Source organism: Streptomyces sp. NPDC016851, from assembly GCF_055562795.1.
On record NZ_JBVHEP010000013.1, the window covers coordinates 1 to 111,233 of the forward strand.

The window sequence follows — 111,233 nt, forward strand, 5'->3', positions numbered from 1 at the left end:
GGGGGGCCGCCCTGGTTCCGGGCCGGGCGCAATGTACGCATCCCCCCGCTGGGCTGGGGGGGGTGTGCCTGCGGGGGGGGGGGGGGCACCGCGATCGGCGCCCCCCCCCCACGACACAGTGACGAGCGGTCAGTCGGTGGCCGGGGCGAGGATCATGTCAGCGGAACGCTTTGCGATCTTCCAGCGCCCGCGCTCAGCCCGGTAGTGGTCGGTCAGTTCCACGATGTGTCCGGCGGTCGCGGCCGGATAGCGGGCGGGGCCTTCACCGGCGGGGGTCGGTCCGCTGTAGGCGATCAGGGTGATGGCCCCCTGTGCGGTGGTGTCGGTGATGGTGTGAAAGTGCTGGCCGGCCACCAGGTGGCGGATGGTCTGCTCGGGGCCGGAGCGGGCGTTGAGGACGTCCAGGATCTCGGCGTGACCGCGCAGCGTGCGGCCGTGCACCTCGTACCGGGCGTCGGGGGCGAACAGATCGAGTACCGCGTCGTACTCGCGGCGATCGTAGTGGTGGAAGAAGGCAGTGTTGAGCCGGGCCAGCGCCCAGGCCGCGGCGTCCTCGGGAGTCATGCCGGCCTCTTCTTCACGGTGGTGGTCTCGGGGCTGGTGCGGGTCTTGAGGATGAAGTCGAACTCCGCGGTCCGGTAGGGGCCGTCGAAGCCGTGCGCGGCTATGTCGGCGGGGTCGTCGTGCAGGACGGAGTCGGCCTGCAGGACGGGCTGGGCGATGTTCGGTCCGACGAAGTCGACGGGGATCACGGGGTCCCCGGTGAAGTAGACCTCGCCCCGCCAGGGTCGGATCAGGTCCGGGTGGTGGACCTCGTAGTGGATGTGCGCCGGACGGTAGCTGCTGCGCCCGATGGCCGCGGCAGCCTCGGCAACTCCCTCGACCGCAGCGGTGACGGGGTCGACGTAGGCGACGGGGGTGATGGTGGTGAAGGCGTAGCGGCCGTCAGCGTCGGTGAACAGGTGGCCGCGCAGGTTGCCCTTGGGGACGCCATCGTCGTGCAGGCCGGAGTAGTTGCCGTTGTCGGCCGCGTGGTAGATCTCCAGCTTGGCGCCGGCGAGCGGTTCGCCGTGGCCGTCCAGGATGCGGCCGGAGGCGATCAGCGGGGTGCCGGGTTCGTCCTCGCGCATCGGCAGGATGCCGGGGTTGTCCATGCGCTGGGAGCCGGGGAAGTAGGTGGGGCTTTCGACGTCGTCGCTGGGGGTGTAACCGTCCTGTCCGCCTTGGAAGAGCTCGCTGTACAGCGGCATGGCGACCAGCGCGAGGGATGCGCCGGTGGCCGTCTGAATGCGCTGGAGCAGGTCGGCAGCGGCCTTGAGGTCGTCGAAGGTCAGCCCTTCCTCGTCGCGTAGGCGCATGAGGGCTTGTTTGAACGCCTCCACGAGACGTACCGCGCGCGGGTTGATCATCGTCGGGTCGACGTAGGACGGGTCGGCATGGGTGGTCATGGCGTTGTGCTCCTTGAGCAGTCGGGGGTGTTGGATGGCATCGGCCGGACAGAGGTGCGGGCGCGGCGGCGGGGCACGGATCAAAGCGCCGGGCTGGTCATGCGGCTGGGGGCGCGGCGAGAGCGAGTTCTGTGCGGATACGGGGACAACCTCGGTGGCCAGCAGTTCGGTGGACCGGCCCACCATGACGGCGGGCATTCCGCCGAAGTCGACCTGTCCGATGAAGCGATCGATGCCGAGCAGCTCGCGTTCGGCGAGGATCTTGTCGATGACCTTCCGGTAGTGCTCGGCGAGGGGGCCGGCGCGGCGGATGTCGCCGCCGATGATGCCGAGGGCCATGGGCAGGCCGAGGCCGCGGCACGTTTGATGCTGGTGGGTGCCGCCCACGCCGAGCCACAGCGGCAGCTTCTGGTGACGTGTTCGCTGTTGTCGCGGATGGCGAGCAGGAGATCGAGGTTCTCGGCGAAGACGTCGTCGTAGTGGACGGGGTCGATGCCGAAGAGGGTGAAGGCTTCGAGGAAGGCGCTGCGTCCGCCGATGATCTCGGCGCGTCCGTTGCTGAGGTGGTCCAGGGAGGCGAAGTCCTGGTGCAGGCGGACTGGGTCGAGGGTGGACAAAACGGATACGGCGCTGGTGGGGCGGATGCGGGAGGTGGCCTGCGCGACGGCTGCGAGCGGGATGGCGGGGTTGGCCGCGGAGAAGTGGGGCTGTGGTGTTCGCCGAGGCCGAAGACATCCGGCCCGCCTGGTCGGCGGCGATGGCGTAGGAGACGATCCCGCGGGTGCGCCGGGCGGGGTCGTGGGGGTGGTCGGTGGCGCGGTCGGTGCGCAGGTCGGACAGGTTCGCCGGCTACATCCACGCCGTGTGCGCCATGCAGGCAGCCGACCGTGGTTTCGCCGACGTGCTGACCATGACCTTCCCCGCCGCCAAGGCCCTGGAAGCCCGCCGCACCGAGGCGTACAACGGCTTCCTCGACCTCATCGACCGTGCGAAGGCCACTGGTCACCTGCGCGAGGACTTCACCAGCCAGGACCTCGTCGTCCTGCTCATGGCCAACGCGGGCGTGATCAACGCCGCCGGTGACGCCGCCCCCGACACCTGGCAGCGCCTCGTCGGCCACATGCTCCGCTCCTACGCCGCCCCCGACGCCCCGCTCCCCCCACTGCCCGACGCACCTGCGCCCACCGCCCTGTACAGGGCGATGGTCCGGCTCAGCCGACCCCGCACGTCCTGACCTGCGGACGCACGAAGAGATGCGCGCACGCCGGACAGCGCTTCCTCACCACCCGCAAGCGCCGCGTCCAGCAACTGTCCCAAGAACACCGAGCCCTGCGGGAACGACTCGAAGGCGCCCGATCCAACGTCCGCTTCGCCGACAAGCACATCGCCGGCCTCGACGCCCGACTCCTCCAGCAGGACCAGTCATGACGCCGACGGCGTGTCCCACCCCCTGTCGCAGTGTGAGCGGGAGACAGGCCCGGTCTAACGTTGCAGCAGCGGTCACGCCATGTGGCAGGGGCGGCTGAACTCCACAGTGCTGCGTCAAGTCTTCATCGTCGCAGGAGGTCGAACGGGACTCCCCGCCACAGCGCCCGCACGTGGGAAGAGTCGTCATCGGCCAAGTGATCTCCCGGAACGGCCCAGACCTTCACCGTGGTGGCGTCGGCGGTGACCGGAGGCCAGCCCGGGTCACCGCAGGCGGCGAAGTCGGCCCATGCGCGAAGCATGCGGCGGGACAGGGCTCGGTCCTGTTCGTCGGGGGCGCCGCCGATGAGGAAGGCGGCGCCATCCACGTCCAGGTTGCCGAAGGCGAACGGAATGTCGGCGGTATGCCAGGGCCGAGCCTCGCCGTTTGGAGTTATGCGTCTGCGGGCGAAGCGAGACAGATATGCCCGGCCGCCGGCCCTCATGTGGTGTTCGGCAAGCCGGCTGCTGTACTCGCCGAACTGTGCGTCGCCAAAGAGTGCAAGGTATCGGTCAAGTACCGGGGCGTCGGCCATCAGCGCACGGTAGCCGGCGACCACGTGGGCGGGGATACGGAGGGCCTTGGCGAAATCGATGAGTTCCGGCTCCGAGGTGACCTCTCGCACTCCTCCGATCTCGTGCAGGAACCAGTACTCCTCCAGGGTGTGGCACACCAGGAGGTCTACGTCGCCGGAGATGCCGGAAGCCAGCGCGGAGAGCGGATCCATGGGCAGCACGTCGCCGTCGACGACAGGCTGGAAGACCACCGGGTCGAATGCCTGTATCGCTACTACGGGGTCGTCCTCGCACTGTCCGGCCACCTTGTCGGAGGCTGCCACCAGTTGCTGCGGCGAGGCGGAGAGCAGTCCCTCGCCCGTCGGGGCGACCCCGGCCTCTGCCGCGATCCTCAATGTGATCGCGGCGGCGACTTCGACGGTGAAGAAGGCATTGGGCACGCTGTGGGCGATGGCCCTTTGGAACAACCCGCGTGCCTGCTCCATGGCCATCAGGCAGGCGATCGATCCTGCTCCGGCGGAGTGCCCGGCAACCGTGACTCTTCCGGGGTCGCCACCGAACACTGCGATATTCTCTCGAACCCAACGCAGAGCGGCCGCCTGGTCGAGCAGCCCTCGGTTGTCGGGGAAGCCCGGCACATGGCCGAAGCCCTCGAAGCCGACCCGGTAGTTGCAACTGACCACGACCACTCCGGCACGGGCGAGCGCGCTGCCGTCAAAGTCGGGCTGGGCGGAGGAGCCGAAGGTGTAGGCGCCACCGTGGATCCAGAACAGCACCGGCAGCGGGCCGCCTTCTGGTGGCGGCTGTACCCATACGTTGACGGTGAGAATGTCCTCGTCCTCGGGGCGCCACACCGGTGAGCCAGGCAGTTCCGCCGACTGCGGCGCGATGGGTCCGAATCCCCTGCAGTCTCGCGATGCGCTCGAGTCGACGACAGGCTGCGGCTCGCGAAAGCGGTTGGGGCCGAAGGGCGCAGCAGCGTACGGGATACCGAGGACAGCTACCACGCCGTCGGGCGATCGCCTGCCGCGCACCCGGCCGCTCGTCGTCCGGAAATCCGTCCCCACCCATGAAGTGTCACCCATGCGCCACCAGCCTCCCACAGCCCTTGCTACGTCACGAACTACTTTTCACAGCCAACTCGGCACGGAAGCCCTCCTGTTGCGGACGCCTACGTGACGCATTAGTCCAGGTCAGCATCGATCCGGACACTCCGAGGCTCGGTAAGGTCGAGTTCGACCACATGCGGACCCCGGGATGGATCAAGCCCACGGAGTGGCGGGCAGTGCGGTACGGCACCTCACGGGTGGTCCGGAGCCAGTCGGGCACGCCCGTTACCGAGAATGCTCAAAGGCGCAGGCTGATGGGATGAAGTGGTCCGTCGTGGGCCTATGAATTCAAGGTCGACGGCCACCGAACCGTGCGGTGGCGGACCGAGGACGGTGTCCGGCTGCAGTCGCGGACCGGCCGCGACGTCACCGCCCGCTGGTGATGCCGGTGATCCCGAGTACGACATGGGAGTCGACGGCATGGCGCCGCCCAGCACGGCGCCCGACGCGGCGGGGCGCCGGATCGTACTAGGCGGGTTCCTCGATGGGGTGACCATCGCGACCTTGGTGCCGGAGATCCAGCAGGACGGCAAGGTACTGGCCAGCTGGGACGAAGAGGCGAACATTCTCCTGCCCAGCGCGCTGGGTTGCCCTGCGGCGTATCACCGGTGAAGCGGCGGCCGCGAACGCCAAGCTCTCGTGATACGGAGACGGTGGCGCGTGGCGGCCGTGCGAGAGCAGGACAACAGAGATGGTTGGCCGCTGCGGTCTCGACCTTGCCTCGACGGGGCGGGCGCGCCGCAGCCGCTCGACGCCCTGGTGATCCGGGCGCCGAGCGGTGCGACAGAGCGTTGGGGGACCGCTCAGGGGCGTTGCATCACTCGGTCCACCACGGCGTCAGCGACCACATATGACCACTGCTCGTACGTCTCTGCTCCTGCGTTGCGCTGGTCACGCATGCCGAGGTACTGGTACGTCTTCGCGTCGAAGACCAGAACCGGTCCGCCATCTGCCCAGGGCGTGCCGGGCTTCCCCACGTACTGGATGCCGATGCCCGCGCGGCCGTCTGCGTCCGTCCGGCCCGGCAGCACCTTGACGCCAGGGACGGTTGCGAGTGCCTCGAACGTCGCGGGGCGCAAGCCCTTCGGCAGGACGGGGGTGCGCAGCAGGCCGGACAGGAAGAGCTGGACCATCGGCCACTCGTCGGCCTTCACCGGCCGGTCGTAGTCCGGCGTCCTGCCGATGTCGCGCAGTGCGATCGGGAGCTTGCCCGGGTCGGTGGGCAGCTGCTTCAGCTGCGACCACCTGCGCGGCGGCCAGCTGCGCTGACCCGGCTTGTCCGGCGGGACCCACTGGGTGTGACCCAGCTCGCTGACGTAGGACTTCTTGGAGCCGTCGACCGAGCTCCAGCTCTCGTCGACGTACGTCTTGCTCCGGCCGCCTCCGACCGGGGTTTCCTTGATGATCTCCTTGGTGTAGATGAACTGGTCGTCGCGCGGCGCGATCGGCTTTTCGAGTCTGCGTTCCTCGGCGGCCGCCCCTCGCAGCACGGTGACCGCGCCCACCGCCTGGGTGGGAGGCGAGGTCTCCGTGTTCTCGGCGACCACCACAGTCGTCGTGACCGCCGCCGCGGCGACGGCGGCCACCGCGATCCGCAACAGCGGACGGCGGTGAACGGCCGTGGGGGCGGCGGGAGCCCGCATCGCCTGATACAGGCGGAAGCGGCCACGGGCGCGGACGGTGTCCGTGAGAGGAGGCGCGTCCGCGTCCCACTCCCTCAGGAGCTTGAGTTCATTCATCGTCAGATTCCTCTCGGAGAGTAGTCGGATCGGATCCGCCCAATGCCTCACGAACTTTTCTGCGAGCCCTGTGCAACCGGGACCGGACCGTCCCCACCGGCACCCCAAGGGCGCGTGCGACCTCCTCGTAGCCGAGGTCGGCCCAGGCGACCAGCAGCAGCACGTCCCGGTGGCGGGCGGGCAACCGGGCCAGGGCGCCGGCGAGTTCGCGGCCTACAGCCTGCGCACTGACCCGCGCCGCCACCCGGTCCGCGACCATCTCTTCAGCTTGGTCGCCGGGGGCGGGCGAAGGCAGCCGTGCGAGCGCCTTCAGACGCCGGGCCTCGGCGCGTTTGTGGCGGCCTATGAGGTTGGTCGTGATTCCGAACAGCCACGGGCGGGCGCTGCCCAGCGCCGTGTCGTACCGGAAACGCAACTGGAATGCGGTGGTGAAGGCCTCTGCCATCACGTCCTCGGCCGCCTCCGCACCCAGCCGGCGCGCCGCGTATCTGTGCACCGAGTCGGCATGGCGGTCGAAAAGCACGGCGAAGGCCTCGGGCTCGTCCCACGACCGTTCGATCACCGAGGCGTCACTGTCCTGCCCGACCCTGACGTCTGGTTCGACGGTCATCGGGGCTCCTTTCATCGATTCGCCGCTCTGAAATCTCTGGCTCTCACCGGTACTTCGCCGCTCGCAGAAATCCGGTTCCCCACGTCGTGATCGCGCGCGCCAGAGCAGTAGAAGGCTTCGCACGACGGCGCCTGCGCCAGCGGGCGGAGGCACGAGTGAAAGGAGGGAGGGGGGACCAAGTAGCTGTGCGCGGCAGCGCGGCATCGGGGCCCGGCCTCCTGAGCCGGAGTAGCTGATCGAATCAGGGCTCAACGGGCACGCCCCACCCAACGGCTCGGCTGGTCCGACCGGCGACGCCGCCCACCAGGCACGATCCAAGGCCAGCCGTTACCGCTGGCAGAAGGTCGTGTGTAAGCGGAATCCTGTGCCGGCATCCGCAGGCCGCGTCGGTGGCGGGGAATTGCGCCAGACAGCTCCTTCGAGCCGGTCAATGCCGTGGGCCTGCGGCAGAACTGATGCGCCCCGACGGAGAGGTGCTCAGGCGTCAACGGACCGACGATCAATGGACCTTGAGGTGTACGTGCTACGGGCCTGGAGCGTGAGAATAACGGCATCACGGTCGCCGCGACCTCCGCAGGACGGAACAGCGCGGGCAAGGAGATCTGGCGGTTCACCGATGCGGAGAGCCGGGCACGCACCTACGTCGGCAGCGGGAAGACCGTCAGTCGCGACCAGCACAGGATCGAGGTGCGCTACGACCCACGCCACCCCGGCAAGCTGTACGCCCCTCAACCGGTGCTCGTGTACGTGGTGGTCGGCGCCGTTGTGACCCCCATGCTGGCGGGTCTCCTCGCCGTGGGGCTGTGGCTCACCCTCTGGCAGGTCGTCGACGTGCTCATGGGCTAACCCAGTCTGGGCCGCGCCGCGAGGGGGCCGAACCGTCGGCGGTGCGCCCGCTGCTGCCATGCTGACCGCCCGGCCGGAGCAGCGGCACTGCTTCAAGTTCAAGCTCTGCCTACTGATCACCCTCAGCGCCCTCGGCCTCTTCTTCCCTGCCGTCATCACCATCACTCAAGGCCGCGGCCGAGCCGCGCCCGGAGCCACATCTGCCCTCCTCGGCGGCGGCCAGTTCCTCCTCGGCGCAGCCGCCTCCCGCTTGGTCGGACTGATTGGGTGCTAGGCAGCCGTCCAGTGGCACGCGGGCGGCGTGCCTTCGAGGAGGCGGAGAGTGCCATATCGATGGTGCTGTCCAGCCGACAGGTGGAACAGTTGAGGGCCCAAGTTCGAGGCGGCGCAGGCCCAGTTCCGCCTGAAGCTGCGTGCCCGTCTCCAGATGTCGCTTCTGTCGATATGCGGGTGCATGGCGGCGGTTTGGAGTGCAAGCTGCCGGGGTGAATATGGAAGAGGTACGCGCTCGGTTGGTAGGTCGATATGGTCTCGGGACCGAGGGTTGGCTCGCTGAGGTTCCGGACCTCGCTGCGCGGCTGGCTGCGCGGTGGGGTTTCGTGCTCGGTGAGCTGTTCGATAGTGGAGCCTCCTCTGTCGTCTTGCGCTGTCAATGGCCTGACGGAACTCCAGCGGTGCTCAAACTCAGTCCGGATCGGGCGCTGTTGACCAAACAGGTGGAGATGCTGCGGGTGTTCGCGCCGTCGGGTCGGGTGCCGGCCGTATTGTCTGCCGACGCGGAGGCCGGGGCGATGGTGTTGGAGGAGGTTCTGCCCGGCACCGAGGCCGAGGACATGCCGCAGACGTCATTGCCGCAGCAGTGGGGAGAGTTACTTGCCGCACTGCACGCCGTTGCCCCACCACCCGAGCACTGGCCACTGGATCTGGGCGGTCGGTTCGACGAGGCCTTCGTCCGGATCGGCCGACGGCTGTCCGAACCGGCCATCGGCGCAAGGATTGACCAGGCCGCGTGGCAGCGGGCGATACGACGCTGTGAGACGTTGCTGGACAGTCAGACCAAGGTCGTGTTGCTGCACGGCGATCTGCACCTCGGCAACGTCTTGGACGGCGGCCCGTCGCGCGGTCTGATCGCGATCGACCCCAAGGCATGCATAGGCGACCCATGCTTCGACGCCGTCGACTACGTGGTGGCCGGCGCCGGACAAGAGGGTGTCGAGGCGCGTTGCCATCGCGTGGCAACCGCGTGCGGGCTCGATGGGGACCGGTTGTACGCCTGGAGCCGAGTGATCGCACCAATGGCAGCCATCGCACAGCTCACCTATGACGGACCAGAGCCCGTGATCGACGAACTACTCGCCCTGTCTCGTTGATCCCAGTTGCGGCAGCCATGCCGTAGCGGGGCGAGACCACACTGGCTCTGTGAGGTCCCCAGGACCCACGTAGGGCGGCTGGATCACACCGCCTCCGGCCCCGGCTTGGCCTTCGAGTGGCTCGAAGCTCGACGATGGCGGGGTGCCGGGCACCAGCCGGGTTCCGTCACGGATCTTCGCCTGGCCTGCCGCCCCCCTGCGGGGTCCGTCCGGTGTGCCGGTAGCGTCCTTTCGTGATCGCCTTCGATGCGTTTGTTCGCCTCTGTCCGCCGCCCGCAGATCCGCCACCCCCGGTGGACTGGGCGCAAGCCGAGCGCGCCCTCGGTACGGCGCTGCCCGCCGACTACAAGCAGCTCGTCGAGACGTACGGCGACGGCATCTTCGACGAGACGATCTGGCTGCTCGTCCCCGACTCCGCCTACGACGACTGCGACCTGCACGCACAGACGAGGGAACGGGACGAGATCCTGGCCGATCTGTGGGAGTTCGAGGACAAGCCCGCTGACCTGCAGGAGGCAGGGGCGAGGGTCCTGCCGTGGGCATTCGAGGAGGGCACGGGAGCGTTCCTGTACTGGCTGGTGCGGCCCGGACAGTCCCCCGACGAATGGACCGTGCTCTACAACGAGGGGCGCGGCCCCCTGTGGGAGCACCACGACATGGGGTGTCTCGCCTTCCTCCTGGCGGTGCTCACCGGAACCGCGGAGACGGCGTACTTCGGCTACCTCTACGACGTGCTGAAGCCGGCGGAGCACCGCTTCGCGACCGCTGACCAGACTCTTGGAACGACCGAGCAGTGAACAGGCCGCCCGGTCCGTGCTTGCCGACCGTGCCTACGTGGGCTACACCCTCACCTTCGCCTGCGGCGCGCTGCTCTGCTACATCGCCGGCTCGGCGTTCCTGCTCCAAAACGTCCTCGGCTTCACCGTGAGCCAGGCATCCGTCGCCTTCTCGCTCGGCGCCCTGACCACAACCCTCTCCAGCACCGTCAACACCAAGCTCGTCGGCCGCTACCACCCGCGACTGCTGCTGCGTATCGGGGCTGGTCACGATGCTGGCCGCCACCACGGCGGCGCTGCTGGTCACCCTCGCCGGTCAGCTCGACCGTGTCCTCGCCCTCGGGCTCATCGGGATCGCTTTCCTCGGCATCGGGCAAGTCTTCGGCACCACCACGGCACTCGCCATCGAGCGGGTGCCCCACGCGGCCGGCACCGGCTCGGCCCTACTCGGCACCCTGCAGAGCGTCCTGGGCGGCGTTGCCTCACCACTCGTCGGCCTGGGCGGCGAGGACACCGCCGTGCCGCTCTTCGTCGGTATGGCCGGCTGCTCCCTGATCGCCGTGCTCGCACTGCTGCTCACCCGGGGTGGCACGCCCCAGCCCGGCAGCCTCCGCGACGACATGGAATTTTCAGCGAGCGCCACGACCTGACATCCCTTGCCCACCCGGCGAACTCTCCCGCTCGCAGCCCCACCAGGCGGCCTCAAAAGGGGCCGAGTTGGGCGCAGGCCCAGCCGGTCTCCATCTCCCAGCTGCGCCGGACGCCGCCCCGCGCTCCGGTGCGGCTGGCGTTCCCGATCAGGTCCTGGATCTAGGACCAAAGCGGCATCCCTTGCGACCAGAGCCGGTGCCACCCGGGCGGGTCTCAGCCGAAGCCGCGGAGCGAAGTGGCGACGTACCCCAGCAGGATGAGGCAGAAGCTGCCGACGACGACGAGCATCTGCGGAAGGCTCAGCTGGCTCCCCAGCATCAGGGGACTCCAGCCCCAGAACACCAGCACGGTCAGCGCCGTGCGCACGGTCTGGAACGGCGCCGACCAGGCCACCTCCTGAAGGTCGCCGGCGCCGGGCACGAGGGCGAACACCGGGGCCAGGATCGCGCCGATGAGCGCGACGACGATGAAGGCGATCAACGAGCCCGTGCCCAACTCGTCGTCCTGGAAGGCCTTCCAGCGGTTCTCGGCGAGCGTGGGCAGGTCCTTGCTCTCATTGACGTAACCGCCGAGGCCGGGGTCGGACCGGGCCCACAGGACGTCGACCTCGGTTCCTTTGCCGGGCTTGTCGCGCGTGAAAGCACCGCGCACGGTGAGCCGTTCGGCACCGCCGGGCACGGAGACCACGAGCCGGGACACGTATCCCTTCACGACGTCCTCGCTCAACTCCTGTCGTGTCGACTGCCGTTCCACGACCGCCGCGGTGCTCACCTCAGCGCCCGCGTCCCGCAGGGCGTCGAGCTTGTCGCCCGCGTTGGACGAGGTGAGGAGGGCGGCGGCTGACACGGCGGAGGAGAACGCGACGAGGACCCAGAGGGCACCGGTGCGAAGCCTGACCCAGAACTCGTCCGTGAACCCGTCGTCCTTGGGCTCGCCGCGCAGCACCCACAGCGCCGCAACCCGCACCACCGCACACCCGACGGCGACGGCACCCCACACGAAGGGTTCGTTCCAAGGCCGGGCCATGGCGGTGGCCCCCAGCAGCCACATGCAGGCCACGCCGGCCGCGACCCACGCCGCCAGCGAGCACAACCGTACGAGCCATATCAGCGCCGAACGCACAGACCCTCCCGATGAACATGTGAAACGGCCTCAGCGGCGCGCTCACCGACGTGCCGACGTACGCGGCCTGGACGAGCAGAAAACCACCCCCGGCGATCGCCGTTCCCCATGGTGCTGCGATGTGGAAAGCCCCGAACCCGCCCTCGCCGCCCCGGATCTGCACGTGGTGATGTGCTGTGCGATGTGCACTGTTACCTGTACGCGGTGCTGAGCTGCACTGTTATAAGGGGAGTCGAACCCCCGCGTTGCTCTTCACGCGCCAGGAGTGGGCTGGAAAACCGCCAGCCCTCGGTGTGTGCACGCCTCCGAAGCCACTACCTGCTCCACATCGTCCCAACTTGCCGGACTACTCAGTCCAGCAGGTCAACCTCCCAGTTCGTACGCTGGATCCGCACATCGACCTCGCGGATCTCCCGGGCGAGCGCGTCCGCCTGACCGCGTAGTTCGGCGACCGGAAGCGCGGAAAGCATCATCAGCTCGGACCGAAGCTGCCGGCCGTATCCCCGCTCGCCCTTACCCGCCGCGGCGTCCGCCGCCGCGGTGATCACGGAGTGACGCAACCGCAGGACATCCCGGCGTGCGAGGGCATCGGTGAGCGTGCCGTCCTGACCCATCTCCACGGTGGCATTGGTGCGATTGATCCGCTGGATCAACGTTTCCAGAGCGTCCAGCGCCTCACCGGCCTCAGCCAGCAGCTGAGCGGCATCCTCGGCGGGTGTCTCCCCCTCCTGGTACCGCGCACTACTGACGACACGCGCCCGCAGTTGTTCCACACGACGCGTCGCCTCCGCACGTTCTGCCAGTGCCTCAGCAAGCTTCACTGTCTCCGCCTCCCCTCCATGAGGTCGCACGAGTATACGAGTGCGAATCGGCTCACACGCACCTGGATTTTGATCCGCCGGAGCCCTGACCAGCCACTGGGTGGGAACGGAACCGTCGGCTCGCGGCGCCCGGTCTGGAGGCGCTGACCGGCTGTGGCGTCTTCCATGCCCCAGCCGGGGACTGCCGATCCATGGATAGGTCTTCCTCTCCCGCCCCTGCGCGGGCGCCCCTACGGTCGAGGCTGCGGGCGCTCAACGGCCCCGCCGCATCGAAGGAGCGAGACCCCCATGAAGATGACCGGCAACACGATCCTGATCACCGGCGGAACCTCGGGCATCGGCCTCGGCCTGGCCCTGCGCCTGCACGAATCCGGCAACAAGGTGATCGTCGCCGGCCGGCGCAAGGAACTCCTCGACGAGATCACGGCCGAGCACCCGGGCATCGACGCGCTCGTCCTCGATATCGCGGACCCCGGCTCGATCGCCCGGGCCCGTGAGACCGTGGCAGCGAGCCACCCGGGACTGAACGTCCTGGTCAACAACGCCGGCATCATGCTGCGCGAGAACCTCCTCGACCCGGCCGGACTCCCGGTCGCCGAGGATCACGTCACGGTCAACCTGCTCGGCACGATCCGGATGACGTACGCCTTCCTGCCGCTGCTGATGGGCAAGGACGACGCGGTCGTCATGAACGTCACCTCGTCGCTGGCGTTCGTGCCGTACCCGAGCACCCCGACCTACAGCGCGACCAAGGCCGCGCTGCACTCCTTCTCCGAGAGCCTGCGCATCCAGCTCGCCGGTGCCGGCGCCGGTGTCCAGGTGATCGAGGCGGTCCCGCCGGGTGTGCGCACGACCCTGCTGGGCCAGCAGGACGACGACCGAGCCATGCCGTTGGACGACTTCCTCACCGAGACCCTCGACCTGCTGCGTGAGAAGCCCGATGCGAAGGAGCTTGTCGTCGAGCGCGCCAGGTTCATCCGCGACGCCGTGGCCAGCGGCTCCTACGACGACGTCCTCGCCATGATCAGTGGCAGCTGACCCTGACCGCCCTGTCATGACTGAGGCGGAACCAACAGCACGCGGGCGGGTCTTATCGGGCCACAGAGGCCGACGGCCTGCGGCGCATCTCCGGCAGTCGGCGAATTTCCCAGCAGGCCATGCAGGTCATGCAGGTCATGCAGGTCATGCAGGTCATGCAGGTCAGGTGACCATCGGGGCGTCTCACTGCGGGCGCCCTCGACGTATGCCGGATGAGCGGCTTCGCGCGGGCGGAAGAGGGCTGCTCAGCCATGGATCGGCGGTCTCTGGATAGCCGGGCGGGATGCGGCGAGGATGGGGGCATGGACAAGAGGGAACTGGCGGAATTCCTGCGCCACCGGCGTGAGACGCTGCGCCCCCGCGACGTCGGGCTGGTCGAGGGGGCGCGCAGGCGTACGCAGGGGCTGCGCCGCGAGGAGGTCGCGCAGCTCGCCGGCATGTCCACCGACTACTACGCCCGGCTGGAACAGCAGCGTGCTCCGCAGCCCTCCGTCCAGATCACCACCGCTCTCGCCCGGGCACTGCGGCTGACCTTGGACGAACGCGACCACCTCTTCGTCCTCATCGGCCACAACGCCCCGGCCCGCTTCCACCGCTCCGAACACGTCAGCCCGACGCTGATGCGGGTTCTGGACCGCCTGGACGACTCCCCGGCCCTGGTGCAGACCGACCTGGTCGACACCCTCGCGATGAATCCGTTGGCCGTCGCACTGCTCGGCGACCAGACCCGCCACACCGGTCTGGCCAGCAGCGGCTATTACCGCTGGTTCATGGACCCGGCCGAACGTCTGATGGTTCCCGAGGAGGCCCGTGAACGCCACGGCCGCGCCCAGGCAGCACGCCTGCGGGCCGCGCTGACAGCCGGCAGCGATACCCCTCGAGCCGCCCGGATCCTCGCCGAACTCCAGGAACACAGCCCCGAGTTCGTCCGCATGTGGGAACGTCAGGAGGTCGCCCGGCGCTACGAGGACTGCAAGACCATCCTCCATCCCGAACTCGGCCGCATCGATGTCGACGCCCAGCTCCTGTTCACCGAGAACCGCGCCCAGACCCTGGTGGTGCTGACCACTCGCCCCGGTACAGAGAGCCACAACAAGCTCGAACTGCTCTCCGTCACAGGACACCGGCAGCTCACCCCCTGACGTCCTGGACCGGGGGACGGGTCAAGGCTCGGCGCGGGAGGGACCGGACCGTCGAATCCGCCCCACCATCCCGAAGCCGAGGCACGGGCGCCTTCCTCCCTCTCGGATACCACGTTGCAGGACCGATTGCAGTGGCGTGGTGCCGGTGCGGCCCGGGCGGCTGCCGCGTGGCCGGTCCACTTCGTGGTCTTCGATCTGCTCCGGTTGTCCGGGACGGACACGACGCTCTGGCCGTACCGGCTGCGCCGGACCGCGCTGGAGTCGCTGTTCGCCGCGCGGCGGCAGTCCGAGCCGTGGGCGCTGTGCCCTTCGACCACCGCCCCGGACACCGTGCGCGAGTGGCTGACGTGGGCGGCGGTCGGCATGGAGGGCGTGTTGCGGCCACGGTTTGTCGCTGACCAATTGACCGTCGTGTCACGTGGTGAGGCGGCGGACGGCCTCAAGGAGAGTGTCGACGTCGTGCTCGGTGGTGGAGAAGGAGGTGACGAAGCGGCACACGCCCGGCTCCCAGCGGTCGTGGTAGAAGGTGAATCCTTCCGCCAGGAGCCGGTCGATGACCGGCTGGGGAAGGCGGCAGAAGAGGATGTTGGCCTCGACGGCGTGCAGCAGATCGGCGTCGGGGAGCGCCTTGAGCCCGTTGCCCAGGCGGGTGGCCATCGTGTTGGCGTGGGCGGCGTTGTGCAGCCACAGGCCGTCGGTGAGGTAGGCGTCGAGCTGGGCGGACTGGAAGCGCGTCTTCGAGGTGAGCTGGCCGGCGCGCTTGGCGCGGAAGGACAGTTCCGGGGTGAGGGTGCGGTCGAAGACGACGATGGCGTCGGCGGTCATGGCACCGTTCTTGGTTGCCCCGAAGGACAGGACGTCAACGCCGGCCTGCCAGGTCAGCTCGGCGGGCGTGCGGCCCAGCGCGGCGACGGCGTTGGCGAAGCGGGCCCCGTCCATGTGGACGCGCAGGCCCGCGTCCTTGGCGACAAGGCCCAGGCTGCGGATCTCGTCGAGGTTGTAGAGGGCGCCGGTCTCGGTCGCCTGGGTGATGCTGACGGCCGAGGGCTGCACGCTGTGCACATCGCCCACCTTGCGGTTGGCGGCGGCGTGCAGCTGCTCCACGTCGATCTTGGCGTCATCGCCGGGCAGAGAGACGAGCTTGGCCCCGCTGGTGAAGAACTCCGGGGCGCCGCACTCGTCGGTGTTGATGTGGCTGTCGCGGTGGCACAGCACGCTGCCCCAGGGCGGGGTGAGGGCAGCCAGACTCAGGGCGTTGGCCGCGGACCCGGTGGAGACGGGCAGGACGTCGACGGCGCATTCGAAGATCTCGGCGAAGCGGGCGCGCACACTGCTCGTGTGGCGGTCGGCGCCGTAGGGCAGGTCCTGGCCGGCGGCCGCGGCGGTGACGGCCCGGACGATCTCGGGCGAGGCGCCGGCGGTGTTGTCACTGGTGAATATCCGCTGGGTGCCCGGAGCGGTGGGGGCGGTGACGTTCATGGTCAGGGGTGTCTTTCAGCTGATGATGGGGGAGGCGATGACGACGGTGACGTCGGCCGCCTCGGGGCCGGTGCGGTAGATGTGCGGGGCGTCTCCGGCGAACGCGAGCAGGTCACCGGAGTGCAGGTCGGTGGGCGCGTCGGCGGGCCCGGCGGTGAGGTGGCCGGAGGAGACGAGCAGGTGCTCGATGGTGCCGGTGGCGTGCGGCACGCCGTCCAGATGCGTGCCTGGGGGCATGCGCAGCCGCCAGATCTCCAGGCTGTTGCCGCTGCTGATACGGCGCAGCAGTTCTCGTCCCACTTCTCCGTCGGCCAGGTCGGTGCCGGGCACGAACACCGGTCCCGGGTCGATGTCGCGGGCGAGCAGGTCGGTCAGCGGGATACGCAGGGCGATCGCGAGCGCGTCGAGGGTCTCGATCGTCGGGTTGCCCCGCCCGGCCTCCAGCTGCGAGAGCGTCGCCTTGCTCAAGCCGGCCCGGCGGGCCAGCTCGGCACTGCTCATGCCGCGCTGTTCCCGGCGCTGGCGGATCTGGACCCCGACCGCGATCGCGGTGCTGCTGGCGGGCCGGCGCTCCCCCGGCGGCGTCATGACCGCTCCCGGTGGGCGGCGCTGTAGGAGACGCGGATCCGGCCCTTCTTTACCTTCAGTGTCGGCAGCACGACGTCGGCGAGATCACCGAGACTGCGCACGTGGGTCCCTCCGCACGGAGCCGAGTGCAGATGGGCCACGTGCACGATGCGGCGCCCCTCGTCATCGTTCTCCCAGGTCACAGGCCAATCCTGCGCGATGGCCTTCGCGACCTCGGCACGGAGCGCCTCGGTCGCCTCCTCCCGGCCCTGGGGGGTGTCCAGGCGGGCGTCGGGCTGCGGCGCGGTGAACTCGATCCGGGCCTGGCCGGGGAAGTGGTTGTTCGCGGCCAGGACCCAGCCCTGGGCCCGTCCGGCCGCCTCGATCAGGTGGCCGGCCGTGTGCAGCGCGGCATGCGCGGTGCGCAGCGGCAGGTCGATGCGGACCTCGACCGGCTGTCCGACCGAGAAGTCCGGCAGCGCGTCGTCGCCGCAGGCCACCGCCACGACCAGCCCCGAGTCGTGATCGCGCACAGGAGTGATCTCGTGGCCGTCAACCCACCCGCGGTCTGCGGGCTGGCCGCCGCCCTGTGGATGGAAGAGACAGTGCTCGACCGCCACCCAGGGCGCGCCGTCGCGCTCGCCCGTGGCAGCCACCTGGGTGTGGGTCTGCTCCTCGTACGTATCCGTGTAGTAGGCGGGGACCTGCATGCGTCCTCACTAAGAAATAGAAAAACGAACTATGCGTTCACTATAACGAACGATTACATGTGTTGCGTCTGTGGACCGTGTCGCCTGACGTATGTCGCCGACTCCGCGGTGAGTCGGTAAGGCAGGCCTGAGCCTGCGGGCGGTTGGCCTCGGCAGATCAGTCCAATTTTTTGAGAGTGGCCCTGTCCGGGCATCGGGGCATCCGCTGGGGTGGACACGTTCCCACCGCCTCGTTGCGGCGCCAGGAACTGCTGCCGCAGCTATGAAAGGCCCCAGATGACCCTGCCGCGCTCACGTCCGTTTGCACAGGTCGACGTGTTCTCCTCGACCCCCTACCTCGGGAACCCAGTAGCGGTTGTACTCGATGCGGCGGGGTTGGACGACCAGGCGATGCAGCGCGTGGCCCGCTGGACGAACCTGTCGGAGACGACCTTCGTGCTGCCGCCCTCGGCCCCGGAGGCGGACTATCGGCTGCGGATCTTCACCCCCGGTGGCGAGCTTCCATTCGCCGGCCACCCCACCCTCGGCTCCGCCCATGCCTGGCTCGAGCACGGCGGAACACCCCGACTCGGAGACCGGATCGTGCAGGAGTGCGAGGCCGGACTCGTCAAAGTGCGCCGCGGCGACGGCATCTTGTCGTTCGCGGCCCCGCCGACCCGGCGCACCGGCGACCTGGAGCAGGGATACCTGGATCAGGTCGTGGCGGCATTCGGCATCGGCCGCGACCAGGTGCTCGGCCACCAGTGGGTCGACAACGGCCCCGGCTGGGCGGTTGTCCGGCTCGCCAGCGCTCAGGAAGTGCTCGACCTGGAGCCCGACCTGTCGCGGATCCCTACGGCCATGGTGGGGGCGATCGGCGCATACCCGCCAGGCTCGGCGCACGCGTTCGAGCTGCGCACCTTCGCCCCCGGCGTCGGCGTGGCCGAGGATCCGGTCTGCGGCAGCATGAACGCCTCGGTCGGCCAGTGGCTGACCACCACAGGCGCGGCGCCCGCGAGTTACAAAGTCTCCCAGGGCGCGCGGCTCGGCCGGGCGGGAGACATCACCATCACGGCCGACCCCGACGGGACAGTCTGGGTCGGCGGAGCGACGACCACCTGCTTCCGCGGTACCGCCGCGCTGTGACGAGCACGAAGACCGGTAACCCGCCCAACACCCAAGCCGGGCCGCAAGTCCCGAACCTCCGGATGTGTCCTTGAGTTGTGGTCGCCTCGCCGCGGTGAGGTCAGAAAGGGCCGGTTCGACGCCGATTCACCAGGCCGTCGAGTCGCGCTCCCTCGCAGGCGCACGAGTACGGCCGCCGAGCGACTCAGCGCCCGTGGTCGGCTCGCGACGGTCAGTCCGGCCCGCCGCCGTCGTCGTCCTCGTCGGGGTGGAGCAGGGTCCCGGTCCGGGACTCAGGACTTGGTGAAGCCTCGCACCAGGGTGGCCAGACCCTCGCGCCACAGTCGCTCGCCGGTGTCGACGGGGATCGTGCCGCCGAGTTCCAGTCCGGCGAGGCCGTCGCACAACGCGCGGAAGTGCAGCGTGGCTGCGTCGACTCCGGTGACGCCCAGCAGCCCCACGGGTACGAGCCGCGCCACCTTCGCCTTGAGGACATCGAGGGCCGGGGCCGATGAAGAGCGGACGGTGGACTGGCTCCGCATGAAGGGGTCGGCTGTGTTCCGGAAGACGATCCGGAACAGAGAAGGGTGCTCGATGGCGAGCCGACGGATCACGAGCCCGGCCTCGATGAGGTCGTCGTCGGGCGCCGACGTTTCAGGCAGCTGCTCCATGCCGGTGCGCAGCAGGTCGAAGGCGTGTGCTGCCAGCGCGACGACCAGGCCCTGCTTGGACCCGAACAGGCTGTAGACGGCGCGGGTGGTCGTCCCGACGTCCGACGCCACCCCGCGGATGGAGATGCCCTCCGGGCCGGACTCCTGGATGGCACGTTCGGCCGCTTTGAGCAGGGCCGCGGCGGTGTGTTCGTCGTGCTCTCGTGGTCGTCCCATGTTTGACAGCATAACGCAACGCCGTTACGTTACAGCGTATCGAAACAGCCTCGCAGGGCTGCGACGCCTTCGCGGATTCAGAGCTGGGGGCGCGCCCCCTCGCGTACGAGAACGGAACCGGAAGTGACACTCTCCACGGTTGACGCCAAGCCCGCCCTGGTCGTGGTCGATCTGCAGAAGGGCGTCCTCGGAATGCCGGGCGGAGACACCGACGGCATCAAAGAGGTCATTCAGCACGCCGCCGGACTGGCCGCCGCCTTCCGCTCCCGCGGTCTGCCCGTGGCGTTGGTCAGCATCCTGGGCGACGCTCCCGGACGCACCGACGTCAGCGGGCCCGCGGACTTCACGCCGCAGCCGGACTGGGCCGACCCGGTCGACGAACTCGCCCCGCAGCGGGGGGACATCCGCGTCCTGAGGCAGCGGTGGAGCGCGTTCGGCGGCACCACCCTGCATGACGACCTGCAGAAGGCCGGCGTCACCCAGGTCGTGCTGGCGGGCGTCGCCACCAGCATCGGGGTGGAATCCTCCGCCCGGGCCGCGCACGAGCACGGCTACAACGTGGTGCTCGCCACCGACGCGATGACCGACATGAACCCGGACGCACACCGCAACAGCATCCAGAACGTCTTCCCCCGCCTCGGCGAGACGGCGACCGCCGCCGAGATCCTGGACAAGCTCCAGCAGACCCGCTGACCACCGCTACCGCCGAGTCGTCGACAGCGGCTGCTCAGCTCAGAGCGGGGGCGTGGGGGATGCCGCACTCCCGACTACACCCACCTTGGAACCCCGTGACGCCGCTTTCTCAGCATCGGCTGAACCATCTCCACCCGTACGAACGGGGCGTCACCTTCATCGACACCGCCCGTCCGGGTGGCGGCTCCTACGGCCCGTTCACCGCCGAGCAACTCATCCGGGAGGCGCTGCACCCAGACTCCGACGACGACCTCAGCGCCACCAAGGGCGGGCCCGCCTGGCAAGACCCACCCGGCGCTGGGGCGCCCCGGAGAGCCGGACGGCCAGTCTCCGCGCGCCACGACCGGCCAAGAACCACCAGCCACACCCGGCCCTTTACGGGCCGCGCTGACACCCTACGGAGAGCTGTAATGACCAACCAGACCAACCGCCGCAGTGTGCGGGCCGCCACATCGCACACCGAGCCGTCCGGCTCGGAGAGGAATCCCCTGGGAAGCATGCGACGGAGCTCCATACCGCGAGTCCTGGCCCCCGTTCTGACCACGCTGGTGATCGCCGGTCTGTCCGCCGCTCCGGCATCGGCCGGGCAAGTCCCCGCAGCGGACGCTGCCAGGCCGGTCCCCGCCGTGGACCCGGCCCATCCGTTCCCCCAGGTGATGCGACTGCCGAACGGGTTCTCCCCCGAGAACATCGCCATCGACCAGGCCAAGGGGATGGCCTACACCGGGTCGCTGGTCGACGGCTCCATCGAGCGCATCGACTTGAAGACCGGCGTGGCCAAGCAGTTCGCCCCGTCACCCGGCCCCCACCGGATGGCCTCCGGCATGGACATCGACCGATTCGGCCGACTGTGGGTGACCGGCGGTGGCGGCGGCCTGGTCCCCGGCGTCATCACCAGCTTCCGGGTCTACGACACGAAGACCGGCGCGCTGCTGGCCGACGTCACGGTCCCCGACGCCGCGTACCTCAACGACGTGACCGCGACCCGCGACGCGGCCTGGCTCACCGACAGCCTCCGCCCGGCCCTCATCCGGGTGCCGATCGGGCCGGGCGGCAAGATCGGTACGGGGCGGAAGGTCACGCTGGGCGGCGACTGGGCCCCCACCAGCACCGGCTTCAACGCCAACGGCATCGACGCCACCCCCGACGGCAAGCACCTGATCGTGGGCCAGTCCCAGGGCACAGACGGGCATTCGGCCTTCTACCTCGTGCCGACCGACACCTCCGGCAGCTCAGCCGACGCCCGGCGGATCACCCTCGACGGCACCACGGACGCGGCCGACGGTCTGCAACTGATCGGGCGGAGTCTGTATGTCGCCGACCCCAAGGGCGTGGCCGAGATCAAGCTCTCGCGGTCACTGACCCACGCACGAGTCCTCGGCACGACCAAGGTGCCGGGCGCCGCATGGCCGAGCGCGGCCAAGACGTTCGGCTGCCGCCTGTACGTGGTCGACGCCAACTTCGGCGAGAACAACTCCAACGTCGGCAACCCGGCCGCCCAATTCAAGGTGGTGGCCATCCCTCTTCCGTAGGGCCCTCACCCTTCCGTAGGCCCCTCACCCGGCTCCGCCGCTGCCGTGTCTTCATGGCGCTGTCCATGCCCTCCAGCCTCGCCAGCCGCCACCGCCACCGCCACCGAGGTCCAGGCGCCCCTGGGCACCCCCCTCCCCCGCTGCCGGGAGGCTCGGTCAGGAGCTGTATTCCGCGCCCCGTACGCTCATCCGTCAACAGGCCGACGTAGACCGAAAGGGAGCGCATGGCAACGGACAGGGACGTCCGCGGGCCCGCGGCAGGAGCCGACCGAGCGGCCCAGCCGGCCGGGAACACTCCTCCCCGACGCCCGCGCCGTACGGGCCCGATGCACTGGTTTCTGTTCAACAGCGGGTGTGTGGCGGCCTCGGTGGCCCTGATGTGGTTCGCTCCGGTGGTGCCCCTGCCGGGCTTCCTGCGCGGCCCGGCCTTCATCACCTCCGCCTTGGCGATACCCCTGGCGCTCGTCCTGGTGCCGGCCCTCCTGCTCCGCCACGTCACCCACAAGAAGCCGCCGAAACTGGCCATCGGGGCGCTCACCGTTGCCCTCACCGCGGCAGTCGTGCTGGCAGTCATCACCCGAGAGGCCGGGGAAGAGCGTGGCCTGGAGAAGAGGGGCCGCTGGACCGAGGCCGTCGTGGTCGACGTCGACAACGGCAAGACCGACAAGTGCACGCTCCGCACCCGCGACGGCCGGGAGATCTCACCTCAGATGACGGACGGCTGCGACCCGAAACTGGTTGAGCCGGGCGACAGACTGCGCGTGCTGTACGACCCCAAGGGAGCAGCTGGTCCGTTCGAGGACACGGAAGTGGACCTGGACCCCGGCGCGTACAAAGGGATCATCGGCGGCCTGGCAGCGCTGATCGTCGCGGCAGGCACCTGGGGCTGCATACGGGTGAGCCGGGCGAAGAAGTAGGCGGAGGCACTCCCTGACACGACGGTGGACAGCAAGGCGGATCGTGCGCGGTTGCATCCGGGGTTGTCTCCGGCAGGGACCTCAGACGGCACGATCGCCGACGCTCCGTCAGTCGCCCCGTTGGCCGCGTTCTTCGGATGGAGAACCGGTTGTGACTGAGCGCGAGAATTGGCGGATACCCGCCACAGCACGCTTCTCGGCGTACTCGCTCTGACAGCAGACGAGGCCACGGCCCCTGAGTAGCCTTGTGCACCATGGTGCTGCTCGTGCGGTGGCCCGGTGGCCCGCCGCGAGCGTGGGCCGCGCGCTGGTGTCAAGCCGGACCGATGACCTTCTTGCGCATGTGCCCGTACACCACCGACGTCCGTACGTCGGCGAGTTCCGGGCGCTTCGCCAGCTTCTCCAGGACCACCGCGTGCAGATGGTCGGTGTCCCGGACGGCGACGTGCACGAGGAAGTCGTCGTTCCCGGTGAGGACGAAGATCGAGATGACCTCGGGCATCCCCTCCAAGAAGGTCTGGAAGGCCTCGATCACCGCACGTGTCGGCGGGCGGACCCGTACGGCGATCACCGCCTGCAACCCGCGGCCGATCGCCGCGAGGTCTGCCTCCGCATGAAATCCCGTCAGGATGCCGCTTCTTCGCAGCGATCGGATTCGCTCCAGACACGTGGACGGGGCGATACCGAGTTCCTGGGCCATGTCCCGGTTGGTGCGCCGACCGTCCTCCTGGAGCATCCGCACCAACGCCGAATCTAGTTCGTCCACGCTTGCCTCACTCCGCCGGATTCCGAAGGTAATTCGGACTCTTCGCATCACCTTCGATGATCTTGTTAACCTCCAGCCTAGTTGACCGATGTTTGTTCGGTCGCAGCGCGGTAGGCGGCAATGGGTAGCGGAGAGGGGCGACTTGCCATGCGCAAACGAGGACCCACGGTGTGGGCGGTGTGTGCGGTCATGGCGGCCGCGCTGTTCTGGAGCAGTTCGTACGCGGTGACCAAGCAGGTGCTGGAGGATGTCGGCCCGCTCAGTATCGGCGCCATCAGGTTCACCCTCGCGGCGTTACTCCTGGGCGTGATGGTACGGCTGAGCAGGCACCGCCCGGCCCGCCCGGGCCCCCGGCAGCGGCGGCAGCTCTACCTGAGCGGGTTCCTCGGCATCACCGTGTACTTCATCCTTGAGAACGTCGGCGTCGACCTGTCCACGGCATCCGACGCGTCGCTGATCGTGGCCACGTACCCGCTGATGACGATGCTGGTGGAACTGGTCGTCTTCCGCACCCGGATGCCGCTGCCACGTGTGACGGGCGTGCTGCTGGCCACCGTCGGCGCCTTCCTCGTCGTGCGCAACGGGGCCGAGGTAGGCGGCAGTTCGCGCTGGCTGGGGGACATCCTGCTGCTGATCGGCGGGCTGGCCTGGGCCGGCTACAACGTGCTCGGCAAGCGCGCGAGCGCCGGCCAGGACGCCGCGAGCGTCACCTACTACCAGACCCTTGCGGGCGCGGCCGGCTTCCTGCTCGCCTCCCTGCTGGAGGCCGACGACTGGCGGATGCCGGACGCGACCGCTTCATCGCTGCTGGTCTACCTGGCCGTTGCCTGCTCGGTCGGCGGCTTCCTGCTCTACAACTACGGCCTGCGCAGGATGGCGTCGAGCGTCGCGGTCAACATCCTCAACCTGGTACCGGTCTTCGGCGTCATCGGCGCCGTTGTGATCAACGGGGAGTCGATCCGGCTCGCCCAGGTGACGGGCGGCGTGATCATCATCGTCGGGGTGGCGCTGGGCATGATCGAGCGGGGACAGGAGGCCACGGCGAAACCGGGCACGAGGGGAAGCGAACCTTCCGGAACCGCGACCGCTCGGACCACGGCAGAGGCGGTGGCCGTGCCGGACGAGCCCGAAGCGGCTGTATCGACCGCACGTGGAGTGATCGACGGGGCTCGGTAGCCGCTAACGCGTGTCGCTGCGACAGACTCCGGTGGGGTGGGCGGCGCCGTAGGCGATGGCGGACGCGACTGCTGCGGTCCGCACCCTGGAGCGGCAACCCTCAAAGAGCTCAACGCTTGTTTTCACCGGGCTGAATAGGGGTGAACCCACGGTTTCCCGCGGTTGAACGTTCACGCGTGAGGCGAAGTGGGGCGACAACAGTGGAACCCCGTATGGCGGCCGGACAGGTCTTCGTGGCTGAAGCACGCCAGACGCCCCGAGGAGTCACTCCGTGATGCCGACCATCACCTCCGCCGAGAAACGTACCGTCCCGGCGAGCGGCAGATCCGCACCGCTCCGAGGCCACGCCCTGCGGCTCGACATCCAAGGGCTGCGTGCGGTGGCCGTCGGGCTGGTGGTGCTCTCCCACGCCGGCGTGTCCCAGTTCAGCGGCGGTTACATCGGTGTCGACGTCTTCTTCGTGATGTCCGGCTTCCTCATCACGTCGCTGCTGCTGCGCGAACTCGCCGCCACCGGCCGGGTGTCGGTCCGTTCCTTCTACGCCCGCCGGGCACTGCGGTTGCTTCCCGCGTCGTCCCTCGTCATCGCCGTCACACTGGGCGCCGCCTGGCTGTTCCTGTCGAAAGCGCGGCTCGCCGAGTACGCGGGCGACGCCCTCGCCGGCGCGCTGTACCTGGTCAACTTCCGGCTGGCGGCGGCCGGTACGGAATATCTCGCCCAGAACAGCCCGCCGTCACCGTTCCAGCACTTCTGGTCGCTCGCCGTGGAGGAGCAGTTCTACCTGGTGTGGCCCCTGCTCCTGCTGCTCACCTGGCGGGTCGCCCGCGGCCGGCGCCGACTGGTCGCGGTGCTGCTCGGGGTGCTGTGCCTGGGGTCGTTCGCGGCGGGCGTTGTCGTGACGAACTCCTCGGCGCCCTGGGCGTACTTCGGCTCCCTCACCCGGGCATGGGAACTGGGCGCCGGTGCGCTCCTGGCTCTGGCCACCGGCCGGCTGGAACGGCTGCCCGCCGCCCTCGCGGCCCCGCTGACCTGGCTCGGCTTGGCCTGCGTCACGCTGGCGGCGCTCTGGTTCGACGACGAGACGCCCTTCCCCGGCCACCACGCCCTCCTGCCGGTCGCCGGCACCGCGCTCGTGCTGGCCGGCGGCTGCGCTCCCACCTCGCACGGCGCCGGGTGGCTGCTGGGGCGGCGACCGCTCGTGTGGCTCGGCGGACTCTCGTACGGCTGGTACCTGTGGCACTGGCCGCTGCTGGTCATCGCCCCGGCGGCGCTGGGCCGCGCCGACGGCACGGCCGACGTGCCGCTCGCGCTCGGGCTGTCAGCGGCGGCGCTGGGCCTGGCGTGGCTGACCCTGCGCCTCGTGGAGAACCCGGTCCGCTTCCACCGGGCCCTCCGCAGGCGTCCCCGCCGAGCCCTGGTGTTCGGGGCCGCGCTGTCCGCGGGCGTCTCGGCGCTGTCCCTGACGGCGACGGCGGTCCCGCCGACGATCGAGGTGGGCGGCCCCGCGCCCGCGCTGGCACGGGCTCTTTCCGACGCACCGGCCCCGCGGGCCCGTCTCGCCGCACTCCTGACGACGTCTCCCACCGCCCTGCCCAGCAACCTCGCCCCGCCCCTGCCGAAGGTGAAGTCCTCCAGCTCCGCGGTCTACCGGGACGGCTGCCACCTCGACCACGCCGCCACCCGCGCCCGCCCCTGCGTCTACGGCGACCGGTCGTCCTCCCGCACGATCGTCCTCTTCGGCGACTCCCACGCGGCCCAGTGGTTCCCGCCCCTGCAACGGCTCGCGACCACACGCGGCTGGAAGGTGGTCTCTTTGACGAAGGCCTCCTGCAAGGTCGCCGACGTGACCATCATCAGCGACCACAAGCCCTACACCGCCTGCGACACCTGGCGCTCCAACACCATCGCAAGGATCAAGACACTGCGCCCCGACCTGGTCGTCGTCTCCTCCTCGGACGCCGGCGACCCGGCGCGGCCCACCGCCGACCCCCTCCACCAGTGGACCACCGGCTTCGAGAACACCTTCCGTGACCTGGGCACCTCCGGCGCCCGGGTCGCCGCCGTGCTCGACACCCCATGGCCCAAGGGCGACCCGATCGACTGCGCCGCCAGGAACTCCCTGCAACTGCGCGCCTGCGCGCGCCGCTTGCCGGACGCGGCCCCCGACGCGACCCGCGGTGCGGCTGTCCGCACCGCCGCATCCACAACGGCCACCACAGTCATCGACCCCACCCCCTGGCTCTGCGCCCCCCGCACCGGCAACTGCCCCGTAGTCGTCGCCGACACCGCCGTCTACCGCGACGACAGCCACCTCTCAGAAGCCTTCGCCGCGGCGCTCACCCCGGTTCTGGCACCGTCGCTGGACCGCCTCATGGGCGTGCGCTGAACACACCGGGTCATCACAACTCCGCTCGTAGCGACTGGAACGGGTCCTGCCATGCGGTGATGAGGTTCAGGAACAGATTCGAGGGCGGTTCTGGCGCGGCGGCCCGGTGCGCAGTTCCTCGGACCAGGCCCGGCCTACTGACGTGCGTCTCGTTGGTCGGGTCCAGGTACGGCACTACGCCTGGGCTGCCGGGTGCTGGTGTGTTCAGGGGCTGTCGCCGCCCCAGGCCCAGCGGGCCGGGTCGCCGGGACCAACACGGCTCCGTGCGGTGCGCATCCTGTCCGCGCCCCTGCTCGGTGGCCGTACTGAAAGGCTCATGGGGAAGTTGGCGAACCAGTAGCCGTCAGGCGGTACCTCGCCTCGGCCCGGGTCTCGAATTCGAGCACTCCTGGCTGCGGGTGCCGTACCCGGACGGGGCGCCCGTGCGCGGTCACCTTCAACCGGGTCGCGGACCGCACGAGCACCCGGTTGCCCGAGCGGGAACGCAACTCGCCACCCGCCAAGGCGCCCTCGCGCCACTCCAGGTCCACCTCGAAGCCGCCGCGCGCGAGCAGACCGCGCACCCGTCCGTTCGCCAACGCCGGGGGCAGCGCGGGCAGCAGATGCAGCTCACCGGCGTGGGACTGCAGCAGCCACTCCGCAACGCCCGCGGTCGCGCCGAAGTTGCCGTCGATCTGGAACGGCGGATGCAGATCGAAGAGGTTCGGCGCGGTGCGCTCGGGCGTGAGGAGATCGGCCAGCAGCTTGTAGGAGCGTGTGCCGTCCTCCAGCCGCGCCCAGAAGTTGATCTTCCAGGCGAGCGACCATCCGGTACCGGCGTCTCCGCGCTGCTCCAGCGACTTGAGGGCCGCTGCGAACAGGTCGGGGGTGTCCCGTTTGGTGATCTGGTTGCTGGGGTGCAGACCGTACAGGTGGGAGACGTGCCGATGCTCCTGCTCGGGCGCGGTGGCGTCCCAGTCCTCCGACCACTCCTGCAACTGCCCCTGGGCACCGACTTTCATGGGCGGCAGCTTCCCGCGTGCGGTCCGGACCGCGTTCCGCATGGCACGGTCCTCGTCGAGCAACTGCGATGCCTTGACGAATCCGTCGAAGAGGTCGCGCAGGATCTGGTTGTCCATGGTCGGCCCGGCGCACACGGACACGTCCGGGTGGTGGGCGTTCTCCGGGGAGACCGCGGGGCAGGTGACGAGGTGCCCGGTTCCCGGATCGGTGACCAGGGTGTCGAGGAAGAACCGCACCGCGCCGCGCAGTACCGGATAGCGGCGTCGCAACGCCTGCTTGTCGCCGGTGAAGAGGTAGTGCTCCCAGATGCCGGTCGACAGCCAGGCTCCCCCGGTTTGCCACATGCCCCAGAACGCGCCGTCCACAGGGGCTGTGCCGCGCCATGCGTCGGTGTTGTGATGGGTGACCCAGCCGCGGGCTCCGTATTGCACCTCGGCGGTTCTCGCACCGGCATCGGCCAGGTCCCCGAGCATGTCGAAGACCGGCTCCCAGCACTCCATGAGGTTGGTGACGGGTGCGGGCCAGTAGTTCATCTCCGTGTTGATGTTGATCGTGTACTTCGAGTCCCATGGCGGACTGAGCGAGTCGTTCCAGATGCCTTGGAGATTGGCGGGCTGGGTGCCGGGCCGCGACGAGGAGATCAGCAGATAGCGCCCGTACTGGAAGTGCAGGGCCACCAGGTGGGGGTCGGCGGCGGTGGCGAATCTCGTCACGCGTTCGTCGGTGGGCAGCGTCGCGGCATCGGTCCTGCCGAAGTCGAGCTCCACCCGCCGGAACAGCTTCTGGTAATCGGCGACGTGACGTCTCAGCAACCGGGCATACGGGACGCCCGACGCGGCGTTGAGCGCGGTGGTGGCCCTGGCGATGTGGTCGCCCGTCGGGTCCTGGTAGTTGGTGTAGCTGGTGCCGATCGAGATCAGCAGGGTGACGGCGTCGGCTCCGGTGATGGTGAGGGTCCCGTTGTCGCTGGTGACGGTCCCGCCCTCGGCGTGGGCGCGGGTCAGGGCCCGGAACCGTACCCGTCCCTTGATTCCCTCACGGGTTTCCGTCGTTCCGTCGATCGCGATGGTGATCCGGTCGGGTGATGACGCGGTTACGGTCTGAGGGCTGTCCAAGGCGGCCGTGAAGGAGAGGGCCCCCGGAGCGTCGGCCGTCAGCCGAACGACGATCACCTGGTCCGGGTGGCTGGCGAAGGTCTCGCGGCGATACGTCACCCCGTTCCGCCGATACCGGACGGAGGTGACCGCCGAGTCGAGGTCGAGCGTGCGCCGATAGTCCTCTGCCTCGCCCTCGGCGGTGAAGGCCAGCCGCAGGTTGCCGACCGGCTGGTACATCAACTCGCCCTTGGGGATGCCGAGAAAGTCCGAATCGATGAGGGACTGGGCGGCGCTCCACTCTCCGGCGAAGACGCGCCTGCGGATCTCGGGAAGGGCGGCCAGGGCCTTGGGGTTCGCCGGCTCATAGGGACCACCGGCCCACACCGTGTCCTCGTTGAGCTGGAGTAATTCGGCGTCCGTACCGCCGAAGACCATGGCGCCGAGTCGCCCGTTGCCGAGGGGCAGTGCCTCCAGCCACTCGGAGGCCGGCCGGGGATACCAGAGCACGAACTCACCCGGGCGCGGGCCTGCTGCCGCAGCGCCCTGAGACGACGTCCGGTCGGCGTCGGCTCCTTCAGCGGCATACGCGCCTCCGGACGGCATGAGAGCCGCAGCGCTCGCTCCGGCTGTGGTGGACAGTGCGAGGAAATGTCTGCGATCCATAAAGCAAAGCGTCGAGTCATGGGATGTCTGCTGTCGACCCTTGGGCCATACCCGAAAGTTTCCGCCGTGCCGGGACCGCTTCGAGGGGGGCGGGTCCTCCACGGCGTGCCGGGATCCACCATCAGCCCTGCCCAGGGAAAGCCGGCCGGCTCGTCCGGGAGGCCCGGTGCCGCGGCCACAGCTCCACGTTCCGCACCGCCGGCATGGCCTCGGCGACCGCGACCGCGACCGCGTCCTCGCGGGCCGGAACGCCCCGGCACCGAAGACCAGCACCCCGCCGACCCGAGCCCGCGCTGGTCAAGTGCGCGATCGCCCCGGCACCCGCGTCATGGGACGTATTCCGCTGGGGTGGTGGTGGACGTCGGCCCAGTCTGCTTCTCCGCCTCCGCCTCCGCCTCGTCATCCACCGTGCGTGCCGGGCGGGTCCGGTTGAAGGCCAGGTTCAGCCCGAACGCGATCAGGGTCGCGCTCGTCACCGGTGAGCCCAGCACGATGCGCACACCGTCCGGGAAACGGGAGTAGAGGTCCGGGGCCACGTCGGGTGCCATGCCCACGCCGATCGACACGGCGACGATCAGCAGGTTGTGCGTTCCCTCGAACTCGACCTTCCGCAGTGTGCTGATGCCGACGGCGGCGACCGTGGCGAACATGACCAGTCCCGCCGCGCCCACGACCGGTCCGGGCAGCCCGGCCACCGGTCGCCGTGGCCCCGGCAGGCGCCGTGCCGATCACAGAGGTCGGGACGGCGGTGCGGGCCACCCGCCGGCTGCGTCAGAGCGTCGAACCAGACGGCGGCGGCCACTCCGGCCGCGGTCGCGGCCGGATGCCGATCCGCAGGCCGCACCCGGAGCGGCGCTCTCACCCAGCCACCCCCACGTTGAAAGGGTTTCAGCGCCGGGAGCCGAGCGTGCCCGCGCCGAAGTGCTTGTCGACGAGGGCCGTGGCCTTCTCGCGCTGGCGGACGCTGATGTCCTCCGCGTGCTCCGCCCAGCCGAACACGCAGGAGGAGACGACCCCGTCGAAGCCCACTGAGGCGAGTGCCGCGAAGACCTCGTCGAAGTCGACCTCTCCTCGGCCCATCTCGGCGTGCTGGTGCACGCGCGCGGTCGAACCGGGCGGGTTGACGATGTAGCGCAGCCCGCCCGACGCGCTGTGGTCCAGGGTGTCGGCGAGGTGCACGTAGGTGACCTTCTCGGCCGCGGCGGTGATGATGCCGGTGGCGTCGTTGCCCTGGTGGAAGGTGTGCGGGGTGCAGTAGAGGAACGAGATCCAGTCCCGGTTGAGGCCACGCACCATGTTCACTGCGGCGTGGCCGTCCTCGATGAAGTCGTCCGGATGCGGTTCGAGCACCAGCTTGACGCCCTCGCGCTCGAACACGGGGATCAGCTCCTCCAGGGAGCGCAGGAACTGGCTCTCGGCGAACTCGGCGTCTTCGGGGCGTCCGTTGAACTCGGAGTTCATCGTGTTGACCCCGAGGTCGACGGTGATCTGGATGGCCCGCTTCCACGCGCGTACCGCGGCCTGCCGCTCCTCCTCCCCCGGGCCGGACCAGCGCAGCACCGGCAGCACCGAGGCGATGCCGATCCCGGCATCGGCGGCGCGCTTGCGCAGCTGGGCCACGGTGGCGTCGTCGGCGCGCGGGTGGCGGAAGAAGGGGATGAAGTCGTCCTTGGGTGAGAGCTCCATCCAGGAGTAGCCGGCACGCGCCACCACGTCGGGCAGCTCCAGCACCGAGTGTGTCGAGTAGAACATCTGTGGATCAAGGGCGAGCTTCATTGCTGTCCTTCGACAAGGGGGGCAGGTCAGAGAGCGGCCGCGGCGCTGTTCAGATTCTTGGCGGCCAGGGCCAGTCCCTCGGTCTGGGAGTAGGCGGCGTCCTCGTGCTCGATGTTCACCGCCATGTCCGGGTCGATCTCGGCGAGGGCGCGCAGGAACTCGGTCCAGAACGGCACGTCGTTGCCGAGGCCCACGGCGACGAACTTCCACGCCGGGTTCTCCGGCCAGGCGTTGCACCAGAAGCCGTAGCCGGTGGGCACCTTGCCCGGGGCGTCGGCCGGGACGCGGGTGAACGAGGTGTCCAGGACGCCGCGGATATCGGCGCCGGGGCAGAGTGTCGCGTCCTTCGCTGCGGCGTGGAACACCAGCCCACCCAGCCACTTGATCGACTCGATGACGTCCATGCCCTGCCACATCAGGTGTGAGGGGTCCATCTCGGCGCCGATGTTCGTCAGGGCGCCGGCGTCGACCAGGCGCTTCAGCGTGACCGGTGAGAAGACGAGGTTGTGCGGGTGCATTTCGATGGCGACCCGGACGTCGTTCTCCCGGGCCAGCTCGTCGATCTCCTTCCAGAACTCGACGGCCATGCCCCACTGGTAGTCCAGGACGTCCATGTAGACGCCGTCCCAGGGATTGACGACCCAGGAGGGGTACTTGGCGTCGGGGTCGGAGCCCGGGGTGCCGGACATGGTCACTATGTGCTTGACACCGAGCAGGCCCGCCAGACGGATGGTGCGGCGCAGGTCGTCGGCGTGCTTCGGGCCCACCCCGGGGAGCGGGTTGAGCGGGTTGCCATTGCAGTTGAGGCCGGTCAGTTCCATGCCGCGGTCGGCGAAGGCCGCCAGGTACTCCTCGCGGGCGGAGGCCGAGGACAGCAGCAGGTCGACCGGGCAGTGCGGGGAGGGGAGGAAGCCGCCCGTGTTGACCTCCACCGAGGTCAGGCCGTTCTCCTTGAGGATGTCGAGGGCCTCGGTGAGGGTGCGGTCGTGGAGGCAGGCGGTGTAGGCGCCGAGCTTGAGAGCCATGTGTCGATGTCCTTCTGTACGAGTGGTCAGGCGGCGGGCTGAACGTCCACGGCGACGCCGCTGTAGAAGGCGGGTCGGGGCTTCATGCCGGTGGCGACGATGCGGTCCGATGTCAGGGACTCGACGGTGGCGTTGGAGATGACGGTCGCCGCGTAGCCGTCCCAGGCGGACGGGCCGGTGGGTTCGGTGCCGGCCTCGACCGTGGCGATCCACGCGCGGAACTCGGTGTCGAAGGCGTCCGCGAACCGGCCCACCCACGCCTGGAGGATCTCCGTGCTGTGCCGGCCCGCCGTACGCACGGCGACCGAGGCCGGGTCCGGCAGCCGTACGAGGCCCTCCTCGGCGACGATCTCGCACTGGATGTCGTAGCCGTACCGGCAGTTGACGAACATCTCCAGATCGATGCGGATGCCCTTGGCCGTCTCGAAGAGCATGATCTGCGGGTCCTTCAGGTGCGCGAACCGCTTCCGGGTGGAGCGCGGCACGACGACCTGGGTGGAGACGATCTCGTCGTCGAGCAGCCACCGCAGTGCGTCGATCTCGTGCACGGCCGAGTCGAGCGCGGCCATCTCGGAGATGTACGACTCCGGCACCGAGGGGTTGCGGTGGGCGCAGTGCACCACCAGCGGCTCGCCGACGCGGCCGGAGTCGATGACCTGCTTCATCTGCCGGTAGCCCGCGTCGTAACGGCGCATGAATCCGACCTGGACGAGACGGCGGCCGTGCGCCGACTCGGCCTCGATGATCCGCAGACAGTCCTCGACGGTGGTGGCGAGGGGCTTCTCGCAGAACACGGGCTTACCGGCCGCGACGGCGTTCAGGACGTGCTCGGCGTGGGTGGGGCCCCAGGAGGTGACGAGCACCGCGTCGACATCGTCCGCCGCGATCAGCTCGGCGCCGTCGGCGCACACCCGGGCGCCGGCTCCGGCCGCCGCCTCCTCGGCCCGCGTGGAGTCGATGTCGGTGACCGCGGTGACCTCGGCACCGGTCACGGTGTCGGTGAGCCGGCGGATGTGATCCTGGCCGATCCAGCCGGCCCCGATCACCCCTACGCGCACAGTCATGGGGAAGTCCTTTCCAGGCCCCCGGCGCCATCCGCCAGGGGAACACGGGGTGTTCAGGAGAGCGGGCCTTGAGTTCGTGCTCCAGCTGCTCGATCGTGCGGCCGCGTGTCTCGGGGACGTACAGCGAAGGCCGCGGCCGCCAGTCCAGGTCGAGGACGGTCGTCCCGGCCTTCGCCCGGTGCTCCAGGGCTGCGAGCGTCGCCGAAGTCGTCCGGCGGGAAGATCTCGCAGAACGTCACCGGCGTCGGCGCGATGTCCGACGTACCGACGAAGCGGCTGCCGACGCCGTAGCCCTGCAGGGCCGTTCGGACGAAGTCCCCGAGCGGGTCCCGGCCCGTCTTGGTGATCACGGCAGCGGTGCTCCCGTACCGGGCGGCGGCCACGGCGACGTTCGTCGGGCTGCCGCCCAGGCACGTGCCGAACGAGGTGACCTTGGCCAGCCCCACACCCGTCCGGAGCGGATACACATCCATTCCGGCACGGCCCATGGTCAGCACTTCGAACGGCATCACAGCTGGTTTTCCCTTCGCTCCGGAGATCCGAGATGGATGGCGATGGAGAGGAACAAGCGAAAATTGAAGCGCTTTAAACAGCCGCTCTAGCCGAGTACGATGACGTCGTCTGAATGTCATGTCAATAGGTTGTTGCCGCGAGGTTGCGCGGGCCGTCCGTCAAGACCCCGTGCCGCTCACTCGACGGTGACCGCCCTGCCGTCGGCATCGGCGGAGGCGACGATCGCGTCGATGACGCGCAGGTTGTGCAGTCCGTCGGCGAGCGTGGGGCACGGGGGCAGGCGGTCCAGGCCGGCGATCTGCTCCAGGAAGGCGCGGGCCTGCCAGACGAAGAACTCGTGCTGGCCGTGGCCGACGCCGGCGAAGTCCATGGGCAGGCCACCGGCGATGTACGGGTGGCCGGGGCCGATCACCACTCGCCGGTAGCCGTCCACGGGGTCCGAGGCCGCTGCGTCGGCGATGGTGAACTCCGCCGGACGCGACAGTTCGAAGGTTGCCGTGCCGTCCTTCGCGAACACCTCAAAACCAAGGGAGTTGGCCAGCCCCCGCGCGATGCGCGAGACGGAGAAGGTACCGACGGCGCCGGAGGCGAACGTCGCGGTGAAGGTGGCGACGTCCTCGTTCTCCACGGGCAGCCGCTCCTGGCTCACCCGCACGTCCGCCGAGTGCCCCACGGCGGCGCCAAGGGGCGTCGGCCGGTCGGGTACCTGTGTGGACAGCACCGCGCCCTGGACGCTGTGCACCGGCCCGCAGAAGTACTCGCCGAGATCGATGAGGTGGCTGCCGATGTCGGACAGCGCGCCGCAACCGGGCCCGCCGCGGTAGCGCCAGCTGATGGGGGCGTCGGGGTTGTGGCCGTAGTCGCACCAGTAGTGTCCGTTGAAGTGCCGGACGGGGCCGAGCGAGCCCTCCCGCACCTGCTGCCGGATGGCGTTGACGGCCGGGGAACGGCGAAAGGTGAAGCCGGTCGCGGCCACCAGGCCGGTGTTCTCGGCGGCCTTCACCATGGCCTCGGCGTCGGCCACGGACGGTGCGAGCGGCTTCTCGCACAGCACGTGCTTGCCGGCCGCCAGCAGCGCCTCGACGATCTCGCGGTGCAGATAATTGGCGACCACGACGCTGACCGCGTCGACGTCGTCGGCCTCGACGATCGCCCGCCAGTCGGTCTCGGCCCGCTCGTAACCGTAACGGCGGGCGGCTTCCCGGGCGAAGGGCGCGTGGGCGTCGGCGACGGCGGCCAGGCGGACCTCGGGCAGTCCGGCGCCGTACAGGGTGGCGGCCTGCCGGTAGCCGTTGAGGTGGGCTCGGCCTGCCATTCCGGCTCCGATGACCGCCACCCTGATCGGTGGTGTGCTCATGATGATTCCTCTCCGGCGCGGGGCGCCGGCGCTGGTGCCCTGGCAGGCGGCGTTCGCCCGTCAAGGAGCGGCGTCGTCGGGGAGCGTGCTCTCGGCGTGCCGGCCGGACGTCCCCGTACTGGATGTCTTGGCTTCAGTCGTGGATGCACTCGGGCTTTCGTCCCGTGCGGCGAGAAGGCGGTGCCGGGCGTCGCGACGGGCGAACATTGCCTGCCGGGGCACCAGAAGCCGTGAGGATCAGGAACGGGGCCGCTCCCCGGCGGGGAGCGAGCCGACCAAGCGCTGGGCCCCGCCCCGCCGCCCGGGCTCTATGGCGGCTTGGCTGGTCAGCACGCCGCCTAAAGCGCTTTAAGCCCTGGTACTATCAGGCGCGTCACTGGTAGATGTCAAGGCTGTTGCCGCAGATCCCTGGGAGGTCGTGTGGATGAGCCCGGCTCCGCCACTCCCGCGGGCGGCAACGGGGCGACCGCGCGTCCCCGGCTGGAGGACGTCGCCGCGCGCGTCGGTCTGTCGACGGCCTCGGTGTCGCTGGTGCTGCGCAACATTCCCGGCCCCAGTGAGCGCACCCGGCAGCGCGTCCTGAAGGCGGCCGCCGAACTGGGCTACCGTCCCGACCGCACGGCCAGCGCCCTGGCCAGCAGGCGCAGCAGACTGCTCGGCGTCATGATCGACGTCCACAGCGCCTTCCAGGCGGAGCTGGTCGAGCACCTCCACACGGCTGCCGAGGGCGTCGGCTACGACCTGGTCCTGAGCACCCAGACCCGGACCCGTGACGAGAGCACGGCCGTCGAGACTCTCCTGGCCTTCCGCTGCGAAGCCCTGATCCTGCTCGGCCCGGTGGCTCCCGCCTCCGCCCTCGCCGACCTCGACCGCAGGGCGCCCGTGATCTCGGTGGGGCGCAGGATCACCGGCGCCGACCTCGACGTCGTCCGCAGCGCCGACGACGACGGGGTCGGCCAGGTCGTCGACCACCTGGTGGACCTGGGCCACCGCGCGATCGCGTACGTCGACGGCGGCAAGGGCGTCATCGCCACCGACCGCCGCCGCGGTTACCGGGGCGCCATGCGCCGTCACGGTCTCGACGAGCAGATCAGGGTCCTCCACGGGGACCTCACCGAGGAGGCCGGCGAGAAGGCCGGACGTCGCCTTCTCGACAGCGGCGACCTGCCGACGGCGGTTGTCGCGTTCAACGACCGGAGCGCCATCGGGCTGCTCACCGTCCTGCGGGGTGCCGGGGTCGACGTCCCCGGCACCGTCTCCGTCGTCGGCTACGACGACGACCCCCTGTCCCGGCTCGGCTGCTTCAGTCTCACCACCGTCAGCCAGAACGCCGAGGAGCAGGCCCGGCAGTCCGTGACCGCCGCCGTCGAACGCCTGGACCAGGGACGCACGGCGGCTCGCGAGATCGTACTCGCTCCCTCGCTGGTCATACGGTCGACCACGGGCCGACCGCACTGATCGCCGTCGAGCCGCCGCGCACGGAGCGGCAGGCCGTGAACCACAGGCTCCCGTTCACCCGGCAGCGAGCTTGCGTCTATTGCACCTTTATGCAAAAGATTCGCGCCACAGCGTTCATTTGTGAGCAGACCCTTGACACGTCCCCGAAACGCAAGCATGCTCTGCGCACCGCTTAAAGCGATTTAAACGCTCGCAGAACCCATACTCAGCACATCCGGCTTTGCCGTGACCGGTGCCGGGACACCCCCGCGACGAGCTGTTCCGGTGATCGCTGACGCCGGCCCGCCCGCGGGGAACCGGGTACGGCGGATCAACGGCATCGGTACCCAGGTCCCACGCAAGTCCTTATCGCCGCGCGTCCACGACCGCCACTCCCCCGAAGGCGCGACGCCGGTTCGATCCCTTCCCTCGTGCGCCACCACACCCCGGGACATGCCTGGCCCGCTCACGCCCCCCGGCCAGGCATCACTTGAACAGGCATCACTTGAAGGAGAAAACCAGCCCATGAAACGCACGCAGATCCGGCGGCCGTCCGGTCGTCGTCTCTCCAGAAGAGGCCTGACCTTGGTGAGCCTGCTTGCCGTGACGGCGGCCGCGCTGACCGGGTGCGCCAGCGGGAAGGCCACTGACGGTACATCGGGGCAGCCGACGGCGACGGCCGGGGACGGAACGACGTCCGGCACGAAGAGCAACGGCAAGAACAACATCTACGTCATCGGCGGCAAGTCCGACGACCCGTTCTTCTCCGCGGTCAAGCGCGGTGTCGAGGACGCGACGAAACTGGTGAAGACAGGGGGCGGCAAGGTCACCTACCTCGGTCCGCAGAACTACGACAACCTCGGCCCGGACGTCGCCAAGCTGACACTGACCGCCATATCGCAGAATCCGTCGGCGATCCTCGTACCGGACTGGGTGCCCGAGAACCAGGACTCCGCGATCAAGCGGGCCATTGCCAAGGGCATCCCGGTGTTCATCTACAACTCGGGCGGCATCGACGCGGCCAAGCGGGTCGGCGCCGTGAAGTACATCGGGTCGGACGACTACGCGGCGGGCAAGGCAGGCGGCGCGAAATTCGCCGAAGAGGGCGCCGAGAACATCCTGTGCGTCAACACCGTGCCAGGCTCCGCCAACCAGGAGGCCCGCTGCAAGGGCATCAAGGACGGCGCCACGAGCAAGGGCTCCGCTTCCAAGCAACTCCCCCTGCCCTCCTCCAACTTCGGCAACCCGTCCGCCGTCACTCAGGCCATCAAGGGCGCGCTGCTGAAGGACAGCGGCATCGACGCCGTGGTGACGATCGGCGTCGGGGACGCCGACAGCGCCGCCGCCGCGATCAAGCAGGCAGGTGTCGGCGACAAGGTCGAGCTGGGCACGTTCGACCTCTCGCAGAGCCAGCTCGACCGGATCAAGGCCGGCACCCAGCTGTTCGCCATCGACCAACAGCCGTACCTGCAGGGCTTCTACGTCGTGTCGATCGCCAACCAGTACCTGTCCTACGGCGTGCTCCCGCCACAGAACCCGATCCTGACCGGCCCGCTCCTGGTCACCGCCGACAACGTCGACGCGGCGATCGCGGGTGCCAAGGCCGGCGTCCGCTGATCCAGAGGTGCCGGGCCCGGCCCGGCACCTCTCCATGAGCCTTGCGCCTCGCCCCACATCCCGATCCACGAAGGTGACACCATCCCGATGACAACCTCACTTACCGACACGACGGCCGGGAAAGAGCCCGCCGTCGCCCCGCCGAAGCAGTCCGAGAGCCCCTTGGGGCAACTGCGCCATCGTCCCGAGGTCGGCGCGCTCATCGGAACGATCAGTGTCTTCGTCTTCTTCGCGGTCTTCGGCGGCGAGAAGTTCCTCGCCCCGGCGGGCGCGGCGAGCTGGCTGAACATCGCGGCGGAGCTCGGCATCATCGCCATCCCCGTCGGGCTGCTGATGATCGCCGGTGAACTCGACGTGTCCGTGGGTTCGGTGCTGGCGGGCAGCTCGATGACGCTGGCCATCGTCTCCGGTCACTGGGGCGCTCCGATGATCGTCGGCATCGTGTGCGCGCTCGGGCTCGGGCTGCTGACGGGCCTGCTCAACGGGATCATCGTCACGCGCACCAACGTTCACTCACTGATCGTCACGCTGGCCACACTGTCCGGTCTGGCCGGACTCACCCTCGGCCTGTCCCGCGTCACGACCGGCACCACCAGCGTCCCCATCAACCCCGACCCGCTGTCGAAGTCGCTGTTCGGCCAGCTGATCGGCGGTCAGTTCGAGGTCGCGATCTTCTGGTGGCTCGGCATCGCGGTCTGCGTCACCGTCCTGCTGACGATGATGAAGTACGGCAACTGGATCTTCGCCGTCGGCGGCGACAAGGAAAGCGCCCGCGCCACCGGAATCCCGGTCGCCCGGGTGAAGATCGCCCTGTACATGGCCAGCGGCTTCGGTGCCGCCCTGGTCGGCGTGATCCAGACCATCCTCTACAACGGCGCCCAGGTCGCCAACGGCCAGTCCTTCGTCTTCAACTCGATCATTGCCGTGGTCATCGGCGGCGTACTGCTGACCGGCGGATACGGCTCGGTCGTCGGCGTCGGGCTGGGGACGCTGACGTTCGCCATCGTCAACCAGGGCATCTACTACACCGGTTGGAACTCCGACTGGGCCAGTCTGATCCTCGGCATCCTCATCCTCGCGGCGGTCCTGATGAACAACACCTTCCGTCGGCTCGCCCTGTCCTACAAGCCCCGATCCGTGAAGAAGGCCTGACCATGACCGCACCCCTTCTGCGCCTGACCGGCATCGACAAGTCCTTCCTCGGCACCAACGCGCTGCAGGACATCTCCCTCGAGGTGGAGTCCGGGAAGGTGCTGTGCCTGCTCGGCGACAACGGCGCCGGCAAGTCGACCCTCATCAAGATCCTCTCCGGGTTCCACAAGCCGACCGCCGGCACGATCGAGGTCAACGGGAAGCCGGTCGTCTTCGACAGCCCCCGTGACGCCAGCGCCCGGGGCGTCGCCACCGTGCACCAGTTCGGCGGGACCTTCCCGCTGATGGGCGTCGGCCGATGCTTCTTCGTCGGCGCCGAACCCACCAAGGGGTGGGGCCCGTTCAAGCTGTTCGACAAGAAGCTGGCCGGTGAGATCGCCGTACGCGAGATGCAGTCCCTCGGCATCACCCGCGTCACCGACGGCGGCCGCCTCGTGGGCAGCCTGTCCGGCGGTGAGCGCCAGGCCCTGGCGATCGCCCGTGCCGTCTACTTCGGCGCCAACGTCCTCATCCTCGACGAGCCCACCGCGGCCCTCGGCGTCAAGGAGGCGGCCCACGTCCTGCGGATCATCATGCAGGCCCGTGCCAAGGGCGTCGCGGTCATCCTCGTCACCCACAACGTCCGCCACGCCATGATGGTCGGCGACCACTTCGCCGTCCTCATCCGCGGCCGGAAGGCCGACGACTTCCGCAAGGGCGAGCGCACCCGGGAGCAGATCACCGACCTCATGGCCGGCGGCGAGGCCATGGCCCACCTCGAAGCCGAACTGGCCGACATGCAACTTCAGGCCGAGACCGACGCCTGACCGAGCAGACCTGCCGAAGCACTCAGCCAGTCACCGCTGCCACGGCCTGGTCTTCCTCGATCGCCGCCATGGATGCGGCGATCAGCGCCAGGGGCGGTGGCGAAGCAGCCAACGAAAAAGCCGGCGATCCGAACCTCGTTGGAAGGCCAGCCTGTTGGGGCGGCCTCCAGATCCGGGATCAGGGCCGCCAGCAGCAGCGCCCCGAGGTTTGCGCTGATCGGCGCGATCACGCACGCCCGGCGCCTGCGGCGTATGGTCTGTGCCTGGCTGCACACATGGAACGGGAGCCACACGCCGCACACCGAGCACTTCGCCCGTCCGGTCCGCAGATGCGGGCCGTCAGCGATGCTGCGTCTTGACCAGCTCGTCGGTGAACCGGGCGAGGGCCTCCTCGGCTGTGGGGACGGGGCCGAACAGCTGCTCCTGGCGGCGGGGGTCGGCGACGTAGCGGCCGCTGTCGAACCAGCCGAACATCGCGGCCATGTCCTTGACCAGGGGCAGGAAGCGGCCGGCGACGGCTCCCGCGGCGCGGGCGACGGGTGAAGGGACGGCCCAGATCTTGATCTTCTTTCCGGCCCGGCTGCCCATCAGGTCGGCCATCTCGCGCATGCTGACCGGACGGTCCCAGCCGATGTCGATGCGCTCACCGTCGGCTGCCTCGGCGTCGACCGCGGCGGCCAGGTACGCGGCGAGATCAGAGGTGTGGACGAAGGTCAGCGGGACGGTGGTCTTGCCGATCCACATCAGGCGGCCCTTGTCGATCGGGTCGCCCGCCATGGTCGCGATCTGGTCGAGGAACGCCCCCGGGCGCAGCGCGACGAACGGGACGCCGAGCTGTTCGAGCTTGTCCTCGGCGACCTTCTTGTGCCAGAAGTGCGGGACGTGGGGCGTCTGGTCGCTGGTGAGGATGCTGGTCAGGACGAACCGTCGGATGCCGGTGCGGTGGGCGGCCTCGGCGAGGTTGGCGTTGCCGACGGTGTCGATGTCGTTCGCGTTCTTGCCTCCGCGGGTGTAGCCGGCGGCGGTGGTGATGACGGCATCGGCGCCGTTCATGGCGGCGACGAGCGAGTCGACGTCGAGCATGTCGCCGCGGGCGATATCGACACCCCGGCGTTCGAGCCTGCTCGCGTCGGTCGTGGGCCGGACCAGGGCGCGGACGTTCTTGCCGCGCTTGAGCAGCTCGTCGACGACCTTGCCCCCGAGGGAGCCGGTCGCGCCGACGACGAGGACGGGGAGGGTGGTGGCCATGGGGTCTCGCTTTCCATCAGGTCAGTAGTGAGGGCCTGTGGGGGGCTTGGGCGCGGGCGCAGGCAGTGGTCCCCGTGGACGTGGGCGCCGTTGGGCCGGGGTGCTCAGGGCGGGTGCGTGCCCGTGGGTCGGGCCCACCGGCCCACTTGGCCATCCGATGCCCGCCGGGGGCTGGGGAGCGGGCCATCGCCGGCCCGCGGGAGGGTTTCCGAGGGGTGGCCCGGACGCCGGCGATGCGGCCTTCCTCGATGTGCTGCTCTGCCGCATCAGCCGGCCCGGCTCGCCGGAGTTTCCCAGGAACCGCGGGATCTGTCTGACGTCCAGCACCGGCCTGCGGGCAGCCGAGCGCGCTTGCGCAACTGTTTCCTTCGCAGGAATGCCGGGAACGATGTGCGCCCCAGGCCGGAGCCGAGGTGCAACCGGGGGGTGTTACTTGGATTCCTCTTGCGGAAGAGCGTGGCTGTTGATCGCGTCGGCGATGGCGTAGGCGGTGCGGACGAAGGACTCTGCCTGCTCCGCCGACAGGTTGAGCGCGGAAGTCTCTTCCAGGGCGCGCCACATGGCGGCCAGGGGCTCGCGCATGGCACGGCCCTTGTCGGTGAGGTGGACGACCATGACCCGCCGGTCGTGTTCGGCCGGCTCGCGGATGAGCAGGCCGGCATCCTGCATGCGGCGGAGGGACTTGGAGACCGTGGAGTGGTCCAGGCCGACGCTTTCGAGCAGCTCGGACTGGGTCTGGCCGTCCCGGTCCAGGAGTTGCATCAGCAGCAGCTCCTGTCCGGGGTGCAGGTCCATCTCGCGGAGCATGGCGGCGGCGCGGGCGCGGTGAGCGCGGGCGAGCTGGAAGATCGCGTAGCTCATCGGCCCTTCGCCGGCCGTGGTGGGGATGCGGGGGGTGGGGGCGGTCATGGTTCGGTTCCTCAGACGGTATGGGTGGGGTAGTCGGTGTAGCCGGCCACTCCGCCGCCGTAGAAGGTCGCCGGGTCGGGGGTGTTCAGCGGCGCTTCAGAGCGTAGCCGCTCGACCAGGTCCGGGTTGGCCAGCGCGAGGGCGCCGACGGAGACGAGGTCGGCCGTGCCGTGGTCGATGTCCTTGGCGCGGGTGGGCAGGTCGGTTCCGGCCCGGTTGAGGATGAGCGTCGTCGGCCAGAGCGTGCGCAGGGTGCCCAGCAGGGTGTCGTCACCCGCGTGGAGGATGTGGAGGTAGGCGAGGCCGAGCGGGCTGAGGGCGCGCATGAGCGCCGGGTACAGCTCGGCGGTGTCGGACTCGGCGATGTCGTTGTAGGTGTTGCCCGGGGAGATGCGCAGGCCGGTGCGGTCGGCGCCGATCTCGTCGGCCACGGCGGTGGCTACCTCGACGGCGAAGCGGATGCGGTTGTCGAGGGAACCGCCGTACCGGTCGGTGCGCTGGTTGGTGTTGTCGGACAGGAACTGGTGCACCAGGTAGCCGTTGGCGGCGTGGATCTCCACACCGTCGGCGCCTGCCGCGACGGCGGCGGCCGCGGCGCGGCGGAAGTCGTCGACGGTCGCCGCGACCTCCTGCGTCGACAGCGCGCGGGGTGTCGGCATCTCCTGGGGCCCGGAGGCGGTGAACATCGTGCCCTGCGGCCGGATCGCCGAAGGGGCGACCGGCCGGCGCCCGTGGGGTGTGTTGTCGGGGTGGGAGATACGTCCGGTGTGCATCAGCTGGATGACGATCCGGCCGTCGGCCGCGTGCACGGCGTCGGTGACCTTGCGCCACCCGGCGATCTGCTCGTCATTGTGGATGCCGGGGGTGAGGAGGTAGCCCTGGCCGTCGGCGGAGGGCTGGGTTCCCTCGGTGATGATGAGCGCGTGCGAGGCCCTCTGGGCGTAGTACTCGGCGTTCAGCTCGGTCGGTACGCCTTCAGGTGTGGACCGGTCACGGGTCATGGGGGCCATGACCAGGCGGTGCGGGAGGGTGATGTCACCGACGGTGGTCGGTGTCCACAGGGAGTTCAGCATGAGTGGTCCTTCGGTGCGGTGATGGTCAGGTGAGGATCGGGAAGCGCGGGGGCGTGGCGGAAGGAGTGGCTGGCGTGATCAGCCGAGGGTGAGGGCGATCTTGCCCCGGACATGCCCGGCGTCGCTGACCTGCTGAGCCGTGGCGGCCCGGTCGAGCGGGTAGGCGGTGACGGTGGTGACGACCTTGCCGGTCGCGGCGTCCTGGGCCAGGGCGGCCAGGCGGGCGGCCGAGCGTTCCTGGGGACCGTTGGCGAAAGTGATGCCGAGCTGGTGCGCGCGGAAGTCGGCGATCGTGACGATGCGCTCCGTGCCGCCGCGCAGTGTGATGGAGTCCTCCAGGGCTCCCTTCCCGGCCACGTCGAAGACGGCGTCCACACCGTCGGGAGCGAGCGCCCGGACGCGGTCCACCAGGCCCTCGCCGTAAACGGTCGCGGTGGCGCCGAGCGAGGCGAGGTAGTCCTGGTTGGCAGGGCCGGCCGTGCCGATGACACGCGCTCCGCGGGCCGTGGCGAGCTGGACCGCCAGGGTCCCGACCGCTCCGGCCGCGCCGTGCATCAGCACGGTCTCCCCCGCGGCGACGCCCAGCAGATTCAGGACCCGCTCGGCCGTCTCACCCGCCACCGGCAGCGCTACCGCGTGCTGCCAGTCGAGGCCGGCGGGCTTGAGGGCCACCGTGGTGGCCAGCGCGTACTCGGCGTACGAGCCGGTGTCCGACCAGCCCAGCACCTCGTCACCGACCTGCACGTCCCGCACGCCCTCGCCCAGGGCGTCCACCACGCCGGCGAGCTCGTGACCGGGGACGGAGGGGAGCGGCGTGGGGAACACGGCCTCCAGTGCCCCGGAGCGGATCTTGCCGTCCAGCGCGTTCAGCCCGGCCGCCTTGACGCGGACGCGGATCTGCCCGGGGCCGGGCTGAGGGACCTCGATGTCCGCCTCGCGCAGCACGTCCGTGCCTCCGAAACGGTCGAACATGATGGCTTTCATGACTACTCCTCTCGGGCCGCCACCCGTTTATGTGGCTGGCCACGTAAATACCATAGCAGCAAATATGTGGCTAGCCAAGTAATTGGCTGGGGTGCTGTCCGTGGGCATCGCGGGCGGGGGGGCGGCCTTGGCGGTGCCGGGGCGGGCGACCATGGTCGGCATCGCAGATCTGGGGAAAGGCGCGGCGTAAGGCGGAGTACGCGGCTTTCAGGCGATGGGCGAGGGCGGCACGTTCGGCGCGTGTCCGGTTTCGGCGGTGATCGTGCTGAAGGCGTCCTGGACATCCTGGCGGCTGGACAGGGGCGTCCGTGCGGGTTCATGGGGTGGTCGCGGCGGCCGTGGTGAGAAGCCGGCGGACGGTGTCGCGTCGTCGTTCGAGGCCGGCGCACAGGAGGGACGAGAGCGTGAGTCGGGCACGGATCTCGGCATCGAGGCGGCCGACTTCGGAGGTCAGTGTGCTGACGTTGTCCGGAGTGAGCGCGACGTTGCGGCGTTCCACGTGTTGGCACAGGACCATGCCGGGGCGGGGCGGCAGAGGCTGCCCGCGCAGGCGTGCCTGCGCGGGCTGCGCGCCTCCCATGGACGACCCCCAGGCCTTGCTCGGACCACGAGCACACCGGCCCGGCCCGCCGCCACCGACGCCACACCGTCGAGCACGCCGCCCTGGTAACCGGCCGGAGAGGGGCGTCAGGCCGGGCGGATCGCGCCCCTGATCGCCGACTGGCCGGCGAAGAACACCGACTCCTCACGGATGAGCGCTCCCGGACCCGGGGCGTGAATCATCATGCCGGCGCCGCTCCAGATGCCGACGTGGCCGAGGTCGTCATGGAAGAAGACCAGGTCTCCGACCCGGACGTCAGCGAGCGAGACCTGCACTCCCGCTTCCCACTGGGCCTGGGCGGTCCGGGGAAGCGTGACGCCGACGGCCTTCCACGCGGCCTGGGTCAGACCGGGGGCGTCGTACGATCCCGGCCCGACCGCGCCCCATACGCAGGGCCGGCCGATCTGTGCTCGGGCGAAGGCGACCACCCGCTCGGCCTGGGTGCTGTGGCCGACATCCGGCGGCAGCCAGGACCCACCGTAGGCACCGGGCGTGACGGTGGTGGAGAGAGGTCCGCCTGCCGTGGAGGTGACCGGTTCCGTCGGGGCGGCAGGCGCTGCCGGTGCGGCGAGCGCGGGCGCGGTGGCCGGCTCGGCGGGCACTGTCGCAACCGGGGCCGCCGCCAGGGCAGATGCAGGGATGCTCGGCAGGCCGGCGCCATAGGTCGCGGTGGTCACGTCGGCCGGTGGACCGGAGGCGTGGTAAGCGGTGGGTTCGGCTGACAGAGCCGAGGCGTACGGTGCGGTCGCGTCGTTTGCCGGAGCGGCACCGTACGTGTCCCACCCGCCTGTTGGAAGATCCGCATGGTGAGTGCCCGCGGTGGGGTGCGGGACAGTGGGCAGCGCCGCGGCGGACTGCGGGTCGGGCAGTGTGCTGAGCAGTGGGCCGGACTCCAGGGCGGGCGCTGGTGCGGGCTCGTACAGCGGACCCGCCGCCACGTCACCGAGGACCGGCTGTGCACCGGTACGCCAGAGGTTCTCGTCCCGCAGGGAATCGCCTGCCACTGTCGGTGCGACGCGCCGGCCGGAGAGCTCCGGGAGGAATGCGGTGGTCGGCGCCTGAGCGGATCCGCCGGTCAACTCCTTCGCAACACTGGGCGCTTGGGGAGCTTCGAGAACGCGGGGTTGTGCGGGACGTTCCGCCGGCCGCACGGGTCGTGCTGCTTCGGGTGCGCGGTCGGGACGGGCCGGCAACCTCCGGTCCGGCTGCAACGCCGACACGGTCGGGCCCAGCTTGGCACGGGCGGCGTCGAACCACTGCCGGGCAAGGGTTCCGACCCCGGACTCCGTGTCTGACTGGGACCGGCTGCGGGCGGGTGCGCTCCGCTGGCGCGGGATCGCAGCGGCGCGGGTCGCGTTGAAGGTACCCGTGTCGCTCTCCGCCCGGTCGTAGAGGCTGTCGATCCATCGCCGAACCTCGTCAGGGCTCGGCTCCTCGCTCTCATTCGCCAACGCGGTAACCACCAGACTGCGAGAACCGGGCCTCGACCGTGAAGGCCTCCAGTGCAAGGGAGTTGGCCCTGCCCGCGAAGGCGGTCACTTCGGGACGCGAGGTTCGTTCCGACGCCATGGAAAGGGGCGCTCCTTCCGTTCGAGGGTGCACAAAACCACCTGCCTATTGGGTGAAGTCGTGCACGCAGTGGCCAACTTAGCCAACTTGTGAGCCTTCCGTGAAGATCGAAGCCCGAAAACGCCCGATATGCTCCTGTTATCTTCGCCTCGCCTTTTGAAGGCCCCACGCAATCCACGCCCTCAGCCCTCGCGCACTGTGGGCCCGAAGCGCAGCACACGCTCTTGTAGTGCGCAGGCACCAGGACACATCACTGGCTGGTGCGGGTGCAGCGTGTTCCCCGGGTTCGTCGGGATGAACAGCCCGACCATCCAGACGATGGGCGTCGGTCTGGCCGCCGCCGTCGCCTTCGACGCCTTCGTGTGGTCCGGACGGCGATCGCACCCGCGGTCCTGGCGCTGCTCGGCCACAGGGCCTGGTGGCCGCCTCGTATCCTGAACCGTGTGCTGCCGAATGTCATATCGAGGGTGAGGCACCGAGTAGGCATGTCCCCGCCTCCGCGGCCGAACCGGAGGCAGCGGTGCGGCGGCTCCCCGCCGGCCGGGACTGAGCGGCCGTGACGAACACGGGTGGTGGTGGCCCGCGACCACTCGGCGCCTCGTGGCGCGAGGTGGCGGTCACGGTGGTGGCGTTCGCGTTCTGTCTGCTCGGCGGGGTGATACAGGTCGACGACACACTGTCAGCGCCACCTGCCGCCGCCTACGTCCTCGCCGTGGTGTCCTGTGCCGTGCTGCCGGTGCGGCACCGGGCGCCCCTGGTCGCCCTGGCGGCCACGGCGGCGGTCGGCGTGCTGGCGCCGCCTCTGGGCCTCCTGCTGACCCCGCTCATCGTGGCCCCCGCGGTGATCACCGCCTACTCCTACTCGCTCGCCGCGCGCACCGAACTGCGCGCGGCGAGCGCGGTGTTGCTCACTTCCGCGGCGCTGGTCGCCGCCGTCCCCTTGTTCGGGGACGTCTCGTGGAAGGACGCGAGCAGGATGGGAGTGGTGGCGGTGTTCCCGCTGGCGGCCGGTGTACTCGGTCACTCGGTACGCAACCGGCGGGCCTACCTGGCGGCCGTGGAGGAGCGGGCCCGGCGGGCCGAGGAGAGCCGGGACAGCGAGGCGCGCCGGAGAGTGGCCGAGGAACGGCTGCGCATCGCCCGGGAACTGCACGACCTGGTGGCCCATCAGATCACCCTCGCCAACGCGCAGGCCACGGTCGCCGCCCACCTCTTCGACGCCCGCCCGGAGCAGACCCGCAAGAGCCTGAACGAACTCGTCGGAACCACCGCCGAAGCGCTCGACGACCTGCGGGCCACGGTCGGTCTGCTGCGTCAGTCCGGAGACGCGACCGCACCCGCCGACCCGGCGCCCGGGCTGTCGCGGCTTCCTGCGCTCCTCGAGTCCTTCCGCCGCGCGGGGCTGGAGGTTTCGGTGCACCAGGAGGGCCCGGTCAGGCCGCTGCCGCCGGGTGTGGACCTCACCGCCTACCGCATCGTCCAGGAAGCCCTGACCAACGTGACCAAACACGCCGGTACCGGCAGCGCCCGAGTCCGCCTCACCTGGAACCGCGATCGTGTGACCATCACCGTCGCCGACGACGGGCAGGGCTCTCGTACGGCGCCGACCGCGTCCACGGGACCGAATGCGCCCACGGGATCGAGTGCGTCTACGGGATCGAGTGCGTCGACGAGTGCGTTCACGATGCCGGACCGTCCGCCCGGTTACGGTCTGATCGGGATGCGTGAACGGGCCACCGCGGTCGGGGGGCACCTCTTTGCGGGCAGGCGTCCGGAGGGCGGCTTCCTCGTCTCCACGCAGCTGCCCCTCCCGCCCGTCAAGGGCACGACACGGAGCACTGACGGAGACGCCGGGGAGACAGCGTGACGCTCACGGTGCTCCTCGCCGACGATCAGGCCCTGCTGCGCGGGGCCTTCCGCATGCTTCTCGACAGCGCGGGCGACATCACCGTGGTCGGTGAGGCCGGCGACGGCAGAGAGGCGGTGAGACTCACCCGGGAGCTGCGCCCGGACGTGGTGGTCATGGACATCCGTATGCCCGAGGTGGACGGTCTCACCGCCACGTCTCAGATCTGCGCGGACCCTGAACTGCGCGCCACCCGCATCCTGATCCTCACCACGTACGAGACCGACGAGTACGTCGCTCAGGCGCTGCGCGCCGGGGCCGGCGGCTTCATCGGCAAGGGCATCGGGGCGGAGGACCTGGCGGATGCCGTGCGTACGATCGCCGACGGCGACACGCTGCTGTCCCCCGCCGCGACCCGCTCCCTGGTCGCCCGTTTCCTGGCCACACCGGAGGAAGTCCCGCCGCACCACTCCGAGCAGCTCGCCGTACTCACCCCGCGTGAACGCGAGATGGTGGCTCTGGTCGCGACCGGCTTGTCCAACCAGGAGATCGCCGAGCGGATGTTCCTCAGCCCCTTCACCGTCCGCGCCCACGTCCAGCGCGCCATGACGAAACTGGAGGCCCGTGACCGGGCGCAGCTCGTCGTCATCGCCTACCGGACGGGGTTGGTCCGTGCCGCCGCTCCCGACGGCGGCACGGACCGCCTGTCGTAGTCCGATGCTTCAACGCCCAGGTAGCCGCGGCGCTGGCTGCCTCCCGCCACTGTGGCGCGCGACCGGACCAGGAGTCAGGGCATCGGGGTGAATTCGGGCAGCGTAAGGGCCGAGTGGGCCGGTCGTGCTGTCGTGGAGGGCATGGTGACGAGGTCACGCAGCATCGTGTTGCGTTGCTCCAGGGCCTGCGCCGTGGTGGGGAAGAGCGTGGCCGCGCCGTTGTCGACCAGGGACTGATTCATGGCTACGAACTCGCGCATGTCGCGTTCGTAGGCGGCGAAGGCCGCGGTGTGGTTCCGGTTCGCGGCCAGGGCGTTGGCGAGCATGTAGGCCCCGACCAGTGCAAGGCTCGAGCCTTGTCCGGTGAGGAACGAGGGTGCGTACGCGGCGTCGCCGACGAGTGCGACGCGGCCGCTGGACCAGTGGGGCATGCGGATCTGACCGGCCGTGTCGAAGAACAGGTCGTTCGCGTCGCGCAGGGCGTCGACCATGCCGGGGACCTCCCATCCCGCGCCCGCGAAGGTCGTGGCGACCAAGTCCCGCTGGGCGTCGGGGTTCCGGAGGGTGTCGAAGGGCGGTTCTGGCCGGTGGAAGGTCAGGAAGGCGTGCAGCTCGTCGTTGTCCCCGACGGCGTAGAGGGCCGCGGCTTTCCCCGGGGTGTTCCACACCATGACCTCGCGGGAGAGCCCGAAGGTGTTCGGCATGGTGAAGATGGCGAAGCAGTAGCCGAGATAGCGGTGGAACTGTTCTTCGGGGCCGAACAGGGACTCCCGGGTTTGTGAGTGCGTACCGTCGGCGCCCACCACCACGTCGAACGTACGCCGTTGCCCGCTGCGGAAAGTGACGTCGACTCCTTGTCCGGACTGGTCGAAGGTGTCGATGGAGTCGTTGAACAGGAATTCCACGTCGTCGCGAACCATCGCGTAGAGGATCGCGGACAGATCCCCACGACGCACCTCGAGGTCCTGACCCTCGACCCCGCCCGCAACGGCACGCGGGGTGAGCGAGGCCACCACACTGCCATCGGCGTCGAGGAAAGTGCAGCGCCGCGAGTCGATGTGCGCCTCCTGCAGTTGCGGCAGTACGCCCATCCGCCGGACCACCTCTGTCGCGGTGCCGCGGATGTCGATCGGGTAACCACCGTCGCGCAGTGCGCCTGCCTTCTCCACCACTGTGACCGCGCATCCGGACCGGTGCAGCCAGTACGCCAGCGCGGGTCCGGAGATGCTGGCCCCGGAGATCAGAACTTTTCGCTTCGCGGTAGTGCTCACGTCCATCGGCAGACCGGTCGGTTTCATGCCTGGACTCCCTTTCTCCAGATGCGGACAACGAGCAGTGACAAGGCGGCGACGAGACCGGTTACGGCGAACCCTGTGACGAAGGCAGATTCAGCCGGCCGGCCCGTCGTCGGCTCGGCACCGGCGTCGAGGATCGCGCCGGCGATCTGGGCGCCCAGGGCGACGCCTATCACGCGAGTGACCACGAGCAGGCTGGTGGCGATGCCGATGTCCTTGGTCTCGATGGCGGTGGCGGTGCCGGCAAGCAACGCCGTGGTACCGACGCCCGCGGCGAACGCGGTCAGCACCTTCGCGAGGACGAGCTGCCATTCCGCGGTGTGCAGCGACGCCAGGGCGAGCATCGTGGCCGCTGTGACGACGGTTCCCACGAGAACCACGGCACGCGGACCGAAACGCCGAGCCGCGAGACCACCGACCGAGTCGCTGACCGCTCCGGCGATGGCGCCGGGCAGCAGGAACAGTCCGATGTCGGTGGTGCCGGCTCCAAAGCCGTAACCGTCGGCCGATACCGCGAACAACTGCGGGAGGAGAAAGAGCACCATTCCGGAACTGGTGGTGATGACCAAGGTGAGGAGACACGCGTTCCACATCGCGGGCTTTGCCAGCATGCGCAGATCGACCATCGGCGAGGCTGCCCGGCGCTCGACGACGACCCATCCGGTCGCGAGGGCGGCCACGACCATCGCGATGGCACCGACGGCGAGGGGCGGCACGCCGCCGTTCCTCGTCACCGTCACGAGTCCGAGCATGAATGCGAGCAACGTGCCGCTCAGCAGGACCGTGCCGGGCCAGTCGATGCCGTCGCCCGATCGGATCGGGGGATCATGCGGCATCAGCCGAGCCACGGCCAACGTCGTCACAATGATCGCGATCGTCGGCAGCGCGAACATCCACTGCCAGGACAGTCCTTCCGCGATCGGACCGGCAAGCAGCATGCCGACCATGCTCCCGCCCGTGAACAGCGCGACGACCAGCCCGATCGCCGCCTGTGACTGTCCCGTCGTGAGGTGTTTGCGCACCAGGATGAAGGAGAGGGGCAGCGCACCCACCATGACGCCCTGCAATACCTGACCGAGCAACAACACCGGCAGGTTCGGCGCCAGACTGGCCATCAGGCCACCGGCGGAGACCACGGCCATCAGCCCAACCAGCACCCGTTTTCCGCCGTAGCGGTCGCCGAGTTTGCCCGCGACGGGGGTGATGACCGCGCCGGTGATGAGTAACGCGTTGCCGATCAAAGCCCCTTCGGCAGGACTGACTCCCAGCTCACGTTGCAGCAGCGGGAGCGCGGGCTCCACCACTGACTGCAGGGTGCCGAGGGCGAGCGCCAGGATGCCGAGGGCGCCGATCGACAGCCAGCCGAGGCGGACCGGGGAGACCACGGCTTCGGATACGGACGTCGTTTTCATCGGCGCTCGTTCCGCAGGTCGAACGCCTTCTGCAACTCGGCGCCGGGCCTGCCGAGGAGCTTGCGTCGTCGGAAGGCCAACCGTCCGATCCGGTAAAGAAAAGTCGCCACTTGCGATCACTCCAGACAGCGCTAGGCAAGGGGATGCGCGAGATTCACGCGCCTCCACCCTCCGCTCCAGCGCCTGGGCGGGCGTCGCTCGCCGCCACCGTCTTTCCCTGGTGCACCCGCACCAGCCACTCACCTGTCCTGGTGCCTGTGCACTACAGGTGGAATTGAGCAGGAGGTGTGACGCAGCCCACCTTCAGCGGCCGATGACTCCGTTCGTGCCGCTCGGTCATACCGGCGACAACACCGAAGTAACGCAACGGACAGACAGGATGGCTGACATGACCGCCACCGTTAAGGGACCCGCCAGCTACTTCCCCTCCATCGAGAAGAAATACGGTCGCCCGATCGCGGAGTGGAAGGACCTGATCCGTTCCTCGCCTCTGACCAAGCACATGGAGCTCGTGAACTGGCTCAAGACCGAGCACGGGCTGGGTCACGGTCACGCCAATGCCCTCGTCGCGCACACTCTCGCGGAGCGGTCCGGCAACTGAGCCGGCTCCCGCCCCTGGAGCGAATCGTCCGACCGCGCCGCGTCGTCGGCGCCGCGTCGGCGCCGTGTTGTCGCGGCGTCCTTCGCCGTGGAGCCGTTCCGGCCCGTGACGCCCGGTGTCTGCGGACGCGGTGGTCCATGCGCTCGCGGATGTACCGCTTGAGGTTGATGTGCTCCATGAACACATCGCTCACCCCCGCGTCGACGAGCCGTCCGAAGAGGTCGTCCAGGAGTTCGGGCTGGGTGGCGAAGTGGGGCAGGAGCGGGCCGACGAAGGCGTAGGTGCCACTTCGGCGCGTTCTCCGTACCCGCCGCCTGATCGTTTCCGCAGGGCCGTGTCTGCACTGTTCACCGTCCGGAGGTTCCCGATGTCCGGCGCCAGCGCCGCGCGTGGCGTTCGAGGACCGGCCCGGGCTCGCCACCGCGCAGCCCGAGCGTCCGCACCGGGACTACTCCGCGCCGTCCGCCGGCAGGCGCTCGGGCAGTCCGAGCCGCGGGAACTGGTCGTCGTGAAAGGTGACGATCTCGGTGATCGCCCCGCCGGTGACGCGCAGGACGTCGATCGTCAGCGGCAGGTACGCGCCCGCCCGGTCCTGCCAGAGGTAGAAGGCGACGGCGGGCTGCCGGTTCACGGAAGTGGGGACGCCGCGCAGGCCCGTCATGCCCTCGAAGCCGTCCTGGATCCAGTCGTTCACCACCGCGTCGCGACCGACGTGCAGGCCCGGCGTGGGCGGCATCGAGCAGCGGACGTCGTCCCGCAGCATCGAGGCGAGCGCCGGGATGTCCGTGGCCACGCTGGCGTCGGTGAAGCGGCGCACCAGCTCGCGCGTCCCGGCATCCTGCTCGCCGCCGGTCCAGTCCTGCCGCTCGGCGGGCAGGTGCTCCCGCATTCCGGCGCGGGCCCGCTGCAGCGCGCTGTTCACGGAGTTGACGGAGTCCCCGAGGAGCGCCGCGACGTTCTTCGCCGGCCAGCCGAGCACATCCCGAAGGATCAGCACGGCCCGCGGGCGCGGCGCGAGGTGCTGGACTGCGACCAGGTACGCCAGCTCGATCGTCTCCCGCGCGACGGCGACGGCCTCCGGTTCGTCGGCATCGCCCGCGGGCAGCTCGTCGAGCAGCCGGTCCGGGTAGGGCTGCAGCCACAGCACCTCGCCGCCGGTCGCGGGCTCCGGGCGGCACTTGGCGAGCAGGTCCAGGCAGGCGTTGGTGGCGATCCCGTACAGCCAGGCCCGGAAGGTCGACCGCCCTTCGAAGGTCTCCCGCCGCCGCCAGGCACGGAGGAACGTCTCCTGCACCGTGTCCTCGGCGTCCTCGAACGACCCGAGCATCCGGTAGCAGTGCACGTGCAGCTCCCGCCGGTGCCGCTCCGCCAGCCCTGAGAACGCCGGCTCGTCGATCTCGCCCAGCCCGCTCATGCCCAGCCCGCTCATGCCCAGCTCCTCCAGCCGCGTGTCCGCACTCATCACGTCATCCTTCCGCCTCTTCGTGTCCCGTCGTAGGTGTGACGGGCGTGGGCACGAAAACTCATCACCGGGGTCGGTCGGCAGGGCTGAGCGTCGGAAAGGACGCGAAGACGATCAGCGCCGGCAGGGCGGGGAAGACGGGGAGGACGCCGAAGGCGAGGACCTGGCCCCGAGCGCCCGCCCCCGCTTCCGCAGGCCCTGCCCATGCCCGGAACTGTGGCTTCCACCACGGCGGATGTTGTCATGTCCTGGTGAGATCACCGGATGCTCGGTTTCCTCCTGCGTCTCCTGCCGTTCTGGGTCCGCGAGCCGCTGCTCATCGCGGTCGGGTCCGTTCTCGGCGTACGCGTCATGTATCTCGCCGTCCGCGATCAGGATCGGGTCGCGGCCGGTATCGGCGTGGCGTTCCTCGTGTTCACCGCCATACGCCTCTACGCGGTGGTCCGGGCCCTGCGCGCACGCCGGAACCCGGTTCCGGCAGCCTCCGCAGACGGTGCGGCGGTCGCTGCGGCGGCTCAAGCCCAAGCCCAAGTCCCAGCCCAAGCCCCAGCACCGGCCCCGGCCCCGGCCCCGGCCCAAGTTCAAGCTCACTCCCATGCTCAGGTCGGAACTGGGACACGTCCCGGCCCGGGAACTCCGGAGAAGGAGCCCAACGCATGGGGCCAGGCCGTCGCGGCCCTGGCCGTGTTCGGAGCACTCGCGGCCGCGGTGTGGCTGGGCCCGCGCGTGCTGCCGGCCGACGACAGCACTCCGCAGCCCGCCTCGTGTTCGGCCGGGGACGACGAGGAACTGCCGAAGGCCTACAAGCAGACGCCCAAGCCCGTGACCGGTGAAGAGCTGTGCAAGGCGCTCAACCGGCCGGACCTGGCCAAGCTCCTCGGAACGCCCGGAGAGACCGCGACCACCGCTTCCGGCACCAGCAACACCGCTCCCCTGACGGACGGGAAGGTCGCCCAGCCGGAGGCCGAGGTCGCGTTCGGCACCTACACCGTGAACGTCTCGGCCACTTACAACAAGTTGTCGACCGGCCAGTACGTGAAGCTGATGAAGTTCGGGAACGAGGAGGACGTCAAGACGCTGTCCGTTCTCGGGCGGCCCGCGGTCTTCTCCTCGGATCACACCATGAAGTTGGAGATCGATCTCGGGAGTGGCGGATCCGGTGGGCCGGTCGAACAGGGTCCGCCGGCCAGGACGCTGTCCGTGGCCCTCGACCGTGATGACCGGGGCGGCTACTACGAGATCACCGTGTGGAGCGAGTCCGGAGCCCTCCCGAACGACAGCGTGCTCCTCGACATCGCCGAGAAGGTTCTTCCCACGATCTCCTGACGCGCTGCCCGGTAGGTCATGCGACTACGTCAGGACCTGGTCAACCTGGTCAGGGGTCAGTCCGGGTCATCCGCCGCAGCCTCGGCCTCTGGCAGCGCCGGATAGTCGGTCGGGTAGAGACCGGCCGCGAAGCCGTACACCACATCGCCTCCGCGCGGCAGTTGCGCGTAGTCGTTGGCGAGTTCCAGGACCCGCGCCCAGAACTCGCGGGCCTGCTCCCGGGGAATCCGCACGTGCCGCATGATCGAGGAGAGTTGATCTGCCTGGTGTGCGGGGGCCGACTCGGCGGCGGCCGTGGCGAGATCGTTGTTGCAGTACGGCGCGGTGGGGCCGTCGGTCGGGCTGACCGTGCCGACGCGGAAGATGCGCGCGGTGCGGCCGTAGTAGCGCTCGTCGATGGCCCGCACCCGGCGGGTCCGCACGATCTTCAGCAGCTGGGCGTCCACGAGGACGCTCACGTGGTGCGCGACGGTGCTCTTGGGGCGGCCGAGCGCGGAGGCCAGTTCGCTCACCGTCGCGGCGCGTTCGAGGAGCAGCTCGAGGATGGCGTCGCGCAACGGGCTGGCCAGGGCGCGGAGTTGAGCCGGGGCTGTCACGTCTGCGACGTCGGCGAGGTCGTAGTCGGGGAGGCGGCTATTGTTCGGCACTCTTCGATTATTCTAAAGTTCCGGATCATTCGCTACCTGCGGGCAAGGGGTTTGGGCATGACAGAGGTCGTACTGTTCCATCACGTGCAGGGACTGACTTCCGGAGTCGCCGCGTTCGCCGACGAACTCCGCGCGGCCGGCCACACCGTGCACACACCCGACCTGTTCGAGGGGCGCACTTTCGGCTCCCTCGAGGAAGGTCAGGGCTACGTGGAGCGGGTCGGGTTCGACGAGATCACCGAGCGCGGCGTCCGCGCGGCCGAACTGCTGCCGCAGGACGCCGTTTACGTCGGTTTCTCGCTCGGTGTGCTGCCCGCCCAGAAGCTGGCGCAGACGCGGGCGGGCGCGCGGGGCGCGCTCCTGTTCCACGCCTGCATCCCGGTCTCGGAGTTCGGCGCGGCATGGCCTGACGGTGTGCCGGTGCAGGTGCATGGGAAAGAAGCCGATCCGTTCTTCGCCGAGGACATCGACGCCGCCCGCGCGCTCGTCGCCGACTGCGCCGACGCGGAGATGTTCCTGTATCCCGGCGACGAGCACCTGTTCGTGGACAGTTCACTGCCGTCCCACGACCCGGACGCCGCCAAGCTCCTGACCCAGCGGGCGATCGAGTTCCTCGGCTCGCGCTAGGCGTCCAGGACAGATGGGTCTCCCAGTTGGTGAGCGCGCCCGTCGGGGCGCGTCGGCCAGAACTGTAGGACGTGTTCCTCTAGGTCATCCGGGGGCGGGTCCTGGAACATGTCGTCGGGGTCGGTTCCCGTCGTGAAACAGGCCCGGGCTGCCGACGGCGGTGCAGGTGAAGGGCTCGGTGTGCCTCCACTCCCCCGGCAGCGGCCAGGGCTCCTCGTCGTAGACGTTCACCGGCCGGATCTGGGGCATGGGCGTTGCTTTCCTCGGTCACGGGGGCGGACCTCAGCCGTCATCGAGCTCGGCAACCGCCTACTGCGGCTTGGTGGCGATCTGGATCAGGTTGCCGCAGCTGTCGTCGAAGACGGCGGTGGTGACGGGGCCCATCTCCAGGGGCTCCTGGGTGAAGCGGACTCCCAGACCGCGCAGGCGCTGGTACTCCGCCTTCACGTCGTCGACGGCGAACTGGGCGAGCGGGATGCCCTCCTCGACGAGTGCGTCGCGGAAGGTCTTGACGGCCGGGTGGCCCGCGGGCTCCAGAAGGAGTTCGGTGCCGTCGGGCTCTTCGGGTGAGACGACGGTCAGCCACCGGTCCTTCTCGCCGACCGGGACGTCGTGCTTCTTCACGAAGCCGAGGATCTCGGTGTAGAAGTGCTCGGCCTTGGCCTGGTCGTCGACGAAAACGCTGGTCAGGTGGATCTTCATGGGGTGCTCTTCTCCGGTCCGGACGTATCGGCCATCAGCCATCGCTCGGCGATCTGCCGCAGCGGGGCGGTGTTCAGCTCGTGGAACTTGTAGCGGCCCTCCCGCCGGGTCTCGACGAGCCCGGCGGCCTCCAGCACGGCGAGGTGCTGCGAGACCGCCTGGCGTGAGATGCCGAGCTGGTGCTTCATGCTCAGTCGGGAGCAGATCTCGAACAGCGTCTGTCCTGACTTCTCCGTGAGCTCGTCGAGGATCGTGCGGCGGGTGGGGTCGGCCAAAGCTTTGAAAAGGTCATCGGCCACGACCACACAATAGGCAACTGTTCACTTGCATATCAAGTTTGCATTCAAGCTTGCACATCAAGTCGACGCGCGCGCCGAGTCCGGCCACGCGGACCCGTCGGATGCCACCCGAGTGGCCGGTCGCAGCCGTTCAGGGATTGACGCTCTCCGTGACGGTTCCCATGCTGGTAAGAGGGGCTTGTGGAAGGGACCGCGGTCGTGCGTGGTGGGCAGAGTGGTCTTCCCCGGGTGTTGACGGCAGCGGAGACGGCGGCACCTGTGGAGGCCGTCGACGTGGTCGCGGAGGACCTGCGGCGGCGTTTCGAGGCCGCGAAGGTCTCCTTCCTCATCGTGGACCTGACGGGGAAAGCGGTGGCGCGGCTGTCCACCGCACCGGCGGTCGGTGGCCGGGAGGCGGAGCGGATCCCCCTGTTCGGCAGTGTCTACGAGGAAGTGATCCGTACCCAGCGTCTGTACCAGGAGGAGAGCGGCCACGGACACCGGGTGATCATGCCGGTCACCAACCGGGGGGACGCCATCGGGCTGCTGGAACTGCTCCTGCCGGCCGACCCCGGCGACGAGGTCCTCGACGCGCTCGGGGAAGCCGCCCACCTCCTGGCCTACATCGTGATCGCCAACGGGCGCTTCACCGACCTCTACGCCTGGGGCAAGCGCTCCAGGCCCCCCACCCTGGCTGCGGAGATCCAATACCAGCTGCTGCCCCCGTCACTGTCCTGCGAGGCCGCACAGTTCACCCTGTGCGGGAACCTGGAACCCTCCGAAGACCTCAGCGGCGACACCTTCGACTACACCCTGGACCACGACACCCTCCATGTGTCGGTGACCGACCCCATGGGCCACGACATCGACGCCGCCCTGGCCGCCACCCTCCTGGTCAGCGCCCTGCGCGGCGCCCGCCGCGCGGGAGCCGGCCTGGCCGAGCAGGCCCACCAGGCCGACCAGGCGCTGATCCACCACAGCCACGGTCACGCCACCGGGCAGCTGCTGCGCATCGATCTCCACACCGGACAAGCGCAACTCGTCAACGCCGGCCACCCCTGGCCACTGCGCATGCGTGACGGAACCGCCGAGGTGATCACCTGCGAGGTGGACCACCCCTTCGGACTGTCCGAGTTCACGCCGCACTCCTACCGCGTTCAGGACCTCGATCTGCGTCCTGGTGACCGTCTGCTCATGGTCACCGACGGCATGCTGGAACGCGATGGAGAGAAGGTCGATCTGCCCGCCCTGCTCGAAGACACCCGGGACCTGCACCCGCGGGAAACCGCACTGGCCCTGACATCCGCCGTCCGCGACGCCGCCGATGGCCGGCTCGACGACGACGCCACCGCCATGTGCCTGGACTGGCACGGCCCCCAGGAGACCCAGCGGCACGTCAGCTCCGGCGCGGACACCCGGCAGGCATCGGCTGCCCGCACGAAACAGCGGCCGGGCCGGCCATAGGCTCGTGCGGCCGGTGCGGCCGGTGCAGCTCAGTGGGGCTCAGTGGGGCTCAGTGGGGCTGTCCATGCGCTGCGTGCCGATGACCGACAGCAGCCGTAGGGCCTCTTCGGAGGACGAGCCCGGGGCCGCTGTGTAGATCACGACCTGCTGGTCGCGGTCGGTGATGTCGAGGACGTCGCAGTTGACGGTGACCGGGCCGACCAGCGGGTGCTGGAAGGTCTTGCGCAGGGTGGGCTCGGCGGACACGTCGTGGGACTCCCACAGGCGGGTGAACTCTTCGCTCCCGTCGAGGAGTTCGGCCACCAGCTCGGCCACGTCCGCGTCGTCGGGGTAGCGGGCGGCTGCGGCGCGCAGCCGCTGCGTCGACCTGCGGGCGAAAGCGTCCGCGTCCGACACTCCGTACAGCCGCTGCCCATGCGTGTGGGGTCCGAGAAAGACACGGCGGACTAGGTTGCGGTCGCGCCGCGGCAGGGCGGAGAAGTCCTCCATCAGGGCCGCCGCCAGATCGTTCCAGGCGAGCACCTCGAGGGTCGCGGACGTCACGGTCGCCGCGGCCTGCGGCAGTCGGTGCAGCAGGTCGAGGATGCTCTGCCGTACCTCGTGCGAGGGCCCGGCCGACGGGAGCGGCGGGGCACCGGCGAGGTGGTGGAGATGGTCACGCTCGGCGTCGGACAGGCGCAGGGCCCGGGCCAGTCCGGCCAGCACCTCGTACGACGGGCGCGGTGCCCGTGCCTGCTCCAGCCGCGTGTAGTACTCGGTCGAGATGAACGCCAGCTGCGCCACCTCCTCGCGGCGCAGTCCCGGGGTGCGGCGGCGCGGGCCGACGGGCAGCCCGGCCTCGGCAGGAGCGATCCGCTCCCGTCGGCCGCGCAGGAAGTTCGCCAGTTCTTTCCGATCCACCCGCCCAGTGTGTACGGACGTCGGCCGGCCCAGCCAGGTACCGCTGGTGCCTGGCTGCGTTTCGCGGACGGGCGCAGGCTCGCTGCCATGGACAACACGGACAACACACCTGCGACCGCACCATCCGCCGCCCCTGCCGCCCTGGGGCTGCTGGCCGGCAAGGTCGCCTTCATCACCGGTGCCGGGCGCGGCATCGGAGCCGCCGCGGCCCGGCTCTTCGCCCGCGAGGGGGCGCGGGTGCTTCTCGCGGCCCGGACACAGGCCCAGCTGAAGGCGGCGGCCGAGGAGATCCGGACGGCGGGCGGCACCGCGGAGTACGTGGTGTGCGACCTGGCCGACGCGGGAAGCGTGCGCGCCGCCGTGGATTCCGCCGTGAACCTGTACGGCCGGCTCGACATCGCCTTCAACAACGGAGCGACGATCCAGCGGCCCGGCCCGATGGACCGGATGCCGGAGGCCGACTTCGACCGCGTCTACGACGTGAACCTCAAGGGCGTCTGGCTGGCCATGGTCGCCGAGATCGCCGCCATCCGGGCCACCGCGGGCACGGGCGCCATCGTCAACAACTCCTCCGTCGGCAGCCTGATGGGCAACCCCGAGCTGCCCGCCTACGGGGCGATGAAACGGGCGGTCAACAGCCTCACCGAGTCGGCCGCCGTCACCTACGGTCCGGAAGGCATTCGCGTCAACGCCATCGCCCCCGGCCAGACACCAACCGAGATGATCCGCACGTGGGAAGAGGGATCACCCGGTCTGCGCGAGCGCCTCACGGCGCGCACTCCGCTGCGCCGCGCGGCCGACCCGCAGGAGATCGCGCAGGCCGCCGCCTGGCTCCTCAGCGACCGCGCCTCCTACGTGACGGGCACGGTCCTACGGGTCGACGGCGGCGCGCGGGCCTGATCAGGGGACGCCGTCCTCGCGGGGAGCGCATCAGCTGCCGCACCGCATCTCCCGTTCGAGGCAGGCGCGGAAGGTGTGCGGGGGCCGGCCGGTGACGCGCTCGACGGCGTCGGTGACACGGTCCTCCGCGCCCCCGGCGATGGCACGGTCCATGCCGGCCAGCAGTGCCGCGAACTCCTCCGGGACCTCCGCCGTGAGGCGATGGCGCATCTGCTCGCCGGACAGACGCCGGTGGACCACGGACCGGCCGGTGACCTCGGTGATGATGGCGGCGATGTCGTCGTGACTGAGTGCCTCGGGTCCGGTGAGGACGAGATCGGTGTCGGGGGCCTGCTCGTCGGTCAGTGCGCGGACGGCCACGGCCGCGATGTCCTCGGCGTCGACGAAGCCGACCCGGCCGCCTTCGGTGGCGGACCGGATGACGCCGTCGTCGCGAATGCCGCGGGCGTGCGCGTGCGTGCCGGTGAAGTTCTGCATGAACCACGAGGGCCGCAGTACCGCCCACTGTTCGAACAGGTCGGGCAGGACCCGGTGCACCGTTCCCACCGCCGGGCCGCCCTCGGGGATGGCCGAGGAGCTCAGCAGCACCGCGCGGCGCACACCGGTGGTGCGGGCCCGGTGGAGGAACGGCAGCATGATCGCCGCGGGGTCGGAGTCGCCCAGGGGCGGTATGAGGTAGACCCGGTCGACTCCGTCGAGGGCGGCAGCGTGGGTGGCGGGGTCGTACCAGTCGAAGCGGACCGGCTCGGCGCCGGCAACCGGGACGGCCTGGCGGCTGGCGGCTTTGACGCGGTGGCCTGCGGTGGTCAGTTGTGCGGTGGTGCGGCTTCCGGTGGTGCCGGTGGCCCCGATGACCAAAGTGGTACCGGTGGTGGTCATCCGCGGCTCCCGGCGAAGTCGGTGCCCGGCTCGAGGAGGGCGAGGGGGTTCCAGTAGTCGCGGTAGGAGGTGATGTGCCCGTTCCGAACGGTCACGACGGCGATGTAGGTCATGTCGAAGGGGGCGTCGGTCTCCACCAGGCGGCCGACGCCGCGCATCTCGACCACGATGGTCTGCGGGTCGGTGGTCTGGTGGATCCGCAGGGCGGGGAAGTCGTGCAGATCGATGTGGTCGGGGTAGTGGCGCATGTAGTCGGCGACGGCCTCCTTGCCCTCCAGGCGCCGGGGCCGGCCCTCGGGGGCGAAGGGGAACTCCATCACGCCGTCCTCGGCCCACAGGCCGACCCAGCCGGCGATGTCCTTGTCCAGCAGCAGCCGCAGACTGTGGCGGTACAGATCCGCCGGAGACGTCAGCTCGGGCATGGGTATCCTCCCTCTCATAGAATCCGGACCTTGGGTCCGTTTCGAAGATACGGACCGGCGGTCCGCTTTCAAGATACGGACCCGCGGTCCGCTTTTCAAGTGGAGGAGCAGCATGCCCGAGCGCAAGTCCCGCAAGGACGCCGTCCGCAATCGGGAGGCCGTACTCGCGGCCGCCGACGCCCTCTTCGCCCGGTGTGAACGTCCCGAGGACGTCACCATGGCCGATGTCGCGGCAGCGGCCGGGGTGGGCAAGGGCACCCTCTTCCGGGCCTTCGGTGATCGTGCCGGGCTGCTGCGCGCGCTGTACGAGGCACGGCTCGAACCGATCCGGGAGGCCGCCGAAGCCGGGCCGCCGCCGCTGGGGCCCGGCACTCCACCGCAGCAGCGCGTGCCCGCCCTGCTCGATGCCGTCCTGTGCTTCAAACTCGACAACCGGCGCCTCGCGCTGGCCCTGGAGGACAGCGGGAGCGGCAGCCCGTACCAGGCGGAGCACTACGCGCGGTGGCACCGCCTGCTCCGATCCGCGCTGGAGGAGGTCCCCGGCCTCGCCGACAGCGACTTCACCGCTCACGCCCTGCTCGCCGCGACCCGGGCCGACCTCGTCGAGCACCTGGCGGGACAGGAGCGCGTGCCGCGGGAAACAGCGCGGGCGCAGTTGGCGACCTTCACGGCCGCAGTCCTGGCCTCCGGGCCGGCACGGGGAATGAGCGCCGAGGACTGACCGAGGACCCGTCGGACGTCGGCTGCGAGGACGAGCCTGTCCGCCCTCGACGCATGTCAGGTCTGCGGTTGTTACTCCTGGTACTGCGTGAGGTCGATGCCGTACACCGCGAGGTCGTGGCCGTGGACCGGGTCCTGTGCGGTGCCTTCCGCCTGCATGCCGAGTTTGCCGAGGACGTTCAGGGAGGCCCTGTCGCCCGTCCGGCATACGGCGACCACGCGGTCGATGCCGCGGTCCTGCAGTGCGAACTCCAGGGTGGCGTGCGCCGCTTCGGAGGCGTACCCCTGCCCCCAGAGCACCCGCCCGAGCCGCCAGCTGATCGCGACCTGGCCGGCGACCTCGGCCGGCGCGTCGGGCACGGACAGGCCGACGGCGCCCGCCAACTCACCGGAGCCCAGGAGCTCGACCGCGAACATCCCGAAACCCTCCTCGTCCCACTCCTCTTCCCACACCTCGATGTCCTCGGCGGTCTGTTCCGGAGAGCGCGGCCTGCCGTCGCCGACACTCCGCATCACCACCGGATCCGCCTGGATCTCGGACAGGGGGACGAGGTCGTCGTCGAGCCAGCGGCGCAGGAGGAGACGGGGTGTGCGGATCTCGGTCATCGTCCCATCCTGCCGATACGGCGGTGGGAGCGCGAACCGGGGAGCCGGATCGCGGCGGTTCATGCCGATGATCCTCCAAGCGCCCGCCCAAGCGGCTGAACCCGATGCACCGAGGCGTTGGCGTGCAGGGACGCGCTCCCGTTCCCGGCCCGTGCGCCCTTGGAAGTACGTCCACCCTTGTGTCGAAATGGCCAGTGCCTCGCAAGATCGCCCGAAGTCGTGGTGAAGGACGGACAGCCCATGCATGTGCAGACCGGCGTCGAGGAGCCCGGAGCGGGTCCAAGGGAACCGATCGCGGTCGTCGGAGCCGCCTGTCGGTTCCCTGGTGCCGTCCGCTCCCTCACCTCGCTGTGGCGGTTGTTGATGGCACGCCGGGAGACCGTGCGGGAGGTGCCCGCCGAGCGGTGGGAACAAGCCGAACTGGCCGGTCTTCCCGCCCAGGTCGCGGCCCGGCTGCGCTACGGCTGCTTCCTGGACGACGACGTCTACGCCTACGAGCCGGAGTTCTTCGGGATCAACGCGCAGGAGGCGCCCTGGGTGGATCCGGAGCACCGGTTGCTGTCCGAAGTGGCCTGGGAGGCCATCGAGCACGCGGGAATTCCGGCCCGGCGGCTGTCGGGTACTGCGACGGGCATGTTCTTCGGGATCTACCAGAAGGACTACATGCTGCGGGTGCAGCGGCCTCTCGAAGAGGTCAACGCCTACGCGATGTACACCGGTTTCGACAGCATCGGGCCGGGCCGGGTGGGGTTCATGCTGAATCTGAGGGGCCCTCAGGTAGTGGTGGAGAGCGCCTGCGCGTCAGGGCTCGTCGCCGTGCACTCCGCCTGCCAGAGCCTGGCGACCGGTGAGTCCGACGTCGCCCTCGCCGGGGCCGCCATGCTGACGCTGGGGCCGGAGGGCGTCATCGCCCCGGCGCTGTGGGGGGTGTTCTCCCCCACCGGTCGCTGCCACGCCTTCGACGCCGCCGCCGACGGCTACGTACGCGGGGAGGGCTGCGGGGTGGTGGTGCTCAAGCGCCTTTCGGACGCCGTACGGGACGGGGACCGGGTTCTGGCGGTGGTGCGCGGCACGGCCGTCAACCAGAACGGGCGGGGCACGCGGCTGAGCGCGCCCTCGGAGCCCGCGCAGATCGATCTGTACCGTCTGGCTCTGGAGCGCGCGGGCGTCGAGGCCGGTGACGTCGGCATGGTGGAGGCGCACGGCCCGGGCACGGCGGTGGGCGACCCCATCGAGTTCGCCGCGGTGGCCGCGGTCTACGGCAAGGGCCGCGACCGGTGCGCGCTGGGGTCGGTGAAGACGAACATCGGCCACACCGAACCGGTGTCGGGCGTGGCGGGCCTGCTGAAGGCCGTCGCGTCCCTGCGGCACGGCATGGTCCCGGCCAGCCTGCACTTCCGGGAGTGGAACCCGCAGATCGATCCCAGCGGCACCCGGCTGTTCGTGCCCACCGACACGACGGAATGGCCGGTGCGGGAGGGCACCCGGCTGGCGGCGGTGTCCTCCTTCGGGATCAGCGGCACCAATGTCCACGTCGTGCTGGAGCAGCCTCCCGCGCCCTCCCCCGCCCGGCGCGCGGCCCGTCCTGTCCCGGCAGGCGCGCCCGGCCCGGCCCGGGGCGAGGAAGTGCTGCGGGTGTTCCCGCTGTCCGCCGGCACGCCCGTGGCCCTGCGGTCCGCGGCAGGCCGTCTGGCGCAGTGGCTGGGGGGTGAGGGGTCCCGTGTCCCGCTGGGCGATGTGGCGCACACCCTGGCCGTGCGTCGCTCGCCCTCCCGGGAGCGTGCCGCCGTCGTCGCCGCCGGCCGGTCCGAACTGGTGGCACGGCTGGAGGAGCTGGCGGCCGGAACCACGCCGTCCACCGGGGTGGCGACCGGCAGGGCGGTGCCCGACGCCGGGCAGGGGGTGGTGTGGGTCTTCTCGGGGCACGGTTCGCAGTGGGCGGGCATGTGCCGGCAACTGCTGGACGGAGATCCGGAGTTCACCCGGGTCATCGACGAACTCGAACCGCTCGTGGCCGAGGAGTCCGGCTTCTCCCTGCGCCGGACCCTGTGCCGCCCCGAGGTGGTCACCGGGTTCGACCGGGTCCAGCCGGTGATCTTCGCCATCCAGTTGGGTCTGGCGGCGATGTGGCGGTCCCACGGCGTCGAACCGGCGGCCGTGATCGGCCACTCGATGGGAGAGGTCGCCGCCGCGGTGGCCGCGGGAGCGCTGAGCGTCCGGGACGGCGTACGGGTCATCTGCCGCCGGTCGCGGCTGATCCTGCGGACCGCCGGGCAGGGCCTGATGGCCTCGGTCGCCCTGGGCCGTGCCGAGGTCGAGCGGCTGCTGGCGGAACAGGACGTGCGGGGCGTGAGCGTCGCGGTCGTCGCGTCCCCGGAGAACACCGTCATCGGTGGCGACGCCGACCGCATCCGCCGCCTGGCGGAGGAGTGGGACGCGCGCGGCGTGGGCATTCGCGTCGTCGACGTGGACGTCGCCTCGCACACCGCCCACATGGACCCCATCCTGCCCGACCTCGCCGAGGCGCTCGCGGACGTCACCGGCGGGCAGCCGGCAGCGGTCTTCTACAGCACCGTCACCGACGACCCGCGCGACCATCCCGCCTTCGACGCCGCCTACTGGTCGGACAACCTGCGGCGGGTCGTGCGCTTCGCCGACGCGGTGCGGGCCGCCGCCGAGGACGGTCACCGGCTGTTCGTCGAGATCGGCCCCCACCCCGTGCTGGCCCACCCGGTGCAGGCCACGCTCACCGCGCACGGCCACACCGGCACGGCGGTCGTGCCCTCCCTGCTGCGGGACACGGACGACACGCCGGCGTTCCACACCCACGTGGCGGCGCTGCACTGCGCGGGCCACCCGCTGGACTGGGCCGACCGCTACGGCGACGGCGCCCTGGCCGACCTGCCGCCGACCACCTGGGAGCGCACGCGGTACGTCGTCGAGCCCTCCCCGCTGCGGCAGTCGGCCGGGGCCCACTCCTCCCCCGCCGCCCACCCGCTCACCGGACCGCACACCGCGGACCCCGACGGCGAGGGCCGCCACCTGTGGCAGACCCGCGTCACACCGAGGACTCTTCCCTGGCTGGACGCGCACCGCGTCAACGATGTCGCCGTGGTTCCCGGCGCCGCGCTGTGCGAGATGGCCGTGGCCGCCGCCGGCGACCTGTACGCCGCCGGGCCGGAGCGGCTGCGCCTCACCGGCATCGACCTGGAACGGCTGCTGCTGCCGGCCGACGACGGCACGCCCGTCACCGCCACCGCCGAGGCGGCCGGGCCGGACACCGCCCGCTGGCGTGTGGTCAGCACGGGCCCCGACGGTGCCTCCGTCCGGCACGCACAGGCGTGCCTGCACCTCGCGCCCGAGGACGAACCCCGTCCGCAGGGCTGCGATCCGCAGCGGCTGCCGGCCGAGTTCCCGCACGCCGTGGACGCCTCGGACGTCTACCGGCAGATGCGGGAGGAACGCGGCGTGTACCACGGCCCGCCGTTCCTCGGCCTGCAGGCCCTCCACACGGACGGGACACCGGCCGACCGCACGGGCGCCCGCCTCCTGGCACGTGTCCGGGTACCCGACGAAGGCCGCGCCGGGGCGCAGGCACTCACCTGCCATCCCGTCGTGCTGGACACCTGCCTCCAGGCCGTGGCGGCTTCCGTGCTGCGCACCGGCGCCGTGCCCGCCGGAGGCATCCTGCCCCGGCGCATCGAGGCGCTGCGGCTGTTCGGGGTGGTACCGCTCAGCGGGTACTGCCTGGTCACCCTCGGGCGGATCGACGGCGACCGGTTCACGGCGGATTTCCGGCTGTGGGCCGACGACGGGTCCGTGGTCGCGGACGCCACGGGAGTGGAGTTCCGCCACGTGCCCGCCGAGACGGCAGAGGAGCACTTCGGCCGCCGTCTGCTCCAGGCGGCCTGGGAGCCCTGCGAGCAGCCCGCGCCGCGCCCCGCGACCGGAACCTGGACGCTCCTGGTGGAACCCGGGCGGGAGTCGTTCGCGGCGGCGCTGGGCGGTGCCCTGGAGGAGCGGGGCGCGGCGGTGGACATCCGGACGCTCGCCCTGGACGGCGACACCCCGCCGGTGTTGCCGTCCGGGGCCGACGGGCAGGCACCGCAGGCGGTGGTGTATCTGCCGGCACCCGGCAGCGCATGCCCCTCCCCCGAGCTCCGGGCGCGGGAGCAGGTCGCCCGCCTGGTGGCAACGGCCCGCGCGCTGGCGGGCACCGTGGACGGCCGTACGGCGCCGCGGCTGTGGACCGTCACCGGCACCGCGCAGCGGGTCGCGCCTGAGGACCGGCCGGACCTGGGACAGGCGGGTCTGCGCGGACTCGTACGGGTCCTGAGCTACGAGCACCCCGAACTGCGGCCCGGCGTCCTGGACATCGACCCGCGGACACCGGTCGCGGACGTGGCCGCGGAGCTGCTGTCCTGCCCCGAGGAGCAGGACGAGATCGCCTACCGGCACGGCAGGCGTCACCTGGCCCGGCTGCGCAACACGCCGCTGGACGGGCGGGAGCGCCGGCGGATCACCGTCGACCGCGCCCACGACCGGGTGGCCCTGCACCTCGCACGCTCCGGCGACCTGGATTCCTTCGAGTTCGTCGCCCAGCCGCGCCGCAGGCCCGGGCCGGGCGAGGTCGAGGTGCGGGTCGACGCCACCAGCGTCAACTTCATCAACGTGCTCCAGGCCATGGGCGTCTACCAGCGCTTCAGCGCGGGCGAGGAACGCGGGGACGTCTGCGCGTTCGACGGCGCGGGCGTCGTCACCGCCGTCGGTGACGGCGTCCGGGAGGTACGGGAAGGTGACCGGGTCGCCGCGATGTTCGTGGACGAAGCCCGGTCCGCCGTCATGTCGTCGGTGGCGACCGTCCGCTCCGACTGCCTCCTGCCGGTGCCGGACGGGGTGAGCACGCGGGACGCCGCCGCCCTGCCGTGCGCCTACCTGACCGCCTGGTACGCCCTGCGGCACCTGGCCCGGCTCCGGCCGGGCGAGAAGGTGCTGATCCACTCGGCGAGCGGAGGCACCGGTCTGGCCGCCCTGAACCTCGCGCGGGCCTGCGGCGCGGAGGTGCTGGCCACCGCGGGCAGCGAGGCCAAGCGGGCGTACCTGCGCGGCCTGGGCGTCGCGCACGTCATGGACTCCCGCACCCTGGACTTCGCCGACCGGGTGCGCGAGCTCACCGGGGGACACGGCGTCGACGTCGTACTCAACTCCCTCACCGGACCGGCGCAGTCGGCGAGTCTCGACCTGCTGGCACACCGGGGCCGCTTCCTCGAACTCGGCAAGCGGGACATCTACGCCAACACCCGTCTCGGGCTGCTGCCCTTCCGCCGCAACGTCACCTTCGCCGGCGTCGACGTGCTGATGATGATGCGGCAGGACCCGGAGCTGCTCGCCGAGGGCTATCGCGAGCTGGCCGGCATGCTCGCGGACGGCACCCTGCCCCTGCTGCCCGTCACCGAACACCCCGTCGCCGAGGCGTCGTCGGCCTTCCACACGATGGCCTCCGCCAGGCACACCGGCAAACTCGTCCTCACCTGGCCCAGCAAGGGCATCGACATCCTGCCGGTACGCCCCGAGGACGTCCCCGTCGTCCGGCCCGACGCGAGCTATCTGGTCACGGGCGGGCTCGGCGGACTGGGGCTCCTGGTCGCCCGGTGGCTGGCCGAACGAGGCGCCGCGGCCGTCGTGCTCACCTCCCGCAGCGCTCCCGGCGAGCCCACCCGTGCCGCCCTCGACGCCCTCACCGCCGACTTCGGCACCCGTGTCGAGGTCGTGTGCGGGGACCTCGCCGAACCGGGCGTCGCCGACTCCCTCGTACGGGCCGCCGCGGACACCGGTCACGCACTGCGCGGCGTCGTCCATGCGGCGGCCGTCGTCGAGGACGCCACCATCGCCCATCTCTCCCCCGCCCTCCTGGAGAAGGTCTGGCGTCCCAAGGCGACCGCAGCGTGGCTGCTGCACCACGCCACTGCGGGCCAGGAGCTGGACTGGTGGGTGAGCTTCTCCTCCGCCGCGTCCCTGCTGGGCAACCCGGGGCAGGGCGCCTACGCCGCCGCCAACGCCTGGCTGGACGAGTTCGCCTCCTGGCGCCGGGCCCGGGGCCTGCCGGCCACGTGCGTCAACTGGGGGCCATGGGCGGAGGTCGGCCGCGGCGCCGGGATGGCGGAACGCGGATACGCCATGATCGCGCCCGCGGAGGGCATCGCCGCCCTGGAGCGCCTCCTCTCCCACGACCGCGACCGCACCGCCTACACGCCCCTCGACCTGGCGCACTGGCTGGAGTCCTACCCCGACACCGCCCGCACCGCCTTCTTCGCCGAACTGGCGGCCCCCGCAGCGGGTGCGGACTCCGCCGGCAACGGCAGCGCCCTGCTGGAATCCCTGCGCGGGACGGACTGCCCCGAACAGCGTCAGCGGATCCTTCAACCCCAGGTCGTCGACCACATCGCCGCGGTACTGCGGCTGGGCACCGACCGGTTCGACGCCGACACGTCCCTGGTCACGCTCGGCCTGGACTCCCTCATGGCCATCGCCCTGCGCAACCGTCTGCAACGCGAACTGGCCCTGGACATCCCCACCACGGTGATGTGGACCCACCCGACGGCCGCCGCGCTGACCCGCTACCTTCTCGCCCGCCTCGACCCCGAACAGGGGCAGCGTGCGGAGGCGCGTCCCGAGACGGGACCGTCCGCCGCCTCACCGGCCGTCCCCAGCTGACGCCCCCCTCCCCGCCCGCTCCGCCCGACCGCTAGGTGACCTTCGTATGTCTCCTCCTTCCACCCCCTCCCGCACGTCCGGCACCTGGGACGTGATCGTCGTGGGCGCCGGACCGGCCGGCGCCACCGCCGCCCGCGTCGCCGCCGAGAAGGGCTGTGCGACGCTGCTGCTGGAGCGCGCCGCCATCCCCCGCTACAAGACCTGCGGCGGCGGCCTCATCGGAGCGTCCCTCGCCGCCCTGCCCGCCGGTCTGCCGGTGAAGGTGTACGACACCGCCCGGGAGTTCACCTTCTCCCTCAACGGCCGCAGAGAACGCACGCTCGTCTCCGGTTCCCCGACCATCGCCATGGTCTACCGCAGCGAACTCGACGCGGCGCTGACCGAGGTCGCCGCGGCGGCGGGGGCGGAGGTCCGGGACAGCACGGCGCTGGCCTCCCTGGAGCAGCAGGGCGGCATCGTCACGGTGAGGACCAACCGCGGTGACACCCTTCGCGCCCGGGCCGTCGTCGGCGCCGACGGGAGCGCGAGCAGAGTCGCCCGGTACGTCGGGGTGCGGTGCGCACAGGTCGACCTCGCGCTGGAGGCCGAAGTGCCGGTCGGCGAACGGACGGCCGAGCGGTGGCGCGGCCGTGTGCTGATGGAGTGGGGACCGTTGCCGGGTTCCTTCGGCTGGGTCTTCCCCAAGGGGGACGTCTGCACCGCCGGAGTGGTGGCCGCCCGTGGCAACCCTGCTGCCCTCCGTGCCTACAAGGAGGACTTCCTCACCCGCCACGGACTTCTCGGGCCGCGGCCCCTCCACGACACCGGCCACCTGACCCGGTGCCGCCGCTCCGACTCCCCCCTGGCCCGCGGCCGCGTGCTCGTCGCCGGTGACGCCGCCGCTCTCGTCGACCACTGGTCCCGGGAAGGCATCTCCTACGCACTGTGCTCAGGAGACCTGGCGGGGCATGCCGCCACCCGTCTGGTCGCGTCCGCCGACGACGCGGAGGCCGGCACCGTCGCCGACCGCTACGGGCGGGAGGTCGATGACGTCCTCGGCACCGAGATGCGGGCCAGCGGCATGCTGATGAACCTCTTCGCCCGCAGCCCCGGCCTCGTCCACACCGCCCTGACCCGCCTGCCTCCGGCCTGGCGCCGTCTCGACGCCTACATCACCGGCCGCACCACCGTCGCGGGCATCATGACCACGCCCCTGGCGCGCGGCGCCACTGCCCTGGCCGTCCGGCTTCCCCGCCAGGGCCGCGAGCACGCCCGCCTGTGAACCGCTCCGCCGCTGTCACGCCTCACAGGTCGGCGGCGTCCACCACGTCGCCCAGGTCGACGAACTTGAAGCCGGTCGCGGTACGCGTGCCGCCCTCGCCGTCGGGGACGTCGGGGGTCTCGTGGCCGTCCTGGACGACCAGCAGGCCGTTCGGGTAGCGGCTGCCGAGCGGGGCGTTCAGGACGGCGGCGCCGTCGCACTCCTGCGCCCCGTCGAGGGTCGCCGAGGCCGCTCCGACGCGGAAGCCGCCTTCGTACTCGTTGTCCTCGCTCACCTCGCGGTCGTACAGGGCGAAGGTGTCGTCGCCCTGGCTGGAGGCGAACAGGTAGCCGTCGCCGTCGGACTCCTGCAGCAGGGTCAGGCCCTCGACATCGGCGGACAGCCGGTCACCGCCGTAGCCGGGGTCGGTGCCCGCCGCGCACTCCTCGGTCTCCTCGTCGTAGACGCCGGGCACGCCGTACTCACGGACCTTGTCCACCAGGACCGGCTTGCCGGTGAGGTCGGCGCGGATCCGCCAGATACCGATGTCCTCCTGGCCGGCGTAGAGCGTGCCGGTGGCGGGGTCCACCACCATGCCCTCGACCTGCGGGAGCTCGCCGGGCTCCCCGCAGGGTGACCAGGTCGTGCCGTTCGGGAGGCGGAAGGACGCGGGCAGGTCGAGCGTGCGGACCTGCTGGTAGGTGACGGTCCCGCTCGCGGTCGGCTTCAGCTCGAGCAGCGCGAGGCGGGTCCGCTCCCGCCGGCTGACCAGGGCGTAGGAGCGTCCGGTGGACTTGTCCTGCCAGGTGGCGAGGCCGTAGGCGGTGCGCTGGTCGTTGATCTCGGCCTGGTCGGTGGAGAAGACCGGGGCGGTCGCCGGGTCGGTGATGTCGGTCAGCGGGCCGCCGGGCTTCGACGGGTCGATGCGGTAGATCCGCAGCCGGTCGTTTCCGCGGTCGCTGACCACGGCGACGTCGGCCCGGCCGGTGGAGGTGCGCAGACCCGTGACGAGGTCGACGTTGTTGTACCGGCCCGGGGCGTCGTCCTCGGCGGGTGGACGGGGCGCGGGCAGCGACTGCACCAGGCGCGCGCCCAGGTCGTACACCCGCAGGCCGCCTTCCTTGGCGGTGGCGATGACGAGGCTGCGGTCGGGGTCGGCCGCGTTGCGCCAGATCGCCGGGTCGTCCGCGTCGGAGTTGCCGCCCGCCTCGTCGTCGTAGAGGGCGGGGGTCTCGCCGGCGGGGGTGATCGTCGGCAGTGCCTCGTCGTCGGCCCCGGCCGGGGCAGGGGTCAGGAGGGCGAGCACGACGGTGCCCAGGACGAGGGCGGCGGTTCTGCGGTGCGTTCTCACAACCACTTCCTTGGTCGATGTCGAGGACATGCCGATCGTGCGGGGAGAACTTTGCGCGCAGGAGACTGTGATCTGTACAGGTGCTCACAGGAAAGGCGATTGCCCGCCAACTGCCGTTCAGCTCACGCCGTACCCTGACGCCATGCGCATGCGCCCCACTCTGAGCTGGACGCCCACCGAGGACCTGCCGCCGGGCACCACGGATCCTGAGCCGGTCGCGGATGCGCTGAGCACCGGCGGTGTGCTGGTGCTCAGCGGCGCGGGCATCTCCACGGAGTCGGGCATTCCCGACTACCGGGGCGAGGGCGGGAGCCTCAGCAGGCACACGCCGATGACCTACCAGGACTTCACCGGCAGTGCCCGGGCCCGGCGCCGGTACTGGGCGCGCAGTCATCTCGGCTGGCGCACCTTCGGCCGCGCCCGCCCCAACGCCGGGCACCGGGCCGTGGCCGCTTTCGGGCGGCACGGCCTGCTCTCGGGGGTCATCACGCAGAACGTCGACGGACTGCACCAGGCCGCGGGCAGCGAGGACGTGGTGGAACTCCACGGAAGCCTGGCCCGGGTCGTCTGCCTCGCCTGTGGCGCCTTCAGCCCGCGCCGCGAACTCGCCGAGCGGCTGGAGGAGGCCAATCCGGGCTTCGCGCCCGTGGCCGCCGGAATCAACCCGGACGGTGACGCCGACCTCACCGACGCGCAGGTCACGGACTTCCGCGTGGTGCCCTGCGCGAGCTGCGGCGGCATCCTCAAACCGGACGTGGTGTTCTTCGGCGAGAACGTTCCGCCCCGACGCGTCGAGCACTGCCGCGAACTGGTCCGTGAGTCCGCCTCGCTGCTGGTCCTCGGCTCCTCGCTGACGGTGATGTCCGGGCTCCGCTTCGTCCGCCAGGCGGCTCAGGACGGGAAGCCGGTGCTGATCGTCAACCGGGAGCCGACCAGGGGCGACCGGCACGCCTTCACCCGGGTCTCGCTCCCGCTGGGAGCAGCGCTGACCACCGTGGCGGAGCGGCTGGGCATCACCGTCGGCTCACAGGCGGCCGTGCAAGGGTGACAGCGGCCGTCTGATCCCGCCCCGCGAAGCGCATGGCGACGAACGCCCCGAGGTACAGGGCGGCGACGACCAGGAGCAGGGCCTGATAGCCCGTCACCAGGGCGAGGTACTCGATCGCGCCCCCGGTCATCGCGCCGAGCAGGTTCGCGCCGAACGCGGAGGTCGGGTCCGGGGAGAGGGCGAGGCGGTCCGAGAAGATGAGGTTGGCGCAGAAGATCGGGGTGAAGGCCAGGGCGATGGCGGCGGCGAGCCGGGCGGCGAAGGGCAGGGACAGCACCGCGTCCACGGGCACGAGCCAGACCACCGCGAGGGAGCCGAAGAGCAGCAGTTGCAGCAGCAGTTGGTTGACCTTCCGCAGCCTGCGCCGGACCTCCACCGCCGCGAGGACGGCGACCAGGACGCCGAAGAAGACGAGGGCGTTGACCAGCCAGGTCGTGCCGAAGTAGAGGGCGAAGCCGATCACGTTCTTCGTTTCGAGCAGCAGGAAGGCCGCGCCGAGCAGGAACATGTCGGTGTAGCGGAGCGTGCTGCGGATGCGGACCCCGGTCAGGCGCACCGACAGGAGCGTCACCAGCAGGATCGCGCCCAACGCTCCCAGGTAGAGCGTGGGGATGCTCCGGTGCAGCAGGTACGGGAAGGGGTGGTCGTCGCTCGCGGCCGCCGGGACCGCGCCGCTGGGCTGCCAGGTCTTCGCGCAGGACTGGTCGGCGGGTGTCATCCCGGCCACCAGCACGGCGGCATTCCTCTTGAACGTCGTCATGCAGGGGGCGTGACCGTAGACGTCGTCGAGGCTCCCCGCGAAGCGGTCGACCAGCCAGCTCTCGCGGTAGTAGTTGTACATGGCGAACGCGCCGTCCGGCGCCAGGTGATCGCGTGCGGCCTCGAAGGCCTGCCGGGTGAACAGGTAGCTCTCCAGGCGCAGGTTGCTGGCACCGGCGACCAGCGTGAGCGAGTCGGGCAGGGCCAGGACGATCAAGTCGTACTTCGTCTTCGTCCGCTCCAGGAAGGCGCGCCCGTCGTCGATGTGCACGTGCACCCTCGGGTCGTCGTAGGGCCTCGCGGGGTGCAGGTCCGAGCCGATCTCCTGGAGCCGGGGATCGATCTCGACCGCGTCCACGTGCTGGGCTCCGTGCGCGAGTGCGACCGCGACGTCGTTGCCGTTTCCGGCGCCGATGATCAGCACGCGCTTGTGCGGGTTGCGGGGAGTCTGGTCGTACGCCTGACGGTAGGGCGAGTCCTTCCGCATCAGCACCTCCAGCGGGGCGGTGCTCTGGTGGGGGACGCCGTTGGCGGAGATGTACCAGGTCCGGGTGGTGGTCGGCGAGGGTTCGAGTTCGATCTTGTAATAGGGCGACCAGGAGATGCCGCTCGTCGTCGTCTCCAGGAACAGGGCGGCGACCATCGCCGTGAGGGGAATGCCGTACAGCAGGGTGTTGCGCCGCCCTCCGAGGACCAGCAGGGCCGCGGCGGCGAGGACGCCCCACACGAGCGACGGAGCGCGCAGCCAGGACAGCACGGCGAAGGACAGGGAGCCGGTGATGCTGCCGAGCAGGTCGTAACGGTAGGCGTCGAGGGAGGGAAGCAGGCGGAAGAGATCCGCCGTGATCTTTCCGATGCCCGCCATGATCACCGCGGTCAGCAGGAAGATGACCGGCAGCGTCACCCACTCGGGAAGGCCGGTGGTCTTCACGGCGGTGAAGTAGAGGACCTCGCTGCTGCTCTGGCGCACCTGCACCGGGTATTCGCGCACCAGGATGACCAGCAGCGCGAGGGGGACGGGTGTCCAGCGCTTCAGCCACTGTCCGCGCTCGGCGGGGATCAGGAAGCCGACGCCGATGCCGAGGAACGATCCCAGCAGGATGAAGTTCGAGAAGTAGCTCAGGTGGACGACGTTGGCGCCCGCCCATCTGATCAGCGCCAGCTCGACGAAGAGCATGGTGGTGCTGGCGAGGACTAGCCTCCAGCGCACCGATCGCACTGTTTGCCCTGACTCGGTCCGCTTCATGGTCATTTACGGTGCCATCCCTCGTGCGGTGAGTCGAGGTGCCGTGCCGGGCCGCCCCGTGTCACTCCGCGCGCGCCCACCGGGCCCGCGAGCAGGGCGACGGTCGCGGAGAACAGCCACGGCAGCCGTTGCGCCACGGGCACCAGCGCCGCGCGCAGCGGGGGCTTCCGCGTGGCGCCGAGGAGTGCGTGCGTCAGCCAGCGGTAGCGCCGGGTGAGCCGCCGCCACTCCCGCTCGTAGGCCGCCGGGTCACCGCTGATGATGGCCCGCACCGCGGCGGGGGCCTGCGCGAGGGCCAGCGCGATGCCCTCGCCGGTGAGCGCGTCGACGTACCCGGCGGCGTCGCCCACGAGGAGTACCCGGCCGGCGGTGCGCGCGCTCGCGACCTGGCGGAGCGGGCCCGCTCCCCGTACCGGTCCGGCGAGGGCGGCCCCGGCCAGCCGCTCCCGCAACTCGGGAAAGCCGGCGAGGTGTTCGTCGAACGGCCGGCGGACGGTGGTGAGCACCGCGACGCCCACGAGGTCGTCGGCCACGGGGGTCACGTAGGCCTCCGCTTCGCGGGCCCAGTGCACCTCGACGTGGTCGCTCCAGGGGGCGAGCGCGTAGTGGCGCCGCAGCCCGTGCCGCGGAGGGGAGCGGCGCGGCCGGTTCAGCCCGAGGGCGCGGCGGATCGGCGAGTGCAGGCCGTCGGCGGCTACGAGGTGGCCGGCGCGGATGCCGTCGACGATCACCCCGTCCTGGTCCTGCTCGACGTGGCGCGCGGTGCGCTGGTCGACGCGTACGCCCGCTGCCAGCACCGCCTCGCGCAGCAGCGCGTGCAGCGTCGTACGACGTACTCCGCGGCCCGTGCCCGCTCCGAAGTCGGCGTCGACGCGGCGGGGTCCGGCGACGTAGCGGATGCCTCGCAGGTCGTGCCCCGGCGGGTGCACGCCCAGCACGCTCAACGCGGCGACGGCTCCCGGCATCAGACCCTCGCCGCACGCCTTGTCGACGATGCCGGCTCGTTGCTCCCAGACGGTGACGTCGAGCCCCGCGCGGGCCGCGTGCAGGGCCGTGGCCAGGCCCGCGGGTCCCCCGCCGACGACGAGCAGATCCATGCGCGCCTCCTCAGGCAAGCCGTGTCAGGGCGGCGTCCTCGGCGCGGACGCGGGTGGCGAGCAGGAGCCCGTTGAGGGCGGTGAAGACGACCGCCGTGATCCAGGCCGAGTGCACGAGGGGAAGCGCGAGCCCCTCGACGGCGACGGCGACGTAGTTCGGGTGCGGGATCCAGCGGTAGGGCCCGCCGGTCACCCGCGCGGCACCGGGTACGACGATCACCCGGGTGTTCCACTGCCTGCCCAGCGTGGCGATGCACCACCAGCGCAGCCCCTGCGCGAGCGCGACGAGGGCGAGCATCGACCAGGCCAGGACCGGTACGACGTCCGGCCGGCGCAGCCACACCTCCACGAGCGCGCCGACGAGCAGGCCGGTGTGCAGCACGACCATGAACGGGTAGTGCCCCCGCCCGGACTCCACGCCGCCCCGCGCGAGGCTCCAGGCGGCGTTGCGGCGGGAGACGGCCAGCTCGGCGACCCGCTCCAGGCCGACGGCCAGCACCAGGACGGTGAACCAGGCCTCGCTGCTCACTGCCCACCACCCGGGGCGCGCAGGAGGACGAGTTCGGAACAGAAACCCGGGCCCATGGCGAGCATGAGGCCGTGGGAGCCGGGCGGTGGCGGTCGGTCGGCGAGCGTGTCCGCGAGGACGTGCAGCACCGAGGCGGAGGACAGATTGCCGATCCGGCGCAGCGAGTCCCAGGTCACGCCCAGCGCGTCCCGCTCGACGCCGAGGGCGTCCTGCAACGCCTCGAGGACCTTGGGGCCGCCGGGGTGCGCGACGTACCAGTCGACGTCGCGGCCGGTCAGCCCGTGGTCGGCGAGGAAGCCGCGGACGTCGTCGCCGACGTACCGGCGGACCAGGTCGGGGACCGCGGAGTCGAGGACGACTCTGAACCCGCCGGAGCCGACGTCCCAGCCCATCATGCGTTCCGAGTCGGGGTAGAGGCGGCTGCGCGAGGCGAGTACTTCGGGAGCGGCGGGGTCGTCGTTCCGCGCGAGAGGGTGCTCGCGGCCGACGGCGACCACGGCGGCGGCGCCGTCCCCGAACAGGCCGCTCGCAACGGCGTTGGCGACCGAGGTGTCGTCGCGCTGGAGCGTGAGCGAGCACAACTCGACCGACATCAGCACCGCGACGGCGTCGGGTCGCCCGCGCAGCAGGTCGTTCAGACGGGCGATGCCGGCCGCGCCGGCGACGCAGCCGAGGCCGACGAGGGGCAGGCGCACCACGTCGGGGCGCAGTCCGATCTCCGCCGCGACGCGGGCCTCCAGGGAGGGCACGGCGAGGCCGGTCACCGTGCAGGAGACGATGTAGTCGACGTCGGCCGGTGTGAGGCCGACGCTCTTGAGCGCGTCGACGACCGCCCGGCCGCCGAGTTCGACGCCGGCCCGGATGAAGACGTCGTTCGACTGGCCGAAGTCCTCGATCCGGCCGTACTCCTCCAGCGGCAGCACGGTGTGCCGGGTCTCGACGCACACGTTGCGGTGGAGCCGCTCGACGACGCCGCGATCGATCGTCTGCCCGGCCAGGGTGGTGGTGAAGGACTCGGTGATCTTCTCCTGCCGGTGGCAGTGCTCGGGCAGGGTGCCGCGGACGCTGAGGACGCGCATGGTCATGCTGGCTCCTGGGACGGGACGGTGGGGCGCGACGAGCACCCGGCCGGGGCCGAGCGCGAGTTCGACCGTGACGGTGAGCGTGGGGGCTGGGGCGGTACTGCCGGGGTGGTCGTGGCGCGGGGCGGGCCGGTGCCGGCCGGAGCGGTGTCTGCCGGTGCCATCAGGCGACCGTCAGCAGCACGACGTCGAGCAGGGCGATGGTCACCGCGGCCCGGAAGGGGGTCCGCCCGCGGCCGAACCAGGTGAGCCCCGCGAGGACGGTGACCAGTGCCAGGGCCGTCCACGCCCACGCCGGAGGGGATCCGGCGGGACCGGTCACGGCGAGCACCGAGGCGGCGGTGAGCAGCGCGGCGGCCAGGGCGCGCGAGGGGCGTTCGCCGATCCGGTGCGGCAGGCCGCGGACCCCGGTCGCCTCGTCGTCGGCCAGGTCGGGCAGCACGTTGAGCAGGTGCGCGCCGACACCGAGCGCGGCGCCGGCGGCGGTCATCCACCAGGGCGCCCAGTGAGGGGGCGAGTCGGCGAGGGTCACGACCGAGGGCAGCATCCCGAAGCCGCAGGTGTACGGCACCCATGACCAGAAGGTCGCCTTGAGGCCGAGGTTGTAGGCGTGGCCCGCGCCGGTGGCCAGGACGGCGTTGACCAGTGCGCTGCGCCAGCCGACGAGCGCGGACAGCACGAGGGAGGCGACAGCGGCCACGACGAGGGCGCGTACCACCCAGCCTACGGGGAGGGAACCGACGGCCAGCGGCTTGTCGGTGCGGCCCACGGCGCGATCGCGCGACAGGTCGAGCAGGTCGTTGCCCCAGCCGATCGTGAGCTGGCCGGTGAACACCGCCGCGGTGACGGCGGCGGCGTCCATCGGGCGCAGGCCGCCGCGGAGCGCCAGCAGGCCCGTGCCGGCGGTGACGGCCAGAGCGGGCCCGCCGTGGGCGGCGGCGAGCAGGGCGAGCGCGCGCGGCGGTCCGGGGCGGGCGGGAGCCGTGCCGGCGGTCACGGGCATCGCCCCGCCGTGCCCTGCGCCCGGCAGATCGCATCACCGGGGGCACGGGCCACCGTGCCCAGGCGCGGCACGGTGCCCTCGCCGCACCCCTCCGCTCTGTTTCCGGTCGCCCGGGACCACGGCCCGCCGTCACCGGTGATCACGTTGCGCATGCAGCATCGCTCCCACGTTGCCCGCCCGCTCACACGGGGTGGTCCGGCATCCGGTGGAACGGGCATGACCGGGAAGCGGAGCCGGTGCGGCTCCCGAGACGGCCGGCTATCGGTGGCCTGCGGCCTCGATGTCGGCGAGCTGGGCGGCGAGGATCTCCTCGAACGCGGCGCGGCGGTCCGCACCGAGGGGGCGGACGTCGCGGGCGAAGTGGGCCAGGGCGGGGAAGCGTTCGGGGTCGGCGCCGAGCACCGCGACGCGGAACAGCTCCATGCCCTGTTCGTGCTCCTCGGGGGTGATGGTGCTGACCCCAGCCTCGGAGGCGATCAAGGCGGCGATGAGGACCGCGAGCCGGTGGTAGCGCGCGGGGATCTCGTCGTCGGGCAGGCCGGACGCGCGCAGGGCCTGCAGCGCCTCTTCCATGACCAGCCGGGAACCGGCGCCGCTCGACGCGTAGCGTCCCCAGACCGCGGCGAGCTGCGGCTGCCGGCCGAAGGCCTCCCTCACGCGCAGGGCCAGGGCGGTGATGCGCTGCTGCCAGTCGCCCTCGGGGCGGTAGCCGTCCATGGCGGCCATCAGGATCCGGTCGGCGACCGCGCGCAGCAGTTCGGTCTTGCTGCGGAAGTGCCGGTAGAGGCTGGAGGAGTCGGTCCCGAGCGCCGCGGCGAGCTTGCGCACGCTGAACGACTCGGCGTCGCTCGTCCGCAGCAGCTCCGCCGCCGCGTCCAGGATCTCCTCGGTCGACCAGCGCCTTCGGCCCGCCATCTCACCCTCTTTCGTCGAGATTCAGCCTAACTCATGCACTCACCGTTGCACGCACCGCGTGCATAATGAGTGCATGAGCCTGGAAGGACGCATGCCATGAGGAACCCACTGGATCCCGCGAGGCTGAACGCCGCCCTGGAAGAAGTCCATCGCGCCGGCATGCCGGGCCTGTTCGCCGAGGTGCGTGACGGCGACGAGGTCTGGCGGGGCGCCGCCGGGGTCGCCGATGTCGCGACCGGCCGGCCCGTCACCGCCGACATGCGGCACCGCGTCGGCAGCGTCACCAAGACCTTCACCGCGGCGGCGATTCTGCAGCAGGCCGAGAGCGGCCGGATCGGTCTCGACGAGCCGATCGGCAGGTACCTTCCGAAGCTGGTTCCCGGGGGACGCGGTGACGCGATCACGGTCCGGATGCTGATCAACCACACCAGCGGTCTCGCCGAGTACCTGCCTTACGCCTACCCCTCCCTCAAGGCGTTCCCCGCCCTCGCGGACACCGGGCCCGAGAGCCTGGACGACCACCGGTTCACGCGGTTCCATCCCACCGAGCTGATCGGGATGGGGGTCACCGCACCCGCCGTCGGCGCCCCGGGCGGCACGCCGGGGGTGTACTCCAACACCAACTACCTGCTCCTCGGCGAACTCCTGGAGCACGTGACCGGCATGACGGCCGAGCGGTACATCACCCGGAACGTCATCGAGCGCGCCGGGCTCCGGGACACCGGGTTCCCCGACGGCCCGTACGTCGAGGGACCGCACTCGCGGATGTACGAGGCGTGGTTCGGCATGATCGACCCGCCGCGCGACTACAGCGTCTACGACATGTCATGGGTGGGGCCGACCGCCTCGCTGATATCGACCGTCGCGGACCTCAACCGCTTCTTCCGCATGCTGCCGGCCGGCGAGATCGTCAGCCCGTCGTCGCTGGCGCAGATGCAGCACACCGTCCCGGTCGTCTCCCAAGAGGGAAAGACCATCGACTACGGCCTCGGCCTGCACCCGATGGAGGCTCCCGGTCAGAGCACCTTCTGGGGTCATGGCGGCACGGTCTGGGGTGCCGGAACGCTGGCCATGACCCGGGCCGACGGCAAGCGGCAGATGTCCGTCGCGGTGAACCTGCAGAGGTGGAACAGGCTCGACTCGTCGGGCAGGCCGCAGCCCCATCCCATCGACGACGCGCTCGCGGCCCTCCACCGTGCCGCGATGTACGGCTGACCGGGCCGGCGAGCGTCGCACGGCGAGCCCGGCACCTTTCTTCGTTCAGCCGTTCTTGCGCCGGTCGAACCAGATCGTGGCCACCGTCGCCATGAGACCGGCCCAGAACAGCACCTGCGGGACCGTGCGGTCCGTCCACGGGATCTGGGTGATCAGCAGGGCGCACGTCATGGCCCAGGCCGCCTGGGTCAGGACGATCCGGGGCCAGGTACGGCGACGGAGCAGCGAGCGCAGATTGACCCGGACGCCGGCGCGCAGCCGCCGGTACCTCAGCAGGGCGCCCAGGATCCAGACCACGGTCATGGGCACGAGGTCCCAGAGCCGCTGGCCCAGCGGCAGCGGCAGCTCCCGCTGGGTCTCGCCCTCCGTCGCGAACAGGTCGATGCCCACGCCGGCGAGTGCCAGGCAGAGCAGGGCCAGCCAGCGGATGCCGCGCAGCAGACGGTAAGAGGCATCGTCGAGGCCGCTGCGCATCGGCGCGGAGTCGGGGGCGGCGGCCAGCGCGTCGGCGTACAGGGTGGCGGCCTGAGCCGCATTGACGCCGGGGGCGGTCGCCGCCTTCTTCGTCCGCCGGGCCAGGGCCTGCTCGTGCTGCGGGTCGAGACGGAGGATGGCCTCGTCCAGCTGGTCGGCGACGGTGCGGTTGCCCGCCATGTCGGCGATCAGCCACGCCACCTCGTAGGCGAACACCTCCTCCGGACCCAACCGGATGGCCTCCTGGGCGAGTTCACCGGCCTCCCGCAGGGCGGCGTCCTGGTCCTCGCGTCTGACCTGGCCGCCGTTGGCCCGTCCGGAGCGGATCGCCTTGATGCGCCAGAGCCAGTTGGCGAGCAGCGCGTAGCCGTACCAGTGGTCGGGGGCGAGGCGGATGACCTCGCGCAGCACGCCCTCGGTCTCCAGGAAGCGGCCCGCGGCACGCAGGGCGTGCGCGTGCATGACGAGTGCCCCGGTGTCCGCTGGGTCCAGGGCCAGCGCCCGCTCCGTCGCCTCCAGGGCCTTCGGCCCGTCCTCCTCGTCCATGAGATGACTGCGGGCGAGCTTGACCCAGGCCCGGACGTCGTCGGGGTCCTCCGCGAGCCGCCGCGCCAGCAACTCGCGGGCCTCCTCGTACCGCTTGAGGTCGATGAGCAGGTCGGCCCGCTCCACGGCGGGGTGCACGGTCGCGGTCACAGCTTGCGCCTCTTCTTCAGGTACGCCACCAAGTCGTCATACATGCCGCCCTCGTTGGCGAACATCGCCACGTTCCTCGCGGAGGCGAACCACGGCTCGGCGGACGGGACGACCTCCTTCGCGGCGGCCAGCAGGTCCTTCATGCCGATCATCCGGACCGTCCCGGTGCGCGCCGAGTCCAGCAGCGCCCGCTCGGCCGCCGCCTCGCAGACATGCGCCAGGTCCGCGCCCGACAGGCCGTCCGTGGCCTTGACCAGTTTGCCGAGGTCGACGTTCTCGATGGGCCTCTCCCGCAGGTGGTAGCGGAGGATCGCCTCCCGGGCCGGACCGTCGGGCGGCAGGACCAGGATCGTCCGGTCCAGCCGGCCGGGACGGCGCAGGGCGTTGTCCACGTCCCAGGGCACGTTCGTGGCGGCCAGCACGAACACGCCCTCGTTCGCCGCCGAGTCGATGCCGTCCAGCTCGGTGAGCAGCTGGTTGACCGTGTTGCGCATACCGCTGTGCGCGGTGCGGCTGCGCTTGGCGCCGAGTGCGTCCAGCTCGTCCAGGAAGACCACGCAGGGCGCCTGGCGGCGGGCGGTCTCGAAGACCTCGTGCATGTTGCGCTCGGAGTTGCCGATCCACATGTCGAGCACGTCGTTGACGGACACCGACAGGAACGCGGCGCCGAGTTCCCCGGCGACCGCGCGGGCGATGAACGTCTTCCCGCAGCCGGGCGGCCCGTACAGCAACAGCCCGCCGCGCAGGCTCTTGCCGTACAGCTTGCGCAGCTCGGGGTTGCGCAGCGGCGCGAGGAACGCGGCCTCCAGGCGGTCCTTGACCTCCTGCATCCCGCCGACGTCGGCCAGCCGCACCGCACCGGGTGTCTCCACGTCCCACGCGTCGGCGTCGCCGGGATCGTCCTGTCCGTCGGCGCGGACCGGCGCCTCGACGAACCGCGGCGGCACCACGTCCCCGACCTGTTCCTCGGCGGCCCGCCAGTCGAACCCCGGCCGCCGGTCCGGGGGTTGGGACGGCGCGGGGGCCGGCGCGCCCATCGCCCGGGCCATCAGGTCACGGGCCTGGACGTCGCCCGGCGCGTGCTGAAGGGCCACGGCCGCCTCGGCGACGGCGGCCTCCGACCGGCCCGCCTCCAGCAGGAGCTGGGCCAGATGCAACCGCAGGGGTACATCGGCGGGAGCGGCGGCGACGGCGGTACGCAGACTCTGTATCAGAGGGGAGTCATCCGGCATGATCCACAGCCTAAGTCAGCCGTGTGGGCTTGTTCCGCTCAGGATGGGTCTGCGTAACGGGCGGCCATCGCGGCGGCGCGGTCGCGCAGGGAGGAGCGCAACGACTGCGGCGTGAGGGCTTCCGCGTCCGTGCCGAGCTGCCACAGGGCCCATTCGGCGTGCCGCGCGTCCTGGAAGGTCACCTCCAGGCGCAACCAGCCGTCCGCGTCGGGGTCTTCCGCGCGGACGGCCTGCGCGGCGTCCAGCAGGTCCTCCCGCCGCGCCGGGTCCACCCGTACCAGCACGGTGATGTGGTCACGGCCGGAGAGAAACCGCGCGGAGCGTTCCCGCCAGATCCGGTCCAGGTCGACCTGGTTCGGTCGCTGTGCCGGTTCGGGGAGTTCCTCCGCGGCCAGCACGCGCGACAGCCGGTAGGTGCGGTCCGCGCCGGATCTCGTGGCCAGTAGGTAGACCCGGTCGCGTACGGTCACCAGGCCGATCGGGTCCACCGTGCGCCACTGTGGTGTCCGGCCCGTGGCCGCGTAGTGGATGCGCAGCTTGTGGCCGGCGAGCACCGCGCGCCGGACCTCGATCATGGTGGTGCCGGGTACCTCTTCGGTGGCCAGCCGACGTGCGAGCAGGTCGGATTCCGGGTCGACGAGGAAACGCCGGGCGGCGTCGCTCGCGGTGGTCCGGGGGCCTTCAGGCAGCGCGTCGACCACCTTCCGCATGGCCGAAGCGAGCGCCGGGCCGAGGCCGAACACCTGCTCGCCGCGGCCCGATCCGGCGGTCAGCAGGGCAAGGGCCTCGTCGTGGTTCAGTCCGGTGAGCTCGGTCCGGAAACCGGGTGACAACACGAAACCGCCGTGCCGGCCGCGTTCGGCGTAGACCGGGACGCCGGCGGCGGACAGCGCCTCGATGTCGCGCAGCACGGTGCGGGTGGACACCTCCAGCTCGCGGGCCAGCGTGTCCGCGGTCAGCCGACCGCGCTGACGCAGCAGGAGCACCAGTGAGACCAACCGGTCGGCGCGCATGCCGAAAACCCTATCGAATACATGACTATGGATGTCGTGATTCGCTGCGAGGCTCGTTGGCACGACGGCGACGCCGGCCGCTCCCGAGCCGACGGCCGTACGTACTCCCGATGAATCGAACGGAGCTGACGTGGCAGTGGAACGAACAGCGGTCAACCCGGTGACCTGGTCGGTGGACTTGGGATTCAACCAGGGTGAGGTGGTCTCCGGGCACACCCGGACCCTCTACATCTCGGGGCAGACCGCGATGAGCGACGAGGGCAAGCCCCGGCATGACGGTGACATGGCGGCGCAGTTGGCGCTGAGCATCGACAACATGGAGGCCGTGCTCGGCGAGGCCGGCATGTCTCTCGCGAACGTCGTCCGGCTCAACGTCTACACGACCGACGTCGATCTCCTCTTCCAGCACTACGGCGTGCTGGCGGGGCGGTTGGGCGCCGCCGGGGTGGCGCCGACCACCACGACGCTCGGGGTGACGCGGCTGGCGATCCCCGGCCAATTGGTCGAGCTCGAGGGAACCGCCGTCGCCTGACCCGCCCGGCACCTCAGCCCTCCCGGCCGGAAAGCCTTTGCGCGAGGTCGCGAATGTGCGGATCGTTCCGGCTCATGTGCCCTCCCTGCCCCGGCGACCGGGCCGTACCCGCGAGGGCTCGCCCCATCCCGTGGATCATTCGCGGGTCAGGTCTAGTCTGTCAGCCATGGCCGGCGGCGATTTTCGGCCTGCCGGGTGACGAAATCAGTCACGTAGGCCGGCGACATCCTGTCGAGGAGGACCGTTGCACCACGACGAACGGGCAGACCGGCCCGGTAGCCACGGCGAGCACCAGATGCAACGTGAGTTGGGCACGGTCGGCCGCGCCGACCGGTTCTACGACGAGCAGGTTCTGGACCGGCTCAACCCCCGTATGCAGGACTTTGTGGCCCGCCAGGAGATGTTCTTCCTCGCGACGGCGGACCGTCACGGCGAGTGCGACAGCACCTTCCGGGCCGGTCCGCCGGGGTTTCTCCGGGTACTCGACGACGCGACTCTGACCTACCCGGAGTACCGCGGGAACGGCGTCATGGCCTCGCTCGGCAACATCCGGGAGAACCCGCACATCGGCCTGCTGATGATCGACTTTTCCCAGGACCGCATCGGCCTCCATGTCAACGGCCGCGCACAGCTGGTCACCGATGACACCATGCGCCAGAGGATTCCGGACCTGCCGGTCGATCCCGTACCCGGCCGCCGCCCGCACCTGTGGGTGGAGGTCGAGGTCGAAGAGGCGTACATCCACTGCTCGAAGCACATACCGAGGCTGGTCAGAGCACCGGTCCGGCCGACCGCCGACCGTGCGGACCGTTCCGCTGCCGACGACGAGCGGGCCTGGGGCACCGACGACGTCAAGCGCAAGGGTGGCGACTACTTCGGAGCGGCGGCCCGGGAGCGCGGACTGACTGCCCGCTGAAGGGTGGTGCTGCGGTCCGCATCCGCCCGGGATGATGCCCATGGCGTTTCCCCGCGAGCTCGACGACGGACCCGGAAGCCGGTCGTGGCCGCCGGGTCGTCGGTTCGGCGCCGGCGTGGCTCAATGGCCCTTCTCGGCAAACCAGTCGATCAGGCCCGCGGGCGTCGACCTCGGGCATCTCCTCGGTGGCGGTCTCGGCGCTGCGGGGGAACATGGCCCGCTCGTACTCGGTGAGCGCCGACTCGATGTCGTCGGGGTGCGCGGCCAGGGCTTCACCGAGTTCGGCGCCGTCGAGCATGGCCAGGTTGGCGCCCTCGCCGTTGGGAGCCGCGAGGTGGGCGGCGTCGCCGAGCAGGGTCACTCCCGGCACCCGGTCCCACCGGTGCTCGGCCGGGAGAGCGTAGAGGGGGCGCAGGACCGGCGGGACGTCGCTGTCGGTGATCAGCGCGGTGAGCTCCGGCGCCCAGCCGTCGAATTCCCGCGCGATCCGTGCGGTGGCCGTTGCGGCATCGGTGAAATCGATGGCGGCGAACCAGTCCTGCGGCTCGGACAGCCCCACGTAGGCGTGCAGAGTGTCGTTCTTCTCCCGGTGGGCGAAGAACACCCTGCCGGGCGAAGGGGCCATCAGCATCCCTCCCCCGACCACTTTCGCGGCGGCCGGGTGCCGCGTGCCGGCGTCGAACAGGTAGGTCTCGACGAACGATCGACCGATGTACTCGGGTATGGCGGAGGACAGCAGCGGCCGGACCCGTGACCACGCGCCGTCCGCGCCGACCAGCAGGCTGGTGACGACGGTGCCGCCGTCGGCGAACGTCACCTCGTGGCGGCCGTCGCCGAGGGCACGGGTGCGGCTGACCTTGTGCCCCCATCGCACGGTGCCCGCCGGGAGTGAGTCGAGCAGGACCTGCCGCAGATCACCGCGCTGCACCTCGGGGCGTCCGCCCGTGCCGTCGTCGGGCTGGTCGAGCAGGACGGTCCCGTCCCGGTCGAGGACACGGGATCGGGCCACCCGGTGAGCTCCAGGCGGCCGTCTCCCGAAACGTGCCAGCCGCCACCGACGAGCCACCGACAGCCCTCGACAGTGCTCCGACGTGCACCGACGGCGTTTCAGCCGGTACGCCCGCGGCGGCGGACGACGAGGACCACGGCGCCCAGCAGAACAGCCCCGGCTGCGACGGCGAAGAGCGCGCGGCCCGCGGCGGTCGGAGTGTCGCCGGACGGTGCCGCCGCGGTCGGTGTGGCCGGCGCGCCGAAGGCGAAGGTGATGCTGTCGTTGGAGGCGTCCGGGTCGTGAAGGGGGATGCCGGCCGGGCCGGGACGCACGGTCGCCCTGCCCTCGGCGCCGTCGTAGCCCTTGGCCGGCTTCACCCACAGTTCGAACAACTGGCGCTTGCCGGCGGCGACCCCGAACGGCACGCTGCACACGTAATGGCGGTGGCCTGCTTCGAAGGGGGCGGTCGTGGTGCTGCTGACGCGGAGAAGGCAGGGGCCGTAAGGGCCGTCCTCCTCCTCCGAGTGAGCGGTACCGCCGGCGACCACACCCTTGGGCAGGACGACGTCGACCACGGCGACGGCCTTGTCGTCGACCCCGTACGCGGAGGCCGGTCCGTGGTTCACGACGTTGATGTCCAGGAGCCATTCACCCGCCCTGCGGGCCGGCTTGGTCGTGGCATCGGCCGCGAGGTCCGCGGAGTTGTCGGCCGCGACGGTGAACCGGTCCTCCGCACCGTGCTCGAATCCGTCTCCCCCGCCGGACGCCCGTACCAGGGTGAGCGCCGGCCCGGTGCCCTGGTGACTGCCGCCGCCGGGTTGTTCGCGCGGCTTCAGCAGCCGGACCGAGTAGTCGGTCACGGCGGTCAGGACGCGCTTGCCGACCGTGGCGGTCAGGGGACTGCTCAGCTCCACGGTGCCCCCCGCGGGCACGGAGTCCGAGGAAGCCGGGAAGACGCACGTGACGGACGTCTGGCCGCCGGGTTCTCTTGGTTCATCGCCTTCGCCGTAGGTGCAGTTGGAGAACTTGCGGTCGAAGACCAGCCCGCCCTCCGATTCCCAACGCAGCATGATGCGCCGGTCCGTGGCCAGATCGCCGGTGTTGCGCAGCCGGAGCGGCACAGTGATCCGGGAACCGATCCTGGCGTGCGTCACGTCCGGCACCTTGCCGACGTCCAGCTTCGGGATGCCTACGGCCACCCTGGCCTTCGCGGTGGCGCCGGTGGCACGGTCGGCGGTGAGGGTGTACGTGATGGTGCCGCCGGCACCGGGCGCGGCGTCCGCGTCCGCACGCAGGGCGAACTCGACCGAACGGCTCTGTGAGGCACCCTTGTTGACGCAGGTGAAGACCCGACCGTCCGCTGTGCACCGGGGATCGTCGACCGTGACGCTCGCGATGCCCGTCAGGTCACGCGCATCGATGACGAGCGAGTCGTTCGTGGGCACGGGGACCTGCGCCCCGCCGTCCCAGAACATCCAGTTCACGGTGGCCGGCTGGGCCTCCCGCCCCACGTTGATCTGCTCTTCGGCGTTGATCGTCGCGTGCGCCTGAGTCGGCAGGGGGGACGGTGTGGCAGGCGCGTCGTGCCCTAGGGCGACTGCACCGGGTGCGCTGGACGCCAAGGCGAGCACCACGGCAGCCGGCATGGCCCTGAACACGGTGCGCTTAGGGGTCATACACGTTTGATGCGCGAGGTGTCCTGACGGTTGCACCCGGAAACGCGGGCCGGGCCTGCCGGTTGAGGGTGTGTGCCGTATCACGCAACCCAACGCACCTAAGTTGCGTGCATCACAGCGGAAATGTCCCTTTAGCGTCCATGCTCGAATCGGACGCCGACGTACGAAGTGGAACTCATCGGCATCCTCTGGGCGCGAGAGCCCAAAGTGACCCACGGCACAGCACTAGTGACGTTCCCCTGTCAGCCCCTGTTTCCCCCTGTTTCCTGGAAGGTGCCCCGATATGGCCGCTTACCTCTGTTCCCCTGCCGTGATACACGGCGAGCACGCCGTAACGACCAGCCAGATCGTGGCAGAGGTGAGCGGCCGGCACCCGCACGCGGCGTGGGCGTCGCGGATCGACGGCATCGCGGCCAGTACGGGCATCGAGTCCCGCGGATGGATGCTGCCGCTGGAGACCGCGGTCGCCCCCGGCGACGGCAGCGGCCTGCGGGCTGTCGGCATCGAGCCGGCCCAACAGGCGCTGGCACGCGACGGGTTCACCCAGCAGGACGTGGACCGGGTGATCGCCGCCCTCGAGACCATACCCGCGCCGCAGACCGTTCAGGAGCGGACGGCGCCCGCCTGGGAGGCCGTGCAGTCCTACGGGGAGCGTGCGGCGCGCGGGGCCCTGCAGACGGCGGGGCTGGACGCCGCGGACGTCGACTGCGTGATCACCAGCCACTCCACCACCCCGGCGCTGCCGGGTCTGGACATCGCCCTCGCCAACAGGCTTCCGCTCCGCAGCGACGTGATGATGCTGCCGGCGACGCAGTGGGCCTGTATCGCGGGCACCCGTTCCCTGGCGCTGGCGGCGGATCTCGTGGCCGCGGACCCCGACCGGGTGGTCCTGGTCGTGATCGCGGAGGCGCTGAGCACGACCTACCAGCCCGCGGACGACACCCTCGAGTCGCTGATCGTCCGGCTGCTGTTCGCCGACACCGCGGTCGCCGCGGTGGTGACGGGCCGCCCGAGGGCCGAGTCGGTGCTGCGGCTGGACGCCGCCTGGCACCACACCCTGCCCGGCACCCAGGACCTGCACCGCCTGGAGACCCGGGCGGACGGTACCCACTTCGTGATGGACCGGCGCGGGCCGCGCGCCGTGCAGGAGACGGTCACCGCGATGTGGGAGTGGCTGCGCGTCCGCTACGAGGACGAGCCCGGTTCCTGGCACCCCGACGTTCTGCTCGCGCACCCCGGCGGGACCCGGGTGCTGGAGTACATGGAGCAGACGATGCCCGACGCCTGGCCGCCGGGGCTGCTCGACTACAGCCGGGACAGCTACACCAGCGGCAACCGCGGAGGTGCCGCCGTGTTCGACATCCTGCGGCGGGCGTGTGACGCCGGGCGTATGAAGCCCGGTGATCGCGCCGTTCTGTACGCGGCGGCACCGGGGCTCACCGCCACCGCCCTGGAAGGGGAGTGGCTGTAGGGCGAGGCCGCGCCGGCGATCCTGCCGGTGATCCTGCCGGCGGCTGACCCGCCACGTCGGCCGCGTCCTCGCCGCGCTACCTCGCGACTTCCGCCCAGACCACCTTCCCGGTGTCCGTCCACCGCACGCCCCACCGGGTGGTGAGCCGGTGCACGACGCCCAGGCCGCGGCCGCCGTCGTCGAGCAGGCCGCCCCGTCTCAGACGTGGCCTGCCGTTGCCGGTGTCGCCCACCTCGCACAGCAGGCCGTGACCGGTCCTGATCAGCCGTACCGTGAGGGGGCCGGAGGCGAAACGCACCGCGTTCGTGGCCAGCTCACTGACCAGGAGGACCACACTGTCCCGGGTGTCGTCCCTGGTGCGCCATTGCCTCAGGAGCGCGGAGACCTGCGCGCGGGCGCGGGCGGGGGCGTCCTGGCGCGCGGGCAGCCGCCACGTCGCGGTGTCCCCCTTGCGGTAGCCGATCATCCGCGCGAGCAGCAGGGTCACATCGTCGCGCTGGCGCGCGGGCGCCAGCGCGGAGACGACGTGCCGTGCGGCCTGCTGCAGGGCGTCCCAGGGGTGCACCGTGGACACGGCGTCCGCCAGCCTGCCGATGCCCTCGTCGATCGACACGGCCGGATCCTCCACCAGGCCGTCGGTGTAGAGGGCGAGCAGGGAGCCCGGGGGTGCGTCGAACCTGTAGACGTCGAACGGCTCACGCAGCGCGAACTCGGCGCCCAGGCCGGGGTGCGGGTGGACCGCGAGCGGGCCCGCCTTCCCGTCCGGGGAGACCAGGACCGGGGGGAGGTGGCCGGCGCTGGACAGCGCCACGTGGTGGCTGACCGGGTCGTAGAGGGCGATGCAGCAGGTCGACCCGAGGGCGCTGTAGCCGGCCGCCAGCCCGGACTCCGCGTCGTCCAGCAGCGACACGGTCTCGTCCAGGTGCTCCAGTACCTCGTCGGGCGCGAGCCCCGCGGACAGCAGCGCGCGGGCCTCCATGCTCAGCTGGCCCATGGTTGCCGCGGCCCCCAGGCCATGCCCGACGACATCACCGACCACCAGCGCGGTACGGCCGTCAGGCAGCGGAAAACTGTTCACCCAGTCGCCGCCGACGCCCGCGCTGTCGGGGGTGGCGGGCTGGTAGACGCTGGCGATCTGGATGGTGTCGCCGCCGGTCCGGGGCAGGAGCCGGCGCTGCAGCGCCAGCACCTGTGTGTGCTCACGCTGGTGCCGGCGAGCCAGGTCGACGTGATGGGCGGTCCTGGCCACCAGCTCCTGCAGGTCGAACAGCTCGCCGTCTCGGAAGGGGCAGTCCGCCCGCCGCCAGACCTCCGCCACGCCCAGGACGACAGGTGGTTCGCCGTCCAGGACCAGGGGGATGCACGCCACACCCGCCGACCGGTCACCGGGGACCAGGGCACGCACGACGCGTGGGCTGCCGAACACCCGCTCGACCGCTTCCCGGTCGGGGATGACGATGGTCTGCGGGACGTCGTCCCGCAGGACCGCCTGCGCCAGCAGGCGACTCGCCTCCCCGGGAAGATCGTCGCCCGGGGTCACATAGCCCTCGGGCCACGCCCGGTCCGGCACCAGGGCCGCCCGCCGCAGCCGGATGGGCCCCTTCGCCTGCCCGGTGACTCCCTCCCCCGTCCACACGGCGAAGTCGAGGTCGACGGCGGCCACGTCTCCCCAGGCCAGCAGCGACTGCGCCAGCGACTGCGCGGTCTCGCCGATGTCCAGCGAGGTGCCGATCGCCGTCTCGGCGGCGTAGAGGTGCAGCCTCCTCGCCATGGCGATCACCGAGACGGTCAGGCCGTCCTCGGGCGCCGCGGCGGGCAGGATGCTCATCGAGACCACCAGCTCCGACCCGTCGTCGCGGCGCAGCCGCTGGATCCGGGCGACGTGCGCCTCACCGGTCTCCACGACCTGTCGCAACCGCCGGGTGACCGTCGGTACGTCCCCCGGGGGCAGGAGATCGACGAACGGCCTCCCGGCCACGGCGTCCAGGCCCGCGAAGACGGGGGCGTCCAGATTGCAGCGGGTGATGATCAGGTCCCTGTCGAGGTTGACCGCGCCGAGGATCTGCTCCTGACGTCCGTTCGCCGGGGTGTCGGGTGCGCGCCGGCGCGTGGTGCGGTCGTCCTGCGCGCCGGCGGGACCGGCGGCCGCTGCTCCACCGCGCGGGATGTAGCGCCCCAGGGCGCTGCTGACCAGCTCGAACGCCGAAGAGGACGAAGGGGAGGGTGTGGAGTCCATGCGGCTCTCTCGGCAATCCCCGGCGAGACACCGGGGCAGTACTCGGACCCGTGCGGCTGGGCCCCGAGATCCCCGACCGCACACCTCATTGAATAACACCGGGCGTCGCTTCGCCGGGTGAGCGCAGAACGCCCCGCACCTCCTCCGCGGAGAAACGCCACGACATCCAGACAGTAATTCCTTGACACGAATATTCGTTACGAAGAATACTCACCTTCATGGACGCACTCCTCAGCGCACTGGCCGATCCGGCCCGCTGGCGGCTCGTGAGCCTGCTGGCCGAGCGGCCCCGCTCGGTCGGGGTCCTCGCCCAGCTCGCCGAGGCGCGCCAGCCACAGACGACCAAGCACCTGCAGACCCTGGAGCGCGCCGGGATCGTCACCTCCCGGCGCATCGGCCAGCGCCGCATCTACGCGCTGCGCCCGAACGCCCTGCGAGATCTCGCGACTGCCCTCAGCCGGCTCGCCGATGCGGCGGACCAGGCCGATGGACCGGGCGCGACCCACGAGCGCTACGGGCTCGACGTCCAAGCAGAGCGGCTTGCCGCGGATGCGCCGGGGTGGGCGGACGGCCGCTCGTTCGGGTTCCTCCGGTCGCTGACGGCGCGCCCCGGACCGGTGTGGCATCACCTGACCGAGGCTTCCCTCCTCGCCCACTGGTGGACGCCCGACGGCCTCCGCGTCTCCGAGCTCGTTTTCGAGGCACGGCCGGGCGGGCGGATCGTCCACGAGTACCGCGACGCGGAGGACGCCGACGACTCCGACCCGGTCGCCGGGCGCGCGGAGGGAACCGTCGACGACGTGCGCCCCGGGGAGTGCCTTGCCTACCGGCTCTCCCCGCTCCTTCCCGACGGTGGCCTCGCCTTCACCGCACACGTCGAGATGGAGCTGCGGCCCACCGACACCGGCACGGACCTCGACGTGCACTGGCGGATCACCGACAGCACGGTCGACTCCGCGGACTTCATCGCCGGCATCGAGATCGGCTTCGGCCAGAGCCTCGACAAGCTCGCCGCGGCCCTCGACGCCAACGCGCACGACACCGTCGGCGCGTCTGAGCGCACCACGAAGACAGCCCACACCAAGAGACAGGACGGACAGCCATGACCAGCTCGACCGGACGCAAGGTGACGGCGAACCTCGGACTCACCCTCGACGGGCGCTACAACGGCCCCGGCGGGCCCGGGGACGTCGGCGCGATCGTCCCCTACGCGACCACCGATGTCGCGCGCGACCACCTCACCCGTATCTGGGAGGGCGCGACGACGGCGCTACTCGGCCGGGTCAACGCCGAGGGCTTCCTGGGATTCTGGCCGACCGTCGCCGAGGACGAGAACGCCGATCCGCGCGATCGCGGATACGCGAAGTGGCTGGTCGACACGGAGAAGGTGGTCCTGTCGAGCACTCTGACCGAAGCACCGTGGGCACGCACCCGCGTGGTGAACGCCCCGACCGCCGATGTCGTCGCCGAACTGAAGGCCACCGGCGGCGGCGACATCCTCGTCAACAGCTGCCCGAGCGTCATCAAGGCGCTCCTCGCCGCGGACCTCCTCGACCGGCTGTACCTCCTGATCTGCCCCGAGATCGCCGGGGGCGGGCAGCGGCTCTTCGACGACGGCCTGCCGAGCTCGAAGTGGAGCCTCACCCATCACGAGACGGGCGAGCTGGGCGAGGTCGCCATGGTCTACGACCGGGTCCGCTGAGCCCTCTCGCCGTGCCGGTGTGCGCTCAGGCCGGGTCCAGGTCGGCGTGCACCGGATGATGGTCCGAGTACTCGGTGGGGCGCACGCGGTGCTCGAGCGGGATCATGCCCCGCAGGAAGACGTAGTCGAACTTGAGCTGCCAGTCGGTGGTCGGCTCGCAGGTGCCGGCGGGCGCGGGACGACACCCGGGGTCGGCATCCGCGGCCAGTTCCCACATCGGGTCGAGCTCGGGGGCATCCGGCACCGCGTTGAAGTCGCCGAGCACGATGGCGCGGTCGTACCGGGCGACCTCTGGGGCGAGCACGCCCACCTGGTCCGCGCGGACGTCCTCCTGGAGCCGTTGGGCGAGGTGGGTGTTGAAGACCCGGACGGACCGGCCGCCCACCGTGGTGGTGACCGCCATGTACCCCCGGTCCTCGGAGCCGCCGTCGGGGTATTCCACGCTCACGCGGTCGGTCATCGGCGCCGCCGAGAGGATCGCCTGACCGAAGCCCCCCGGGCTCCACGGCAGTCCCCCGCAACGGCCCCAGTTCTGCAGGACCGTCCCGTACTCGACGCGGTAGACGAGCCCGTGCAGGGTCTCCAGGTACTCCCTGATCATCTCGACGTCGCGCACACACGCTTCCTGGAGGCCGATGACCTGGGGAGCATAGGCCGCGATATCCGCCGCCCGGCCGACGTTGCTCACATTGCAGGGATTGCAGATGTTCCAGGTCATGACCCGGTTCGGTACGGCCTCCCTGACAGCGGTGACGGGCAGTGCCCTGCCGGAGACGGCACCGCTCGGCGCACTGGGGCCGACGAGCACCATGCAGGCCACGGTCATGGCACCCGCGAGCAATCGCATGCCCCTTCCGAACACCATCGCCTCCTGAACGCGGGTCCCCCTGGCATCTGACACATCCAGGCATGAGGTTATGGGACGGTGCCGCCGGCAACACGCGCTTCGGGCAACCTCCTGAGGGCGAAGGACCGGTGGGCGGGTGCGCGCTACCGGGAGGGCTGTTCGGGCTGTCCGCCGTCGGCGTCGAACACCTTGGTCCAGGTGTCTTCGGACACGCTCAGCCCCTGGCCGAGTCGCACGTGCACATGATCGCCCATGAGGAGCCGCTTTCCTTGACGTCCGTTGCGGGATTCAGAGTGGAGGCTCGTCGCTTTTGCTGGCAATGTCATAGATCACACCATCTGTAACCGACAGCTCGCAGAGGCGAGGAGGTGGCCGGGATGCAGGCGCGGGAGCAGCGAGCGGACCTCTACGCGGTGCTGGGGGTGGAGCCCTCGGCGACGGCCGAGCTGCAGCAGCCCGCGGGGGCCGCCGGGGCGGCCGCGGGCGACGGTGCGGCCGGTGGCTCGTCCGAGGACGACGTGGTGGACGCGGAGATCGTCGACGACGACAAGCCGGAGGCCGGCGGACGATGACCGGGAGCGGGCCGCAGTACACCGAGCTGGCGGAGCTGCGGCGCCTGATGGAGGAGCGGACCGCCGACCTTCAGCGGGTGAAGGCCGAGTACGACAACTACCGCAAGCGGGTCCGGCGGGACCGCCTGGCCGTACGAGAGATCGCGGTGGCCAATGTGCTCCGGGCGCTGCTGCCCGTGCTGGACGCCGTGGACCGGGCGTGTGCGCACGAGCCGCTCACGCCGGGTCTGGAGGACATCGCCGGCAGCCTGGAGGAGCAGCTCGGCGCGCTGGGCGTCACGTCGTTCGGCGAGGTGGGCGACCCGTTCGACCCCGCCTGTCATGACGCCGTGGTGCACCACCCCTCCCCCGGCAGCGACCGGCTCGTCTGCTCGGCCGTCCTCCAGCCCGGCTACCGCCTGGGCGACCACCTGCTGCGCCCGGCCCACGTGGAGGTCGCGGGGCCGGCTCCACCAGCGGGGAATACGCACGAGGGCGACCGGGGCGTACGCCCCTCCCCAGCCGGTGGCGCGCCGCCCTTCCCCATCGCGCGCGGCTGACGTACGGCGTTACCAGCGGTGACCGGCGCATACGTCGCACACCTGGGTACCGGGAAGGAGGGCATCGCACAGATGCCGTCAACGCTCCAGCAAGCGGAGGTGACGAACGATGCAGCACCACGAGTACCTCGCCCGCGTACGCGAGCTCGGCGAGTACGGCAGCCAGGACGAAGCCGCGAAGGTCACCGAGGCCGTGTTGAGCGTGCTGGCCCAGAGGATCAGCCCCGGTGAGGTCGACGACCTCGCCTCCCAGCTGCCCGGACCGCTCGGACAGACACTCGCGGAAGCCAAGCCGCAGCAGGCCGAGAGCTTCGGGATCGAGGAGTTCTGCCGCAGGGTCGCCGAGCGCATCGGCGCCCGGCCGCGCACCGCCGAGTGGGACGCCAGCGCCGTCCTGACCACCCTGGCCGAGGCGGTCAGCGGCGGGGAGCTGAACCAGATCCTCAGCCAGCTTCCCTCCGGCTACGCCGGCCTGTTCGGCAGGGCCGACCTCGCCGGCTGACACGACCGGCCGGTCGGCGTGGTCCGAGGGGGCCTGCGCCGACCGGCCTGCTGCCGGCCTGGTCTCGAGGTCCGGTCCCGATCGCCCGGCGCCGTGACGAAGGGGCAGGGAGAGGGCGATGAGGTCCGCGAACCCCCGGGCGGGCCACGTGAAACAGCGGTGAAAACCCTGTGGAAGCGGTGTCGGTGTGGCCGCATATGCTGCACCGGACGATCACGTGGCATCAGGGGAGGGCGCGGCATGTTCGGCAAGTTGTTCGGCAGGGGTGCGGAGAGACCGGTGGCGGATCCGCATGCCCTGCCCGTCCCGCGCAGGCAGAAGAACGGGATGTACACGCTGCGTGCGCTCGGCGACGCGCGGGTGCTCGCGCTGGTGGAGGCGGCCGGCGCCGGCGACTGGGCGGCGGTCAAGGCGGCGCCGGCGCCCTTCGACCTCGGCCGTGACCACCAGGTCCTCGGTGAGCTGGCCGACGTGGACGGTGTGCAGGACTGGATCGGCCGGGCCGTCGAGGAGGACAAGGAGCACCGGGCGACGGCCCTGCTGATATCCGGGGCGCGTCACATCATCTGGGGCTGGGAGGCCCGCACGGCCGAGCGTGCCGTGAACGTCACGCAGGAGCAGTGGCGGGTCTTCCACGAGCGGCTGGACATCGCCGAGGAGCAGCTGCTGGAGGCCGCCGAGCTGCGGCCGGAGTGGGTCACCCCGTGGCGCCGTCTCCTGACCTCCGGCCGCGGCATGTCGCTGGGCCGCGCCGTCAACGAGACCCGGCTCGACGCCGCCCTGCGCCGTGACCCGCTGGACCTGGAGACCCACCTGGAGTGGGTGTCGCAGTTGCAGCCCCGCTGGGGCGGCGAGCCGGGCCAGGCCCTGGCGTTCGCCCAGGAGGCGTTCGCCCGCGCCCCGCAGGGGCACCGCCTCGGCTGCGTGATCGCCATGGCGTACATCGAGGAGTGGGTCGAGTCGGAGCGCGGGGACTACCTCCAGACGCCCGAGATCCAGGCGCAGTTGCGGGAAGCGGCCGACCACAGCGTCCTCCACCCGGCCTACGTGTATCGCCCGGGCTGGCAGCACGACTTCAACATGTTCGCCATGGCGCTGGCCCTGGCCGGTGAGCGCCATACGGTCCGGCGCGTCTTCCAGACGCTCGACGGCGCCTACACCAGCTGGCCCTGGACCTATTTCGCGGAGCCCGAGAAGCAGTTCGCCCGCCACCACCGCCGCGCCTGAGCGCCCACCGGCCTCGTTCCCACTCGCCCTCCCTCTTCCTCCGGACTGCCCGATGACTCTGCCCGACACCGCCACGAACCCGGCCGGCGGCGATCGCACCTTCCAGGTGGATCTGCGCGGCCTCGTCGACCTCCTCTCCCATCACCTCTACTCCAGCCCCCGCGTCTACCTGCGCGAACTGATGCAGAACGCGGTGGACGCGCTGACCGCCCGGCACGGCCTCGACCCGTCCGCGTCCGCCGGCGCCCTCGGTATCCGCCTGTACGCCGACGGTTCCGTGGTACGCGTCGAGGACGACGGCGTCGGTCTCACCGAGGCCGACGTCCACACCTTCCTCGCCACGATCGGCCGCAGCAGCAAGCGTGCCGAGCAGGTCGCCGAGCAACGCGCGGACTTCATCGGCCAGTTCGGCATCGGCCTGCTCTCCTGCTTCCTCGTCGCGGACGAGATCCACGTCCTGAGCCGCTCCGCCCGCACGCCCGACGCGCCCGCCGTGGAGTGGCGGGGACGCGGCGACGGCAGCTACACCGTCCGCGCCCTGCCCGCCTCCGCCCGCCCCCGGCCCGGCACCACCGTCACGCTGACGCCGCGCGCCGACGCGGGCGAGTGGACCCGGCCGGCGCAGGTGCACGCGCTGGCCCGGCACTTCGGCTCCCTGCTGCGCCACCCGGTGACCTTCGACGACGGCACGGCCGGACCCGATGCCCCGGGCGCGCCCGTCAACCCCGAGCCCGCCCCCTGGACGCGCACCTATCCCACCCCGGGAGCCCGTTCCCGCGCGCTCGCCGCGTACGGCGAGGATGTCTTCGGGTTCACGCCGCTGGACACCATCGAGCTGGACCTGCCGGTCGTGGGCCTGAAGGGCATCGCGTGCGTGCTGCCCGAGGCGGTCCCGGCCGGGCGCCGCCACGGCCACCGGGTGCACGTCAAGGGCATGCTGCTGTCCGAGCAGGCCGAGGAGATCCTGCCCGACTGGGCGTTCTTCGTCCGCTGTGTCGTCGACGCCGAGAGCCTGCGCCCGACGGCGTCCCGCGAGTCCCTGTACGAGGACGACACGCTCGCCGCCGTCCGCGACGCCCTCGCCGAGCGGCTGCGCGCGTGGATCGCGCGGGCCGCGGCCAGCGACCCCGACCTGCTCGGCCGTTTCCTCCAGGCCCACCACCTGGCCGTGAAGTCACTCGCCGTGCACGACGACGAGATCCTGCGGATGCTGCTGCCCTGGCTGCCCTTCGAGACCACCGACGGGCACACCACCCTCGACGAGTTCGCGCGCACCCACCGCACCGTCCTCGTGACGTCGACCGTGGAGGAGTTCCGGCAGGTCGCCGCGATCGCCTCGGCGGCCGGGCTCGGCGTCGTCAACGGCGGCTACACCTACGACCGCGAACTGGTCCACCGGCTCCCCGAGATCAGGCCCGAGGCGAGTGTCGCCGACCTCGACCCGGCGACACTCACCGCCCACCTCGACCCCGTCGACCGGGAGACGGAACTCGCCGCCGCGGCCTACCTCGCCCAGGCCCGGGACGCCCTCGCCGTCTTCGACTGCGACGTCGCGCTGCGCACCTTCCAGCCCGCCTCCGCACCCGCCCTGCTCGTCGACAGCCGCGAGGCCCGCCACGAGCGCACCCGCTCCCAGCTCGCCCGCGAGCAGGAGGGCGGCCTGTGGGGCGACATCCTGGGTGCCCTGCGCCAGGAGGCACCCCGGGCCCAGCTGATCCTCAACCAGCTCAACCCGCTGGTCCGCACCGCCGTCACCATCGACGAGCCCGAGCTGGCCCGCACCAGCGCCGAAGCACTCTACGGGCAGGCCGCGATGCTGTCCCGGCGCCCGCTCAGGCCCGCCGAATCGAGCCTCATCAACCGCTCCTTCCTCGACCTCCTCGCCCACGCCCTCCGCAAGGACAGCTGACGATGCCCACCGCACCCCATCCCCAGAGCCCGGACGAGCTGTACCAGGCGCTCCAGGAGAACGACCGGCGCCCCTACGGCCGCACCCGCACCGTCACCGCCGAGGAACTCGTCGACGCCGCCGAGCAGTTCGCGGAGCCTCTCCCGCTCGTCCGCGCGCTCCTCGAACTCCAGGAGGCGTACACCTACGGCTCCGAACCCCGCAAGTCGCCCGTCGTCTTCGCCCGCCTGCTTACCCTCTTCGACGAGCAGCCCGACGTCTTCGACGAGCGCCTGCGCCACATGCTGTTCTGGCGGTTCAAGTGGGTGGCCCACGCCCTGCGCCAGCTGCCCGAGATACCGCTGACGAGCCTGCGCCAGTGGCTCACCGAGATGCGCGACCGGTACGAGAAGGCCGGCCTGGGCCTGCAGCCCTACTACGGACAGGCGTACCAGCTCGCCGCCCACGTCGGCGAGGACACCACCCCCGCCTACGAGCTGTGGGCGGCCCGCACCCGCACCCGGCTGAGCGACTGCGAGGCCTGCGAGACCTGCGAGCGCGCCCTGTACCACCTGACGGCGGGCGACGACGAGCGGGCGCTGCGCACCTGGGAGCCCGTCCTGGCCGGGAAGGAGTCCTGCCAGGAGGAGCCGGCCCGCTCCGTGTCGTACGCCCTGCTGCCGCTGCTGCGCACCGGCCGCACCGACCGGGCCCGCGAACTGCACCTCGCCGGCTACCGCGGCTGCCGCCGCAACCCCTCGATGGCGCAGGAAGTCGGCCGCCACCTGGAGTTCTGCGCGCTGACCGGCAACGAGGCGCGCGGCCTGGAACTGCTCTCCGAGAACCGGAACCTGTTCGACGAGGTCGACTCGCCGCTGGACCTGCTCGGCTTCCTCACCGGCGTGGAGGTCCTCCTCCAGCGCGTCGAGCACCTCGGCCACGGCGAACTGACCGCCCCCGGCTACGCGGGCCGCACCTGGACGGTGGCCGGCCTGCGCGCCGAGGTGCGCGGCCGCGCCGACGACCTCGCCGCCCGCTTCGACGCCCGCAACGGGACCACGGCCCACACCGACCGCCGCAGGGCCCGACTCGACCGTGCCCCACTCCTGGACACGCTGGAACTGACGCTGCGCACCCGCAGCCTCGACGACGTGGCCCCGGCCGCCGCCCCCGTGGCCGCACCCGTCTCCGCGACCGCCGGGGGCCGTGCGGCCGCCACCGTCCCCCAAGAGCTGCGCGAACTCATCCTCCACGCAAGGAAGTCGGAGGAGCAGGGACACCCGGACGCACCCGCCTGCTGGGCGCGGCTGCGTACGCTCGTCGCCGCCCGCGACTACGCCCACCCCGACGACCCGGCCGTGGGCCCGCTCGTGCGGTTGCGCGCGGACCTGCTGGCCGACGAGGCGAACCGGGCCGGCGAAAAGGACGAGTTCGCCGTCGCCGCCGACCTCTACGAGGAGGCCGCGGGCCTGTACGAGGACGCCGGGCTGCCGGGGCACGCGGCGGTCGCCCGGGGCAGTGCCCTGCTCGCCTCCGCCGAGATCCCGGTGCGGGGCGACGACGGGGCCGAGGCGACGGCCGCCGCGCTGTCCGCCGCCCACGCGTCCATGGTGCGCCTGCACGAGGAGACACCCGGCCTGGCCCCGTACCAGGAGGCCCGCCTGCTGCGGCTGCGGGCGACCTCGCTCGGCCTGCGGCTGCAGGCGTCGAGGAGCGAGGAGCACGTCGCGCCCGTCTTCGCCGAGGCGGACCTGCTGCACGCGTTCGCCACCCGGCACGATGTCGTCGGGCAGATCTCCGGCGCCCTGCTGCTGCGGGCCAGTACGCACGCCATCTCCGGTGACCTGCCCGCCGCCGTCACGGAGATCGACGCCCTCCTCGACCGGCTGAGGGCGCACGGCCCCGCCTGGCACCTGCCCCGCACGCTCGGGCTGCGGGGCCGGCTCCAGCTCGGCCTCCGGGACGCGCAGGCCGCGTACACGGACCTGGCCGAGGGGCTGCGACTGGCCGCCGAGTGGCCCGCGGACGCGGTCGACACCAGCCGCCTCCACGGTGACCTGGCCGAGGCCTGCATGCACCTGGGGCGTCCCGAGGAGGCACTGCGGCATCTGACGCGCTCCGCGGAGGTGGAGCTTCGCCGCGGCAGCCGGACGGACGCGTTCTGCACCTACAGCAACGCGGCTCAGCTCAGCCTCGACCTGGGCCGCGTCGAGGACTGCATCGCCCTGCTCGACTCCCTGCTGGCCGAACCGGACATCACCGCCGGGGAACTGGACGACCGGCTCGTCGCTCAGCTGCGGCTGACCCGCGCCCGCGCGCTGCACGCGGGAGACGATCTCAAGGCCGCCACGGCGGAGTTCATCGCCCTCGCTTCCGAGTCGGCAGGCTGGGACGACGACCCCGGGAGCCACGCCATCATCGCCGCGGAGACCGCCGTGCTCCTCGGCGAGTCCGGCGAGTTCGGCCGGGCCCGCGAAGCGGCGGAGCAGGCACTCGCCGCCCACGCCCGGGACCCGCGCTACGAGCAGCTCAGCAACTGCCTGCGCGAACTCGCCCGGCTCCAGGGCCAGCAGCAGGGCCCCGACGGCCTGGCCGGCGCCCTCGCCTTCCTCGCCGACGCCGGCCGCGTCGCGGAGGAGGCCCGCGCCGCCGGGTACGAGGCCCACGGCCGTTCCCTGGACACCGCCCTGGCCTACGAGCACGGGCGGGTCAACGCCTACACCGGTGAGTACGAGGACGCGCTGGCCGCCCTGGAGAAGGCCCTGGCTCTGCTCGGCGAGCCGGGAGCGGAGCAGGACCACGCCGCGGAGTGGGCCGAGTGCGTCCGTCTCGCGGCCGTCGTGGAGGGTCTCTACCTGGAGCGCCCCGCCCCTGCCCTCATCCGCCTCGAGGCGGCGATCTCCCGTCTCACTCCCCTGGGTCACACGGACGAGACCGAGGCACTGGCCTCCTTGGCGGCCCGGCTGCGCGACGAGGAGTGACACGGCCCTCCGGTGCCGGGGCGGGGCGGGCTGTCGCCTCGGCACCGGGGGCCGTCTCACGGTGCTCTGCGGCGACGCCCCTTCAGGCCCGGTTCAGCCGGGCAGCGATTCCGTGGCCGATCAGCAGATAGATGACCGCCGGGAGGCCGTAATTGAGGACAACACGGAGCCCCTCTGTGTCCATCGTGAAAATGTCCTGTGCCCATCCGGACAGCCAGTCCGCCATTCCGTGGACGAACTCGACAAAGGGATTCCCCTGGTTCGCGTCGAGCAGGTAGAGCACGATCCACAGGCCCAGGAAACCGGCCGCCACGTCGGCGATCGTGCAGACGGCAAGGGCTATGCGCCGCGATGTGGCCTGGTCACGCCCGGGGCGGCCATGCCCCGGGGGCTGGGGCTGAGGCTGGTCGTACGCCTGGTATCCGGCAACCGGGTCGGTATTGTTCACAGGAAATTCCCATCTCGCGCGTAAGTGGTTTACAGGGGTCGCCCCAGGCAGTCGGATTCAGCCTCGGACTGACTCATTACTGCCTCTTACTGCGCCACGCGAGCAGCGCCGTGTTACACCTCGAACCGCGAAACGGAGACTCGCGATGATGCCCTTGACCGAGATCGATCGACTCAAGCGGACCGTGTCCGAAGCATGGGACAGCCCGATCGCCGACCAGGTCGCCGCCCGGTGGGGTTACGCGGCCGGCACTGCCAAGTGGTGGCGCTCCAGTGCCTCCCATGTATTCGTGCTTCCGGAGGACGGCCGACGGCGTTACCTGCGGTTCGTTCCCGACTCGTATCGCGGCCCGAAGTCCCTGGCCGTGGTGGCCGAGCTGATGGCACGGCTCAGCGACGGCGGCTCGGCGGTGGTGCGGCCGGTCGCCACCGAGTCCGGGACCCTGACCACGACCGTGGCGACCGGTCTCGGTGCCGTGCACGCCATGGTGGTCGAACCGGCGCCCGGCGCGGACGTCGACGTCAGCGAGCTCACCGCATCACAAGCACGGCAGTGGGGGCAGGCACTGGCCCGGCTGCATCGCGATGCCGCCGGGCTCGACGCCGGGCTGCCCGAGGCCTTCGGCGAAATTCCGTCCGTCGGCACGCTGTTCGCCGATGACGCCGAGTTGGTCGAGGCGACGGCGCGGCTCTCCGACGTGATGAGCGAGTTACCGCGTCGACAGGACCACTGGGGTGTGGTGCACGGTGACTTCGAGCTGGACAACATGGCCTGGGAGGAGGGCGGGCCGGTCGCCTACGACTTCGACGAGGCCGCCCTCTCCTGGTACGCCGCCGACGTCGCCTACGCCGTGCGCGACCTGACCGACCCCACCGGTCGGCCCGCCCCCGTGCACCGGGCGCGGTTCGACGCCTTCGTCGACGGCTACCGCGGCGTGCGCCCGTTCGACGACGAGGACTTGGGGCGCCTGCCGCTGTTCGCCGGCCTGCATGCCGTGGCCTCTCTCGTGCGCATCACCCGCGCGCTGGGCGAACCCGCTCAGGGGGAACCGGATTGGCTGGGCGAGCTGCGCGACGATCTGACCGGCATGGCCCGCGCCCACCGGCGACTCGCGATCGACATCGGCCGGCACTGTGTCAGAGGTCGAACTCGAGGTGCTCCACGTCGGTGAACTCGACTTCGAGGCCGTGGGCACGGCGGCCACTGTCGCGGAAGTACACCTCTCCCAGTGCCTCGGCCGCGATGTCGCGCAGTTGCTGTTCCGTGCCGCCGGCTTCCTTCGTCTCGAAGAGGCGGGCGGCGTACTGCGGGGGCAGGGCGACGGTGAGGTGGCGCAGCCGGGCGTCGTCGGTGGAACCGGGGGCGGCCGTGTAGCCGAACCGGGCGCGGGTGTCGATGACGATGCCGCCGGTGGTGGCCGCCGCCTGTTTGGCCCTGGACCGGATCTGGGGCTGCCACCTCGCTGTGACCTCGCGCTCCATGCGCTGCGCGAGGTCGGCACGGGGCTTTCTGATCTGGTCCTTCACATACCGTTCGACGGTGCGCTGGGTGATGCCGAGCAACTCGGCCACCGGCCTGGTGCCCTTGAGCTGTCTGACCAGGTAGCGCATCTGCGCGCCCGCGCTCTTGGGGATCGGGCGCGTGAACGCCTTCCGCAGCGCGGCGTCGAGGCCGTCCCCGACCGTGTCCATCGGCCCGCTCCCCTACTCTCCGTCGTCCTTGGCTGTGACCTCACCGGTCTTGATGTAGCGGGCCAGGTTGAGGACCTGGCCGTACTTCTCCCGCACCGCTTCGGCCCACAGGGTGGTCTGGGTGCCCTCGTGCTTGACCATTCCCGGTGACACCCCGAGCCGGAAGCTGCCCGGCACCGTCTTGTCGTCGGCGTCGTAGGGCAGGACGTCGAGCGGGCCGGGACCGTCGGCGGCGTAGACGGCGCAGTCCGACAGGACCGCCACCGGATACCGGCCTGTTGCCGCCGCCAGGTTGAGCATCTTGCGGTGCATGTTGATCCGGGCCCGGGAGATGACGGTGGCACGGATGTCGGGCCGCCACGTCGGGCGGGAGAGAGCCGGCCAGGGCTGCCCGGGCTTCCAGCCGCCGCCACGCGCCCGTTCGCGCAGCTTGCCGATGCCGCCCTTCACCGTGGACTTGACCGCGTCCAGGACGATCGCCATCTCCGGATCGCGCTGCTTGCAGCCGTCCATGGCCTCCAGGAACTCCCGGGTGACGAGCTTCTCGCCCACGCCCAGGTCGGTCATGGTGTCGACGTACGCGTCACGCAGCCGTTTGTACCAGCCGTCCAGGAACCTGCCCTTGTCCTCGCGTACCCAGGCCTCGGCCGGGGCGACGTCGTAGCCGAGCTCCACCGCGTACGCCACCGTCGGGGTCGCGTACCAGGCAGGGCCCTGCGGGCGCTCGCCGGTCGGCGTGAACGGGCTGGGCAGCAACGCGCTCTCGAGCCGGCGCCACTGCTTGCCGACCTGGACGCGGGAGAGGTCGACGTGGGAGAGGTCGACCAGCCATGACCCGGGCAGCGTCGGGTCGAAGACGGGGTCGGTGAGGTGCACGGGCGGCGTCGCCAGGCCGACGACGGCACCGTTGGCCGCGGCGCCGAAGGCGAGGTTGACGTCGATGCCGACCAGGTACCGCCGCATGCACTCGGCGTCGGTGAGCTCACGCGCCCAGTCGTACGCCTCCTCGAACAGCATCTCGTCCGGGCCCCGCTGGTGGAAGCGGGGCAGGCCGGCGAGCAGCGGGTGGCCGTCCGGGGCCTCGCACGGGGCGCAGTCCATCGGGTGCTCGCCCAGTGAACCGGGGCGGTGCTCCTTGTGCCGCTTCCCGTTCTCGTCCGCCTCGCTCGCCCGGGTCGGAGGGTTGAGGGCGGTCATCAGTTCCAGGCCGGTGACGGCGGTCGAGCCGCACGGTGTCATCACGCGGGTCGCGTAGGCGCCGAGCACGCGGGCGAGTTCCGCCGGCTCGAGCTGCGCGGCGTGACCCCAGGTGCGGGCGTCGAGGGCGCCCCACGACGGGATGCACAGCTGCACGCACTGGCGCCGGCGGCCCTGGGCGGGGCGGTAGACCCGCGCCCACGGCCCGAACCCTCGCTTGGTCAACTGCCAGTCGGCCCGGTCGAGTTGCTTGAGGACCTTGTGGCCGTCCGGGAGGCGCCCGGTGAGCCGCTCGGCGTCCGAGAGGGCCACCGGGAGCCCGTACCGCTCGCACGCTCGCTCGGTGAGCACGAGCAGGGGGTCGGCGTCCCTGCCGGAGCCGTGCAGCCTCGCCGCTCCGAGCTGAGCCTCCTTCAGCGCCCACTCCACCAGCGCGGGAAGCGACTTGGCGGGGACGTCGAGGACGAGGCCGCCGATGCCGTACCCGGTCGTCCGGGAGCCGTCGTCCACGTCGATGACGAGCAGCGGGCCGTTGGCGAACCGCGGGTCGGCGTCGGCCGCCGGGGTGTGCGCCGGGGCCGCCTTCTTGGTGCCGGGGCGGCGCGACGTCGGTGACGGCCTGGTCGTGGCGGCCGCCGGACGCGGCACGGCGGCAGGGCGGGCGGGGCGGGGTGCGGCGTTGCCGGGGGGATCCTCCGGGGCCGGGTCCGCGGATCCTGTGCGGGCCGTGGGCGGTTCGGTGGGTGGTTCGCCTGCGGACGGCGCCGGTGCGGCGGGGGCGGCCGGCGTCTCCGGAACGGACGTGTCCTTCGGGGGCGCCGCGGCGTCGGGGGCGGGGTAGAGCTGGGCGAGCTGCTTCAGCATGCGGGCGTAGGCGTCGCGCTCCGGCGGGCGCGGTTCGGTCTTGCCGGCCTCCCAGCCGCTGACCGTCGCACGCCGCACCTGCAGCGCGGCGGCCACCTCGTCCAGCGTCAGACCGTGGGCCTGGCGCAGCCGCTTGCGTTCCGCCGGGGGCGGCAGCGGGGAGCGGGACGCGACCAGCGCGTCGACCGCGTCGAACAGCTCCGACATCGGGTACCTCCTGCTCCGTCACCCTAGCGTGGAGCGTCGGTTTCCCGTACCAAGCGCGTACGTTCGGCGTTCCTGGGTCGGTGGTCTCGCGACGGCGTCACGTCCCGGCCGCGAACCGATCGGAGAGGGTGTGCTGCCGCGCCGGACGGCACAGGCCGGTGTCGCGCAGGACGCGGTCGACGGTCGCCCCGAGGGAGCTGTCGGCGCCGATGACCGTCTCGACTCCGCCGGGCAGCAGATCCAACGGCCGGTACCACTCGCGCAGTCGGGTCTCGTCCACCTCGTCGGCGATCGGCTTGGTGGCATGCCGGGCGAGGGTCTCGTCGAACGGTACGTCCAGGTAGTAGTGACGGGTCGGGCCGCGGTGGTCGGCGCTCAGCCGGCCGAGCATGTCGCCGTAGCGGTCGGCGGAGAGGATGCCTTCGACGACGACGTGGAAACCGGCGTCCAAGGCGTAGCGGGCCACGGTGTCGATCAGGCCGATGTTCGCGGCCCCGGGCAGGTCGTGTTCGCGCAACACGGTGCGGCGGAGGTTGTCCTGGGCGACCAGGGCCAGGCCTCGGCCGAACTTCTCGCGCAGACCGGCCGCGACGGACGACTTGCCCGAGGCGCTGTTGCCGCGCAGGACGATCAGCCGGGTTTCCTCGCTGCCCACCTTCACGCCGGTCACCCTACCGGCGGGCGACGGCCCCGCGTGCGGAGTGGCGCAGGCAGGAGAGGGCCACCACGAACGGCCAGACCGACTGGAGGGTCGTGACCGCGCGTTCGGCGACACCGGCGACGCCGTGGAGTTGCGTCTCGACCAGGAACCATGCCGCGCCCACCGCCATCACCGCGGTGGCCCCGAGGGACGGTAAGGGCCGCAGGGCCCAGGGGACGCCGTCGCCGGTCCGGACGGCCAGGACGGGCCATGCCGCCAGGACGGCGAAGCCGATGACGGCGACCGAGCCGTGGCCCAGGGAGCCGCCGCTGCTCGGCGCCGGGACCATGGCCACCGCCAGGGCTGCCACTCCCCCGGCCGCCAGGGCCAGCCGGCCGGGGGTCGCGGCCGCGCGCAGCCCCCAGGCGGTGAGCAGGTGGCAGACGCCCAGGGCGATGAACGCGCCTGTCATCACCCAGTAGCCCGAGCCTCCCGGGGCCGCCAGGACGCTGATGGTCTGGGCGGCCGGGTCGTAGGAGGGTCCTTGCAGTGCCGCCGCCACCATCCAGCCGATGATCAGCACGGTGGGGGCGCACGCCGACGACAACAGGACCCATTTCGGAACAGATCGCACCAGGACACCGTAAAACGGATCACCCTCCCCGCTCGTCCCACTACCGCCGCTCCGGGCGGGTCCGTCCGGGAGTTTCGCGGCACGATGGACCCGTGCGCCGACGGCGCCCGTGGCGGTCCGGTGCTCTGCCCGCGGAAAGGTGATCGGTCATGGAGCTCACCCTGGTGGTGCTGATCATCATCGTGGGGCTGACCTTCGACTTCACCAACGGCTTCCACGACGCAGCGAACGCGATCGCCACCTCCATCTCCACCAGGGCCCTGACGCCGCGTGTGGCGCTGGCCATGGCCGCGGTGATGAACTTCTTCGGCGCCTTCCTGGGGACCGAGGTGGCCCAGACCGTCGGCAGCGGGATCATCGGCGCGCCGGAGGGCGAATCGGGTCTGCTGCTGGTCCTGTGCGCGCTCCTCGGGGCCATCGGCTGGAACGTGTTCACCTGGTGGCGAGGGCTGCCGACCTCGTCCTCGCACGCGCTGATCGGCGGGCTGGTCGGTGCCGCGCTCGCCGCGTCCGCCACCGTGCACTGGTCCGGGATCGTGGAGAAGGTCGTCCTGCCGATGCTGCTCTCCCCGCTGGTCGGTGTGGCTCTCGGCTACTCCCTGCACGTGGCCATCCTGTGGCTGTTCCGTCGTTCGACGCCCCGGAGGACCACGCGCCGCTTCCGTATGGCACAGACCGTCTCCGCCGCCGCGATGGGGCTGGGGCACGGCCTGCAGGACGCGCAGAAGACCATGGGGGTCATCGTGCTGGCGCTGGTCACGGCGGGCTGGCAGGAAGGCTTCTCGGTTCCGTTGTGGGTGATCGCCGCCGTGGCGGCCGCCATGGCCGCCGGCACCTACAGCGGCGGGCGCCGCATCATCACCACCCTCGGCCGGCGCATCGTGCACCTCGATCCGCCGCGCGGGTTCGCCGCCGAGACCGCCGCCGCGACCGTCCTCTACACCACCGCGTTCCTGCTGAAGGCGCCGATCTCCACCACGCAGACGATCACCGCGGCCATTCTGGGTGCCGGTGCCACCCGGCGTGCCTCGGACGTACGCTGGCAAGTGGCCCGCTCCATCGTCACGGCCTGGGTGCTCACGTTCTTCGGCGCCGGGATTCCCGCCGCCGCGCTCTACCTCCTGCTGCACGCCGTCACCGGTCTGTGATGCCCGCCCGGAGGCCCGCATGATCGCCTTTCCGCCGTCCCGGCAGTCCCCTGACATACCGCCGGCCGGACTTCCGGCGCCCGGGCGTTTCGCGCATCTGGACCCCGGCGACGGTGCCTGCCTGATGGAGAGCGCCGCGCTGCTGGCCGGCGGCGGGTTCACCGACAGCCCCGCCGGTACACATCCGGCGCTCGCGGCTCTGGCCCGCGTGGTCAACGACAGCGTCGGTGACGCCACCCGGCACGCCCTGTGGCCTCTGGCCGCCGAGCTCGCCGACGCCCGTCCCCCGGACAGGGCGTACACGTCGCTGCTCGTCGGCTCGGTCGTGGGCGCGGCGCGCGTACTGCGCCCCGCGTCCCGGCGTCTGGCCCGGCACGGCCGTGCCTGCCGCCGGCGGAGCGAGAAGCTGGCTCACGCCCCTGGGGGCGGGCTGCCGGGCCGTACGGCCGATCTGCTGTGGTGGCGTGGCCCGGGGCGGCGGTACCTGGAACACGCACTCCGGGTGCTGTGCGCCGCGCCCGACGCGGATCAGCGTCTTGCCCGGCTGCTGCGTCGGGCCGTGGCGGAAGCCCGGGATCGCGCGGCCGGGGACGGCGTGGCGCGGGGCGGGCGGGTGCCGGCCGGGGAGGGTCGCGAGGGTCGCTGCAACCGGTAGGCGCGCGGGCCCGTCCTACAGGGCACCATGATCCTTCCACGCTTCACCGACCCCTGGACCGCGCCGGTCCGGCAGTTGCTCGACTTCGCCTGGACGCAGACCCGGGCGTGCGCGTTCGCCATCGCGCTGCTGTCCGGCGTGGCCGTGTCCGCCCTGCTGCCCGACCTTCCCTTGGCGCGCTACGACCTGCTGGTGGTCTACGGCGTGCTGCTCACGCTGGTGTTCTGGCTGCGTGGCTGGGAGAACGGGCGGGACGTCGCCGTCATCGCGGCCTGCCATGTCATCGGCCTGGCCTTCGAGCTGGTGAAGGTGTCGCTCGGTTCGTGGAGCTATCCGGAGCCGGGCGTGCTGAAGTTCGCCGGCGTTCCGCTGTACGGCGGGTTTCTGTACGCGGCTGTGGGCAGCTACGTGTGCCGGGCCTGGCATCTGTTCGATCTCGGGCTCGTGCGGTACCGCCCGCGGGCGACGGCGGTGGTGGCCGCGGCCATCTACG

At 71.0% G+C, this 111,233-nt stretch carries 99 protein-coding genes and 3 pseudogenes (1 of these 102 running past the window's edge); 46 read left to right on the plus strand and 56 right to left on the minus strand.

All coding sequences use genetic code 11. The features are described from left to right. Positions 1–129: 129 nt before the first annotated feature. From ACZ3I3_RS21500 to ACZ3I3_RS21510, 3 genes and pseudogenes are all read right to left on the minus strand, one after another. Positions 130–564 carry a nuclear transport factor 2 family protein gene (locus ACZ3I3_RS21500; RefSeq protein WP_467367326.1) on the minus strand — a complete coding sequence of 145 codons (435 nt, stop codon included), beginning with the start codon at positions 562–564 and terminating at the stop codon, positions 130–132. Then, complete coding sequence (locus tag ACZ3I3_RS21505) at positions 561–1,787, minus strand: dioxygenase family protein (RefSeq protein ID WP_467367328.1); 1,227 nt, start codon at positions 1,785–1,787, stop codon at positions 561–563. The genes ACZ3I3_RS21500 and ACZ3I3_RS21505 overlap by 4 nt, the downstream gene beginning before the upstream one ends. 86 nt (positions 1,788–1,873) lie before the next feature. Then, positions 1,874–2,329, minus strand: a pseudogene (locus ACZ3I3_RS21510) (LLM class flavin-dependent oxidoreductase); the annotation flags it as partial. Between ACZ3I3_RS21510 and ACZ3I3_RS21515 the strand changes: the two are divergent. Further along, complete coding sequence (locus tag ACZ3I3_RS21515; protein WP_467367330.1) at positions 2,272–2,682, plus strand: SbtR family transcriptional regulator; 411 nt, start codon at positions 2,272–2,274, stop codon at positions 2,680–2,682. The pseudogene ACZ3I3_RS21510 and the gene ACZ3I3_RS21515 sit on opposite strands and share 58 nt — an antisense overlap. 316 nt (positions 2,683–2,998) lie before the next feature. On the opposite strand, the gene ACZ3I3_RS21520 is transcribed toward ACZ3I3_RS21515, so the two are convergent. Beyond that, entirely contained in the window at positions 2,999–4,513 is a 1,515-nt protein-coding gene (locus tag ACZ3I3_RS21520) for a carboxylesterase/lipase family protein (RefSeq protein WP_467367332.1), read from the minus strand. A 444-nt stretch (positions 4,514–4,957) separates the two neighbouring features. On the opposite strand from ACZ3I3_RS21520, the gene ACZ3I3_RS21525 reads away from it, so the two are divergent. Beyond that, complete coding sequence (locus ACZ3I3_RS21525) at positions 4,958–5,149, plus strand: hypothetical protein (protein ID WP_467367334.1); 192 nt, start codon at positions 4,958–4,960, stop codon at positions 5,147–5,149. 191 nt (positions 5,150–5,340) lie between these two features. Here ACZ3I3_RS21525 and ACZ3I3_RS21530 read toward each other — a convergent pair whose 3' ends face one another. Beyond that, entirely contained in the window at positions 5,341–6,276 is a 936-nt protein-coding gene (locus ACZ3I3_RS21530) for a CU044_5270 family protein (RefSeq protein ID WP_467367336.1), read from the minus strand. Further along, positions 6,269–6,886, minus strand: coding sequence for an RNA polymerase sigma factor (locus ACZ3I3_RS21535; RefSeq protein WP_467367338.1), 618 nt, complete (start codon positions 6,884–6,886; stop codon positions 6,269–6,271). Before ACZ3I3_RS21535 ends, ACZ3I3_RS21530 begins: the two co-directional genes overlap by 8 nt. 687 nt (positions 6,887–7,573) lie before the next feature. On the opposite strand from ACZ3I3_RS21535, the gene ACZ3I3_RS21540 reads away from it, so the two are divergent. The 4 genes from ACZ3I3_RS21540 to ACZ3I3_RS21555 all read left to right on the plus strand — a co-directional run bounded on the left by ACZ3I3_RS21540 (position 7,574) and on the right by ACZ3I3_RS21555 (position 10,528). Next, on the plus strand, positions 7,574–7,732 hold the full coding sequence (locus tag ACZ3I3_RS21540; protein ID WP_467367340.1) for a hypothetical protein: 159 nt from the start codon (positions 7,574–7,576) through the stop codon (positions 7,730–7,732). Between the two features lie 491 nt (positions 7,733–8,223). Further along, entirely contained in the window at positions 8,224–9,102 is an 879-nt protein-coding gene (locus tag ACZ3I3_RS21545; protein ID WP_467367665.1) for an aminoglycoside phosphotransferase family protein, read from the plus strand. 293 nt (positions 9,103–9,395) lie between these two features. After that, complete coding sequence (locus ACZ3I3_RS21550) at positions 9,396–9,899, plus strand: SMI1/KNR4 family protein (protein ID WP_467367342.1); 504 nt, start codon at positions 9,396–9,398, stop codon at positions 9,897–9,899. Positions 9,900–10,150: 251 nt separating this feature from the next. Beyond that, on the plus strand, positions 10,151–10,528 hold the full coding sequence (locus ACZ3I3_RS21555; RefSeq protein ID WP_467367344.1) for a hypothetical protein: 378 nt from the start codon (positions 10,151–10,153) through the stop codon (positions 10,526–10,528). Between the two features lie 214 nt (positions 10,529–10,742). Here the strand turns inward: ACZ3I3_RS21555 and ACZ3I3_RS21560 are convergent, their stop codons facing one another. Further along, positions 10,743–11,651: a hypothetical protein gene (locus tag ACZ3I3_RS21560; protein ID WP_467367346.1), complete on the minus strand. Its 909-nt coding sequence runs from the start codon at positions 11,649–11,651 to the stop codon at positions 10,743–10,745. A gap of 350 nt (positions 11,652–12,001) precedes the next feature. Then, the gene (locus ACZ3I3_RS21565) at positions 12,002–12,472 is read right to left on the minus strand and encodes a DIP1984 family protein (RefSeq protein ID WP_467367348.1); all 471 of its coding nucleotides are present in this window, start codon (positions 12,470–12,472) and stop codon (positions 12,002–12,004) included. A gap of 288 nt (positions 12,473–12,760) precedes the next feature. On the opposite strand from ACZ3I3_RS21565, the gene ACZ3I3_RS21570 reads away from it, so the two are divergent. Then, positions 12,761–13,510: an SDR family oxidoreductase gene (locus ACZ3I3_RS21570; RefSeq protein WP_467367350.1), complete on the plus strand. Its 750-nt coding sequence runs from the start codon at positions 12,761–12,763 to the stop codon at positions 13,508–13,510. Between the two features lie 302 nt (positions 13,511–13,812). After that, positions 13,813–14,652, plus strand: coding sequence for a helix-turn-helix transcriptional regulator (locus ACZ3I3_RS21575; RefSeq protein WP_467367352.1), 840 nt, complete (start codon positions 13,813–13,815; stop codon positions 14,650–14,652). Between the two features lie 414 nt (positions 14,653–15,066). On the opposite strand, the gene ACZ3I3_RS21580 is transcribed toward ACZ3I3_RS21575, so the two are convergent. From ACZ3I3_RS21580 to ACZ3I3_RS21590, 3 genes are read right to left on the minus strand one after another with little or no spacing between them, the layout of a single operon-like run. Then, positions 15,067–16,131: a threonine aldolase family protein gene (locus ACZ3I3_RS21580; protein WP_467367354.1), complete on the minus strand. Its 1,065-nt coding sequence runs from the start codon at positions 16,129–16,131 to the stop codon at positions 15,067–15,069. A gap of 15 nt (positions 16,132–16,146) precedes the next feature. Beyond that, a complete protein-coding gene (locus ACZ3I3_RS21585) occupies positions 16,147–16,719 on the minus strand; it encodes a helix-turn-helix domain-containing protein (protein ID WP_467367355.1) in 573 nt (190 codons plus the stop codon). Beyond that, positions 16,716–17,408, minus strand: coding sequence for an alanyl-tRNA editing protein (locus ACZ3I3_RS21590; RefSeq protein ID WP_467367357.1), 693 nt, complete (start codon positions 17,406–17,408; stop codon positions 16,716–16,718). Before ACZ3I3_RS21590 ends, ACZ3I3_RS21585 begins: the two co-directional genes overlap by 4 nt. A gap of 276 nt (positions 17,409–17,684) precedes the next feature. Between ACZ3I3_RS21590 and ACZ3I3_RS21595 the strand changes: the two genes are divergently transcribed. Further along, on the plus strand, positions 17,685–18,533 hold the full coding sequence (locus ACZ3I3_RS21595) for a PhzF family phenazine biosynthesis protein (protein WP_467367359.1): 849 nt from the start codon (positions 17,685–17,687) through the stop codon (positions 18,531–18,533). Between the two features lie 272 nt (positions 18,534–18,805). Here the strand turns inward: ACZ3I3_RS21595 and ACZ3I3_RS21600 are convergent, their stop codons facing one another. Beyond that, on the minus strand, positions 18,806–19,399 hold the full coding sequence (locus tag ACZ3I3_RS21600; RefSeq protein WP_467367361.1) for a TetR/AcrR family transcriptional regulator: 594 nt from the start codon (positions 19,397–19,399) through the stop codon (positions 18,806–18,808). 123 nt (positions 19,400–19,522) lie between these two features. Here ACZ3I3_RS21600 and ACZ3I3_RS21605 point away from each other — a divergent pair, with 123 nt between their 5' ends. The 3 genes from ACZ3I3_RS21605 (at position 19,523) to ACZ3I3_RS21615 (ending at position 22,541) form a co-directional block, all read left to right on the plus strand. Continuing rightward, positions 19,523–20,092, plus strand: coding sequence for an isochorismatase family protein (locus ACZ3I3_RS21605; protein WP_467367363.1), 570 nt, complete (start codon positions 19,523–19,525; stop codon positions 20,090–20,092). Positions 20,093–20,502: 410 nt separating this feature from the next. Continuing rightward, a complete protein-coding gene (locus ACZ3I3_RS21610; RefSeq protein ID WP_467367365.1) occupies positions 20,503–21,624 on the plus strand; it encodes an SMP-30/gluconolactonase/LRE family protein in 1,122 nt (373 codons plus the stop codon). Positions 21,625–21,848: 224 nt separating this feature from the next. Beyond that, positions 21,849–22,541 (plus strand): DUF3592 domain-containing protein, encoded by a 693-nt coding sequence (locus ACZ3I3_RS21615; protein ID WP_467367366.1) that lies wholly within the window; start codon positions 21,849–21,851, stop codon positions 22,539–22,541. Between the two features lie 313 nt (positions 22,542–22,854). Here ACZ3I3_RS21615 and ACZ3I3_RS21620 read toward each other — a convergent pair whose 3' ends face one another. Next, positions 22,855–23,307, minus strand: coding sequence for an Lrp/AsnC family transcriptional regulator (locus ACZ3I3_RS21620; protein ID WP_086562847.1), 453 nt, complete (start codon positions 23,305–23,307; stop codon positions 22,855–22,857). Between the two features lie 147 nt (positions 23,308–23,454). Here ACZ3I3_RS21620 and ACZ3I3_RS21625 point away from each other — a divergent pair, with 147 nt between their 5' ends. Together ACZ3I3_RS21625 and ACZ3I3_RS21630 are read left to right on the plus strand one after the other, a co-directional pair. Then, a complete protein-coding gene (locus tag ACZ3I3_RS21625; RefSeq protein WP_467367369.1) occupies positions 23,455–24,483 on the plus strand; it encodes a DMT family transporter in 1,029 nt (342 codons plus the stop codon). A gap of 274 nt (positions 24,484–24,757) precedes the next feature. After that, positions 24,758–26,869: an acyltransferase family protein gene (locus ACZ3I3_RS21630; protein ID WP_467367370.1), complete on the plus strand. Its 2,112-nt coding sequence runs from the start codon at positions 24,758–24,760 to the stop codon at positions 26,867–26,869. Between the two features lie 314 nt (positions 26,870–27,183). Here ACZ3I3_RS21630 and ACZ3I3_RS21635 read toward each other — a convergent pair whose 3' ends face one another. The 7 genes and pseudogenes from ACZ3I3_RS21635 to ACZ3I3_RS21665 form a co-directional block, all read right to left on the minus strand. Beyond that, entirely contained in the window at positions 27,184–29,631 is a 2,448-nt protein-coding gene (locus ACZ3I3_RS21635; RefSeq protein WP_467367372.1) for a glycoside hydrolase family 95 protein, read from the minus strand. Between the two features lie 326 nt (positions 29,632–29,957). Then, positions 29,958–30,326, minus strand: coding sequence for a solute carrier family 23 protein (locus ACZ3I3_RS21640; RefSeq protein ID WP_467367374.1), 369 nt, complete (start codon positions 30,324–30,326; stop codon positions 29,958–29,960). 193 nt (positions 30,327–30,519) lie between these two features. After that, on the minus strand, positions 30,520–31,407 hold the full coding sequence (locus ACZ3I3_RS21645; RefSeq protein WP_467367376.1) for a sugar phosphate isomerase/epimerase family protein: 888 nt from the start codon (positions 31,405–31,407) through the stop codon (positions 30,520–30,522). Between the two features lie 26 nt (positions 31,408–31,433). Further along, positions 31,434–32,432: a sugar phosphate isomerase/epimerase family protein gene (locus ACZ3I3_RS21650; protein ID WP_467367378.1), complete on the minus strand. Its 999-nt coding sequence runs from the start codon at positions 32,430–32,432 to the stop codon at positions 31,434–31,436. 26 nt (positions 32,433–32,458) lie between these two features. After that, positions 32,459–33,496, minus strand: coding sequence for a Gfo/Idh/MocA family protein (locus ACZ3I3_RS21655; RefSeq protein WP_467367380.1), 1,038 nt, complete (start codon positions 33,494–33,496; stop codon positions 32,459–32,461). Positions 33,497–33,629: 133 nt separating this feature from the next. Continuing rightward, a pseudogene (locus tag ACZ3I3_RS21660) lies at positions 33,630–34,005 on the minus strand (PfkB family carbohydrate kinase); the annotation flags it as partial. Between the two features lie 179 nt (positions 34,006–34,184). Continuing rightward, a complete protein-coding gene (locus ACZ3I3_RS21665; protein ID WP_467367382.1) occupies positions 34,185–35,366 on the minus strand; it encodes a Gfo/Idh/MocA family protein in 1,182 nt (393 codons plus the stop codon). 420 nt (positions 35,367–35,786) lie between these two features. Between ACZ3I3_RS21665 and ACZ3I3_RS21670 the strand changes: the two genes are divergently transcribed. The 4 genes from ACZ3I3_RS21670 (at position 35,787) to ACZ3I3_RS21685 (ending at position 40,378) form a co-directional block, all read left to right on the plus strand. Continuing rightward, positions 35,787–36,824 carry a LacI family DNA-binding transcriptional regulator gene (locus ACZ3I3_RS21670; RefSeq protein ID WP_467367384.1) on the plus strand — a complete coding sequence of 346 codons (1,038 nt, stop codon included), beginning with the start codon at positions 35,787–35,789 and terminating at the stop codon, positions 36,822–36,824. A gap of 567 nt (positions 36,825–37,391) precedes the next feature. After that, positions 37,392–38,420 carry a sugar ABC transporter substrate-binding protein gene (locus ACZ3I3_RS21675; protein ID WP_467367386.1) on the plus strand — a complete coding sequence of 343 codons (1,029 nt, stop codon included), beginning with the start codon at positions 37,392–37,394 and terminating at the stop codon, positions 38,418–38,420. Positions 38,421–38,507: 87 nt separating this feature from the next. Next, positions 38,508–39,572, plus strand: a complete 1,065-nt coding sequence (locus ACZ3I3_RS21680) for an ABC transporter permease (protein WP_467367388.1) — start codon at positions 38,508–38,510, stop codon at positions 39,570–39,572. A 2-nt stretch (positions 39,573–39,574) separates the two neighbouring features. Next, positions 39,575–40,378, plus strand: a complete 804-nt coding sequence (locus ACZ3I3_RS21685) for an ATP-binding cassette domain-containing protein (protein WP_467367389.1) — start codon at positions 39,575–39,577, stop codon at positions 40,376–40,378. Here the strand turns inward: ACZ3I3_RS21685 and ACZ3I3_RS21690 are convergent. The 7 genes from ACZ3I3_RS21690 to ACZ3I3_RS21720 form a co-directional block, all read right to left on the minus strand. Next, on the minus strand, positions 40,357–40,608 hold the full coding sequence (locus ACZ3I3_RS21690) for a hypothetical protein (protein ID WP_467367391.1): 252 nt from the start codon (positions 40,606–40,608) through the stop codon (positions 40,357–40,359). The two genes, ACZ3I3_RS21685 and ACZ3I3_RS21690, sit on opposite strands and share 22 nt — an antisense overlap. A 109-nt stretch (positions 40,609–40,717) precedes the next feature. Then, a complete protein-coding gene (locus ACZ3I3_RS21695) occupies positions 40,718–41,626 on the minus strand; it encodes an SDR family oxidoreductase (protein ID WP_467367393.1) in 909 nt (302 codons plus the stop codon). A 429-nt stretch (positions 41,627–42,055) separates the two neighbouring features. Next, entirely contained in the window at positions 42,056–42,535 is a 480-nt protein-coding gene (locus ACZ3I3_RS21700; protein WP_467367394.1) for a MarR family winged helix-turn-helix transcriptional regulator, read from the minus strand. Positions 42,536–42,546: 11 nt separating this feature from the next. Then, entirely contained in the window at positions 42,547–43,608 is a 1,062-nt protein-coding gene (locus ACZ3I3_RS21705) for an alkene reductase (protein WP_467367396.1), read from the minus strand. A 78-nt stretch (positions 43,609–43,686) separates the two neighbouring features. Next, complete coding sequence (locus ACZ3I3_RS21710; RefSeq protein ID WP_467367398.1) at positions 43,687–44,592, minus strand: NADP-dependent oxidoreductase; 906 nt, start codon at positions 44,590–44,592, stop codon at positions 43,687–43,689. A 316-nt stretch (positions 44,593–44,908) separates the two neighbouring features. Continuing rightward, complete coding sequence (locus ACZ3I3_RS21715) at positions 44,909–45,172, minus strand: hypothetical protein (protein ID WP_467367400.1); 264 nt, start codon at positions 45,170–45,172, stop codon at positions 44,909–44,911. Between the two features lie 107 nt (positions 45,173–45,279). Further along, complete coding sequence (locus ACZ3I3_RS21720; RefSeq protein ID WP_467367402.1) at positions 45,280–46,197, minus strand: C40 family peptidase; 918 nt, start codon at positions 46,195–46,197, stop codon at positions 45,280–45,282. A gap of 835 nt (positions 46,198–47,032) precedes the next feature. Here ACZ3I3_RS21720 and ACZ3I3_RS21725 point away from each other — a divergent pair. The 3 genes and pseudogenes from ACZ3I3_RS21725 to ACZ3I3_RS21735 all read left to right on the plus strand — a co-directional run. Then, positions 47,033–47,312: pseudogene (locus ACZ3I3_RS21725) on the plus strand (MMPL family transporter); the annotation flags it as partial. Between the two features lie 6 nt (positions 47,313–47,318). Then, a complete protein-coding gene (locus ACZ3I3_RS21730; RefSeq protein WP_467367404.1) occupies positions 47,319–48,629 on the plus strand; it encodes a sensor histidine kinase in 1,311 nt (436 codons plus the stop codon). Beyond that, a complete protein-coding gene (locus ACZ3I3_RS21735; protein WP_467367406.1) occupies positions 48,626–49,321 on the plus strand; it encodes a response regulator transcription factor in 696 nt (231 codons plus the stop codon). Before ACZ3I3_RS21730 ends, ACZ3I3_RS21735 begins: the two co-directional genes overlap by 4 nt. Before the next feature lie 74 nt (positions 49,322–49,395). Here ACZ3I3_RS21735 and ACZ3I3_RS21740 read toward each other — a convergent pair whose 3' ends face one another. After that, positions 49,396–50,619: an FAD-dependent monooxygenase gene (locus tag ACZ3I3_RS21740; protein ID WP_467367408.1), complete on the minus strand. Its 1,224-nt coding sequence runs from the start codon at positions 50,617–50,619 to the stop codon at positions 49,396–49,398. Continuing rightward, positions 50,616–52,028, minus strand: coding sequence for an MFS transporter (locus ACZ3I3_RS21745; protein ID WP_467367410.1), 1,413 nt, complete (start codon positions 52,026–52,028; stop codon positions 50,616–50,618). Before ACZ3I3_RS21745 ends, ACZ3I3_RS21740 begins: the two co-directional genes overlap by 4 nt. 388 nt (positions 52,029–52,416) lie before the next feature. On the opposite strand from ACZ3I3_RS21745, the gene ACZ3I3_RS21750 reads away from it, so the two are divergent. Next, entirely contained in the window at positions 52,417–52,629 is a 213-nt protein-coding gene (locus ACZ3I3_RS21750) for a DUF4287 domain-containing protein (RefSeq protein ID WP_467367412.1), read from the plus strand. 448 nt (positions 52,630–53,077) lie between these two features. Here the strand turns inward: ACZ3I3_RS21750 and ACZ3I3_RS21755 are convergent, their stop codons facing one another. Beyond that, positions 53,078–54,091 carry an RNA polymerase subunit sigma-70 gene (locus tag ACZ3I3_RS21755; protein WP_467367414.1) on the minus strand — a complete coding sequence of 338 codons (1,014 nt, stop codon included), beginning with the start codon at positions 54,089–54,091 and terminating at the stop codon, positions 53,078–53,080. Between the two features lie 264 nt (positions 54,092–54,355). Here ACZ3I3_RS21755 and ACZ3I3_RS21760 point away from each other — a divergent pair, with 264 nt between their 5' ends. Next, positions 54,356–55,417, plus strand: coding sequence for a DUF6215 domain-containing protein (locus tag ACZ3I3_RS21760; RefSeq protein WP_467367416.1), 1,062 nt, complete (start codon positions 54,356–54,358; stop codon positions 55,415–55,417). 56 nt (positions 55,418–55,473) lie between these two features. Here ACZ3I3_RS21760 and ACZ3I3_RS21765 read toward each other — a convergent pair whose 3' ends face one another. Next, a complete protein-coding gene (locus ACZ3I3_RS21765) occupies positions 55,474–56,064 on the minus strand; it encodes an ArsR/SmtB family transcription factor (RefSeq protein WP_467367418.1) in 591 nt (196 codons plus the stop codon). A gap of 57 nt (positions 56,065–56,121) precedes the next feature. Between ACZ3I3_RS21765 and ACZ3I3_RS21770 the strand changes: the two genes are divergently transcribed. Continuing rightward, the gene (locus ACZ3I3_RS21770) at positions 56,122–56,691 is read left to right on the plus strand and encodes a dienelactone hydrolase family protein (protein ID WP_467367420.1); all 570 of its coding nucleotides are present in this window, start codon (positions 56,122–56,124) and stop codon (positions 56,689–56,691) included. A gap of 309 nt (positions 56,692–57,000) precedes the next feature. Here the strand turns inward: ACZ3I3_RS21770 and ACZ3I3_RS21775 are convergent, their stop codons facing one another. After that, positions 57,001–57,393 (minus strand): VOC family protein, encoded by a 393-nt coding sequence (locus ACZ3I3_RS21775; protein WP_467367422.1) that lies wholly within the window; start codon positions 57,391–57,393, stop codon positions 57,001–57,003. Further along, positions 57,390–57,692, minus strand: a complete 303-nt coding sequence (locus ACZ3I3_RS21780) for an ArsR/SmtB family transcription factor (protein WP_467367424.1) — start codon at positions 57,690–57,692, stop codon at positions 57,390–57,392. Before ACZ3I3_RS21780 ends, ACZ3I3_RS21775 begins: the two co-directional genes overlap by 4 nt. A gap of 258 nt (positions 57,693–57,950) precedes the next feature. Here ACZ3I3_RS21780 and ACZ3I3_RS21785 point away from each other — a divergent pair, with 258 nt between their 5' ends. Next, the gene (locus ACZ3I3_RS21785; protein ID WP_467367667.1) at positions 57,951–59,135 is read left to right on the plus strand and encodes a PP2C family protein-serine/threonine phosphatase; all 1,185 of its coding nucleotides are present in this window, start codon (positions 57,951–57,953) and stop codon (positions 59,133–59,135) included. A gap of 39 nt (positions 59,136–59,174) precedes the next feature. Here the strand turns inward: ACZ3I3_RS21785 and ACZ3I3_RS21790 are convergent, their stop codons facing one another. Beyond that, a complete protein-coding gene (locus tag ACZ3I3_RS21790; protein WP_467367426.1) occupies positions 59,175–60,035 on the minus strand; it encodes a helix-turn-helix transcriptional regulator in 861 nt (286 codons plus the stop codon). Between the two features lie 87 nt (positions 60,036–60,122). Between ACZ3I3_RS21790 and ACZ3I3_RS21795 the strand changes: the two genes are divergently transcribed. Then, positions 60,123–60,935 carry an SDR family NAD(P)-dependent oxidoreductase gene (locus ACZ3I3_RS21795; protein WP_467367428.1) on the plus strand — a complete coding sequence of 271 codons (813 nt, stop codon included), beginning with the start codon at positions 60,123–60,125 and terminating at the stop codon, positions 60,933–60,935. 30 nt (positions 60,936–60,965) lie between these two features. Here ACZ3I3_RS21795 and ACZ3I3_RS21800 read toward each other — a convergent pair whose 3' ends face one another. Continuing rightward, positions 60,966–61,814, minus strand: coding sequence for an NmrA family NAD(P)-binding protein (locus ACZ3I3_RS21800; RefSeq protein ID WP_467367430.1), 849 nt, complete (start codon positions 61,812–61,814; stop codon positions 60,966–60,968). Continuing rightward, positions 61,811–62,236 (minus strand): nuclear transport factor 2 family protein, encoded by a 426-nt coding sequence (locus tag ACZ3I3_RS21805; protein ID WP_467367432.1) that lies wholly within the window; start codon positions 62,234–62,236, stop codon positions 61,811–61,813. The genes ACZ3I3_RS21800 and ACZ3I3_RS21805 overlap by 4 nt, the downstream gene beginning before the upstream one ends. A 112-nt stretch (positions 62,237–62,348) precedes the next feature. Here ACZ3I3_RS21805 and ACZ3I3_RS21810 point away from each other — a divergent pair, with 112 nt between their 5' ends. After that, positions 62,349–62,957: a TetR/AcrR family transcriptional regulator gene (locus ACZ3I3_RS21810; RefSeq protein WP_467367434.1), complete on the plus strand. Its 609-nt coding sequence runs from the start codon at positions 62,349–62,351 to the stop codon at positions 62,955–62,957. Positions 62,958–63,028: 71 nt separating this feature from the next. Here ACZ3I3_RS21810 and ACZ3I3_RS21815 read toward each other — a convergent pair whose 3' ends face one another. Then, positions 63,029–63,562 (minus strand): GNAT family N-acetyltransferase, encoded by a 534-nt coding sequence (locus ACZ3I3_RS21815; RefSeq protein WP_467367436.1) that lies wholly within the window; start codon positions 63,560–63,562, stop codon positions 63,029–63,031. Positions 63,563–63,802: 240 nt separating this feature from the next. On the opposite strand from ACZ3I3_RS21815, the gene ACZ3I3_RS21820 reads away from it, so the two are divergent. Both ACZ3I3_RS21820 and ACZ3I3_RS21825 read left to right on the plus strand, forming a co-directional pair. After that, a complete protein-coding gene (locus ACZ3I3_RS21820) occupies positions 63,803–70,276 on the plus strand; it encodes an SDR family NAD(P)-dependent oxidoreductase (RefSeq protein ID WP_467367438.1) in 6,474 nt (2,157 codons plus the stop codon). Positions 70,277–70,322: 46 nt separating this feature from the next. Next, positions 70,323–71,537: a geranylgeranyl reductase family protein gene (locus tag ACZ3I3_RS21825; RefSeq protein WP_467367440.1), complete on the plus strand. Its 1,215-nt coding sequence runs from the start codon at positions 70,323–70,325 to the stop codon at positions 71,535–71,537. A 22-nt stretch (positions 71,538–71,559) separates the two neighbouring features. Here the strand turns inward: ACZ3I3_RS21825 and ACZ3I3_RS21830 are convergent, their stop codons facing one another. Further along, the gene (locus ACZ3I3_RS21830) at positions 71,560–72,867 is read right to left on the minus strand and encodes a phytase (RefSeq protein ID WP_467367442.1); all 1,308 of its coding nucleotides are present in this window, start codon (positions 72,865–72,867) and stop codon (positions 71,560–71,562) included. A 142-nt stretch (positions 72,868–73,009) separates the two neighbouring features. Here ACZ3I3_RS21830 and ACZ3I3_RS21835 point away from each other — a divergent pair, with 142 nt between their 5' ends. Further along, positions 73,010–73,915 carry an NAD-dependent protein deacetylase gene (locus ACZ3I3_RS21835; RefSeq protein WP_467367444.1) on the plus strand — a complete coding sequence of 302 codons (906 nt, stop codon included), beginning with the start codon at positions 73,010–73,012 and terminating at the stop codon, positions 73,913–73,915. Here the strand turns inward: ACZ3I3_RS21835 and ACZ3I3_RS21840 are convergent. From ACZ3I3_RS21840 to ACZ3I3_RS21865, 6 genes are all read right to left on the minus strand, one after another. Further along, positions 73,881–75,884 (minus strand): spermine/spermidine synthase domain-containing protein, encoded by a 2,004-nt coding sequence (locus ACZ3I3_RS21840; protein WP_467367446.1) that lies wholly within the window; start codon positions 75,882–75,884, stop codon positions 73,881–73,883. The two genes, ACZ3I3_RS21835 and ACZ3I3_RS21840, sit on opposite strands and share 35 nt — an antisense overlap. Positions 75,885–75,922: 38 nt before the next feature. Further along, positions 75,923–77,017 carry an NAD(P)/FAD-dependent oxidoreductase gene (locus ACZ3I3_RS21845; RefSeq protein ID WP_467367448.1) on the minus strand — a complete coding sequence of 365 codons (1,095 nt, stop codon included), beginning with the start codon at positions 77,015–77,017 and terminating at the stop codon, positions 75,923–75,925. Positions 77,018–77,027: 10 nt separating this feature from the next. After that, entirely contained in the window at positions 77,028–77,546 is a 519-nt protein-coding gene (locus tag ACZ3I3_RS21850) for an isoprenylcysteine carboxyl methyltransferase family protein (RefSeq protein ID WP_467367450.1), read from the minus strand. Continuing rightward, positions 77,543–78,631: a type III polyketide synthase gene (locus ACZ3I3_RS21855; protein WP_467367452.1), complete on the minus strand. Its 1,089-nt coding sequence runs from the start codon at positions 78,629–78,631 to the stop codon at positions 77,543–77,545. Before ACZ3I3_RS21855 ends, ACZ3I3_RS21850 begins: the two co-directional genes overlap by 4 nt. 160 nt (positions 78,632–78,791) lie before the next feature. Further along, positions 78,792–79,631, minus strand: coding sequence for a UbiA family prenyltransferase (locus ACZ3I3_RS21860; RefSeq protein ID WP_467367454.1), 840 nt, complete (start codon positions 79,629–79,631; stop codon positions 78,792–78,794). A 258-nt stretch (positions 79,632–79,889) separates the two neighbouring features. Then, entirely contained in the window at positions 79,890–80,546 is a 657-nt protein-coding gene (locus ACZ3I3_RS21865; RefSeq protein ID WP_467367456.1) for a TetR/AcrR family transcriptional regulator, read from the minus strand. Between the two features lie 96 nt (positions 80,547–80,642). Between ACZ3I3_RS21865 and ACZ3I3_RS21870 the strand changes: the two genes are divergently transcribed. After that, positions 80,643–81,761 carry a serine hydrolase domain-containing protein gene (locus tag ACZ3I3_RS21870; RefSeq protein WP_467367458.1) on the plus strand — a complete coding sequence of 373 codons (1,119 nt, stop codon included), beginning with the start codon at positions 80,643–80,645 and terminating at the stop codon, positions 81,759–81,761. 45 nt (positions 81,762–81,806) lie between these two features. On the opposite strand, the gene ACZ3I3_RS21875 is transcribed toward ACZ3I3_RS21870, so the two are convergent. From ACZ3I3_RS21875 to ACZ3I3_RS21885, 3 genes are read right to left on the minus strand one after another with little or no spacing between them, the layout of a single operon-like run. After that, positions 81,807–82,931 (minus strand): tetratricopeptide repeat protein, encoded by a 1,125-nt coding sequence (locus tag ACZ3I3_RS21875; protein ID WP_467367460.1) that lies wholly within the window; start codon positions 82,929–82,931, stop codon positions 81,807–81,809. After that, positions 82,928–84,163 carry an ATP-binding protein gene (locus ACZ3I3_RS21880; protein ID WP_467367462.1) on the minus strand — a complete coding sequence of 412 codons (1,236 nt, stop codon included), beginning with the start codon at positions 84,161–84,163 and terminating at the stop codon, positions 82,928–82,930. The genes ACZ3I3_RS21875 and ACZ3I3_RS21880 overlap by 4 nt, the downstream gene beginning before the upstream one ends. Before the next feature lie 38 nt (positions 84,164–84,201). Then, positions 84,202–85,176 carry a helix-turn-helix transcriptional regulator gene (locus ACZ3I3_RS21885; RefSeq protein ID WP_467367464.1) on the minus strand — a complete coding sequence of 325 codons (975 nt, stop codon included), beginning with the start codon at positions 85,174–85,176 and terminating at the stop codon, positions 84,202–84,204. A gap of 136 nt (positions 85,177–85,312) precedes the next feature. Here ACZ3I3_RS21885 and ACZ3I3_RS21890 point away from each other — a divergent pair, with 136 nt between their 5' ends. Together ACZ3I3_RS21890 and ACZ3I3_RS21895 are read left to right on the plus strand one after the other, a co-directional pair. Next, the gene (locus ACZ3I3_RS21890) at positions 85,313–85,708 is read left to right on the plus strand and encodes a RidA family protein (protein WP_467367669.1); all 396 of its coding nucleotides are present in this window, start codon (positions 85,313–85,315) and stop codon (positions 85,706–85,708) included. A gap of 295 nt (positions 85,709–86,003) precedes the next feature. Beyond that, the gene (locus ACZ3I3_RS21895; protein WP_467367465.1) at positions 86,004–86,624 is read left to right on the plus strand and encodes a pyridoxamine 5'-phosphate oxidase family protein; all 621 of its coding nucleotides are present in this window, start codon (positions 86,004–86,006) and stop codon (positions 86,622–86,624) included. Here the strand turns inward: ACZ3I3_RS21895 and ACZ3I3_RS21900 are convergent. After that, positions 86,560–87,633 (minus strand): FAD-dependent oxidoreductase, encoded by a 1,074-nt coding sequence (locus ACZ3I3_RS21900; RefSeq protein WP_467367467.1) that lies wholly within the window; start codon positions 87,631–87,633, stop codon positions 86,560–86,562. The two genes, ACZ3I3_RS21895 and ACZ3I3_RS21900, sit on opposite strands and share 65 nt — an antisense overlap. A gap of 98 nt (positions 87,634–87,731) precedes the next feature. After that, a complete protein-coding gene (locus ACZ3I3_RS21905; RefSeq protein ID WP_467367469.1) occupies positions 87,732–89,291 on the minus strand; it encodes a hypothetical protein in 1,560 nt (519 codons plus the stop codon). 283 nt (positions 89,292–89,574) lie between these two features. Between ACZ3I3_RS21905 and ACZ3I3_RS21910 the strand changes: the two genes are divergently transcribed. Continuing rightward, positions 89,575–90,762, plus strand: a complete 1,188-nt coding sequence (locus ACZ3I3_RS21910; RefSeq protein WP_467367471.1) for a beta-ketoacyl-[acyl-carrier-protein] synthase family protein — start codon at positions 89,575–89,577, stop codon at positions 90,760–90,762. A gap of 76 nt (positions 90,763–90,838) precedes the next feature. On the opposite strand, the gene ACZ3I3_RS21915 is transcribed toward ACZ3I3_RS21910, so the two are convergent. Then, the gene (locus ACZ3I3_RS21915) at positions 90,839–92,998 is read right to left on the minus strand and encodes an ATP-binding SpoIIE family protein phosphatase (RefSeq protein WP_467367473.1); all 2,160 of its coding nucleotides are present in this window, start codon (positions 92,996–92,998) and stop codon (positions 90,839–90,841) included. A gap of 218 nt (positions 92,999–93,216) precedes the next feature. Between ACZ3I3_RS21915 and ACZ3I3_RS21920 the strand changes: the two genes are divergently transcribed. Then, positions 93,217–94,104, plus strand: coding sequence for a metalloregulator ArsR/SmtB family transcription factor (locus ACZ3I3_RS21920; protein WP_467367475.1), 888 nt, complete (start codon positions 93,217–93,219; stop codon positions 94,102–94,104). Continuing rightward, a complete protein-coding gene (locus ACZ3I3_RS21925; RefSeq protein ID WP_467367477.1) occupies positions 94,101–94,700 on the plus strand; it encodes a dihydrofolate reductase family protein in 600 nt (199 codons plus the stop codon). The genes ACZ3I3_RS21920 and ACZ3I3_RS21925 overlap by 4 nt, the downstream gene beginning before the upstream one ends. A gap of 25 nt (positions 94,701–94,725) precedes the next feature. On the opposite strand, the gene ACZ3I3_RS21930 is transcribed toward ACZ3I3_RS21925, so the two are convergent. Next, a complete protein-coding gene (locus tag ACZ3I3_RS21930) occupies positions 94,726–95,565 on the minus strand; it encodes an endonuclease/exonuclease/phosphatase family protein (RefSeq protein WP_467367479.1) in 840 nt (279 codons plus the stop codon). A 350-nt stretch (positions 95,566–95,915) separates the two neighbouring features. On the opposite strand from ACZ3I3_RS21930, the gene ACZ3I3_RS21935 reads away from it, so the two are divergent. From ACZ3I3_RS21935 to ACZ3I3_RS21960, 6 genes are all read left to right on the plus strand, one after another. Continuing rightward, positions 95,916–96,119, plus strand: coding sequence for a hypothetical protein (locus tag ACZ3I3_RS21935; RefSeq protein ID WP_467367481.1), 204 nt, complete (start codon positions 95,916–95,918; stop codon positions 96,117–96,119). Further along, positions 96,116–96,658 carry a nucleotide exchange factor GrpE gene (gene grpE / locus ACZ3I3_RS21940; RefSeq protein WP_467367484.1) on the plus strand — a complete coding sequence of 181 codons (543 nt, stop codon included), beginning with the start codon at positions 96,116–96,118 and terminating at the stop codon, positions 96,656–96,658. Before ACZ3I3_RS21935 ends, grpE begins: the two co-directional genes overlap by 4 nt. Positions 96,659–96,767: 109 nt before the next feature. Then, positions 96,768–97,160: a DUF2267 domain-containing protein gene (locus tag ACZ3I3_RS21945; protein WP_399410633.1), complete on the plus strand. Its 393-nt coding sequence runs from the start codon at positions 96,768–96,770 to the stop codon at positions 97,158–97,160. 240 nt (positions 97,161–97,400) lie between these two features. Further along, positions 97,401–98,387, plus strand: coding sequence for a hypothetical protein (locus ACZ3I3_RS21950; protein ID WP_467367487.1), 987 nt, complete (start codon positions 97,401–97,403; stop codon positions 98,385–98,387). A 52-nt stretch (positions 98,388–98,439) separates the two neighbouring features. Continuing rightward, complete coding sequence (locus tag ACZ3I3_RS21955) at positions 98,440–100,296, plus strand: HSP90 family protein (protein WP_467367489.1); 1,857 nt, start codon at positions 98,440–98,442, stop codon at positions 100,294–100,296. Between the two features lie 2 nt (positions 100,297–100,298). Next, a complete protein-coding gene (locus ACZ3I3_RS21960) occupies positions 100,299–103,256 on the plus strand; it encodes a hypothetical protein (RefSeq protein ID WP_467367491.1) in 2,958 nt (985 codons plus the stop codon). Between the two features lie 82 nt (positions 103,257–103,338). Here the strand turns inward: ACZ3I3_RS21960 and ACZ3I3_RS21965 are convergent, their stop codons facing one another. Beyond that, entirely contained in the window at positions 103,339–103,704 is a 366-nt protein-coding gene (locus ACZ3I3_RS21965; RefSeq protein WP_467367493.1) for a hypothetical protein, read from the minus strand. A 145-nt stretch (positions 103,705–103,849) separates the two neighbouring features. On the opposite strand from ACZ3I3_RS21965, the gene ACZ3I3_RS21970 reads away from it, so the two are divergent. Beyond that, positions 103,850–104,875, plus strand: coding sequence for a phosphotransferase enzyme family protein (locus tag ACZ3I3_RS21970; RefSeq protein ID WP_467367495.1), 1,026 nt, complete (start codon positions 103,850–103,852; stop codon positions 104,873–104,875). Here the strand turns inward: ACZ3I3_RS21970 and tpg are convergent. The 4 genes from tpg to ACZ3I3_RS21990 form a co-directional block, all read right to left on the minus strand. Further along, positions 104,841–105,395 carry a telomere-protecting terminal protein Tpg gene (gene tpg / locus ACZ3I3_RS21975; RefSeq protein ID WP_467367497.1) on the minus strand — a complete coding sequence of 185 codons (555 nt, stop codon included), beginning with the start codon at positions 105,393–105,395 and terminating at the stop codon, positions 104,841–104,843. The two genes, ACZ3I3_RS21970 and tpg, sit on opposite strands and share 35 nt — an antisense overlap. Before the next feature lie 12 nt (positions 105,396–105,407). Next, entirely contained in the window at positions 105,408–107,663 is a 2,256-nt protein-coding gene (gene tap, locus ACZ3I3_RS21980; RefSeq protein ID WP_467367499.1) for a telomere-associated protein Tap, read from the minus strand. 97 nt (positions 107,664–107,760) lie between these two features. Next, positions 107,761–108,333 (minus strand): AAA family ATPase, encoded by a 573-nt coding sequence (locus ACZ3I3_RS21985; protein ID WP_467367501.1) that lies wholly within the window; start codon positions 108,331–108,333, stop codon positions 107,761–107,763. 1 nt (position 108,334) lies between these two features. Then, positions 108,335–108,937: a DUF998 domain-containing protein gene (locus ACZ3I3_RS21990; RefSeq protein WP_467367502.1), complete on the minus strand. Its 603-nt coding sequence runs from the start codon at positions 108,935–108,937 to the stop codon at positions 108,335–108,337. Between the two features lie 149 nt (positions 108,938–109,086). On the opposite strand from ACZ3I3_RS21990, the gene ACZ3I3_RS21995 reads away from it, so the two are divergent. The 3 genes in view from ACZ3I3_RS21995 to ACZ3I3_RS22005 are tightly spaced (at most 27 nt apart) and all read left to right on the plus strand, a layout consistent with a single transcriptional unit that may run on beyond the window. Then, entirely contained in the window at positions 109,087–110,085 is a 999-nt protein-coding gene (locus ACZ3I3_RS21995; RefSeq protein WP_467367504.1) for an inorganic phosphate transporter, read from the plus strand. Between the two features lie 19 nt (positions 110,086–110,104). After that, positions 110,105–110,740, plus strand: a complete 636-nt coding sequence (locus ACZ3I3_RS22000; RefSeq protein ID WP_467367506.1) for a hypothetical protein — start codon at positions 110,105–110,107, stop codon at positions 110,738–110,740. A gap of 27 nt (positions 110,741–110,767) precedes the next feature. After that, on the plus strand, positions 110,768–111,233 hold the 5' portion of the coding sequence (locus ACZ3I3_RS22005) for a DUF817 domain-containing protein (protein WP_467367508.1). Its footprint extends 365 nt past the window's final position; the window shows 466 of its 831 coding nt (coding positions 1–466); it begins with the start codon at positions 110,768–110,770; its stop codon lies beyond the right edge, outside the window.

What these genes read in the sequence shown, in the direction of transcription:
- ACZ3I3_RS21500 (WP_467367326.1), bottom strand. Translation starts at nt 564, where the DNA reads ATGACTCCCGAGGACGCCGCGGCCTGGGCGCTGGCCCGGCTCAACACT.
- ACZ3I3_RS21505 (WP_467367328.1), bottom strand. Translation starts at nt 1,787, where the DNA reads ATGGCCCTCGGCATCATCGGCGGCGACATCCGCCGCGCCGGCCCCCTC.
- ACZ3I3_RS21520 (WP_467367332.1), bottom strand. Translation starts at nt 4,513, where the DNA reads ATGGGTGACACTTCATGGGTGGGGACGGATTTCCGGACGACGAGCGGC.
- ACZ3I3_RS21525 (WP_467367334.1), top strand. Translation starts at nt 4,958, where the DNA reads ATGGCGCCGCCCAGCACGGCGCCCGACGCGGCGGGGCGCCGGATCGTA.
- ACZ3I3_RS21530 (WP_467367336.1), bottom strand. Translation starts at nt 6,276, where the DNA reads ATGAATGAACTCAAGCTCCTGAGGGAGTGGGACGCGGACGCGCCTCCT.
- ACZ3I3_RS21535 (WP_467367338.1), bottom strand. Translation starts at nt 6,886, where the DNA reads ATGACCGTCGAACCAGACGTCAGGGTCGGGCAGGACAGTGACGCCTCG.
- ACZ3I3_RS21545 (WP_467367665.1), top strand. Translation starts at nt 8,224, where the DNA reads ATGGAAGAGGTACGCGCTCGGTTGGTAGGTCGATATGGTCTCGGGACC.
- ACZ3I3_RS21555 (WP_467367344.1), top strand. Translation starts at nt 10,151, where the DNA reads ATGCTGGCCGCCACCACGGCGGCGCTGCTGGTCACCCTCGCCGGTCAG.
- ACZ3I3_RS21570 (WP_467367350.1), top strand. Translation starts at nt 12,761, where the DNA reads ATGAAGATGACCGGCAACACGATCCTGATCACCGGCGGAACCTCGGGC.
- ACZ3I3_RS21575 (WP_467367352.1), top strand. Translation starts at nt 13,813, where the DNA reads ATGGACAAGAGGGAACTGGCGGAATTCCTGCGCCACCGGCGTGAGACG.
- ACZ3I3_RS21580 (WP_467367354.1), bottom strand. Translation starts at nt 16,131, where the DNA reads ATGAACGTCACCGCCCCCACCGCTCCGGGCACCCAGCGGATATTCACC.
- ACZ3I3_RS21585 (WP_467367355.1), bottom strand. Translation starts at nt 16,719, where the DNA reads ATGACGCCGCCGGGGGAGCGCCGGCCCGCCAGCAGCACCGCGATCGCG.
- ACZ3I3_RS21590 (WP_467367357.1), bottom strand. Translation starts at nt 17,408, where the DNA reads ATGCAGGTCCCCGCCTACTACACGGATACGTACGAGGAGCAGACCCAC.
- ACZ3I3_RS21595 (WP_467367359.1), top strand. Translation starts at nt 17,685, where the DNA reads ATGACCCTGCCGCGCTCACGTCCGTTTGCACAGGTCGACGTGTTCTCC.
- ACZ3I3_RS21600 (WP_467367361.1), bottom strand. Translation starts at nt 19,399, where the DNA reads ATGGGACGACCACGAGAGCACGACGAACACACCGCCGCGGCCCTGCTC.
- ACZ3I3_RS21610 (WP_467367365.1), top strand. Translation starts at nt 20,503, where the DNA reads ATGACCAACCAGACCAACCGCCGCAGTGTGCGGGCCGCCACATCGCAC.
- ACZ3I3_RS21615 (WP_467367366.1), top strand. Translation starts at nt 21,849, where the DNA reads ATGGCAACGGACAGGGACGTCCGCGGGCCCGCGGCAGGAGCCGACCGA.
- ACZ3I3_RS21625 (WP_467367369.1), top strand. Translation starts at nt 23,455, where the DNA reads ATGCGCAAACGAGGACCCACGGTGTGGGCGGTGTGTGCGGTCATGGCG.
- ACZ3I3_RS21630 (WP_467367370.1), top strand. Translation starts at nt 24,758, where the DNA reads ATGCCGACCATCACCTCCGCCGAGAAACGTACCGTCCCGGCGAGCGGC.
- ACZ3I3_RS21635 (WP_467367372.1), bottom strand. Translation starts at nt 29,631, where the DNA reads ATGGATCGCAGACATTTCCTCGCACTGTCCACCACAGCCGGAGCGAGC.
- ACZ3I3_RS21645 (WP_467367376.1), bottom strand. Translation starts at nt 31,407, where the DNA reads ATGAAGCTCGCCCTTGATCCACAGATGTTCTACTCGACACACTCGGTG.
- ACZ3I3_RS21650 (WP_467367378.1), bottom strand. Translation starts at nt 32,432, where the DNA reads ATGGCTCTCAAGCTCGGCGCCTACACCGCCTGCCTCCACGACCGCACC.
- ACZ3I3_RS21655 (WP_467367380.1), bottom strand. Translation starts at nt 33,496, where the DNA reads ATGACTGTGCGCGTAGGGGTGATCGGGGCCGGCTGGATCGGCCAGGAT.
- ACZ3I3_RS21665 (WP_467367382.1), bottom strand. Translation starts at nt 35,366, where the DNA reads ATGAGCACACCACCGATCAGGGTGGCGGTCATCGGAGCCGGAATGGCA.
- ACZ3I3_RS21680 (WP_467367388.1), top strand. Translation starts at nt 38,508, where the DNA reads ATGACAACCTCACTTACCGACACGACGGCCGGGAAAGAGCCCGCCGTC.
- ACZ3I3_RS21685 (WP_467367389.1), top strand. Translation starts at nt 39,575, where the DNA reads ATGACCGCACCCCTTCTGCGCCTGACCGGCATCGACAAGTCCTTCCTC.
- ACZ3I3_RS21695 (WP_467367393.1), bottom strand. Translation starts at nt 41,626, where the DNA reads ATGGCCACCACCCTCCCCGTCCTCGTCGTCGGCGCGACCGGCTCCCTC.
- ACZ3I3_RS21700 (WP_467367394.1), bottom strand. Translation starts at nt 42,535, where the DNA reads ATGACCGCCCCCACCCCCCGCATCCCCACCACGGCCGGCGAAGGGCCG.
- ACZ3I3_RS21705 (WP_467367396.1), bottom strand. Translation starts at nt 43,608, where the DNA reads ATGCTGAACTCCCTGTGGACACCGACCACCGTCGGTGACATCACCCTC.
- ACZ3I3_RS21710 (WP_467367398.1), bottom strand. Translation starts at nt 44,592, where the DNA reads ATGAAAGCCATCATGTTCGACCGTTTCGGAGGCACGGACGTGCTGCGC.
- ACZ3I3_RS21715 (WP_467367400.1), bottom strand. Translation starts at nt 45,172, where the DNA reads ATGGGAGGCGCGCAGCCCGCGCAGGCACGCCTGCGCGGGCAGCCTCTG.
- ACZ3I3_RS21740 (WP_467367408.1), bottom strand. Translation starts at nt 50,619, where the DNA reads ATGAAACCGACCGGTCTGCCGATGGACGTGAGCACTACCGCGAAGCGA.
- ACZ3I3_RS21745 (WP_467367410.1), bottom strand. Translation starts at nt 52,028, where the DNA reads ATGAAAACGACGTCCGTATCCGAAGCCGTGGTCTCCCCGGTCCGCCTC.
- ACZ3I3_RS21750 (WP_467367412.1), top strand. Translation starts at nt 52,417, where the DNA reads ATGACCGCCACCGTTAAGGGACCCGCCAGCTACTTCCCCTCCATCGAG.
- ACZ3I3_RS21755 (WP_467367414.1), bottom strand. Translation starts at nt 54,091, where the DNA reads ATGAGTGCGGACACGCGGCTGGAGGAGCTGGGCATGAGCGGGCTGGGC.
- ACZ3I3_RS21760 (WP_467367416.1), top strand. Translation starts at nt 54,356, where the DNA reads ATGCTCGGTTTCCTCCTGCGTCTCCTGCCGTTCTGGGTCCGCGAGCCG.
- ACZ3I3_RS21770 (WP_467367420.1), top strand. Translation starts at nt 56,122, where the DNA reads ATGACAGAGGTCGTACTGTTCCATCACGTGCAGGGACTGACTTCCGGA.
- ACZ3I3_RS21775 (WP_467367422.1), bottom strand. Translation starts at nt 57,393, where the DNA reads ATGAAGATCCACCTGACCAGCGTTTTCGTCGACGACCAGGCCAAGGCC.
- ACZ3I3_RS21795 (WP_467367428.1), top strand. Translation starts at nt 60,123, where the DNA reads ATGGACAACACGGACAACACACCTGCGACCGCACCATCCGCCGCCCCT.
- ACZ3I3_RS21800 (WP_467367430.1), bottom strand. Translation starts at nt 61,814, where the DNA reads ATGACCACCACCGGTACCACTTTGGTCATCGGGGCCACCGGCACCACC.
- ACZ3I3_RS21805 (WP_467367432.1), bottom strand. Translation starts at nt 62,236, where the DNA reads ATGCCCGAGCTGACGTCTCCGGCGGATCTGTACCGCCACAGTCTGCGG.
- ACZ3I3_RS21810 (WP_467367434.1), top strand. Translation starts at nt 62,349, where the DNA reads ATGCCCGAGCGCAAGTCCCGCAAGGACGCCGTCCGCAATCGGGAGGCC.
- ACZ3I3_RS21815 (WP_467367436.1), bottom strand. Translation starts at nt 63,562, where the DNA reads ATGACCGAGATCCGCACACCCCGTCTCCTCCTGCGCCGCTGGCTCGAC.
- ACZ3I3_RS21820 (WP_467367438.1), top strand. Translation starts at nt 63,803, where the DNA reads ATGCATGTGCAGACCGGCGTCGAGGAGCCCGGAGCGGGTCCAAGGGAA.
- ACZ3I3_RS21825 (WP_467367440.1), top strand. Translation starts at nt 70,323, where the DNA reads ATGTCTCCTCCTTCCACCCCCTCCCGCACGTCCGGCACCTGGGACGTG.
- ACZ3I3_RS21835 (WP_467367444.1), top strand. Translation starts at nt 73,010, where the DNA reads ATGCGCATGCGCCCCACTCTGAGCTGGACGCCCACCGAGGACCTGCCG.
- ACZ3I3_RS21845 (WP_467367448.1), bottom strand. Translation starts at nt 77,017, where the DNA reads ATGGATCTGCTCGTCGTCGGCGGGGGACCCGCGGGCCTGGCCACGGCC.
- ACZ3I3_RS21855 (WP_467367452.1), bottom strand. Translation starts at nt 78,631, where the DNA reads ATGACCATGCGCGTCCTCAGCGTCCGCGGCACCCTGCCCGAGCACTGC.
- ACZ3I3_RS21860 (WP_467367454.1), bottom strand. Translation starts at nt 79,631, where the DNA reads ATGCCCGTGACCGCCGGCACGGCTCCCGCCCGCCCCGGACCGCCGCGC.
- ACZ3I3_RS21865 (WP_467367456.1), bottom strand. Translation starts at nt 80,546, where the DNA reads ATGGCGGGCCGAAGGCGCTGGTCGACCGAGGAGATCCTGGACGCGGCG.
- ACZ3I3_RS21870 (WP_467367458.1), top strand. Translation starts at nt 80,643, where the DNA reads ATGAGGAACCCACTGGATCCCGCGAGGCTGAACGCCGCCCTGGAAGAA.
- ACZ3I3_RS21880 (WP_467367462.1), bottom strand. Translation starts at nt 84,163, where the DNA reads ATGCCGGATGACTCCCCTCTGATACAGAGTCTGCGTACCGCCGTCGCC.
- ACZ3I3_RS21885 (WP_467367464.1), bottom strand. Translation starts at nt 85,176, where the DNA reads ATGCGCGCCGACCGGTTGGTCTCACTGGTGCTCCTGCTGCGTCAGCGC.
- ACZ3I3_RS21895 (WP_467367465.1), top strand. Translation starts at nt 86,004, where the DNA reads ATGCAACGTGAGTTGGGCACGGTCGGCCGCGCCGACCGGTTCTACGAC.
- ACZ3I3_RS21905 (WP_467367469.1), bottom strand. Translation starts at nt 89,291, where the DNA reads ATGACCCCTAAGCGCACCGTGTTCAGGGCCATGCCGGCTGCCGTGGTG.
- ACZ3I3_RS21910 (WP_467367471.1), top strand. Translation starts at nt 89,575, where the DNA reads ATGGCCGCTTACCTCTGTTCCCCTGCCGTGATACACGGCGAGCACGCC.
- ACZ3I3_RS21915 (WP_467367473.1), bottom strand. Translation starts at nt 92,998, where the DNA reads ATGGACTCCACACCCTCCCCTTCGTCCTCTTCGGCGTTCGAGCTGGTC.
- ACZ3I3_RS21920 (WP_467367475.1), top strand. Translation starts at nt 93,217, where the DNA reads ATGGACGCACTCCTCAGCGCACTGGCCGATCCGGCCCGCTGGCGGCTC.
- ACZ3I3_RS21925 (WP_467367477.1), top strand. Translation starts at nt 94,101, where the DNA reads ATGACCAGCTCGACCGGACGCAAGGTGACGGCGAACCTCGGACTCACC.
- ACZ3I3_RS21930 (WP_467367479.1), bottom strand. Translation starts at nt 95,565, where the DNA reads ATGGTGTTCGGAAGGGGCATGCGATTGCTCGCGGGTGCCATGACCGTG.
- grpE (WP_467367484.1), top strand. Translation starts at nt 96,116, where the DNA reads ATGACCGGGAGCGGGCCGCAGTACACCGAGCTGGCGGAGCTGCGGCGC.
- ACZ3I3_RS21945 (WP_399410633.1), top strand. Translation starts at nt 96,768, where the DNA reads ATGCAGCACCACGAGTACCTCGCCCGCGTACGCGAGCTCGGCGAGTAC.
- ACZ3I3_RS21950 (WP_467367487.1), top strand. Translation starts at nt 97,401, where the DNA reads ATGTTCGGCAAGTTGTTCGGCAGGGGTGCGGAGAGACCGGTGGCGGAT.
- ACZ3I3_RS21955 (WP_467367489.1), top strand. Translation starts at nt 98,440, where the DNA reads ATGACTCTGCCCGACACCGCCACGAACCCGGCCGGCGGCGATCGCACC.
- ACZ3I3_RS21960 (WP_467367491.1), top strand. Translation starts at nt 100,299, where the DNA reads ATGCCCACCGCACCCCATCCCCAGAGCCCGGACGAGCTGTACCAGGCG.
- ACZ3I3_RS21970 (WP_467367495.1), top strand. Translation starts at nt 103,850, where the DNA reads ATGATGCCCTTGACCGAGATCGATCGACTCAAGCGGACCGTGTCCGAA.
- tpg (WP_467367497.1), bottom strand. Translation starts at nt 105,395, where the DNA reads ATGGACACGGTCGGGGACGGCCTCGACGCCGCGCTGCGGAAGGCGTTC.
- tap (WP_467367499.1), bottom strand. Translation starts at nt 107,663, where the DNA reads ATGTCGGAGCTGTTCGACGCGGTCGACGCGCTGGTCGCGTCCCGCTCC.
- ACZ3I3_RS21995 (WP_467367504.1), top strand. Translation starts at nt 109,087, where the DNA reads ATGGAGCTCACCCTGGTGGTGCTGATCATCATCGTGGGGCTGACCTTC.
- ACZ3I3_RS22000 (WP_467367506.1), top strand. Translation starts at nt 110,105, where the DNA reads ATGATCGCCTTTCCGCCGTCCCGGCAGTCCCCTGACATACCGCCGGCC.